Here is a 115,343-nt window from a genome sequence, read left to right on the forward strand (position 1 = left end):
GCCGTGGCCCTTGGGGTTATCGAAGGTCGGCATCTTGATCTCGACAGCGGCGGACTCGCCCTGCGGCAGATCGCGAATCGAGAGAATGGGTTTGCGCCCGTCCAATTCAAGGTTCCATTTACCCTGATCAGATTCGGAGTAGCGGTGACCCATCGTACCGTTGGGAACAAAGACCTCGCCGGTTTCGCGATCCATCATGGCAGTCTTGAAATCGGCGTTTTCCTGGTGCTGCTCCCCCGCCAGGGATGCGGCGGTCAGGAACTTCGAGGGAACCTTCGTGCCGTCTTCACGAGTTTCGAGGGTAACCAAGAAGGGCAGGTCGGTGTAGGTCAGGGCAAAGTCCTCGAAGAACTCCACGCGCTGATCCACGTAATTTTCCTTGAGAATCACGTGACCCATAGCCATTGCGAGCGCAGCGTCGGTACCTGCCTGTGCGGGCAACCATTCGTCGGCGAATTTGGTGTTGTCGGCATAGTCAGGGCTGACTGAGACAACCTTGGTACCGCGGTAGCGCACCTCGGCAACCCAGTGGGCATCCGGGGTACGGGTGACGGGGATGTTTGACCCCCACATGATGAGGTAGGAAGCATCCCACCAGTCGCCGGATTCGGGTACGTCGGTCTGGTCACCGAAGACCTGCGGCGATGCTACGGGAAGATCGGCATACCAGTCGTAGAAGCTGGTCATCACGCCGCCGATGAGCTGGATAAAGCGCACACCGGCACTGAAGGAGACCATCGACATTGCGGGAATTGGGGTGAAGCCGGTGCAGCGGTCGGGTCCGTAGTACTTAATGGTGTGCACGTGGGCGGCGGCTACGATTTCGAGTGCTTCTGCCCAGGTGGAGCGTACCAATCCGCCTTTACCGCGCGCGCTGACGTAGCGGTTGCGTTTGACGGGGTCGGAGACGATGGAGTGGAATGCCTCGACCGGGTCGCTGTGCAGGGCTTTTGCTTCGCGGTACATTTCGAGGAGCAGACCGCGCACATAGGGGTATTTCACGCGGGTCGGCGAGTAGGTGTACCACGAGAATGCAGCGCCACGGGGGCATCCGCGAGGTTCGTATTCGGGGCGGTCGGGACCGACTGTGGGATAGTCAGTCTGCTGTGCCTCCCAGGTGATAATGCCGTCTTTGACATACACCTTCCATGAGCAGGAGCCGGTGCAGTTCACGCCGTGGGTTGAGCGAACTTCTTTATCGTGGCTCCAGCGGTCACGGTAGAAGGTATCGCCTTTACGACCACCTTCACGGAAGACCGCGCGACCGTCATCAGTCTCGTCCCAGCGAGAGAAGAACTTACCGAATTTGATCAGCTGATCGGTAAGGGGTCCATCCGGACCTTTGGTCTGTGATGCTTGTTCCATACAGCCAATATATCGCAAAAATTGGTACGTCAAATACGATATAAAAATATTCTCTAATTCAGGGAATTCATAGGGTTACTTAGACCGTAAGCCACCCGGAAATTCCGCCCACTAAAACACGCACGGGAATGTCTGTAACGGCGGCAATATCCCGCGCTGCCTCCAACGCCCGCGTGTATCCAGTGCAGTAAACCACAAGATATTTCGATGCGGGGTCAACTTTCTCGCGGATTCTCGCGGCAAGACTGCCTTCGCGGGCAGCTTCCAAGATTTCCGTAAGGGGCAGATTAATTGCCCCATCGATCGCAAAAGAAGAAAACTCGATAGCTTCACGGACATCTATAAGGGTCATTTTTTCGTGCTGCGAAAGCTGCCGGGCTTGAACAGGGGTTATGTCTTCTAACTTTTGCGTGTGATGGTTACCCGTCAATTTTCCTGAATTATGACGAAATATTAAGTGATTTTTAGTGTCTTGACTCTCTTGAGGGTGAGTTTCTACCGATTTCTTAGGTTTTGCTTGCATCGAAGCTAAGAGAGGTATATATTCCCATTTTCCTGTTAACGCGGAGTATAGCCCAACCTCACCTAACAGCGGCTTTCCGGAACCCGTGATGACCTTAATAGCCTCCATTGCCATCGCTGAGCCGACTACACCGGCGAGCGCCCCAATAATCCCGGCGGTACTGCACGAAGGAACGCTTCCCGGTGCGGGGGCCTGCGGGTAGAGGTCCTCATAGACCGGCCCGTGACCTGCCCAGAATACGCTGAGCTGTGCGTCGAAACCCAGGATTGCCGCCCAAATATGCGGTATACCCAACTGTTGTGCCGCAGCTGAAACCGCATAGCGAGCCTCAAAATTATCGCTGCCGTCAAGTACTGCATCCGCGCCGGTAAGAAGGTTCAGGGCGTTAGTATCGGTGAGGCGTTCGCGGGCAACGGTCACCGTGATGAAAGGGTTGAGCGCGCGCATTGTTTCGGATGCCGACTCTGCCTTCGAGTTTCCCGACCGTGCATAAGTGTGAATGACCTGTCGGTGTAGATTTGAGACTTCAATAGAATCATCATCGATGATGATAATCTCGCCCACCCCGGCTCCCGCAAGATAGAGCAGGGCGGGGGCGCCAAGCCCACCAGCGCCAAGCACAGCAACCCGTGCCGCCTTCAGTTTCAGCTGCCCTGCCATGCCAATCTCGGGCAGAATCAGCTGACGCGCATAGAAGGCACGTTCGGCCGCGCTCAGCTGAGTTACGGGCTCCGGCGTGGTTTCGGGGTCTGGGATAAAGCTCATCCTGATGGTATCTTTCGCGGGAATACGTGTTGAGTCTCTAGGTATCTATACCCACCCATTCGGTGCTGCCGTCTGTCAGCTCCTGTTCTTTCCAAATGGGAACCTGGGCTTTCACACGGTCAGCCACCGCCTCGCAGGCCTCGAAGGCTCGCCCACGATGTGCTGCAGCGGCAAGCACCGTCAGCGCGGACTCTCCTATAGCGATAGGACCGACGCGGTGAACTGCCCACAGACGAACCCCCTCCAGCTCATCCGCTACAGACTGCACAACACGCGCAATATATTCTTTCGCCTGCGGATGCGCACTATAGGAAAGCCCGCGCACCGCACTGCCGTGATCATGGTTGCGTACAATGCCGTCGAATACAACAAGGGCGCCCATGGCTTCTGTCATGACCTGAGCCTTCGCGGCGGCGGCGAGCGGCTCTAAGGCTTCCTCGGTAATATCGGTGAAAATGACTACCGAACCGGTGGGCTCAGCGCCATGCGCCCCGCTGTGGTCGAGCCCCTGCGGCTTAGTGGTCATGATAGTCCTCCATCTGGCGGCAAATATGTTCCACGAGCGGGTCCAGGGTTTTCACTCCATCTTTAACCCCGCCGCGCGACCCGGGTAGAGTCATCACGAAGGTTTTATCGATCACGCCCGCAACCCCGCGTGAGAGCACGGCGGAAGATACGTTCTGCAGGCCGTTCGCCCAGAAAGCGTGCATAATTCCGGGGATTTCTTTATCCAAATGCGGGCGTACCGCCTCTACGGTCTGATCGTCCGTGTTCAGCCCGGTACCGCCGCTGGTGAGAATAAACGTGGGCAGGTTATTATTCTTCTTCCCATCGGCAATGAGGGAGTTGAAGTAGTCGATAATCTGCCGGTCTTCGATCACGACGGCATCCGGGGTCTTAAACCCGCGTGAACGCAGCCATTCAACCGCGATAGGCCCCGATTTATCCTCATAGATACCGCGGGCGGCGCGAGTAGACGCCACGATAACAAGCCCGGTCAGATTCTCGGGAAGCTGGATTTCTTCTGCACTCACAATGTGCTCCCTCTCATGCTGTTGTTCATAGGTTTTCCTCTGGGCTTCGCAAAATAGCAAAGTGTGAAACGCTAAACAGCCCAGTCGCCGGATTTTCCGCCGGATTTCTCCAAAACCCGAATATTGCTGATCACTGCGTATTTATCGACCGCCTTAATCATGTCGAAAATCGTCAGCGCTGCGGTCGAAACAGCGGTTAGCGCCTCCATCTCAACCCCGGTAACGCCCCGGGTTTTCACCGACGCCACAATACGCACAAAATCCTCGCCACGCTCAAAATCCAGGGTAATTTTACCCAAGGGCAACGGGTGGCATAGCGGAATAATATCCGGGGTACGTTTAGCGCCCATAATACCCGCCACACGCGCAACCGGCAGGGCATCCCCCTTAGGCAAATCGGCATCAAAAATCTTGGCGATCACATCGGCACGAGTGTGCACGGTTCCCTCAGCGAGCGCTGTGCGTGTGGTGACGTCTTTCAAAGTCACATCAACCATATGGGCCGACCCGTCGGCGCGCACATGAGTCAAGTCTTGGGCTGGCTGTGCCGCATCGGAGCGAAGATTCTTCTCAGTCACGATTTATCCTTAAGGTCTGTGTTGGGGTGAGGGTTTTAGCCACGTTCAGTTATCCGTAAGTCGGATGCGGTGGTACCGCACCGCTTCTCCCCCGGTGTACGTAGTACCCGGCGCCAGCTCGATAAGCACATCGGCGGTCGCGGCGTGATGCAGCAGATGCGATCCGGGCAAAACATCGGGGTACAGCTCCACCTGATAGGTTCCCGGTTCGGTCTCAACCATCGCCAGGTTACCGCGCAAAAATTGGCGTTTATTGGCCGGTGCTGTCAACGGCTTATCAATGACGAGCACGCCGCGCGGGGCATTTTCGAGAGTCGCCATGCGCGAAGCCACCTCGTGCGGAGTGCCGTAGGGACCGCCCGCACGCAGGTAGGGGCGAAGCATCAGCACATAGGAAATAAGGGTACTGACGGGGTTACCAGGGAAAGAAATCATGGGCAGACGGTGCCCGTTGAAATCCAGCACGTTCACGCCCTGTGGCCCGCCGGGCTGCTGGCTCACATGCCCAAACCAACTGAGCGGAATTGGCAGCCCCAAAGACGGTGCCATAGCGATGGCATTGCGCACCACTTCGTATTTGCCGTGGCTGATCCCGCCGGAGGTAATAATAATATCCGGTGCGAAAGTCTCATACTCTTCGCGCAAATGCTCGATCAGAAGCTCCGGGTCGTCCCCGATCGAGATGCGCCGCACCACGGCGCCGTCCTCGACCAGCATTGAGGTGAGCATGGGACCGTTAGCATCATAAATCTGGCCATAGGCGAGCTCTGTGGCCGTATCGTCGCCGTCTTCGGTGAGAGTGGGGCGAATCTCGTCGCCGCCGGTGCACACCAGCACGCGCGGTCCGCAGGCAACCGTCACGCGAGTATACCCCTGTGCGGCTAGTGTACCCAGTAACGCGGGGGTCACGCGTTCCCCAGAGCGCGCCATGATTTGCCCAGCCACCACGTCTTCGCCGCGGCGACGTATAAACTGCCCTTTGGGCGCTTTAGGGAGCCTAATTTTTTCGCTGGGACGCCCGAAGGATTCGGGTAAGTCGGGATATTCGATGCGCTCAGAATGCTCAACCGGAACCACCGCCACATATCCCTTAGGAATGGGGGCACCGGTCATAATTGGATAGGTTAAATCGTCGGATGCGCGCGAACGCTGCAGCGGCCGCCCCGCCGGAATTTCACGCCCCACCGTAAAGATGCGGTTCTCACGGCTGGCGCCCTCGGCGGTTAGAGCATAACCATCCATCTGGGAGTTATCAAAGCTCGGTACATCAAGCCTGGCCAGCACATCCTGCGCAAGGATGCGGTCGGTAGCACGCGCCAGCGGCAGGTTTTCGGCGCGACCAATAAAAGTATCACGCAGTAAAAGCGCCAGATAGGCGCGATACTCTTCGGTGCTGGGGGTGCCATCGAACTGGGGCTTGTGCATCTGTACTCCCAAATGGTGATGAATTATCTACTAGCTATTGTAAAAGGCTTTGGCACGCAGTTTCTTCACCACGGAAAATAGGCCGAGCAGGCCAAAGATGCACACGTACAGGCTTATGAGCATGAGGGCATTGCCCAATGCGGAGCTCATGCTTCCGCCAGCGATCGCCAATTCGATACCGAGCGGAATAGTTTCGGTTTTACCCTGCACATTACCCGCAAAGGTGACGGTGGCACCGAATTCGCCGAGCGCACGTGCGAAGGAAAGCAGGAAAGCGGTGGCAATTCCCGGTGCAGCTAAGGGAAGGAGCACCCTATAGGTGATTTCGGAGGATTTTGCCCCTTCCACCCGAGCTATCTGCTCATATTCTTCAGGAATAGCCTGCAGGGTTGTTACGGCGGTCGCCACGAAGAAAGGCAGAGCCACGAAAGTTTGGGCAAGAATAACTGCGGTGGGTGTAAAGGGAATTATGATGCCCAGGTGGTACAGATGCTCACCGATCATACCCTTGCGTCCCCAGAAGAAGAGCAGCCCCAAACCCGAAACCACCGGGGAGAGGATCACGGGCGTATAAATAATCGCGTACAGTACTCCCCCAAATTTTTTCAGGCGAGAGCGGCTGAGCACTTTAGAGAGCACCAGCGCTAAGGGGGCGCCTAAAAGCCCGCAGATCAGCGTTGAAATACTGGCGGTGGTGAGCGAAAGACGCGCGGCGTCGAGAACTTCTTTGTCGATAATGTCGTGCAGGCGCATCCAGGGGATGTTGTACAGCAAACCCACGAGCGGGCCCAGAATAAGCAGGAAACCCAGGAGCGCAGGAACGACAAAATAACGGGGAACGGCGGTGAAAGCGGTATGTTTTTTCACGGGTACGTCTTTCGGAATCTGCGGCGACACAGCCGCCTCCTGTAAGAATCTCACAAGGTTCTTTCAGGAGGCGACCGTTACGTGACAGCTGTTGTGCGCTGAAGATTCTAGTTTGCCTGAGGAGACTCGAAGTCGTACTTCGCCAGAATCTTCTGGGCTTCATCCGAAGAGAGCCATTCGTTGAACTTCTTCGCTGCGTCTGAGGAAGAACCCTTGGTGGTCAGTGCTGCGGGGTACTCGTTCCTGGGAACATCCGGCAGGTCTACCGAGCCCAGGTTCTTGCCGTCTTTCTTAGCGGCGGCAAGGTCAGTCGTATAGATGAAGCCAGCATCCGCGTTACCGGTAGTGACCTTGGTGGCCACTTCACTCACGTTGCCTTCGGTGGTCGCGTTCTTAAGCTCAATATGATGCTTCTTGAGCTCTTCATCCGCCAGGGTACCGCAGGGTACGTTCACCTTGCATACGGCGACAACACCTTCGCTGTTCTTCAAATCGTCCAGCGAATTGATCTTGCCGGGGTTCCCCTCGGCGGTGACCAGCACCAACTTGTTGGTGGCGATAACCTCGCGCTTGGCGTCCTTGAACTCATCGAGTTTAGCCGCCTTATCCATGTTCTGGGTGTCGGCGGTAATCAGGAGATCCGGGCTTGCGCCCTGCTCGATCTTCTGCACCAGCTTGGAGGAACCTTCGAAGGAGTAGGTGATCTCAACGCCGGGGTTTTCCTTCTCGAATGCTTCCTTCAGCTCAGTACCCGCATTGCGCAAGGAAGCAGCCGCATAGACCTCAACCTTGCCAGACACGGATCCGGATGCTGCCGAAGAAGCAGAGGCAGACGCATCGGTATTAGAGGAGTTGGAGCCGCATCCGGTCATAGCAACGGAAGCAAAAAGTGCCGCGCTGGCACTGGCAACCTTCAACGAAGTTTTCATAGTGTATGTCTCTTTCCTGTGGTGTGATGACGCACGATAACGTGCATTCCCGCCGCGATAATAATGTGCCGTACGTTTGCGCTCGATGTAACTTAAGGTACGCACACTATCACCCATACCCGCAGACATGGAATAATCTAATTGTCACCTCTAATATACGAATTTTCTTTGAGGTCATTCCATGGCATACACCGCCGGTTCAGGCCGGACACAGCTTATTGCGGGCCCCGTGTTACGCACCTTAGCTTCTGAGCAGGATGCGAACACGGCTTTTGTTACGCCCGAAAATTCTGGTGACGCCCAAAAGCCCTTACATAAACCCGCACGCAAGACCCCATATATTACAAACCGCGGTCCGCTCTTAGATAGGTGGGGGCGCATCGCCACCGATTTGCGGATTTCACTGATTGATAAATGTAATCTTCGTTGCATTTATTGCATGCCTGCCGAAGGTTTGGAGTGGCTGCCTAAAAATAATCTGCTGACATCCGCTGAAATTGCACGCCTTGCCGACATCGCCATTCGTGAACTTGGAGTCGAAGAAATTCGTTTTACCGGCGGGGAGCCCTTGGTGCGCGCAGACCTCGTCGATATTATCGGGCGAATTCACCGCGAACACCCCACGATTCCACTGGCAATCACCACCAACGGCATAGGACTTGAAAAACGTGCGCAGGCGCTCGCCGATGCCGGATTAAGCCGCATCAATGTCTCACTCGACACCATCTGCCCCGAAACCTTCGCCGAGCTGACCCGCCGCGATAAGCTGGGGTCGGTTCTAAAAGGTATTGACGGCGCGGCAGCAGCGGGTCTAAAGCCCATCAAAATTAACGCGGTACTCATGCCGGGTATCAACGACGCTCAGGCCCCCGAACTTCTGCAATGGGCGCTTGACGGCGGCTACCAGCTGCGGTTTATCGAGCAGATGCCGCTAGATGCCGATCACAAATGGACGCGTGAAGGAACGATTACAGCGGCACAGATTCGCACGATGCTCTCCGAACACTTCGTTCTGGGCACAGTCGCCGAAAAACGCGGCGACTCCCCCGCCCAGCTTTGGGAGGTCTACCCGCTGGGTACCGCCCTCGACAGTGCCGGGTTCCCGCGCGAAGCTACCGCTTCGCTCGGGCGCGTGGGCATTATCGCCTCGGTCACCGAATCATTCTGCGGGGCCTGCACCCGCACCCGCTTGACCGCCGACGGTAAAATCCGTTCCTGCCTCTTCTCGGATTCCGAAACCGACCTGCTCGACCTGCTGCGTTCGGGCGCCAGCGACCGCGAGATTGCCTTGAGGTGGCGCGAAGGTATGTGGTTCAAACCGCGCGCTCACGGCAAAGAAGACGCTGATTTCGATATTGAAGAGTTCGCTCAAGCAAGCCGCTCAATGAGCGCTATCGGAGGTTAAAACGTGCAGATACATTTCTTCGCCGCCGCACGTGCCGCATCCGGCGTTGCCGAAACTCAGATGAGCCTTACAGATTTGGCCGAGCCGACCCTGCGTGCGCTCGTCGAAAAATTGGGTGAGGCGTTTACCGGAAAAACTGCCTCCGGCATGACGCTCGCACAGGTTATGCACCAGTGCTCGTTCCTGATCGACGGTACCCGTTCCGAGCTCGACGCCGCACTCACCGATAATGCACGCGTAGACGTTCTGCCGCCCTTTGCTGGCGGGTGAACTCAGACTTATGGGCTGTCGTTCGCTTTTGGCGGTTGCTTCATGTTTTCCGCCAGGATGCGCACCACGCTACCCTTGCTGCTATCATCCCGGAAGGTCTCACCTCTGTGCACACACCGCATGACCCATTACGTGCGCCGGATAACGGTACACGCACCCAACATTCGGTGACCCGAGCCGCCCAAATTCCCGCGTTCTGCGCCATTATTGTGGCGGGCGGTAAATCTTCGCGCCTCAATCACACCCCAAAGGCCGGGCTTTCCAATGGTTCCCAGACTCTTTTGGAACGCGCGCTTGATGCCGCCGGGCAGGCGCAGCAGCGCGTAGTCGTCGGCCCCGGAACCTTACCGGTGCCATCAGATACACTGCATACGCGCGAAGACCCTCCCTATTCCGGTCCTGCGGCGGCGCTTCATGCCGGACTCGAAAAAATAGCGGCAGCCTATGCGGCGCGCGAGAAGGCCCCTCCCGCGTGGTGCCTTATTTTGGGGGTAGATACCCCGCAGATAGCGCCTGCAGTGCAGAAACTTCTCGCGCACACAATAGACGCATCAACCGAAACTCTGGGGTACTGGGGTGTGGCGGGGGGAATCTTCCAACCGCTCATCGGCATCTACCGGTTCGCACCCCTACGCGAAGCCTTTGCAGAGGGCAGCACCAACGCCTCCGTGCGCTCTTTTGTGAAGCGTCTTGCCCCGGTCGCCGTCGAGCTCGATCCCGCGCATACTGCCGACGTCGATACCTGGGAGCAGGCACACGAACTCGGCTACAGCACCCCGCGCTGGCTCGACTACTAATAACCCATCAACTTCAGCAGAGGATTCCATGTCTCACCACCACCCACCCGCCGTTTCCTGGCATGAAGCACGCGAACTGCTTCACACCGCCGCGAGCGCGCTCACCCCAACGCTGAGCACCGAGGCTCTCCCCCTGCAGGCGACCATCGGCAGGTATGTGGCGGAAGACCTGACGGCGCGCATGCCTGTGCCGCACTATAGTTCTTCAGCGATGGACGGGTATGCGGTCGCCGGTGCACCGCCTTGGCGTCTTGTATCGCCGGATTATCCCGAGGATGCACGCACAAACGTTCACCGTCTGGCGGTGCCCATTGCCGCTGGGGAGGCGACCCCGATTCTCACGGGCGGGCTTCTGCCCGAGGGAACCGAGGCGATTGTGCGTGAGGAGCATTCCCACCGGTACGAGGGTGCTGGTGCGCTCGGTTCGGGAATTCACTATCTTGACATGGCGGAGGGTTATACCGTCCCGAAGCCCGGAACGGATATCCGGTACGCGGGCGCGGAGCTTTCTCCCGGCGCAATTCTAAGCTCTCGCGGCGATCTTATTACGGCGCAGCGCGCCGCATTCTTGGGAGTCAATGGTTTTGATGAGCTTCCCGTGCTTAAGAACGTTCCGGTGCGGTGCGCTTTCACGGGGAACGAGGTTATTACCTTCGGCATGCCCTCTCCCGGCCAGGTGCGGGATGCTTTCGGTGGTTTTCTGGAGGTCTCTCTCGCCGGCGCCGGGTGCGAGGTGCGTCCTTCCGCGCGGCTTGCGGATATTGCCGAAGAATTCCACACCTTTGTGACGACCTCGACGGCACGCATCCTGATTTTTACGGGCGGGTCGAGCACGTCCGGGGTAGACATGGTGCGGCAGACGCTCGCCGATATTGGTGCCGAGTATATTTTCGAGTCGGTGCGGGTGCGACCGGGGCATCCGGCGTTGGCGGCGAAGATTCCCGCGCCCAAAGAGGGAATGAATGCGGGACAAGAGCGTTTGGTGCTGGGCCTTCCCGGTAACCCGTTGGCAGCGTATACGGCGCTATATTCGTATCTTCCCGTAATCCTGGCGGGGCTGCGTGGTCTGCCGATTCCGGCGCTTGATCGGGCCGAACTCGCTACAGATATTCCGCCTTTGCGCAAGCGTTCTCAGCATCGTCTTATGCCGGTGCGGGTTTCTGAGGGTAAGGCGTATCCTCTGGACGCTCTAGCCTCTCATATGCTTTCGGGACTGGCTCAGGCGACCCACTTCGCTCTCGTGGATGCAACCGGCCAGCAGGCGGGCACGCACGCGATTCTTGTGCCTGTTTTCTAGCCCGCGCATCGTTCTGCTGTACAGGCCGCGTTACCCAAGTACCCCGATTCCCGCTCAGTAAAAAAAAACTTGCCGCATGAGGGAAGATATTCCGTACTGTAAACACGGGCTCGCACAGGGTTCTCGGTGCATCCGGGAGGCTGTATAGTGTTGGGAGATTATCTGACACGCGAAAGGACGCGCTATGGCACAGCCCAAACTCGGCGATGTTGCCGCCCGTGCCGGGGTTTCGCCCACGACGGTCTCGCGAGTGTTGAATAACCGCGGCTATTTGAGCCAGAAGACTCGTGACAAGGTTTTTGCGGCTATCCGCGAGCTAGGTTATCGCCCTAATGCCATTGCCCGTTCGCTTCAGGAACGGCGTTCGCATATTATCGGGCTTATTTTTCCGACCGTGGCGCATCCTTTTTATGGGGAAATGGTGTACCGTTTGGAGTCTCGTTTGGCGAATGCGGGTTACCGGGTGATTCTGTGCAATAGCGATGAGCAGCCAGAGCTTGAGCACCGTTATTTAGATATGCTTTTTGCCCATCAGGTGGACGGAGTTATTACCGGCTCTCATTCGCAGGTCGTCGCCCAACTTCCTCAGGTACAGGCGCCGCTGGTGGCTATCGATCGCCCCGAAACCGGACCTTACCCCAATATTCGTTCCGATAATTATGCGGGCGCACGACAAGCGACCGAGCATCTGATCGGCACGGGAGCGCGGCGTATACTGCACATTACCTCGACCCTGAGCGAACAGAATTTACGGCAAAGAGGTTATACGGACGCGCTCACAGCCGCCGGGCTGTCGCCGGATTTTCTGGAGCTTGGGTTTCACGAGTCAGCGGAGCATCAGCGCAATATGCTGTACGAATATCTTGATGAGCATCGCGGCGCCCAGCCCGTTGAGGCGGTTTTCGCATCGAATGATACCTATGCGTCGCTCGCCTTGGCCTGGGCCCAGAGCCGCCGGGTACGGGTGCCCGAGGAATTTCAGGTTATAGGTTTTGACGGCACGGATACGGTTCGCACGCTTCTGCCCGAACTTGCGAGCGTGGTGCAGCCGATTGATGCTCTTGCCGATCGCGCCGTTCAGCGTTTAACGGAGGCGATCGCAGCCGAGACCGAGGAAGATGCAGAACCCGCAGATGCTAGGGGCGGTGAGGACGTTCTGCCGGTAACCCTGCGGTTGGGCGGCACGGTGCGACCTGCACGAGATTGAGTGTTGTGCATACACCGTATCACGTGTCTAATATGCCCAAACGACCGCTACAGTTTTAAGGTATTTCCTCTCAAGTACTTCAGATAAAAATACGTGTCTTGAACCCTCGCAACGTTAGAATTGCGAGTGCTCAAGACACGCGGCGATGAATTGGGTACGTTCTATGAGGAGGAGCCGACGAGCTCCCGCATCATGAAATGTCCCTCGTCGTGAGAGTCTTCTTCACGGACAGATACGCTGTGCTCATCATCCTGAGCGGTTTCAAGATTCATGGGGTACAGCATGCCCATATAGGGGTCTCCCGAGGCGAAGGTGCCCATAGGAATGAACCCAAGACGCTCGTACAGAGCGGCACTGCGCGGGGTGGATGCCTCCAAATATGCGGCGGTACCGTCAAAACGGTCAATCGCGTGGCGCAGGAGCTCCGTTCCAACCCCAAGACCCTGAGCTGCCTTCCGTACCGCAATCGTGTGCAGATACCAGTGCTTAAACTTCGGACGGTACTTGTGCAGTTCACGATTCTCAGCCATCACATGCCGCATAGTACGTGGTCCCAAGATCCTCATGAACTTCGCGTTATCTCGAAGCTCTTGTTTGACATCGGTCTGCTGATTTTCGGGAGAAAGCCACAGGGCAGTACCCAAGATCTTTCCGTCGAGATCAACGGCGACGTCTACACATCCGCGAGGCATATAGGTGCCTTCGAGCTGGACTTCAAAACGTGCGCGCAGTTTATCTTCCTGCGGTTTTTCGCCCAAGACCTTGTACATATAGGGGTCGTTCAGGAACGCCTCGGTGAGCGTATCAAGAACCTGCGATACTTCTTCTGGACGAGCTTGGCGGACGGTGTACGGGGTGGTATTCATGATGATCACCTTTCATGTGGTTGGGTACTGGCTATCGGCTGGGTTGGGTTCTCATCCCCTCTCAATCTCTGCATTTTTATGCAGAAAACACTGACATATATAACGTTATCTAACTCACCAGAAGCGAACAAGGAGGTACGACACATTTCCCTACAGCGTCACACCCCGTTCAATGTAACGCGGAATTCTGCGAAACCATTGTCACCACAACGAAAAACGTGGCACCCCATCAGAGATTTTCATGATGGGGTGCCACTTACTTTATGCACCTCTGAGCGTAAATTTATGTCTCGCTCAGTGAAATCTATGCCGATGTTTTCTCTTTGAGGCCAACCTGAAGCAGGTTGTCACCGGCAGCAACAGAGGCACCCGAAGTCTGTGCATCACGTACGGCGGTGGTGAGTTTCTTCGCGTTGGTAATGACCAGCGGGGTCACCAGCACATACCCGGCATCCTTGATGGCGGGAATATCGAATTCGGCGAGAACATCGCCGCGTTTGACGGTATCGCCCTTGGCAACCTTGGGGGTAAAGTGCTTGCCGTCCAGCTCGACGGTATCCATACCGATGTGCATGAGCAGATCCAGCCCGTCTTCGGTGCGCATGCCGTAGGCGTGACCGGTGGGAAATGCCACAGTAATCTTACCGTCGGCGGGCGCCAGCAGCTTACCTTCGGTGGGTTCCACGGCGGTTCCATCGCCGAGAGCACCGGATGAGAAGGTCGCATCCTTTACCTCGGCCAGCGGCACGACGGTACCCGCCAGATGGGTGGTGAGTTCGGTCTTCTCACCCTCAATCTCGGGCTCTTGAGCTGCCGCCGCAACGGTATCAGTCTTAGAAGCGCCGTCCGCAGCGAGTACGGCAACATCCGGCGAGGAAGCCTCGCTGCGTGCCACCTTCAGACCCCAGAAATATGAGGCGGCGAAGGCGAGAGCGGTCGTTACCAGCAAACAGGTAATGAAGCCAAGCCAACCGGCTCCAACCTGAGGATTAACGGAGGGAATACCCAAATATCCGGCAGATCCAAGGGCCGATGCTTTCACACCCAAAATTGCTGAGAGTGCTCCGCCGAGACCAGCCGAAGTTATCGCGATATAGAAAGGCCAACGCAATACCAGGTTCACACCGAAAAGTGCGGGTTCGGTAATACCCAGGAATGCCGAAGGAGCTGAAGCCGAGGCCACACCTTTGATCTTCTTGTTCTTGGTGGTCAGCGCGACGCCTGCCGCTGCTGCGCCTTGCGCAACGTTAGAGATCGATGCAATCACGAAGATAAAGGAACCGCCGCTTGCCCAGAGTGAGGTTTCGATGGGCGGGAAGGACTGGTGCAGACCGGTTATTACGATGGGCGCGTAGAGCACACCAAAGATCAGCCCGCCGATGGGACCGGCGGCGGTGTATAGCCAGTTCACTCCTTCGCCCAGCCAAGTACCCAGCTGGAACATAGGCGGTCCCACTAGGAGGAAGGTGACAAAGCCGGTAATGAGCAGGGTCAGAGTTGGAGTGAAAATAAAGTCGATTGTGCCCTTGAGAATCTTATGGAAGAATCTCTCGATATTCGCAAGGATAAAGGAAACCAGCAAGATAGGAAGCACGGTTCCCTGGTAACCCGCCTGCTGCACCTGAAGACCAAAAAGATCCCAGTACTTCATGGGGTCTGTACCCTCGGTGTGGGCGAGTGAGGCCGCAACTTTATACCCATTCATCAGCGCGGGTGAGACCATAGCCGCACCCATCGTTAAGCCAAGGTAGGGGTTGCCTCCAAAGACTTTAGTTGCAGAGTATCCCACAAGCACGGGCAGGAAGGCGAAAGGCGCCGCCGAGAGCAGGTTCACGATATCCGCGAAGCCTTCCCAGGCGGGATACATTTCAATCAGGGGCTTTGGCCCAAAGATGTTCTTGGCGCGAAGGACGTTATCAAGCGCCATCAGCATACCGCCGCCGACCAGCACCGGGATCAGTGGGATAAAAATATCGGCAATGGTTTTAATGAAGCGGGAGAAGATATTTCCCTGATTTGCCGCAATGGATTTCAGATCATCTTTGCTAACCTCGGGGGCACCCGATGCCACCATATGCTTGAAGACTTCGTTAACATCGCCAGGGCCCACAATAATCTGGAACTGTCCAGCATTCAGGAAACTGCCTTTAAGGTCTTCGTCATTGTCAATAGCACTTTGATCAACGGAATCCTGGTTCTTCAAGACCAGGCGCAGACGAGTTGCACAGTGAGCCGCCGCGCGGATGTTGTCCACGCCTCCGACATCCTGCAGCACGCGCTCTGCCACTGATTTGTGGTCCACGCTACTCTCCTTTGGATTGGCACCCCGAGGTGCTGTCTGTGTTAAAGGCGGTGAAAAATCACCGTTTCGTGATATGTCAATCGCTTGACATGTTAGGATGCAGTATACCTGAAGATAGGAGCCTGGGACCATGAAATCCCAGGCTCCTGCACGATATATTTTTCTACTTATGAAACTCCCTGATGGGTCTAGTTTTTTCGGGCATACTCCAGCGAAAGAACCTTCCCGCCGGTCAGACGAACACGGCGTTTCTCACCTTTGAAGAAGGTGCGGGCACTAAATACCTCTGCACCCAGCGAAGCCGCAAGCTTACCGCCCACGAAGAGTTCGGCGGCCGAGCCATCGACGAGCAGCTCGAACTGGCGGGTCTTAGCACGTTTGAGGGTACGGCGGCGCAGGCTGCCTCCTTCGGTGTAGCGGGTTCCGCCGCGATCCATCTGCACGAAATCCTGATCCAGTACGATACTCAGCGCCACGCCGTGCGTATCCTTAATCTTGATTTTCACGCGCTCATCGGCAACGTTCACACGGCCGCGCAGGCGGAAGACGCGTGCGTCCTTGAGCTCTTTGAGCCTGCCTTTCTCGTCTGGCTCGATTGGCTGAAGCGGCATGGCTTCGTCAAGCTGGGGCACAGGATGCTGATAGAGCTTACCATCGCGCAAGTGCAGTTCGCGGGGGAAGGTCATCATATGCACCCAGCGTTTCGACCAGGACGGCTGGTCGTCCTGCTCAGCATTGCCGAACCAGGCGATCATCACGGTTTCCTCGTGGGGCGCATCCTTAGCCGCTGAGATTCCGGTGCCCGAGATAGTCTGCGGGGCGTAGAATTCGAAGCCTGCGTCCAGCTCGGTAAAGGGGGTTTCTACCTTGAATTTGAGGGTTTTCGGGTTAAACTTACCCACGATATAACCGCTCTGGTAGATGTTGAGGTACCTCTCCCCCATCGGTTTCAAACCCTGCGGGCTAAAGATGAGCACATCCCGCATCTCGCCGGTAACTTCGTCACGCAGCTGCAGCAGAGAAGGACACTCGAACATGTAGCATTTCTCAAGCTCTTTAGCCTTGATACCCAGCTCGCCCTTGAATTTCCAGTCGCGGCGATCTTTCGAGGTATACACAACCACGGCACCGGTCTTATCTTTGCGCTGCGCGCCGATGACCATCCACCATTTTCCGTCACGCTCAAATACGTGAGGGTCACGATAATGAGCCGTGTAACCATCATGAGGACCAGATATAAGCGGCGGAAGCTGGCGAACGGGGTTCCCATCCTTCCCAGCGGTGGCAAGAATCTGGTAGGATTCACGCTTATTCTTGGAGTCTTTGACGTTGCCCGTGTAGAAGAACTCGAAACCGCCCTTCACGCGAATACCCGAACCCGAGTAGCATCCGTGAGAGTCGTAGCGGGTATTCGGAACCAGCGCGGTCCCTACGTCTTTCCAGTCTACGAGGTTGGTGCTCACGGCGTGGCGCCAGTACACTTTGCGTTCAGGGTGAAGCGGCGAGTACTGGTAGAAGGCGTGGTAATTATGCCCGTCATAGACCAGTCCGTTGGGGTCATTCAGTCTTCCTACCGGAGGCGCTAAATGCAGCGCCGGATAGTCGCGGTCAGATCGAACAGCAGCGCCGAAGGTATCCAGAACGTCTTGTGCCTCAAGGGCTAGGTCTCGTTCGGGGCGCGCTTTCGATGCCTTCTTTGAGGTCTTGGTTTTCTTCGGGCTCATGGTCTCGATCTTTCCAACTCTCAGATATCTGTGCTCTGCTCCCCCGCCTGTTGGCAATATACCTCTGAGTGGGGGTTCAAGCGTTATCATACCAGCCCATGAGCGCCCTCCCTAGGGTCATGTGCCTTTTATCGTCTGATGTACAGGCAGACTCAGCATCGCCACAGCTGGCGTACAGCTTAAAAGGTTTCTCCAGGGTTAGATTCCTTCCTGCGTATTGTATGAACAACACGTTTCATGTTTTAGGGTTAAAAGCCGCTGGGCGGCACATCCGTGGTGGATGCGCCGCCCAGCGTATAAGAATCGAGAAGAAATCGATTACTTGAGGGTAACGGTTGCGCCTGCGCCCTCAAGCTGCTCCTTAGCCTTCTCAGCGTCTTCCTTGGAAGCACCTTCGAGGATGGGCTTGGGTGCGCCGTCAACGAGGTCCTTTGCTTCCTTCAGGCCGAGGGAGGTCAGGGCACGAACTTCCTTAATCACGGCGATCTTCTTGTCGCCAGCGGATTCGAGGATAACGTCGAATTCGGACTTCTCTTCAGCAGCGTCGCCGCCGCCAGCGCCGCCTGCTACAACTGCAACGGGAGCTGCAGCGGTAACGTCGAATTCTTCCTCAAATGCCTTAACGAACTCAGAAACCTCTACGAGGGACAATTCCTTGAAAGCTGCAATGAGTTCTTCGATGGACAGCTTAGCCATGTGTGGCTCCTTCACTATCAGGTGCGGGGCTTGCCCGCGGTCTGGTTTATTAGTACCCTGCCCGGGCGGGCGGGTTGAAGTTTTGGTGCGTTTTCACGCGGTGAGGTGCGGGGAGCTTATGCTTCCTCCGAAGCCTCCTCGGCTGCAGCGGGGGCTGCGCCTTCCTGCTCTTCCAGCTTGACGCGCAGTGCATCCACAGCCTGGGCAACGCGGGCAATAGCAGCTTTTGCGCCACCGGCAACCTTGGACAGCAGAACCTCGCGAGATTCGAGGTCAGCGTAGCGCTTCACATCGTCCTCGGTCAGGGTTTCACCCTCGTAGTAACCGGTCTTCACGATAAGCTGGGGGTTTGCCTTGGCAAAGTCACGCAGTCCCTTAGCGGCATCAACGAGGTCACCCTTGATGAATGCCAACGCGGAAGGACCCTGAAGCTGACCCTCAAACGAGTTGATGCCAACTTCCTTTGCTGCAATAGCAGCAAGCGTGTTCTTCACCACGGCGTATTCGGTCTCAGCACCGAGTGCGCGGCGCAGCTCCTTGAGCTGTGCCACCGTGAGACCGCGGTATTCGGTCAGGATGACTGCGTTCGAGGCTTCGAAGAGTTCCTTCAGCTCGGATACTGCAGCGATCTTTTCCTGAGTCGCCATGGTAGTTCCTTCTTCCGATTCTTGTAAGGTCGCCGAATAAGTGCAGTGTTTGAGGCAATAAAAAATGCCCCGACGCACAGGCGTACGAGGCAGACAGCAAAAATGCATCCACGTAGGATGAAACTGTCACATCGGGCACCTGCGCGGGCGGCGATTTCCTGATAGGAAATCTGCTCTTATCAGAGATTATGCTGTATTTCATGACGGTAAGATACCGAAATTTGCACAGCACATAGCTCTAGACCGGCGGTCTTTGGTCTAATCATCATGACAGGTTAAATCGGCAAAAGCAAGTTTTTCCTTCCCAGAAAGCGTACCTATGCGAAAAATCATTCTTTGGCCTGTCGTCCATAAAAACAATTTTCTGACCAGGCCTGTTCTGGTCGCTTTAGCTCATTATGTCCATGAGGCCGGTGAAAGTTCTAGGACCTTGTGCTTTACAGATAGTGCCGCATGCCGTCGGCAAAGATAAAACAGTGATGCGGGGGAACCTGAACCTGTACCCGCTCCCCCGATGTAAGGACGGGCAGGGCGAGCGCATCCGGCTCAAAAAATTCGAGGGTCTGCCCACCGGAAACCTGCAGAGGAACTCGCGCTGAACCGTCATGCGACGCGGTATATAAAGTCGCCTCTGCCTGCGTTACAGCATGGTAGAGTGTGCCGCCCACCTGCGGGAGTACCCCCTGAACCTGCACCGGTATCGTATTCTCCACGGGATTCTCAGCTTTGACCTCCACGCGCCGCAGCGAGGTTGCACGCACATAGAGTGAAGCCCCAGCAGGAAGATGCTGCCCCTCCGTGAGAGTCAGTTCGTTCAGAGCTGGCGATGCTGTCAGCCGCGCCGCCTGCAGCGTGTGCGGATTTGCCAGCAGATGCTCGGGGGTATCGACCTGCACCAGGTAACCGGCGTCCATAACCGCCACGCGCTGCCCAAGCTGTAGCGCCTCATTCTGATCATGCGTCACGTACAGCCCCGTGAACTTGTATTCGACGTGCAGACGCGCAATATCCGCCCGAATACTTGCACTCAGTTCCTCATCAACACTCGCCAATGGCTCATCGAAAAGAACCACAGGTGCTTTGCGAATGAGGGCACGCGCAATACCCACACGCTGCGCCTGCCCGCCTGAGAGTTCCTGGGGTTTGCGGTGCTGAAGCTCGCCAATCTGGAGCGCATCCATAAGATCCGTATAGTAATTTTTATCGACCTTTTGGCGGTAGCCGCGCAGGGTAGTTGGAAAAAGAATATTCTTACGAACCGACAGATGCGGGTACAGAATCGGGTGCTGAAAAACGAACCCTACCTGCCCGGCGCTCAACGGCTGACCCGCATAGGTAATACGCCCGGCGTTGGCTTCCTCAAGCCCCGCAATAATGCGCAAAAGCGTAGATTTACCGGTTCCGGATGCGCCCACCAGCGACACCATCTCGCCCGGCTCCACCTCAAGGTCGATCTCGCGCAGAACATAAGTATCCGCTCCAAAACTCTTCGCGACACCACGAATCTGAAGCCCCCCGTGAGTCGTCGTTGAGGAAGGCTGAGGTGTTGAACCTTGAGTTGTCATGCTTCTATTATGACCTCCCGGCATTCTACCCGAAAAGCAGCGCCACAGCCCGCACGTTCCTGAGGATCTGTGTTCGATGAAGCTACCGCACTAAAAGCCTGCCGCGTATCGCCAGCATCAGCATCCCGAGCCAAAGCACCGCGATCAGTGCGGTGCCAAGAATCCATAGCGCCCAGCCAAGCTGCACGAGCTGAGAAACCGCGACCAGGTGTATTCCGGTGCCCGCCATAGCGCCCAATCCGAAGGAGAATCCCCACAGACTCATGGTGTACCCGGCCTTGAGAACCCACGGCACTAAGCGAAGCAGGAACAGCAGCTGAAGCACTCCGTAACCCGTGAGCACTAGGAAAACCCAGTCCACGTGCCCGCCATTAGCCGCCAGATAGGCATTACCGCCCACAAACGGAGGGGCAAGCTGAACCCCTATAATGCCGCGTACTGCAGGATCCAATGCAGGTTCGGTGCGCAGGCGGCCCAGGATTGCAGCCTCCACGCTAAACCACGAGAGAAGACCCATACCGAAGAACAGCATCGCCCAGTCGCGGTGCCCCAACGCCCCTAACCCGGACGCGGAGGCAAAGTTCGCGGCCACCGTTGGCAGGTAGATGACCGGGGTTGTCGCCGCAACCGTATGCGTTCCACGCCAGAGTCCGGCGGTGCGGTACATCGAAAATGCCAGCTGCCCCAGCACACCGATAAGAATCAAAGCGTATCCGAGCAGTGCCGCATAGGGGTATGCGGATATCCCGACCTCAATGGTGGTGACCGGAACCAGCGCCAAAAAGCAGCACATCACGAGGTCTCGAAGTTCGCTCTGGAGCGCATCGCGACGGGTTATAAGTTTGACGGCAAACGCTGCGATCAGTGCCAGCCAGGTTGCCGAGGCGAGCGCCAGTATACTCTCCCCCACCCAGGACGGTACTAAATTTGCGGTGGCACCGTACCGCCACGACAGCCCCAGCGCACTCGTTCCCAGCGCTACCGAAAAATAGCTCGTCGGAATAGGGAACGGTTTTGTGGTGGTAGGCGTACCCAAAGGTACGGGATGCGCGGCGGCAGTACTCATGTAATCCTCCCGGGGTATATGCACAGTATACGGCGGCGCTCGCCCCTTCGAGAGCGATGCGAATATCGTGTGTCAGCGTTTTAACGCCACGAAACATAAGGGGAAAGAAGCTCCGTTTATTCCCGACGGTTTTATGCAGAATAGATATGTCGGCAGAACCGCTGAGAAATAATATGGGAGCGTAAATGTGGGACGGAAGCACGCCCCTCTAACTCGTTGCCTAGCCTGCTTCAGGCTTGCTAATTCTTCTACAAATCTTGTGGGATACGGTGCCAGAATAAAGAAAACCCGCCGCCCGTGCGTGCAGTACGCATGGGCGGCGGGTTCTTTCACGTCTGAGAAGCCTACAGGCTTCCTAGAATCCCAGCCTTAGGCTGCAGCCGAAACTACGGATGCGGGATCAACCGGAATGCCGGGGCCGAAGGTGGTCGCAACGGTAGCCTTCGAGATGTAGCGACCCTTAGCCGAGGAAGGCTTCAAACGGTTGATCTCTTCCAGAGCGGTGTTGAAGTTCTCTTCCAGCTGCTCGGCGGAGAAGGATGCCTTGCCGATAATGAAGTGCAGGTTCGAGTTGCGGTCAACGCGGAAGTCGATCTTACCGCCCTTAATGTCTGCAACAGCCTTCGCAACGTCCATGGTCACGGTGCCGGTCTTGGGGTTCGGCATGAGGTTACGGGGACCCAGAACCTTACCCAGACGACCAACTTTACCCATCATATCGGGGGTTGCAACTGCCGCATCGAAGTCGGTCCAGCCGCCAGCGATCTTAGCGATCAGTTCGTCCGAACCCACGAAGTCAGCGCCCGCTGCCTCAGCTGCGGCTGCCTTATCGCCAGCTGCGATAACAACCACGCGAGCGGTCTTACCGGTGCCGTGGGGCAGGTTCACGGTACCGCGAACCATCTGATCGGCTTTACGGGGGTCAACCGAGAGGCGCAGAGCCACCTCAACGGTTGAATCAGTTTTAGCGGAGGAAGTCTCCTTCGCCAAGGCTACTGCCTCAGCGGGGGTGTAGAGTTTGCCCTCTTCAATCTTGGCTTCAGCCGCCTTGTACGCCTTGCTGCGCTTTGCCATCTGCTTATCTCCTTATGCAGTTGTGGTCTCGTGAGCCGCGCTCGACTCTGCCACATCCCACGCCCAAACGTGGGCATTTACAAGTTAAAATGCGGAAAACCGCGGTGCCGAAAACGGCTTAATTACTCGACGGTAATACCCATGGAACGAGCGGTACCGGCAACGATCTTAGTTGCGGCGTCTAGGTCGTTCGCGTTCAGGTCGGGCATCTTGGTCTCAGCAATTTCGCGTGCCTGAGCCTCGGTAATAGAACCAACCTTCGTGGTGTGGGGAACAGCCGAGCCCTTAGCAACGCCAGCAGCCTTCTTGATAAGCTCAGCAGCTGGAGGGGTCTTCGTGATAAAGGTGAAGGAACGATCCTCGTATACGGTAATTTCAACGGGGATCACGTTACCGCGCTGCGATTCGGTAGCAGCGTTGTATGCCTTGCAGAACTCCATGATGTTCACGCCGTGCGAGCCCAGTGCCGGGCCGACGGGCGGAGCCGGGTTAGCGGCGCCTGCCTGGATCTGCAGCTTAATAAGGCCGGTGACCTTCTTCTTGGGAGCCAATGTTAGGGTCCTTTTCTTAGCTGGGAAACTGACGTACAGGAGCGTACGCCAGCAGACGGTGACCGTGGCGCGGTCACCCGTGCGGGCGCATGAAAGCGTGAGCATGCGCATACACAAACGAATATTCTAGCGTTAAAGCAGCTTTAAATCCACTGGAATTTCTTGCGACGAGCCTTTTAGCTGACGGCTCGCTCTCTAGGGTGCAGAGGCGAAGTACACACCTGACCTGATTAGCTTGGAGTGCACGCAGGTTCAGGAAAGCTCTTGGTTATCACAGAGCTCGAAGGTGTACCGTTTTTGCGGACAGCGGTACACCTTCGTGTCTATGAGCTAACCAGCTGCTCATGAAGTTATGACTAAAGCACGGTGAGCGTGGAAAATGGGGCTTCCACCACCACTCACGATAACAGCTACCCGGGGTTATTCTTAATGTTCTGCAGCCGAGAAAGCATATCCGCACGTTGTTCTTCGGTCAAAGGAGCAGGAGCGTTTCCGCGCTGAGACTTGATGGTATTTACACGATTAATCAGCTCTGGAATACGAGGATAGTACACGCCGGGGCATAACCTGCTGACGACATCCCGGTGCCCGATGATATAGAGCGTATGCCCAATCTTGGTTTCAATATCTACGATAAGTTCGGCAAGGGTTGCAAAGTCATCGGAGTCGGCCTCAGGACGGTTCTCAACTCCGATTGAGGCAACGTTCATATTCCAGTTACCTGCATGAAGCGCTACATCCTCGTTTTCTGCGATCTGCGCTACGCGACCGCCCTCCGAAACATAATGTGCGGAAACTTTATTGTTATTTTTGCACAAAAAATTCACATTGCTATCAAAAGACAATCCTTTTTTATCGTCCCACCAGTGAACAACAAGGAAGAAAATATCGTCGACCTTGCGGTAATTTTTATGACGATTTTCGGTCTTACGGTTCGTCAAAAGCTCATAACTCATCTATTTCTCCTTATCTCTGTCCGCTCACATAGCGAGCGATTTTCAAGGCGGGAGTATTCTCTATGGCAGACACTACCCACCCTGCCATTTCACCCGTCCAGATGCAAGGAATTTATCATGCTGATATGTAACGCTTATTCGGTGAGTATCCTAAACTTTTAGAGTTCTCTTAAACATAAGAAAGGCTCTTTATATTGAATAAAGAGCCTTTCTTATGGTGAAAATGAAAGATTAGATCTTTTCGATCTGGTTGAATTCCAGGGTCACCGGGGTATCGCGCTCGAAGACCGAGATCAGGGTTACGACCTGCTGCGACTCCGGCTTGATCTCGGAGATAGTAGCATCCATACCCTCGAACGGGCCGGACTTCACCCGCACGTTCTCGCCCACCGTGTAATCGGATTCCACCACGGGCTGCGGGGTCGGCAGCCCCTTACTCTGCTGCTCTTCCTCAAACACAGGCAGGAGCATGTCGAAAACTTCATCCATACGCAGCGGCACCGGGTTGTACGCATCCTGACCCACGAAACCGGTCACACCGGGAGTGTGGCGCACCACGCCCCACGAGTGGTCGGTCAGATCCATGCGCACCAGCACATAACCGGGAACACGCACGCGGCGAATAGTCTTCTTGACCGTGTTCTTGTATTCGACGACGGTTTCCATCGGAACCTGAACCTCGAAAATTTCGTCCTCGGCCTCAAGATTCTGGATGCGGGTCTCGATACCGGTCTTCACCTTGTTCTCGTAACCCGAGTAGGTGTGCACCACATACCAGTCACCAATCTGGCGGCGCAGCTTCGCTTTGAACTCTTCGAGAGGGCTTACAGTGCTCTCATCGGATGCGTTCTCGGCAGCGACGGGCGCATCGGCGGTTTCTGCCTCAACAGACTCGGTATCAACCGCAGCCTCGACTGACTCAGTCTCTTCAAGTTCGGGTACCTGTTCCTGCTCGGACACGTCGCTCCTACTTTCTTTACATCGTGAATCTAACCCCACACCGGGGGATCGATAAATAGTACGGGTATAAGCGCGGATGCGCCTTATGAAGACTATCGCCCGCCTTGATTAGGTGACAGAGTTCCGTTACCGAATACCCAGAAGGATCCCTGACCGAAAACCCAGTCAAGCCCCGAAATGAACAAAATCATGAAAACAACAAAGAAAAGAACGCCGAAGAAGTAAATGGCGAGTTCTTTGCGAGTGGGGGTGGTAACCTTTTTCAACTCCGAGATAACTTCGCGGAGGAAACGGAACATACGACCAAAGACGCCAGGTTGAACGTCATCAGAAATATCTGTATCTGTGGTCTTCACAGTGGCAGTTTTAGCCATTTTCGCTGCCCCTTTCTACGTCTAGTTGCGCATCCTATACGATGCCAGAACACTTCATCGAGGCACTAGCAGGGCGGACAGGACTCGAACCTGCAACCTGCGGTTTTGGAGACCGCTGCTCTACCAATTGAGCCACCGCCCTTCGAAGCATAAACTTCGTCGGTCGTGGATTACTCCACATGTTTACATCCTCGAATGCCTCGTAGCCGTGGGCCCACGAGGAGGCAAACTAAAACACCCTCATGGGGTGCTGACATAACTCTATCCTAAGCCTCGCGTCTTTGGCAACTTTCTACACAGTAATGGAAGCAATATTTTGTGCTTTTCGGGCTTCGCACTCAAAAATCTTGCACATACACTTTCTCCACCCCCTCAATGTTCTCTATGCTTATAAGAAGGGCTCGACGTGCCTCACACACGCACCGCCGAGTTTCACTTTAGGAGAGATACTTCACGATTCCGCCTGCCGCGTAGAGCCCTCTCGAAGGCGCACGGCGGAATAACTATGAAAGCGAGTACATTCACATATGGCGCGCATATCCAGCCGTATCGGCGCAATCGCACCCTCAGCAACCCTTATCGTCGATTCCAAAGCTAAAGCACTCAAGGCAGCCGGACGTCCCGTAATTGGTTTCGGTGCCGGTGAACCCGATTTTCCTACGCCCGCACATATTGTTGATGCTGCCCGCGATGCCCTCAATGATCCTAAAAACTTCCGCTACTCCCCCGCCTCGGGTCTGCCCGAACTCAAACAGGCTATCGCGGATAAAACCCTGCGCGATTCCGGCGTTAAGGTCGATCCTTCTCAAGTACTTATTACAAACGGTGGTAAGCAAGCGGTCTATGAAGCCTTCGCTACCGTGATCGATGACGGCGACGATGTTCTGCTCCCTGCCCCGTACTGGACAACCTACCCCGAGTGCATCCGTTTGGCGGGCGGCAACCCGATCGAGGTTTTTGCCGGAAGCGACCAGGACTATAAGGTCACCGTCGAACAGCTGGAGGCGGCATACACCCCAGCGACGAAAGCACTCATCTTTGTCTCGCCTTCTAACCCCACCGGCGCGGTGTACACCGAGGAGGAAACTCGTGCGATCGGCCAGTGGGCGCTTGAAAAAGGCGTCTTTGTGCTGACCGATGAAATTTACGAACACCTGACCTACGACGGCATTGATTCCGTTTCTATACTCAAGGTTGTTCCCGAACTTGCCGATACCTGCGTTATTCTCAACGGCGTGGCGAAAACCTACGCTATGACCGGTTGGCGCGTGGGCTGGCTTATCGGGCCCGAAGATGTGGTTAAGGCGGCCTCTAACCTTCAGTCGCACCTGACCTCGAACGTGAACAATATCGCGCAACGTGCGGCTCTAAAGGCTCTCACTGGATCGCAGAATGACGTTGAGGAAATGCATGCCGCGTTCAACCGCCGCCGCACCAAAATTGTAGACGGACTAAACGCGATCGACGGGGTTCACTGCCCCAGCCCCAAGGGCGCCTTCTACGCCTACCCGGATGTGCGCGGGCTTCTTGGCAAAGAAATTGCGGGTAAACGCCCCCAGACTTCTGCCGAACTCGCCGAGCTCATCCTCGAAGAGGCTGAGGTTGCGGTGGTTCCCGGTGAGGCTTTCGGTCCTAGCGGTTATCTGCGCCTTTCCTATGCGCTGAGCGACGACGACCTGGCGGAGGGCATTGCCCGTCTGCAGAAGCTGCTCGGTTCTGCACGCTAAGCTTAGCGTTTTCGCGGCTCTCGAAAGAGGCAGTTACGCGCTTCTGGTCGCACCGCATCATCTCGTGTATGAGGACCCGTTCTGACTTGTATGCAAAGTCCGGCGGGTGCCTCGCATATGCTTTGTAGGTTCGGAGTGAGGAGCTCAAGGTTTTTACTGAACGTTCTCTCATGATCGCGATTATTACCCGAGCTTTGGTTATCCCATGGAGCGAACAGAGAAACGGCTTTCTTGCCTAAAGTCTTGCTTTTCTGGGTTACACCCCAGATACCACACACTCTCTCGGCAGCCTTGAAATACCAACTCGTCTACAGTTCTCTTCCGATAAGATGCTTTTCCGCGCTTTGAGTATTTAAAACCTGAACTTTAATGCCGTTTCGTGGCAAAACACAAGTAATTCCACAGCTACCCACATAACCCAAACGCGGCTAAAATAGTATCTAAGAGGATGGTCTCCCGAGCTCGCGCATCCACTGCACGACGCTGGCGGAGACCATATTTTTACCCACGCGCAGAACACCCAACACGCGCAGACATAAGGAGCCATCATGAAAATCGGTCTGCTTACCTCCGGAGGCGATTGCCCCGGTCTCAACGCCGTTATCCGCGGCGCAGTTCTCAACGGTGTCAAAAAGTACGGCTACGAATTCGTCGGTTTTCGTGACGGGTGGCGTGGCGTAGTCGAAGGCGATTTCATGGACCTTCCGCGGCAGAAGGTACGCGGTTTGGCGTCCCGCGGCGGCACTATTATCGGCACCTCGCGCACCAACCCCTTTGATGGACCTAACGGCGGACCCGAAAACATCGAAATTATGATGGAACGCCACGGGATTGACGCCATTATCGCCATCGGCGGTGAAGGCACTCTCGCCGGCGCCAAACGTCTGGCGGATGCGGGTTTGCCCGTCGTCGGTGTGCCCAAGACCATTGATAACGATCTGCGCGCCACCGACTACACTTTCGGTTTTGACACCGCTGTTTCTATTGCGACCGAGGCTATGGACCGCATCCGCACTACCGGCGAATCGCATCACCGCTGCATGGTCGCCGAAGTGATGGGCCGCCACGTAGGTTGGATCGCGCTGCACTCCGGCATGGCTGCGGGCGCGCACGCTATTCTGATTCCCGAAGTCAAGGTTTCAATGGACGAAATCTGCCACTGGGTGAAAGAAGTACACGATCGTGGCCGTTCCCCGCTTGTCGTGGTTGCCGAGGGCTTTATTCCCGAAGGCTTTGACGAGGTTCTGGCGAATAAGGGCACGGAAAAGGACGGTCGCCCCCGCCTAGGCGGTATCGGTGAATACCTCACCCAGGAGATTGAGGAACGCACCGGAATCGAAACCCGCAACACTATTCTGGGCCATATTCAGCGCGGCGGCGCACCCACCGGCTACGACCGCGTGCTGGCGACCCGTCTGGGTATGGGCGCCGTCGATATGGTGCACGAAAAGAAGTGGGGCATGATGGTCTCGGTTCAGGGCACCGAAATCAAGTACGTACCTCTTGAAGAGGCTCTGGACGGCCTCAAGTCGGTACCGCGAGAGCGCTGGGACGAGGCTGCAGTTCTCTTCGGCCGCTAAGGGCTCGGTGACAGCTCTCCTAGCACAGACAGAACGCAGCGGGTGCCCGATCAGAACATTTCTGACCGGGCACCCGTGTTTTATACGCTTGAAGGTTCGTTAACGCTTGAGGAAGTCTTGTCCCGCAAGGGATTTGCGGGCGATTTCGCCAGCCTCGGGAGAGACGATGAGGGTCTGTGCTGCGGCATATTCGGTCGCAGGAGCTGGGGCTTCATCGGTTGAAGCCTCACTGGTATCTACCGCACGCAGAGGTGCCGCAGGGTCCACGGCCCGCTTGATGACGGCGAGCGCTATGGGACCCGCCTCATGATGCAGCGCCACCGAGGTTATGCGCCCCACTGCACGGGGTTTACCCTCTACGAAGAGTTCGCTGCCCGCTGCGGGTAGGGTGTGCTCAGAGCCGTCAAGGTCGAGAAAGACCAGGCGGCGCGGCGGATGCCCCAGGTTGTGCACACGCGCGACGGTTTCTTGTCCTTTGTAACATCCCTTCTCGAAGTGCACGGCAGTGCGGGTGTAGTCCAGCTCTTGCGGAATGGTCTTATTGTCGATCTCGGTGCCTGCGCGCGGGCGCCAGGCTTCGATGCGCAGTGCCTCCGCCGCCCAGACGCCCGCCAGCTGAGCGCCTTCCGTGAGGGTGGCGAGCTTTTCGCGGGGAATAATGCTCAGGTACCGTTCGTAGTCGATGCCGGGATGCGCATCAGGCGTTGCGCTGTAGTGGTAGCCGCCTTCGACGAGTGCCGTCCACGGGTCGCGCCATATCAGTGCATCCGCAAAGCTCGGATGGATAGCGCCCTGTTCTCCGCGCGGGTTTCGGGCGGTCTCGATGACGGCATAGTCGCCGCTCATGTTTTCAATATCGACGCGGAGCATGAACTTCATGCGGTTCAGGTAGTCGGTCAGCGGCTCCGCCTGTGCACCCTCGACAATAAGCCAGAGCGCTTGCCCGTCCTCGACGGTGGCGGGCGCATATTCGATGCGTCCCTGCGGGGAGAGTAGTAAAAATTCGCGGCTGTCCCCCGGGTTCATGTCGGTCAAAATCTGGGATGCAAGGGAGGTGAGCCAGCTGGCGCGGTCGGGGCCGGAGACCCTCACGACGCCGAGGGAGGAACGGTCCACGACTACGGGTTCTCCCGTAGTGGCTCCACGGTCGTGGGCTAAGGAACGCTGTTCGGCGAGGGGGTTGCCGTAATGCGCCGCGATGCCCGCATCCGGGCCGTCTGCGGCGAAGGCACCGTGCACCTGCATGAGGGGGCTGAGTGTGGGGGTGTATTCGGGCGCATCGGTGGCGGTATTCTCGGCGGTGCTCATGATGTTCCTCTCGTGCTGTCTTTATCGTGAGTGGCGGTCTGGCGGTCTGTAAAGCCCGCATACCGCAGCGGAACGGCGGGTATGCGGGCTTTACTCTGCGTGGAGTAGTCCTAGTTTTCGGCGGAGCCTTCTTCTGCGCCGTCGTCGAGGGAACCGAACATGCCTGTGCCCAACGAATCGCCGGTCATGGATGAGGTTTTGCGCAGTTCCGCCGAGGCGTGCTTGTGCAGGTTGCCTTCCTGATCGGCGATCTCCCAGTCCCACATGAGGTTGCCGTTCACAAGCCCCCACAGACGCACGGATCCGGCGTAATCGTGCGAGATTTCGTCGCGCAGCAGGTTACCGGTCTGCATGCGCACAACCGGGCCCTTAATCATGCCTACGTAGTTCTCGCTGATGCCACCGGGGTGCGCGATGGTGGCGATCAGATTGAATCCGTCGTCTTCGTTGCGCAGAGTTTCAACCGATTCCGCATCGGCAAAAGCGGGGACGATATCTTTGGGAACCAGCCCAAAGCCGCCGTCGGCATCCGTGAGGGGACGGTCGATCTGCCAGAAGCCGGTTTCGATGGTGATAGGGCGCAGCTTTTGTCCGTTATCGTCGAGCAGGAAAGACTCGGCGCGGTATTCCAGGTAGGGCAGACCGTCTTGTGTGAAGTTAATAATCTGCCCGAAGGGAGTATTTTCTTGCCCTTCATACCACATGGTTCCGGTACCTTCCCAGGTACCCAGAAGCCATGCGAAGGGAACGAGCTCAGGGGTTAGGTTGGTTGGGATTTCAATTGCCATTCCCCTATTCTAGGCGTTTTCTGCGGTCAGCAGTTCAAAACGTGGGCTATTTCGCCATAGGCTGGGATGCACGAGAGCCGGGCATGCAAAAGCCCCCGGCACTGTCTGCACACCCCACCCGGGGTGCCTCAGCGTTAACCGGGGGCACCGTGAGCCTTCCTCGGCTCAAAAAATTTTACGCTCTACTTCTGCCCTGCGAAGAGACCCTTAAGTACTGCGTATGCACCAACGGCGATGCATACCGAGATGAGAGCCATCAAACAGATGAAGAAGATCTCTAAGTACAAGATGTTGTCCATGCCTTAAAAATACCATAGATAGCTGAACTAAAGCGCGGATCACGGCGCTCTCTCCTGGGTAAAAATAACTTTAACGCGCACCGCTGCTGCGTGTTTTAGCACCGTTGAAGGTACTGTGCCCGAAGAGCACACAAAGGCATGAGTAAAATAGTACAAAACCGTGCGAGTAAGGATTGCAGATTCAGGAGGGTGTATGTACCGCATTGCGTTACTGAGCGATGCGCCGCGAGCGCAAGAACTCATTCCTGCCCTCAGCCTGCTCAGCCACCGTGTGATCGAGCTTCCCCTCGATTCGCCCCTGAGTACTATCGGCACGGAACACGATATTGTTATTCTGGATGCGCGCCAAAATCTGCTCAAAGCACGCAATACCGCCCAGCTTTTGAAGACCGCGGGGATCACCATCCCGCTCATGATTGTCCTGACCGAGGGCGGAATGGCGGCTGTTTCCGCCTCGTGGCAGGTGGACGATATTGTGCTCGATCAGGCTTCGCCCTCCGAAATGGATGCTCGCCTGCGCCTGTTGGTTACGGCACCCGAGCTCAAAGATACAGACGATCGCAGCCAGCAGATTATCCGCATCGGCAATCTGGTCATTGATGCACAAACCTATTCGGCGCATCTGAACGGAGCGGCACTCAACCTGACCTTCAAGGAATTTGAGCTTTTGAAGTTTGTGGCTCAGCATCCCGGGCGAGTATTTTCGCGGGCGCAGCTACTCTCGGAGGTCTGGGGCTACGATTCATACTATGGCGGCACGCGCACGGTCGATGTACACGTTCGCCGACTGCGTTCAAAGCTCGGTTCTGAGCACGAACAGATGATTACCACGGTGCGTAACGTGGGGTATTCGTTCCACGCGCAGAATACCCATCACGACCCTTCTGCCGAAGACTAACGGCGCGGCGAAATACTTTTCTTTTTCTGGTGCGCCGAAGATTGCGCTTATTGCATCAAACCGGTTCAAACGCAGGCTTTCACCCGGTAAAGTTAAACAGTAGGCAATGTGAAAGAAGGCGAGAATGGCGGCATCACCCGAAAACTTCACCCTTGACTCTGGGCACTACGAAAATATGCCCCTCAATGCTGAGCTTCTAGAGCATTTCACGCAGTTCGCACGCGCCGTACAGAAGCACGACGGCACCCCGGCTTTCTCCGAACAGACTCTGGTGGAGCTCTCGAAAGCGGTGCACGGTGAGAGTCTGGTTAAACCGCAAGTTTTCGCATTCACTCCGGCCGCCGATAATTCCGAGTTACAGGCTGTGCTCGTTGCCGTTCCCTCCCCCGAAGACTCCAACGAGCCCGGTGTACTTGAGGCAGCCGTTCACCCGCAGGTGCGCGGGCAGGGGCTCGGCCCTGCCTTCTTCACTCGCGTTATTCAGGATTTAGGAAGCGAGGCCGCCAACTACAATCTCTGGGTACACGGAAGCGCAACCGACACCGGTATTGAGAGTCCCGCCAATGAGCTTGCCGAAGCCGCAGGTTTCACCCCGGTACGCGTGCTGTACAAAATGGTACTTCCGCTTGACGAGCAAACTCGTGAGAATCTTGCCGAGCTCTCGGATGCGCGCACCCTGCCCAACTCGCTTGAGCTGCGCACCTTCACCCCCGCCGACGAAAACCCCTGGCTTCGCGTTAATGCGGAAGCCTTCGCTGAGCACCCCGAGCAAGGTCGCCTGACTCTCGCGGATTTACGCGAGCGCACCGGCAGCGACTGGTTCCGCCCGGAGGGGTTCTTTATCATCTCCGAGCGGGAAGATCCGCATAATATTGCGGCGTTTACGTGGACGAAAATTCCAACCGCTCAGACCGAGCCGGGGCAGCCGCTCGACGATCTGGTGCCTGCGGGTGAGATTTATGTGGTGGGGGTCAGTCCAAACGCCCAGGGCGGCGGTCTGGGGCGCACCGTGACCCTGCGTGCCCTAGCGTATTTGGCGCTTGCATCCGACGAAAACGGCGAGCCTCTGCACGCAATCGAACTGTATGTGGACGCCGATAACGCCCCTGCGTTGAAGCTCTACGAGTCGTTAGGGTTCGCAGTTGCGACCGTGGATCGCATGTATGCCCCCGAACGCGGCTCCGGCAAGAGTTCGTCTAACGGTGTGGATGCGGGCGTGCTCTCCGCTGTTACCACGGCGGTTATCTCAACCGGCAGCATCTAGCGTTTATTCGGGGTGGGACGCGGGTTCTTTACCGGCTCACACCCATACCGAACGTTCTTTCTGCGTTGTGCTCGATGACGAGCGGCGCATCGTAAACTTAGTCCCTCAACATAGTAAGGAATAGCCTGTGGCACCCCACCCGCATACCAAAAAGAATACCGAACCGGCACCGATGACCGGGTTGATTCACATCGGAAACGATATCTCGAAGATTGAGCGTGCCGATACCCGTGCCGACCGCATTGAAGCGGGAGAAAAACTCGATCTACCCAATATCGAAGGCGATTTTGGTGCCGAGCGTTTTCTCGACCGTGAAAGCAGCTGGCTCGATTTTAATTCCCGGGTGCTGGAGCTTGCCGAAGACCCTGATTTGTACCTGCTGGAGCGCCTGAATTTTCTTTCTATCGTGGCCTCGAACCTTGACGAGTTCTTTATGGTGCGCGTGGCGGGGCTCAAGCGCCGCATCGCTACCGGGCTGGCGGTACCTTCCGCCGCAGGTTTGAGCCCTGACGAACAGATGGAGGCGATCTCGACCGCCGCTCACAGCCTGCAGAAGCGCCATGCCCAGGTATTCCATGAGCAGATACTTCCCGAACTGAAAAAACAGAACATTCATATTGTGGGCTGGGATGACTTGGATGCAGACGCTAAAACCCGTTTGCGCCAAGAATTCCTGCGCGACATTTTCCCGATTCTCACCCCGCTCGCGGTAGACCCGGCGCACCCCTTCCCCTATATTTCAGGACTTTCGCTGAACCTTGCGGTGCTGGTGCGCAACCCGCAGACCGGCAAGGAATTGTTTGCCCGTGTAAAGGTGCCCGATCAGCTTGACCGCATGATTTCGGTGGATGGTCCCCGCGCCGCCAACACGACCGGCAAGGAATCCCGCTATATTCCATTAGAGGTCATTATTGCCGAACACCTTGACACGCTCTTCCCCGGCATGGAGGTTGTTGAGCACCATGTCTTCCGCGTAACCCGTAACGAAGATCTTGAGGTTGAAGAGGACGATGCCGAGAACCTGCTGCAGGCCCTCGAAAAGGAGCTGCTGCGCCGCCGTTTCGGTCCGCCCGTGCGTCTTGAGGTTGAAGATACGATCAACCCCACGATCCTCGACCTGCTCATTTCTGAGCTCAATATCGACGACTCCGAAGTATACAAGCTCCCCGCGCCGCTGGATCTGCGCGGTATGGGCGCGATCGTGCGCGCCAACCGTCCCGCCCTGCACTACCCCAAGCATATTGCGCATACCTCCCGCTGGCTTAACGCCGCCGAAACCGCCAAAGAGGCGGATGTGTTCGCCGCAACCCGCGATCACGATGTGCTTCTGCACCACCCCTACGATTCCTTCGCCACCAGTGTGCAAGCGTTTCTTGCGCAAGCGGCGGCCGACCCGAAGGTACAGGCTATCAAGCAGACCCTCTACCGTACCAGCGGCGACTCCCCCATTGTCGATGCGCTGATCGAAGCCGCTGAGGCAGGCAAACAGGTTGTCGCACTCGTTGAGATTAAGGCACGGTTCGACGAGGAAGCTAATATCTCCTGGGCGCGCAAACTCGAACGCGCGGGCGTGCACGTGGTCTACGGTCTGGTCGGACTGAAAACCCACTGCAAGCTCTCCTTGGTAGTGCGCCGCGAAGGCAACCAGCTGCGCCGTTACGCGCACATCGGCACCGGCAACTATCACCCTTCCACCGCGCGGTTCTACGAAGACCTCGGCATTATCACCTGTGACGAGCAGATTTGTGAGGACGTTTCGCGCCTGTTTAACCAGCTCTCCGGGTACGCGCCAAAAACCACCTACAAATCGCTACTCGTCGCCCCGCGTTCGCTGCGCAGCGGGCTCATCGAGTGCATTAACCGCGAAATTGAGAATCATAAGGCGGGTAAGGAGGCGCGCATCCAGATCAAGTGCAACTCCATGGTGGATGAGGCGATTATCGACTCTCTCTACCGTGCCTCTCAGGCCGGAGTTCCCGTCGATGTGGTCGTGCGCGGTATTTGCGCCCTGCGCCCCGGTGTGCCCGGACTCAGCGAGAATATCCGGGTGCGTTCGGTGCTTGGGCGCTTCCTGGAGCACTCGCGCGTCTTCGCGTTTGAGAACGCGGGTGAGCCCATCGTTTATATCGGGTCTGCCGATATGATGCACCGTAACCTCGACCGCCGCATTGAGGCGCTCGTAAGGGTCAAAGACCCCCGCCATATCAAGTACCTGCTCGATATGTTCACGGTCTACATGAGCGATGAATCCCGCACCTGGCACCTCTCGGGTGACGGCACGTGGAAGCGTTTCGATACCGATGCCGACGGCAACCCGCTGCGCGATGTGCAGTCCTATTACCTGCGCTCGCGCTCTCGGAAGAACCACGACAAGATTTAGCGTTTTCCCCTTTCCGTAAAATCCATATGCAGGTGGCTTTCAGACCGAAAAGTAGCACTATGCGAATTTTCGGTCTGAAAGCCACACTATATGCCCATAATTGTGCTCCACAGGGTGCCAAGCCACGTAACATTCGGATTTTTACTACGAAGGTGAACACAAGGTTACGGGACGGTGACGCCTCTGAAGATTTTTCCCCTAGAATGGGAGTACACCGCATCATCACTACCAGCTCGTAGAGGATCCCGTGACCACCGAATCAACGTACTATTCCGCCCACGTATACGATAATTCACTCGCCATCACCCGCACCCGCGAAAATACAGCGCCAGTCGTTGCCGCAGGTGCCCTCGTCTGGCGCTTGCACGGCGAAAAACTTGAAGTGCTCATGATTCATCGGCCCCGCTATAACGACTGGTCTTGGCCCAAAGGCAAACAGGATGCGGGCGAATCACTCGTTGAAACCGCCATTCGTGAGGTAGGCGAAGAAGTCACCCTCAGAATAACCCTCGGCGTGCCGCTGGCGGTCACCAGCTATATGGTCTCGGGGCGCCCCAAGGATGTGTTCTACTGGGCCGCACAGTTGCCCGTGGGTGAGCATCCCCGCGCTGACGAAGGCGAAGTTGATGAAATCCGCTGGGTAACCCCCAAAGAGGCACGCAAGCTCTTGAGCAACAGCACCGACCACGAGCCTTTGGATGCGCTCGTTGCTCACCATAAAGCCGGTACTCTGCACACTCGCCCGGTCGTCATTATGCGGCATGCCAAGGCCAAACCGCGGTCTAACTGGACTGCCGCCGACGACGAGCGTCCGCTCGCGGGAACCGGTAAACGCCAGGCGCTTGCGCATAGCCGCCTGTTGGAGGCATACTCCCCCACCCGTTTGCTTTCATCTCCGTGGCTGCGGTGCATGCAGACCGTGGCGCCCTATGCGAACGACCATGCGATCGCGATCAAAGAGAAGAAGTCCCTCTCGGAGAGCGGCGCGGCAGGGCATCCTAAACGCACGGCAAAAGTGACCGAATCGCTGTTCGTGAAGGAAGTTCCTTCGCTGCTGTGCACGCATCGCCCCGTGCTCCCGTTGGTTTTCAAGGCTCTTAAGGGTCACCTTATGAAGGGTTCGGCGAAAATTCTTCCCACCGAAGACCCCTATATGGAGCCAGGGGATGCGGTAATCCTGCAGGTCTCAACCGCCGAGCACGGTGGTATCGTCTCGGTTGAGACCATCCGCCCGGTTATTGATTAGCACCAGAACTTTCGCGGTTCATGCGCATGGAAGTGCGCGAGTTTTGAGCCCCCTCGAAAACTTTCGAGGGGCTCAAGTATTCCAGATGACTAGACAGGCTCATGCAACGCCTCAGACCCCTACAGGATGTGCTCATATCGGGGGTTCACATCTGGTAACATAAGTTGAGCTTCAACCTTTCACTTAGGTTCAGCATAGTTTCCAGCCACGCATCACGGAAGATACATAAACTATGGGCGAATACGACAACATGCACGTTCTAGAGCGTGATGTTGAGTTCGATTTTAATCATGCCGATATTCTGCTCAGTATATTCAGATATTTAAAAAGGAAGTTAGAAATACAGCTTCCGGAACGGCAGCGGTATATTGGCATAGCCCAACGTGAGTTTAAAGGACATTTCGCACGAGTTTTTGATCAGAACTGTAAATATTCCATCTCTGAATGTAAAAACCTGATTACAGCCCTGGGCGATGCCGCTACCGACCTGCAGAAGTATATTGATGCTGCACACCAAGAAAATGAGAATCGTAAAAAATTCCGTGAGGCTATGGCAAACTGGGAGGAAGAAAAACGGAAGATCAGAGATAACATTGAAAATGATAATCGAAATACATTTATAAGTTTTCAGAAAGATCCCGCTGCTCATTACCCTCCCCAACCACAGCCTAATCTAGATAACGAAGGTCCCAAGTTCGACGAACGCGCCCCGATTATCAAATCCCGTAATACGGGCAGAAATGCAGAGGTTATTGGGCGCAACCGTACGCATCGCGCCGAAAAGAGAGCTCGGGACGCCGCCCAGGATGCTACCGAGACTACCTCGGCTATTCCCGGCAACCTCGTGACATTTGCGCAAAAGAACTCTAAGTCAGATCAAAGAATTGCTGAGCTTTACTCCAATATCACGAAAAGCTACAGCTCTTTCGCTGAGCATACATCATGGGGTGTTTTTGATGCCGTAAGCCTTTTTAACTCGATCGCAAAATGGGTTGATGCCAACCAATCTGATGTTCGTTGGATTCTCACTGTTGCGGAAGCTTTCGCGACGGCTGGTTCTCAAGGAATGTTAGGCCCTATTTATTCTGAAGCAGATTTTTTGGATTATCCGCAGTACCTTAATACGGGGTATATCCGGAATTATCTGAAGGAACAGAAAATTTCTACAGATCGTCCGAGTATTGACGTTTCTCGTGCGACAATAACCGGCGCGGTATACTCAGCGGGATATGCGCTTGATCCCGTAAATGTTGCCACAGGGAATTTCATTGAGCATGAGTGTGATCTCTCCTTCGAGCATGCTCCTGCGGCATCGCTCATCAAGCTTGAACGTATGTACAACAGCGTTGCCGTTACCTATCCCGAAGAAGCCCCTTCGGGCATCTTTGGTCTCGGTTGGTCTTCTACGCTTGATACTCAACTTACGTTGAGTAACACGGGCGCTGTATGGCACACGCCTGATGGTCGGACTCTTGCATTCCCTCGTATGGGCGACGGTTTTGGTCGTGTTCCTTCCGAATCATATTGGCTTAGCAAAACTGTTCCCGGCGACGAGCTTTACAGCTATGTTTCCACAGCGACGACAAAAGCAATCAAGACGGCAGAGAACGCTGGGCGCAAGGTCAGCGCACCTACTGCACCCGCATATTATTGGGTTGTTTACAACTCCAAGCACGTTCGATACTTCTACGATCCTTCTGGTGCCTGGACAGGCGTGATGGAGGGGCATTATGCAACCTTAACACTGCCTCTTTACTCATCGGATTCCGCAACGGGTGCGTTAGAGCTGACTGACATTGTTCACCCGGCCTCAGGTCGAGGTCTTCAGATACGCTACGGCAACTCACCCCGTTATAACCGTATTCGCCCTGAATCTGCCAGCACCTACCTTATAGATCATGATGTGCAGATACTTGATACCGTCACCTACATTTATGACGATGATGATCTGCTAGCAGCGGTTAACCGTCCCGACGGTATTCGTCGTTACACCCATAACGCTAAGCGCCTTATTGAAGAAGTGTGGGACGTGAACGGCCACCGTGAAGTCACTAATACCTATGACGGCCAAGGACGTGTGGTCCACCAGCTGACTGAACATTCCCGTGAAGTGTCTTTCGTCTATGCTCCGGGCATTATGACGATTGTTGCTGACGCGATAACCGGCGACAGCTCTAATATTTGGCGCTCGGATGAACACGGACGTCTTAGCTCTATGACGGCTGCTGATGGCAGCCGCCAAGTCATGCGCTACGATAAGTTCGGCAACCGCATCAGCGTTACTGAACGCGATGGTTCTACGATAAGCCGTTCCTACGACTCTCACAGTCGTTTAGCGAAACAACTTACCCCCGAGGGCGCACTGTCTAAGTACACCTGGGACGAACATAACCGCCTGCTCACGACCTCTGTATGTGATTTCCGTGATCGGCTCAACCCCGGTGATCCCGTGGTAGTGTCATATACCTACGAATCAACAGGTGCAAACCCAAACCCCATCACTATGACCGATGGGAATGGGCATACTACAGAATATAGCTGGGATGAGTACGGCAACCTTCTAAGCGTTACTGACCCCACCGGTGTACGTACCACATACACCTATAACGCACGTCAAGAACTGATCAGCATAACAAACGGCGTTGGCGATACAGTCCATCTAGAGTACGACAAACACGGTCGCATAGTGCAGGTTAGGGATGCTCTAGGTCACGTAACCTCTACTCATTGGAACTCCGCCGGGCAACTCGCCTCGGTTACGGATGCTGCCGGTTCACGCTGGTCTCTCACGTACCCTGAGCTTGCTCCCGAAGAGCTAGATGTTCCTGCTTTTGTACGCCAAAACCTTACTTCAAGCAGCACTCATTGTATACACAATACTTCGCGCCCTATGGGTCAGCTGCCCGTTTCTTTGACAGATCCTTACGGTCATGTCACACACTTTGAGTACAATAACGGCAACCAAATCACCGCTGTCACGGATCCACTGGGTCGTACCAACCGCGCAGTATTTGATGCCTGGGGCAACATGGTCAAGACTATTAATGCCCTCGGTGCCGTAACCAACTATGAATACGATGGCCTGTCACAACTTATTGCGGTAACAGATCCTCTGGGTGCCCGGAGTGAGTTTGACTACGACTTGGCTGGCGAAATTAGCCAGATTACGGATGCTACCGGTGTTGTTACGCACCGCACTGTAGACCGTAGAACGGGCAAAGAAACTACGTCCTCCGGCGGAATACTCGGATCTTCATTCCGTCACGTCGATTATCTGGGACGGGTGATTATTGAGGGCGAGAACAATCCCCAAAATTTCACCTCTTCGCAGCCGGTTAGACGTGCATCTCAAAACTCAAAGTCACCGAGTGCATCCCCAAGAAACAGCGAAACTGTTACCGAGTTTACAGCCTATGACGCCGCAGGCAATCCCGTTGAAACTCTTGATGCTCATGGCGGACTCACCCGCCGCACCTACGATGCGGCAAACCGGCTGATACGCGAGGTATCTGCGGCGGGACGCACCCAAACATTCGACTATGATCAAGCTGGGCGTCTGCGGCGTATAGGTGTGGGGCTAAGCGTACCCGAGCAGAAGCCGACGGTGGGCGAGAACGTGGAGTGGGAAGAGCCTACCGCTTGGGCGTACACAACGCTAACCTACGACGCCGCATCTCGAATTATTGCCCGGACCTATCCTGACGGCACAACTGAGCATACGACGTATGATGCCCTTGGCCGGATTGTACGGGTGCAGCATGGGGCTCGCACGGCAACGTATGCATACGACCGGTGCTCACGCCTGATCCGCATGAGTGATAACAGCGCTGGTACCCGCAGATTCATCTATGATGCAGCCGGTCAGCTAGTGACTGCTGTAGATGCCTTAGGGTATCGCACCCATTTCGAGTATGACGCTGCTGGGCAGATGGTGCGCACCCTGGATGCGACCGGCCAGGTCACCACGTATATTTATGACGCCGCAGGTCAGCTTATCCGCACCATTAAGGGCGCGGGTTCTACGGCAGAGATAACATCTACATACACCTACGATGCCGCAGGTCGTCTGCTGTCTGAAAATAATGGTGAGCGAACCCGTGCATACTCCTACGACTATCAGGGTGGCGGTCTGCTCGCGTCTTTGAGCGTCAATGGTGTGTGCGCGGCGGAGTATTCGTACTCCTCCGGAACATCATCTATCGGTCATCGGACCGTGACGGTGCGTGACTACGCCTCAGCTTCTGCACTCAGGGACCGCGATTCTTCCGCCTTTGCTGGCATCGAAAAGCCGTACCTTGAGCATCGTTTTGTCTATGATTCCTCCGACCGTCTGATCTCTCGCAGCCGTTCAGGATTCCTAAGATCGGACGATCAAAGCAACGCTCATGCAGACGATGATATACACGAGCGTCTTCACGCTTTGAATACCTTTATCAAAACCGGCGCATATACGCTGACGTACTCGTATGATGCCGATGGTTATCTGATCACGTCAGTAACCCCTTACGCAAAATCTACACGTACCGTAGATGGCGCCGGTCGAACGGTAGCTGTAACAACACACGCCACGGGACAGCCCGCTCACGACGTTATCTCTTCAGTATTCTCCTACGATCCTCTGGGACGTCTCACGCGGATTCGGGTGGGAGATATGGTGTCTTCCTGGACGCACGAGCGCACTACCGGGCTAATCTCAGACTATGTGCGGGAACAGGTACTCGCCGATGTCCGAGGGTTTGAAGAATCAAAGGTTCTTGAACGCACACAAGTGATCCGTGACCATAACGGCCGCGTGATTGGGCTGGATTCAACGGGATCTGATACTTCACCGGATGGTCTTGTTCTGTACTCCTATGACTATGCCGGGCAGCTTGTGGGCGCCCGTTCAGCATCCCACGTGTGGGAGTGGGAGTACACAGCCGGAGTCATGATGCGCGAGCGCGTCTTTGCTCTCGATAGTTCTAACGGATCTGAACGCTCGGCTGCAGGCTCTCGTGTTCTGGAGGGTGAGCGTATCTTCACCCATAACGAAGCGAACCAGTTAGTCGCCGTTGAGGCTCGCGCATACGCAGGTGCACGAGGCGGCGCTGGGGAGCTTGCCGCTCATACCATCACGGATTACTCCTACAACCTGGCAGGCGAACGTAGTGGTGAAGTCACGACCGATAAGCTCACCGGTGCCTCATACTCTCGCGAATATAGCTGGGGTGCCTACGGCGGCCTGACATCGGTAACAGACTCTGTTTCCTCACGTGTAGGTATTTCACGCACTTCACTGATTTCTGATGCGGTGGGTGAGGTATCCGCTGTTTCTGATGGTGAGGGCATTACAGTGCCTCTCATGTGGGATGCCAGGTCGGATATTCCGCATCTTCTGGGTGCTGGGGCAACGAGCGCACCCAGCTCTGACGGCGGCTTTTCGCAGGCGGGTATACCCGGCGGAATGATGCCTTGGCATACCCTCAACGTCCCCGGATTGACCGGCAGCACCCTCGATTCGGCATTAGGTAGCACACCCGGACTGCCGACAGACTGGGGCGTGCCCTCTGCAAGCGCTACCCCGGTGCCCGGGATGCCCACCGGTTTCGAGTTCACGGGTGCAGGGTCGCTACGCGTAGCCGGTCTAGATATGCTAGGCGCTCGCGTCTATGACAGCCCTTCACGTCGTTTCCTCTCAACAGACCCGAAGGCCGCAATAGCTGGTTCATCCTGGTTTGCTGACGTTTACGCATATGCAGGCAATAATCCGCTGGAGTATGTGGACCCTCGGGGTGAGCGCCCCATGACGGTTGCAGATTACCGTAAGTATCAGAGCCAAGAAGGCGAACGTTTCGTGCAGCAGAGTCTGCGCTTTCTGGCTCTTGTAGGCGTTATTGGTTCGCTGTTCATAGCGCCGACAAGTATCCTCTTGGCTGGCGGTGTTGGTTTTATTTCTGGTGCCGCCAACGGTGCCGCTGATGGCATGGATTTCCATACCCCCGACGGCAATATCGACTGGGATAAAGTGCAGGCTTACGCCCTTCAGGAAGGCGGGAAAGAAGCACTCACAGCCGCACTCATAGGGATGCTCTTCAAAGCCGGGCCACCCGTAGCACGCGCCACCGGCAACCAGGCGATGAAAGTCCCCGTTATCTCCAGAACGGTTGATCGGGTTAAGACGTCCCCTGTTGTCATTAAAACCCAAAACACCGTTAATGCCGTCAAGACCCGCATCAACGGAATCCAAGACCGCATTGCCACATGGACGCGCACCAGCCTGCTGGGCATCGAGCATGTAGTGCCCAAAGTGCACCCCACGCCGCACAATAGCCCACATCAGATAGACATACCCAACGGTCCCAAACCTACCCATACCGGCTCTCTCGCTCACAGGACATCAGGAACAGTACACGAACCCAATGTGCAGCTGAAACCTGTGGAGGAACCGAAGGTTGAGAACCTGCCTCCGGCGAAAGGTGTGGCGAGTGATTCTCCATCATTAGAGAAACCTGCTACAGATGGTAAACATGCATCTTGGGTGGAGCATCCTCCGGGTTCTAAGCTGCAAAATGGTGATCAGACGGCCACATATCTCGCTGGTGATGACTTCAAAAAGACTCTTGTGAAGAATACTAAGGACAGCTCTCGGTATGTACCTGCTGAAGAGCCTGGAACGTACAGCGTGTACGGGTTTGACGAAGCTAAAAAGTTGGAGCGAGAGTATTACATTAAATTAAATGGTGGAAACTCTCCTGCTGACCTCTCTAAAGGAAAACCAGAGTTTGCCTTGTGGCGTCCTGAAGTTGGTGAGCCTAATCTAGATACGGCGATGACTAGTTTTAGGGATGTTACCCGACATGGTAATACGGTTGAGGCTCAGGTTGGTTCCCATAAATTTATGGTGACTAATCTAGATGAGTACACCGGAACAATTCCTGATGATGTAGTTCCTACGGCTAAGTCACTTTACGAGACGGGAGAGGTGCATTGGACTGGTCGAGATTATAAACCTGAGGGTTTTGGGAATGTCCCGGATCCTCTGCCTTTTGATAATAAGGAAGCTCGTATCCTTCCCACGCATGATTACGCTGGGAATGAGATAGATTATACAAAATACAGGGTTAGGCGGTTAGCACGTACTGCAAACCAAGTAAATGACCCAGGCGCAGAACGTTTGATTGTCGGTTCTAATGGGAGTATGTATTACACTCCTGATCACTATAAGACCTTTGTACGAATTTTCTAAAGGAGATCATGATGACTTACGAAAAAAAATATAAGGATGGGTTCATTGTTCCGGTGTTCACTCAGGAGAGTGGGTATTGGGAGAAAGTCATGAAGCCTCGTTTACAGGACCAGGGGTGGTATATCGCTGAAGTAGACTGTGCGAATGTAGAGGATATTGAGGATTGCGGCACAAGGCTTCTACGTGAACTCAACTTTAAAGTTCCTGAGCATGGATACATTAACGCTATGGGGGTCAAAGATAATATCACTGACATCTACGGCATTAATATACGCAAAGGTCTCTTTGTGTTTTATAAGAATTTTGAAGACATCTTCTCTACCCATCCGGATTTGCATCAGGGGTATGGGGCTGAGTTCATGCTTCAGCTAATCGAACACATGGTATATCACTACTCCGATCTTCGTGGGTATATCTATGAAGAGTTTCCTGTAGTGGTGGGGTATGGCGTTGGTCTTCCCACCTCGTATATTCCGCAGTTTGAGGATGTGATGGGTGCAGAAAATGTGATGATTGCCGGTGAGGGCGTGCGGTATCCCTGGTCTGATTTCGAAGAAGAACAGCGCAGGAACTTTCCGAACGGAGCCCCTGATCCTCTCTACGATAAGTATGGGGAGCTTTTTGGTGTTACTACCCATAGTTCGCAGACTACGGGCATCTATGTTGCTGATCCTCGGTATTATCCTGAATCACCATTGTATGACCCTGTTCTTGCCTCCAAGGTACACCTGGTACATAGTGAATTTACTGAGCCAGACCCTTCTATATAAACGCTATGAAGTATAAATGCGAATATAAGGATGAGTTCATTGTTCCTGTTTTCACTCGGGAGAGTGGGTATTGGGAGAAGGTGATGAAGCCTCGCCTGCAGGAACAGGGGTGGTTTATTGTTGAGGTGAATTGTGCCGGGGTAGATAGTTCGCATGAACTCGGGCGTAGGCTTTTACGAGCGCTTGGGTTTAACATTGCTCCAGATCAGTGGGTGAACGGTTTCTGGGTTATGAATGCTGTTACAGAAGCTGACTGGAATGATATGCGTCAGGGACTTTTTGTATTCTATAAGAACTTTGAGGATCTTTTTAGCGTCCAGGAAAGTTGTTCACCTTTTTATGCTCCGGAGTATGCCCTTCAACTAGCTGAAAATATGGTTCACCATTATTCCAAATTCCGGGGAAATATTTATGAACAGTACCCTGTGGTGGTGGGGTACGGCGTTGGTCTGCCCACCTCGTATCTCCCACAGCTTGAGGATGTGATGGGTGCGGAAAATGTGATGATTGCCGGTGAGGGTGTGCGATACCCCTGGTCTGATTTCGAAGAAGAACAACGGAGGAATTTCCCGAACGGAGCCCCGGACCCTCTGTACGATAAAGACGGGATCGTCTATGGGTTTACGATTGATGATAAGGATTCTACCGGAGTCTATGTGGAAGACCCTCGGTATTATCCTGAATCACCATTGTATGACCCGGAGCTTGCTTCGAAAGTACACCTGGTGCATAGTGAAGATGTTGATGATACAGAATAGTATATAAGCACGTTTGTATATATTGAGGGTTATTCATGATTGGGGTACTGCCACTTCATGGGTGACCCTCAAATTTTTTATTTCCGCATCATGATGAGACGTTTATTTTGATTAAGGAGTAGAAATATTATGGGTTTCTATACTGATGAGTGGGATGACGTCTTTTTCCCGGTTGTTTATGTGCGGGAGGATGGTGTTTTAGAGCGACAATTAGAGCTGTTGCGGCAGGCTGGGTGGAAGATTATTGAGCTTTCCTGTGAAAAGTTATTGGAGTCTTCGGGGTCTGCGGAAGCTTCTGTGATGGTTTTTGAGGCTATTGAGTTTCCTGAGGAGATTCCTGATATGCCAGATGATTGGATTCATGAGTATCTTGAGGATTTGCATTGGCTGGATTTGAGTCAGGGGTTCTTTTTTGCTCTGAAGAATTATGATGCACTATTCCAGAGCCCTCATGATCCTCATTATTATATGGCGAAGTGGGCTGCACAGCTGTTGCAGACTGTGGATACTGAGTTGAGGTACCGGTATTCGGAGGATGAGGATGGGGAGTATGATCCTGCGAATATTCTTTATGGTATGGAGGTGTCTCAAGAGCATCTTGATCAGGTGTTGGAGTTTTTTTGAGGGTCGGGCGATCGTGATTCCTGATTTCGATGAAAATGACCCTGGGGCTGAGTATCCAGTGTATGTTAGAAATAAGGAAGATACTATTAGGAGTTGGCGAGGGATGACGGTTGACCCAGAGGATACTGAGGGTTAGAAGTCGTCCGCGCGCACGGAGAAATCTTCACGCCCATTGAGAAGTAGAAATATTATGGTTTTTTATACTGATGAGTGGGATGACGTCTTTTTCCCGGTTATTTATGTTCGGGAGGATGGTGTTTTAGAGCGACAATTAGAGCTGTTGCGGCAGGCTGGGTGGAAGATTATTGAGCTTTCCTGTGAAAAGTTATTGGAGTCTTCGGGGTCTGCGGAAGCTTCTGTGATGGTTTTTGAGGCTATTGAGTTTCCTGAGGAGATTCCTGATATGCCAGATGATTGGATTCATGAGTATCTTGAGGATTTGCATTGGCTGGATTTGAGTCAGGGGTTCTTTTTTGCTCTGAAGAATTATGATGCACTATTCCAGAGCCCTCATGATCCTCATTATTATATGGCGAAGTGGGCTGCACAGCTGTTGCAGACTGTGGATACTGAGTTGAGGTACCGGTATTCGGAGGATGAGGATGGGGAGTATGATCCTGCGAATATTCTTTATGGTATGGAGGTGTCTCAAGAGCATCTTGATCAGGTGTTGGAGTTTTTTGAGGGTCGGGCGATCGTGATTCCTGATTTCGATGAAAATGACCCTGGGGCGGAGCATCCTTTGTATGTGAAGAATAAGGATGAGGTTTTGGAGAACTGGAAATATGAGAGTAAGTAATACCAGGGGTTCTCATTTTTGGCTCTTTAACCGGATTTTACAATATTTATTCACGTGGAGTTCTCTTCAGGTAAATTAGTGGAGATAGTCTCATATAAAAACTATTGGTTCCTGCGGTTTTGCTTTGTTGCAGGGGCCAGTGTTTTTGTGTTTTAAATTTATTAGTCGTGTTTAAGGGTTGAGCAGTTCTAAAGTTTTCGAGAATAGGCCTATGGGCAGTAAAGATGGTAGCATACTCCCAACAAAAGATAAGGATGGTAATCTTATTACATATACTGAATATGATGCAAAACCGCCAGAGTATATCATCAAAGAAAATGGTAAACCAAGACTTAATCGGGGAACACATCGTATCGTAGTAGGAAGCAATGGAAGTATTTACTATTCGCCAGATCACTATTTAACTTTTGTCCGCCTTGTTGATTAATTTGGAAAGGAAACGAATATGCCTTATGAGGCTTTATATTCTAAACCGTTTAATATCCCTGTTTTTATACGAGATAATAATTATTGGGAAAACTATATGCTTCCTTCTCTGCGTCAGGAGGGGTGGCATGTTGTTATAGTTGATTGCGCAGGGGTTGTGGATGCCTATGATTTTGCTATTCGTTTTATGAATGCTATCAGTTTTGATTGGAGTTCATTCCCGCATAAATTTGATTTGAAATGGGCTGAAGAATATGCAGAGGATATCGATTGGCTTGATATGCGTCAAGGATTGTTTGTCTACTATAAAAACTTTGAAGATGTTCTATCTATGGCTGACGGTTTAAACATGGAGGGTTATGTTAGGTATAGTGTGGATATCCTTTACATTATGAATGCTTATTACCCACGGCGTCCTATGTGGCGTGATGACGAATACGAGGTTCTTTTTGGGTATGGGCTTGAGGTGTCGAAAGATTCCCTTCCTCGCGTTGAGGAGTATTTTGGAGGTCACGAAATAATCTGTGCTGGTCCTGATACTGAATACCCTTGGTCTCAACAGGAAGAGCGGAAGAAGAAATACTTCCCTAATGGTTTTCCCGATCCTCGGTATGATGAGAATGGTACGGAGTGGATTAATGATCCTGATGAGTACCCCGAGAGCACATCCTACACTGGCAGTAAGGACTCATAGTATCAAGGCATCTGGTGGTTAGCTAGATGACGTATATGGGTTACACCTCAGGTCGTGCTCTATATCTTTATTTGCCTCGTGAGTTAATTTTGGGAAAGAAACAGTATGCCATATCAACATAATCTTTCAAAACCCTTCATCGCCCCGATCTTCATTGAGGAAGATGGGTATTGGCAGAATTGTATGAAGCCCTATCTTGAGCGTGAAGGGTGGTATATCGCAGAGGTTGATTGTGCTGGGGTGGTAGATGCCCGGGACTTTGGGCGTCGTCTTTTAACAGCCCTGGATTTCGACTGGGACTCTTTCTTGCATGAGTTCGATACAGAGTGGGCTTATGAATACGCTACTGCAGTCGATTGGCTTGATCTGCGTCAGGGGTTGTTTGTGTACTATAAAAAACTTTGAGGACGTTCTGTCGATGGCGGACCGTTTAGGGAACGATAGTTACGCTATTTATGCCGTGCATATGGTTGATTATATGCGTCTGGTCTATCCTATGCGTCCTAGCCCACGTCCTCGGTCTGGGGATGATTATGAGGTGACTTTAGGGTACGGGTTCGGGGTGAGTCGGGCTTCTTTGCCGCGTGTGGAGCAGTTCTTTGCAGGAAATAATGAGATTCTGATTGCTGGCCCGGAGGTGGTGGAGTATCCGTGGACTTGGCATGAGGAGCGGAAGAAAAAATATTTTCCTCAGGGGTTCCCGGCTCCTCGGTGTGATGAGAGGGGGGAGTGGATTTTTGATCCTGAAAGGTATCCGGAGAGTCCCGCGTTTACGGGTGATGCAGGATATCCTGTGGATGAATAGTCGTCTTGAGGTTCAGCCTGTATCCGCATAATTCAACCGGTACTGGGTTCGAGAATCAATCTATAGATCAGGCATGGGTGCAGGCTTATGAGTTCGATATGGTCAAGGCCGTTCAAACTTTTACAGATTGGTCGCTTGAGAATTTTATGCTGACCCTGACTGCGAGTAAAGAACCTAGCCTGCAGCAGTACCGGTTTAGTTCTTATGCTGAGTCGCGGTTGTTATCGGCTGCGTTGTGTTCGGTGATGGATTCGGTGGATAAGGCTGGTATAACCGAGATCGTGCGCTCGAGTATAACCTATTTGGCGGATTAATAGTCAGAATAATGAAGTCAACTAGCTTGCCGAATAGAGTTTCTGTGTACCCTAGATGGCCCGAGGCTTATAGAAATGGGATAAACATGATAGTATTTGAGGTTGAAATTTTGGAATGTTGCTTAAGGGTTTATTCATAAGGGACTTAGGTAGGTTCTTTATGAATCCCCCTGTGTGGGATTTCTTAAGGAAATAACTATATGGTTTATGAAAAAGAATATAAGGATGAGTTCGTTGTTCCGGTGTTCACTCGGGAGAGTGGGTATTGGGAGAAAGTGATGAAGCCTCGTTTGCAGCAGCAGGGTTGGTATATCGCTGAAGTAGACTGTGCGAATGTAGAGGATATTGAGGATTGCGGCACAAGGCTTCTACGTGAACTCAACTTTAAGGTTCCTGAGCATGGATATATTAATGCCATGGCGGTCAAAGGAAATCTTAGGGATATCTATGGCATTAATATGCGCAAAGGCCTCTTTGTTTTTTATAAGAATTTTGAAGATATCTTCTCTACCCATCCTGATCTATATAATGGCTATGGAGCCGAGTTTATGCTCCAACTGATTGAAGATATTGTTTATTATTATTCAACCTTACGTGGATATATCTATGAAGAGTTTCCTGTGGTGGTAGGGTATGGTGTTGGTCTTCCCATCTCGTATATTCCGCAGCTTGAGGAGCTGATGGGTGCTGAGAACGTGATGGTTGCTGGTAAGGGTACGCGGTATCCATGGTCTGATTTCGAAGAAGAACAGCGAAGGAACTTCCCGAACGGCGCCCCGGACCCTCTATACGATAAGACAGGTCAGCTCTTTGGTGGGGTTATAAACCATGATCCGCAGGCTACGGGTATCTATGTTGCTGATCCTCGGTATTATCCTGAATCACCATTTTATGACCCGGAGCTTGCTTCCAAGGTACACCTGGTGCATAGTGAATTTACTGAGCCAGATCCCTCTATATAAACGCTATGGGGTATAAATACGACTACAAGGATGAGTTCATTGTTCCGGTGTTCACTCAGGAGAGCGGGTACTGGGAGAAAATCATGAAGCCTCGTTTACAGCAGCAGAGGTGGTATATCGCTGAAGTAGACTGTGTTGGTGTGGAAGATATAGTAGATTTTGGCAGGAGGCTTCTACGGGCACTTAATTTTAGCGTTGGTGATAACGAATATATCAGTCCGATATGGTATGAAAATCTTGTCGGGGAAATATCTGGAGTATCTATGCGGCAAGGTTTTTTTATCTACTATAAAAACTTTGGAGACTTTTTATCTATGCATCATGATGCAGATCCAGAGTCTTCAGCAATATATGCGATCAAGCTTCTTGAAAATATGAGCTATCACTACTCCGATCTTCGTGGGTATATTTACGAGCAGTATCCTGTGGTGGTGGGGTATGGCGTTGGTCTTCCCACCTCGTATATTCCACAGTTTGAGGAGCTGATGGGTGCGGAAAATGTGATGATTGCCGGTGAGGGTGTGCGATACCCCTGGTCCGATTTTGAGGAAGAACAGCGCAGAAACTTCCCGAATGGTGCCCCGGACCCTCTGTACGATAAGTATGGGGAGCTTTTTGGTGTTACTACCCATAGTTCGCAGACTACGGGTATCTATGTTGATGATCCTCGATATTATCCTGAATCACCATTGTATGACCCTGTTCTTGCCTCGAAAGTGCACCTGGTGCATAGCGAGTTTGACGATCCCGAATAATCGATCATGTTCCTTCTTGAGTTTAGTTGTCCGTAGCTTATAGCGAAGTTACGGACAACTAATTTTCTATATCTTTATGCCTGTCAACAAATAAGAAAGTTACGGAGGCTGTTCTGCCGCAACTGCTGTTGAGGGGAATCCTATTACGTATACGGAAATGGATTTCATGGCGCCTCAACCGAAGATTGGTGAAAACGGTAGAGTTGAGTTGAAGCCTAACGGGAAGCCTGAGACGACTCGTGGTGATGACCGGTTGATAGTGGGTAGTAATGGCAGTATCTATTACAGCCCGGATCATTATCACACGTTTATCCTATTAGCAGAGTAAGGGAGAAAATAACCATGGCTTACAAGCAGGTACGGTCTGCTGAGGGATTCATTGCCCCTTTGTTTATCCGTGAAGATGGGTACTGGGAGAACCATATGCTGCCTTATCTGGAAGCGGAGGGGTGGAAGGTTATTGTTGTTGACTGTGCCGGGGTAGAAACCACACTAGATTTTGCGTACCGTCTGGTTGCGAGTATTGAGAGTGTCTATGCTATTCCGGATGATTTTAACCTGCGTTGGGCTTCGGAAGATGCCTGCCTGATTAACTGGTTTGATATGCGCCAGGGGCTGTTTGTGTTGTACAAGAATTTTGATGATCTCTTCGTGATGGATGACGAGGACGTGAGCTTATGCGTAAATATTCTGGAAGAAATGGAAGTATATTACGCCACTCGCCAATTACACGGCAGCGGTCTGTATGAAGTTTTGGTTGGGTATGGGTTTGATATTTCACGGGAAAGCTTGCCGCGGGTGAAAGAGTTTTTCAACGATAGCATCGTGATTGCTGCTGACGGGGCCAAGTATCCTTGGTCACGGGTGGAAAGGTTTAAGAAACTGTTTTTCCCGAATGGTTTTCCGGATCCTCTTTATGAAGATGGAGATGACTGGATTAATGATCCTGATGAGTGCTCCGAGAGCACATCCTACACCGGCGGGAACAGCTAACAACGCACTGATAGCCAAGGAGTAACCAATTATGGGTTTCTACAAAAACGAATCAGATGATACATTCTTCCCTGCTATCTACATCACCGAAGACAAGGTGCTAGAGCGCCAAACTCAAGCCCTGCGCGATCAAGGCTGGGCCGTCATCGAAATCCACTGCAAAAACATACTAGCTTCCCAGGACCCGCAAGCAGGAGCCCTCGAAATCATCCGAGCCGTCAACCTCCCGCACAAACTCCCCGATGATAATTACATGACCTGGACCCAAGAAATCATCTCAGACCTCGACTGGCTCGATCTAAGCAAAGGAGTCTTCGTCATCCTCAAAGACTACGATGTACTCTTCACCCCCTGGAACAGTCCCGACCACTCTGAAGCAAAATGGATGGCACGACACCTACAAACCGTGGACGATAACCTGCGGTACCGGCATAGCCAATTTGCTTATGGTGATTATGACCCACCATATGTGCTTTATGGTATGGAGGTGTCTCAGGAAAAACTCGACACTGTGCTGGAATTCTTCGAAGGTCGAGCCACTATTATCGAAGACTTCGATAAAGACAACCCAGGCGCAGAATACCCACCCCTGGTGGAGTATCGCCATAAAGTCGTTAGGAGCTGGCAGCACAAAAATAATTAGCGCTATACGTTTCTATATCTTAACCATATATTTCGCACCTAGCTTGCAGGTGCCTCTTTTCTGTCCTCCCCTCGTACAATAGAATTTTGACTAAAAATCTACGCCCAGGAGTCAAGCCACCATGAGTACGCCCGCGCATCACGCCTCTGGTCAGCAGAGCATCCCAACGCCCTATGAGGATTTGCTGCGCGAAATTCTTGACGAGAACCGTGATGCTATTGCCGCCGATGCTCAGCGCGCGGATCGCACGGGCACCGGCACGTTCGGCGTATTTGGGCGGCAGATGCGCTTCGATCTGCGTGACTCTTTCCCCCTGATTACCACCAAGCGCGTGCACTTCAAATCGGTGGCGGTCGAGCTTCTGTGGTTCCTGCGCGGTTCCTCAAACATACGTTGGCTGCAGGAACGCGGCGTGACTATATGGGATGAATGGGCTGACGAAAATGGTGACCTCGGCCCGGTCTACGGGGTGCAGTGGCGTTCATGGCCCACCCCCGACGGCGGCACCATCGACCAGATCGCGAAAGTAATCGAATCTCTCAAAACGAACCCGTCGTCACGTCGCCACATTGTCTCGGCATGGAACCCCGCCGAGGTTGATGAGATGGCACTGCCGCCCTGCCACGCCATGTTCCAGTTTTACGTACACGAGCGCCCTGACGGCGTGAAGGAACTGTCGTGCCAGCTGTACCAGCGCAGCGCCGATATGTTCTTGGGTGTACCCTTCAATATCGCCTCCTACGCCCTGCTGACCTACCTGATAGCCCACGAGGTCGGCATGGAACCCGGCGAGTTCATATGGACAGGCGGCGACTGCCATATCTACTCCAACCACCTGGAACAGGTGAAAAAGCAGCTCGGTTACGGCAACGATCCCGAAGGTAACCCATATCCCCCGCGTGAGCCTTACCCGTACCCCAAACTCGTTATCAAAACGAAGAAACCTTCTGTTTTTGATTATGAGTATGAAGACTTTGAGCTCGTCGATTATAAGCATCACCCGGGGATTTCTGCCCCCATCGCGGTTTAGGACAATCGATGCGTGAGTATGAATCCCCCTCCCTCGCACGACCGTGCCTCGGCGCTATTTGGGCGCAGACCGATGCGGGTATTATTGGGCGCGACGGCACCATGCCCTGGCGTGCCCCCGAAGACCTTGCGCATTTCAAAACCGTCACCGTGGGTAAGCCCGTCATCATGGGGCGGCGCACTTGGGAGTCTTTTCCACCGCGTTTTCGACCGCTGCCTGAGCGCACCAATATCGTCATCAGCCGCAGTATTACGGGCGGTTCAGCCGCGCCTCTTAAACGCGATGGCGCGTTTTGGGTTCCGTCGCTGGATGCGGCTCTCACCCTTGCGAGCAACACGCCTTTAACGCCCAACGATAACCAGCACCCGGATTCACCACATCAGCAAGTTGATGCTTGGATCATTGGCGGCGGCTCCGTCTATGCGGAGGCACTTTCCCGCGAGGATTTACCCTCCTTTGGCCGCGTCGAAATTATCGAACGCACCTTCTTCTATTGTCAGGAAGGTAACGAGATTACGGGTGATACCTACGCCCCCGAACTTGCGGTAGAAGGATTTGTGGCTGCGGACGAACCGGCGCGATGGCGCATCCTGGGTGAAAGCGCCTGGGAAAAAAGCGAGCGCGGCTACCTGCTGGATGCTTCGGGCGGGAAAAATCCCATGTACTACTCATTTCAAACCCTAGCCCGCCTCTGATATACCTGGCGCGGAAATTCCGTACAATAACGTTCGCTTGTGCGAACGGCAAAGTGTAGTCTCGTTTGTCTGGGGTACATTCGTTCCCCTCACAACGTCTTACGTCACAGCTCATCACACCTATCTCGCACTTCACCTGGTCTTTCCCATACTGACTAGGGGTTATGACGCTGTTCCACGCGATATGTGGTACACGGGGTAGACTAGAAATTATGAATTTTAATCCCGGTGACTCAGTAGGTTTTGTAGGTTGGCGCGGCATGGTTGGTTCCGTGCTGATGAAGCGCATGCTTGAAGAGAACGATTTCAAAGATATTTCTCCCGTTTTCTTCACAACCTCCAATGTGGGCGGTGAAGCCCCCACCTTCGACGGCACGCTTGAACCTTCTACGCTGAAGGATGCGTACGATCTGAACGAGCTTCGCCAGCACAAGATTATTGTGACCGCACAAGGCGGTGACTACACGAAAGAGATTCACCCGAAGCTGCGCGAGTCCGGCTGGGAGGGCCTGTGGATTGATGCCGCTTCTGCCCTGCGCATGAACGATGATGCCATTATCGTGCTCGACCCAATTAACCGTGATGTGATTGACCGCGGGCTCGAATCCGGTGTGAAAGATTTTATCGGCGGCAACTGCACCGTCTCGTGCCTGCTCATGGGGCTGGGCGGCCTCTTCAAACAGGGTCTGGTGGAATGGACCACCTCGATGACCTATCAGGCGGCTTCAGGGGGCGGGGCCCGTCATATGCGCGAGGTTCTGGGGCAGTTCCGCGACCTCGGCAATGAGGTGTCTGCCGAGCTTAACGATCCGGCAGCGGCGATCCTGGAGATCGACCGTAAGGTGCTCGCTAAGCAGCGTTCGGGTGAGCTTGATACCGCGCAGTTCGGGGTTCCGCTTTCCGGGTCGCTGATCCCGTGGATTGACTCTGACCTGGGCAATGGGCAGTCCCGCGAGGAATGGAAGTCTGATGCCGAGACCAATAAAATTTTGGGTCTTGAGGGCGATAACCGTGTGATTATGGACGGTTTGTGTGTGCGTATCGCGGCCATGCGTTCGCATTCTCAGGCACTCACGATGAAACTGACCGAAGACCTGCCGGTTGCCGAGATTGAGCGCATTATCGCTGAAGACAACCAGTGGGCCCAGGTGGTGCCAAATACTAAGGATGCCACGATGGAGGGGCTGACTCCGGTCGCCGCTTCCGGCTCGCTGAATATTCCGGTGGGGCGCATCCGCAAGTTGGCGATGGGTCCGCAGTACATTAGTGCTTTCACGGTGGGCGACCAGCTACTGTGGGGTGCCGCTGAGCCGGTGCGCCGCATGCTCAAAATCGCGGTCGGAAAGCTCTAAAGTAGCCTTCTCAAAGTACTCGTGGGCGCGGTGCCGTAAGAGCGGTTCCGCGCCCACGTATGTTAAGCCTAGCCCACAAGCTTTGAACGATATGCATGGGAATAAGCAAAACGTTGCCTGTACCCGCCTCTTGGTGAATAAGCTTTCTGGTTGCCCCGAACCTAGCGGATAAGCCTGTGCCCCGCATCCTCAATCAGGATGCGGGGCATAAACTCAAAGTAGGCAGGTACGTTTTTCAGGCTATGCTTTACGCGCTGCCTTCTGGGCTTTTCGTTTTTCACGCCAGGCTATGTAGCGGTGCCAGAGTGAAATCACTAGCTTTTTGAGTCGCTGATTCAGACGATGCGCCCATGCGAACTCGGTTCCCCAGATTCCCAAACCGATAAAGATAAACAGCCAGCCGGGGCCAGGTGTGACAAGCATAATCAGACCGGCAATGAAACAGAAGCCGCCTACGGCAATCACAAGAGGCTTGTAGAGATGTTTCAGCACCGGGTGAGCGTGCATCCGAGCTTTCTTTTTCTCTAGCCACAGGTGAAACTTGCTGGTTTCACTCTCTGTAACTTCATCCTCTAAGGTTTTCACACATCACCTCTTCTCAGGGCGGCTCTCACCTGTGCGTACACGATACAGCAACAGCCTAGCACCCGCGCCTGGGAACTCCCTGATAGCCTAACATCGTAAAAAATATCTTTTATGACACCCTCACTATCGCGGCGCCAAAAGATTATAGTATTGTTATCACAACACCTTAATAGCGGACAAGGTTTATAAATATTTGATAACAATATGGCAATGTCTTCTATTTTTAGACCTTTTACCTCATATTAAGGAAATGCACCTCTACACACGCAGAGAGAATCATGGAAAAACTTTCCTATACAACAGAATTTACACTCTGGCCGGTTCCCCATGCCCGACCCCTGATTGATGGAAAGCCAGAGCCGGGTGCGCATCCGGCAGAATATTTGCATCCCGGTAAGCTGCATCTTGAAACGAGCGATGATAATTACGTTGATTTATACATCGTTCCTCCCCTTTTTAAACCCGGATATCCCCCGGGGTACCAGTTTTATGCCGATCTTATTTTTAGCAATATTTATATTGCACAAGATTTACAGTTTTATTATCGAGCATTTCATGATGAATTACAGTTTGCAGTATCCTCTGATACTATTTGGCAAAATCGCGATCATCAATATGCTGTAGCAATTGTTGACAAAGATTTGAACCTAAGCTGGACTCTGCGCGATTCCGACCCCTTGCGCATGGAATTTATCGAAACCGTTATCAACACCATTCACGCAAGCATGTTCAAAATGCCCCCCATTCTTGCCGAGGGCGAGTATATGGAGTTTATGAATGAGAGGAATATTCTGGACTCCGCTCACCTATGCTGCGGCGATCGTGTTCTTCGCGCGATTGATGTTAAGGCACACACGAATGACCCCGTACGAGTTCTCACGGAAACCGATTACAGCGCTGTTATACGCGGTACCGTCTATCCCAGTGCCCGCCTCATCTGGAGCGTCCCTCTAGAAGATGCACGCTACTGGCACAACGCCTACAACGTTTTGACTGTTGATCCGGTCATTGGCGCCAAGATCCCCGCCGATGTGCGCGCCATCTTGGAGCATCTGCCCGCCGCGCCCGCCTATACACAGGGACACTCGTAGGTTACTGCGGGTCTTACCCCGCATATCCAATCGGTATTAGATGCGTGATGGCCTGCCTGTGGGCCGTGATGTGCTGGCACACTGTCAGGTTTCGCAAGATGCGGTACCGCATGCTGCCACCACCCGAGATGCTGATAATACACCCCAGGCTCCCCTGTTGACGTGGGATATTGTCGATACAAATCACGACCGCATGGCGTATATTCGTGCTGTTTTGAGGGTATCGCCAGGTTCTCGCGGCTAGACAGTGCTGTGCTGCCTGCGGGCGAACACTGTATTTCCCGGGACTCTCAGAGGTTTTAAGACCTTATATGACATGTTTAGGTCATTACTACCTTATGTTGATGTAAACTATAGACACGGGAACAAAATTCCCCTTTAGGTACCTAACCCTCGTAACTACCTCCGCATTATCTTAGGCTCCTCATGGCAAAGACCTCTCTGACAGCACGATTAGAAACTCTCCCCTTTACTAAGAAACACACCAAGCTCTTGGGCGTCACCGGTATCGGCTGGGCGCTCGACGCCATGGATGTTGGGCTGATCTCCTTCATCATGGCGGCACTGACCAAACAGTGGGCGCTCTCCCCCACCGAAACAAGCTGGTTAGGCTCCATCGGCTTTTTGGGTATGGCTCTGGGCGCCACCGTCGGCGGGCTTCTCGCCGACCGTTTTGGGCGACGCTACATTTTCGCCGCAACTCTGCTCATCTACGGTTTGGCGACGGGCGCATCCGCACTCGCCGGTTCACTGGCCGTTTTAATGGTTTTCCGGTTTATTGTGGGGCTGGGGCTCGGGGCTGAGCTGCCGGTCGCATCCACGCTGATGTCGGAATTTTCGCCGCGCGCTATTCGCGGGCGCGTGGTCGTTATTTTGGAGGCGTTTTGGGCGCTCGGATGGATTCTTGCGGCGCTTATCGGCACCTTTGTTGTGCCGAACCCAAACGGCTGGCGGTGGGCGCTTGCCATCGGCGTGATTCCGGCACTGTATTCGCTGATTATTCGCTGGGGAACACCCGAATCCGTGCGGTTCTTAGAGTCGAAAGGGCGCATTGACGAGGCAGAACGAGTGGTTGCCGAGTTTGAGAGCTCTGCGGCCCTCAGCACACGAACTCACGCGAATGAAACCAACCGTGACAATGCACCTGAGGCTCCTGCCAACGACACCCAGGAGGCAGCCTCCATCTGGTCCGCTCCGCTGCGTAAACGCACGCTGGCGCTGTGTACCGTGTGGTTCTGCATCAACCTCTCGTATTACGGGGCATTTATCTGGATACCCTCGCTACTGAGCGCACAGGGTTTCAGCTTGGTGAAGTCCTTCGCATTCACCCTGATCATGACCCTGGCGCAGCTGCCCGGCTATGCAGTGGCCGCCTACCTGATTGAGAAGTGGGGGCGCCGAGCCACCCTCGCCGTATTTTTGGCTGGTTCAGCAGGCGCGGCGGTATGCTACGGCCTCTCACATTCGGATTTCTTCATTATCCTCAGTGGGTGCTTCCTCTCGTTCTTCAACCTGGGCGCATGGGGCGCGCTCTACGCCATTAGCCCGGAGGTATTCCCCACCCGGCTGCGCGGCACCGGCACAGGCACGGCGGCCGGACTGGGGCGCATCGCATCAATTCTGGCGCCGCTTATCGTTCCGCCGCTCATCTCTTTCGGCGGCACCGGGGTACTGTTCGCTGTTTTCGCGGCGGCGTTCCTTCTGGCGGCGGTTACCACCTTCGCTCTGCCCGAAAAGCGCGGGAAATCGCTCTAGCGGCTAAAACCTCCAACGCAGGAATGATGTGAAACATAGTGTGCCGAGAAGGTGGGAATCTCTCACCTTCTCGGCTTTTTTCTTTGTTTATCAGGTGCTCGTGGAGTCGCAGAAGACATAGGGTGCATAATCTGCGGGGCACGCCGCAGGCACGCTATGAGGCGTTGACGTATTTCCAGGTGCCGATACGTTATGATGGCTAAACATCGTGTGTTGCCGCCTCATTATTGTGTACAGGGTGGGGCTCAGTGCGTATCTCAAGTGAGATAAAACGGTCTAGACATCAACCTCAAGGAGCGGCATGGCAGAAACCCCCGCAGTCACCTATATTCCCTGGCCAATTGCCCACACGCCCGCACCGCTTGAGAACGGTGAACCGGTCGCAGGCAGGCATCCTGCTGAGTATCTGGGACCCGGGGTGCTGCACTATATTGGTTCGGAATTTCACCTGATGGCGGAGCTGAACCCCTACCCTTTCGACCCCGAAAACCCGCATCGGTTTAGGGGTGAACTGGTGCATCGGTACACGTATTTCTCAGGCAATATCACGTTTAGTTTCAAAGCTGATGAGGATTATCTTTACTTCACGGCGCACGTTTTTCTGACCTGGCAAGAGCCCTCTGACCGCACGTACGCGCGCGCCCGGGTGGATCGTAATTTCGCTTTTCACTGGGAGCAGCACGATGATGACCCGCAGCGTTCGGTCTATATTGAGGCGGTCTTCATGGCGCTGTACCGCAGCCTCAGCGTACAGCATCTGGAGCTTGGGGATGGGGAATTTTTTGACCTAAACGAAGACAGGCAATACCACTCGTACCACATGCGTCAGGGTGACGATATTATTCGGCTGGCGTACGTTACCAAATGCAGTTCTCGAACATATCTTGACGTGACGACCGACTACCGGGCAACGGTTTTGAGCTACTGCCACCCTCCGGCGCGGCTGGCATGGAGTGTTCCAACCGAAGATGCGCGCTACACATTCGAACATACCGATCCCCTCATCTATCCCCCGGACACGGGCGAGGATATTCCCGAGTACGTACGCCGTATACTCCCCTACTTGCCGACGGCACCTTACCGACGGGCGAAACGCACGTATGCGCCCGCCTCCGCTTATCGGGCTACTTTTACCCCCTGGCCCATGACGGTTCAGCAGGGTGAGACCATTCACAATGCGCAGTACCCGTGGCAGCGGCTTGTGTCCGGGGAATTCCTGATTGAGAGTCGGCAGAACACCCCTTTCAGCATGTACCTGAACGCATGCGAGTTCAGCATGTACCTGGACGCATGCGAGTTCAGCATGTACCTGGACGCATGCGAGCCCGATTGGGATTCAATGAAGGGCGACCGCCAAGTCTACGCCGAGCTCATGCCCAATGTGGGCGGCAGAAGGCCTTGGTTCGGCACTGATTTTACGTTGTGCATGCGCCGCTGGCAGAACAATTTGGTGTTTTCCGCGGAGCATCTGACGAAATGGCGTGCCATCGACTGGGAGACTTGCGCCATCGCGATCCTGGATGCTGAAGGGAGCCTGACCTGGGAGCTTCGCGATGAGGTTGCAGGGCGCGGCTCCTATATTGAGGCCTTGGTGGGGCATATTGTGGATTCTCTGGGAACCGAGCCGCCCGTACTCGCGCCGGGAGAAGGCAAGGTTCTCTACGACCAGGACGGCCAGGTCTCTTCGGTGCACGTCAATACGGGTGAAACCATGCTGCGGGCGCTCATCACGCGCATCTGGTACGGGGTAAACCCGGCGACCGGTGAGAGGGCACCGTACCTGTATGAGGCGCGGGTCAAAGATCAGTTTGATGAGGATTCCGATGGCGGGTTCAGCACGATCGCCTGGAGTTCACTCGAGAAATTCTACTACTGGAGCTGGGATCGGGTTCCCGGGTTCGTGCCTGCGGTAACCGACCCCGAGATTCTGCGCCGCGACGAGGTGGATCTGCTGATTCCGCATCTTCCGGTTGCCCCCGGCGTACCCTCACAGGAGAATGAAGACGATGTAGCGGTGCCGTGGTTTTACGAGGCTTCCACTGCTACGAAAGAGTAAGGTCAGATGTGCTAAGCGCAGCATCATGATGCGGCAGCAGGCAGAGCTTGGCGTGCATGAATTAGTTTCCACGCTAGTACAAAGGTGCGGCTCATAACCTCGCAGAGAGCCATCATGATAAGGGCGCTGGCCCATGCGTCCATAGGAATGGAGCAGTCGAGAGAAAATCGATAAATCTGTTCCGCCCCACCATGTTCTGCATATAAGCCAAAAACAAGACGTCCGCTCATCCCGACCAGCCAGAAAACGACAGCCCAGCCGCCTGCACGCGCATATATCTGGCGGTTCTGTGTATATACTGCCGTCGTCATACCGCACGCCACGCCGAGAATTAGCCCGATCGTTATGCATCCAATGATGAGCATCCACCCGTTGTTGTGCAGGGGGAAGCCCGTCATATATTCAATAACAGCCCATCCGACGAGAAGTATTGGCCAGATGAGGCTAAAAATTGTGAGTTTTCGCCCTCTAATTTGCCGTAGCACCAACATCATTAGGGCACAAGAAACCAAAATATCTATCAGCGTCATAATTATATCTCCACAGATATATCTTAGCAGATATATTCATGTCTGAACCTCACCTTTTATACTGGAATCATGACTCTGGGGGAACTGTATCAACTTGCACGCATGCTGCGCGATATTACTATCACGGCTGGATCACTTACCCATATGTCGGTACATCCAAGTGAAGCTATGGTGTTTGAGGATATTGTGCAGCACCCCAACACGACTATCAATCAGGTAGCAGAGCGCACCCATCTAGCACAGAGCCGTGTTTCAACAATGGTTAATGCCATGATCACAGAAGGTGCGGTTACGGTCAGTACCGACTCTCAAGATCAGCGCCGCAAGACGCTTCAAGCAAGCCCTCAGCTACTGCAGGACATCAAAGCCATAGACTATAATAAAGCCATTCGCCAAGCTATACATCGACTTTATCCGAGCCTATCGGAACATCAGATAGCGGATGTCACACAACACCTCGACCACATTTTTACCCTGCTCAGCGCAGACTCAAGAAGGGAGTCATAGCATATGCAGTACATTCTTTTGCTCAGGAGTGTTAACCTGGGGAAGCTGCGCAAGGTGTCGATGCCCGAGCTGAAAAAGCGGCTGGCTGCACTGGGATACGAGAACGTCACAAGCTATATAAATTCGGGGAACCTGCTATTTGTGAGCTCGCGGGATAAAACCACCGTGGCACAGGAGATCACCGATCTGCTGGCGAAGCATTACGATTTCGAGATTCCATTCTCACTTCTCACCGCTGACGAATACCGCAAGGATGCGCACAACCTGCCCGAGTGGTGGAATGAGGACATGCCTCGCCTGGACGCCATGTTTTTCACCATTGATGCTGATCGCGATGCACTAGCCGCCGAGCTCGAAACGCTGGATGTTCCCGACGAGGTGCTTCACATAGGAACCTGCGCCGTCTACTTCGGCAACTACAGCACACCCGATTATAAGAAAGCGCAGTACGGCAAGTTCATGTCAAAGAAAGCCTTCGCAAACCAGCTGACCCTGCGCAACGCCAAAACCTACAACAAGATTCTAGACCTGCTGGATTAACGCCGCCCCTGCTAAACCGCGAGCAGATAGTATTTTGACGAGCAGATAACAATCCGCTATCTGCTCGTCAAAATCCTATCTGCTCGCGGAATTCGCAGGGAATAAGAGGCTGAAGAGTCCTAAATCTTCCCGTTCACCACAACCGGCTCGGGCACCAGCTCAACCCCGAATTTCTCGGCAACACCGGCGCGCACCGCCCGGGCGATCGCGAAAATATCCTCAGCGGTGGCATCCCCACGGTTCGTAATCGCCAGCGTATGCTTGGTCGAGAGCGAGGCGCGACCGCCCGCAATCTCGCGCGCATCGCCTTCGAGCCCGAAGCCTTTCTCGAACCCGGCGTGCTGAATCAGCCAGGCGGCGGAGAGCTTCACGTACTCCTCGCTTTCCTGTTGCTCGGTTCCGAACACTCCGGTGCGCGTTACTACCGGGAAGCGCGGCGCATCCTCAGGCAAAGAATCAAGCACAGATACCGGCACAATCGGGTTAGTGAAGAACGAGCCGGTCGAGAAGGTATCGCGGTCGGAGGCATCCAGCACCATCCCCTTGGAGGCACGCAGCGCCAGAACCTTATCCCGCACCAGCGCGGATTCGGCACGCTTCCCCACCTGCACACCCAGGCTCTTCGCCAGTTCCCCATACTTAATGGGTGAAGACAGGCTGCCGAGCGTGAACTGGAAATCCACGGTCAGCACCACATAGCGCGGTGAACCGTTCACCATGTTTTGCTTCAGGATTGAATCGCGGTAGCCGAAACGCAGATCGGCGTTCGCAAAAGTCTTGAACTTTCCCGTCTCGCGGTCCCAGGTGCGCACGGAGGCAATAAACTCGCCAACCTCCACCCCGTAGGCGCCCACATTCTGCACGGGGGTTGCACCCACGGTCCCGGGAATACCCGACAGTGCCGCCGGGCCGGACCATTCTTTTTCAATGCTCAGCTGCACGAAATCATCCCACACAGTACCCGCCTGCACGCGCACATTCGCGCCGCCACATGCGGGAATAGGCAGCTCCTCAACCCCGGTGGATGCAATATGCACAACGGTACCGTCAAACCCGGCATCAGAAACCAGCAGGTTTGAGCCGCCGCCCACGATCAGCACGGGTTCGTTGGCGGCATCGGCGGAGGAAACGGCCTCGACAATCTCGGCTTCAGTCGTGGCGCGGATATATGTGCGGGCAGGACCGCCAACTTGGGCGGTGGTGATCTCACTCAGCAGCTTTTCAGTCATGTCTTTAAGAATACCGGTCTGTCACGTTTTATTCCGTTAGGGTCAGCTAAACCTTATGGCAGGCCCGCTCCATAGTCGGAGCGGATCTGCCATAATTCAAGGCACAGTCACATAGAGTATCGATTGTAAGCGCGCGGGCTAGGCAAATTTCACCACGGCCTGAGTCTTCATCAGAACCTTTTGCTGATTGCCTTCACCGTCATCAGCGGTAACAGTGAGGTCGATGCGAACCGTGCGCGCATCCTCATCCACGGCACCTACCTTGCCGGTGATAGTCAGCGCATTCGTAGGGGTGTCCGGGTTATCGCCGCCGGGCGCATCCGGCACCGGTACGGGCTTAGTAAAGCGAGTCTGGTAGTCCACGATCGCACCCGGATCGCCCGCCCAATCGCTCACCAGCTGCACGGCGGTGCCCATCGTGAGCATACCGTGCGCAATCACGCCGGAAAGCCCCACGGACTGGGCAAAACGCTCGTTCCAGTGAATCGGGTTAAAGTCGCCGGATGCACCCGCATACCGCACCAGTGATGCACGCGAAATATCAATGGTTCGAGAGCCGATCTCCTGCCCCTTTTCGAGTTCTGCAAAGTTTACGGACATTATTCGCCCTCCTCGTCGGCGCGTACCAGCAGGGATGAGATACAGGTGGTAACGGGTTTACCGTCAGCGTCGGTGATTTCCTCGCGGGTGGTGAGCATGGCGCCCGCACCCATCACTCGCACGGAATCCACATGAACTTCGGTGCGCAGTTCGTCCCCCGCCACGATGGGGCGGTGATGCGTAAAGCGCTGGTCGGCGTGCACTACGCGGGAGAAATCGATGCCCGCAGATTTATCACCAATCAGAGCGGCATCGGCTGCTTGGGACAGGATGATAGCGAAGGTGGGCGGGGCGATCAGGTCTGCGTAGCCTGCGGCGCGTGCCGCCTCAACGTCATGATGCAGAGGGTTTTCGGCGTGTACGGCACGGGCAAATTCCCGGATCTTCTCGCGTCCGACGGCGTAGGTGCCCTCGGCAGGGTACACGCGACCCACAATGTCAGGGTTAATACTCATACCCACCAGTCTATCGGGTTGGTGCCGTAGCTGCCGCCGCTTACCGCGAACATGAAGGTATCCATGAGCATAGGGAGCGTAGCCTAAAAGGGTACTTTTCTCGTTCTGAAAGGAGCCATCATGTCTATCCCGTTCTCGGTCCTTGATCTTATGCCCACGCGCCCCGATGATTCTCACCCGCAAACCATGCGCAAGACGGTTCAGGCGGCGCAGGCAGCTGAGCGTTTTGGGTTCAACCGTTTCTGGGTTGCCGAGCATCATAACGCGGGCTCGCTGCTGTCTTCGGCGACGGTCGTGGTAATGGCAGAGCTCGCCGCCGCAACCGAGCGCATCCGGGTGGGTTCGGGCGGCATTATGCTCCCCAACCACGCCCCCTATGTAGTGGCAGAACAGTTTGGCACCTTAGAGGCGTTCCATCCCGGGCGCATCGATCTGGGTTTGGGTCGCGCGCCCGGTACCGACCCCATGACCGCGCAGGCGCTTCGTCGCGATAATTCTGCGGCCATGAATTTCCCCGCCGAGGTAGAAGAGATTCAGCGCTATCTGGGTGACCCCTCCCCCATGCGCCGCGTGCACGCTATCCCCGGGCAAGGGTCCAATGTTCCGCTCTATATCCTGGGTTCATCAACTTTCGGGGCCTCTTTGGCGGCTAAGCTGGGTCTGCCGTTCTCGTTTGCTTCGCACTTCGCCCCGGCTGCCCTGCAGGATGCGCTCAACGTCTACCGCAATAACTTCACCCCGTCGCAAACCCTGGATAAACCCTACGTTATTGTGGGTGCAGGGTCGCTGGTTGCCGAAACAGATGAGCAGGCGCAGCGTCTTTTCACGACTGCGCAACAGCACGCCCTGGGGATTATTCGCGGGCGTCCGCAGTTCTCTCCGCCAGTCGACGATATGGAAAAGCTGTGGAGTCCTGCCGAGAAACGGCATATCTCCTCAATGCTTCAGGAGGCGGTGGTCGGTTCCCCACAGACGGTTCAGAGCAAGCTCGAAGATTTGGTTGCCCGCACCGGTGCAGACGAAGTGATTATCACGAGCACGCCGTGGGAGTTTGAAGACCGCATTCGAAGCTACGAATTGCTTTCGGAGCTGCCGATCTTCCAGAAAACCGAGTAACGGAAAGCCCTAATATCTCGCCAGGAACACAATTTCCGGCGGAATACCAGGGCTGTTGGAAGCGATCTAGGCACGCCGCCCGCGCATTAAGAGAGGACTAAGGTCTGCTCCACGACCGAAGGGCGGGCATGCGCGCAGGCGTTGTCTAGACTTCCTCCACCCCGGCTTTTCAAGACGCACCTACACTTTGCAGTGAAAAAGCCAGCAGGTACAACAAAAGCCTGCCTCATGTGAGACAGGCTTAGCTGAGCCCCGACCGGGAATCGATCCCGGGACCTCCATCTTACCAAGATGGCGCTCTACCACTGAGCTATCGGGGCGTAGCGGTGGACGGGCTCGATCCGTCGACCTCACGATTATGAGTCGTGCGCTCTAACCAGCTGAGCTACACCGCCAGAACATCAACCTTGCAGGCCAATGCGAGAGCCCCGACCGGGAATCGATCCCGGGACCTCCATCTTACCAAGATGGCGCTCTACCACTGAGCTATCGGGGCAACAGATAAAAGTTTACAGTATCCTAAACCACCCGCGCAAATAAGGGTTAGGTGTTCTGTGACACTTTGTTTTAGCCCTAAAAATAGGCGTTTTTACACCGTTTATTCGCGGATGCGCCCGCCGGTTTTTCCGTCCACAATACCGGCGGGCGCATCCCGCTTTTATGAAATAACGAAACGCCTTATTTTACGGCTAACTTTCACAGACTAGTAGCGTTTACCGTGTGACTTTCCGCGGCGATCATCCCGACCGCCACGGTGATCATCGCGACGGGAACGGAACCCGCCGTCGCGGCGATCGTTGCGGCGGAAACCGCGGCCACCGCCTCCCTGAGGCCCCCGATCCTTACGGATGTTGATGAACTCACCGGCAACCTTGGTATCACGCAGACGATCGAAGAAACCCTTAGGCAGGTCTTCGGGAAGACCCACGATCGTGAAGTGCTGGCGAATATCGATCGAGCCGATCTGTGAGCCCTTAATACCGCCCTCGTTTGCAAGCGCGCCCACAATGGCAGAGGCTTTAACCCGAGAGGCGCGGCCCACGTTGAGTTTGTAGTTCACCATGCCTTCGTCGCTGTGGTTTCGTCCCTTCTTGGGCCCGCGTTTGCCGCAGTCCTTGGTGTCGTCGGCGAAAGCGCGGGATTTACGGGCAATATCGTCGTTTTCATCGAGGAAGAAGGCGCGACCTTGCTGTGCAATGACGGCGAGCGCGGCGGCGATGTCTTCTGCCGTGGTGTCGTGCTCGTTTTCGTAGTCTTCGATGATCTTGCGGAAGAAGTTTAGGTCTTCCGTTTCGATCGTTTCGGTGATCTGTTCGGCGAAGCGCTGTTTACGGCTGCTGTTCACGTCTTGCGCGGTGGGCATGTGCATTGGCTCAACCTTTTGACGGGTTGCCTTTTCGATCTGCCGCAGCATGTATTTTTCGCGCGGAGTTACGAAGAGTATCGCTTCGCCGTCGCGTCCGGCTCGACCGGTACGCCCGATGCGGTGCACATAGGATTCGGTGTCGTGCGGAATATCGTAGTTCACCACGAGGGAGATGCGTTCAACATCCAGTCCGCGGGCGGCTACGTCGGTTGCTACGAGAATGTCGATGCGTCCGTCGCGCAGCGCATCCACGGTGCGTTCGCGCAGCTGTTGGGGAATGTCGCCGTTAATAGCTGCCGCTTGGAAACCGCGTGCCTTGAGTTTATCGGCTACTTCTTCGGTTTCTTTTTTGGTGCGCACGAAGACGATAATGCCGTCGTAGTTTTCGACTTCGAGCACGCGGGTCATGGCGTCAAGTTTGTGGGAGTGCATGACCTGCATGTAGCGCTGGCGGATGTTCGCCCCGGTGGTGGTCTTGGTTTTGACGCGCACCTCGGTGGGGTCGTTGAGGTATTGCTGGGCGATTTTGCGGATCGAGTTGGGCATGGTGGCTGAGAAGAGTGCCACCTGTTTGGCGTCCGGGGTGCCTTCGAGAATGGTTTCTACGTCTTCGGCGAAGCCCATACGCAGCATTTCGTCGGCCTCATCGAGTACCAGGTACTGCAGGTTTGAGAGGTCGAGCGAGCCCTTTTCAAGGTGGTCGATCACGCGCCCGGGGGTGCCGACGACTACCTGTGCGCCGCGGCGCAGTCCGGCAAGCTGGGGGCCGTAGGGTGAGCCGCCGTAGATAGGGAGCACGGTGAAGTCTTCCATGTGGGTTGCGTAGGAGGAGAAGGCCTCGGCAACCTGCAGGGCGAGTTCGCGGGTGGGGGCGAGTACGAGCACCTGGGTGTCTCGGGAGACGCCGTTGATATCGGCAAGCTCTGCCATGCGGGAGAGCGCGGGCAGCGCGAAGGCAGCGGTTTTGCCGGTACCGGTCTGCGCCAGACCCACCACGTCCTTGCCGTCCAGCAGCAGCGGGATGGTCTGTTCCTGGATGGGGGAAGGTTTCTCGTAGCCGACTTCTTCGAGTGCGGAGAGCACTCGGGGGTCTAGTCCCAGGTCGGTGAATCGGGTGCCTTCTTCGTGGCTTTCGTGAGTATTGTCTTCAGTATTTTTCTTAGTGGCCGCGTTGTCTTCTCTAGGCTCTGCTGTCATGCTTTCTGCAGCGTCTGCTTTTTCGTTCGTGGGTTTTTCACCGGTTTCTAGGGAAGATTCTTCAACGGTTTTTTCTACAGATAAGGTCTCTTCGGTATTGCCGAGCGTAGCGCCTTGTTCGGCGTTTTCGGCAGGAATATTTTCAGTCACTTTTTCCTCATTTTGCTGGGGTGTTCGGGCGCACGCTTTTCGGCGCCGTTCGGATTCCCCTACACATTCCAGCCACATTCTGCGCGCCTTATTGTCAGGCGGGCGAGCAAGACAACACAACCCGGGCATCCGGTAAGGCGGAGGCACTCAGGGATAGGATTTCTCTACGCTGGGGGTTGGTCTTGAATTTCTCGGTGACACGCAAGTCTCGGCACATCTGGAATGAGGTGCGATGTGTATTGACGCCACGAGGCGGCATAGCATACTGAGTTCGGTGATTTTGAGTTCGGCGCCAAGAATGAGGTTAGTAACCGATTCGACCGGTTGGGGCGCACAAGACCTGTATCGGGGGTACCCGTCTTTATAAGTGTACCCTACTTTGGTGCGGCAACGCGCCGGATGCGCGCAAACCCCGGTTTTTCGCCGCGGGTTCTAAGCGAAATAGCCCCTTCAGGTCATGGAAACATGGATGTGCAAGGCTATTTCCCCATACTACTGCGCGCTTGCGGAATGCAGCGCGCAGGGCGGTGGGATGGGTACGCCTAAGATATTTTACGCACGACCTCAAGGGAACCGTAAGTACCCACCTGCGCATAGGGGTGCCCATAACGGTCAGCAGCATACTGTGCGGTGTTTTGCGGCGGGTTACCTCCCCACGCTGAGCCGCGCTTATCGATCACCACGTAGTCGGGTGCCGGTTCTCCCGCATGCCCAATCCAGTAGACGGTTCGACCCGGAATCAGCTGGGTGAGGGTCGAGAGGTCTGCCGCAACGCTTACATCCTGCGGTACCGCCTCAACAGCCTGCATACGGTTCGTTTCGGAGGCCGTCAGCCGGTTGCTTATGAACGAAGACTTGGTCAAATCGGCAAGCGGCTGGTCGGACGTGGGCGTAACGGTCGGAATCACCGAGACCAGCAGCGCAACCGCCGGGAAGAACCAGAGCGGAACACGGCGGACGGACTGGCGCAGATTCTCTACCCATCCGATGGGTTTATCCCCGGTTTCTGCCGGTTCATCCTCTGATTCTTCGTCTTCCGCAAGCGGCTTAGGATGCGCCAGCACCTTCCCGTACCGCAAGTTGAGGATAACCTCTAGAAGAGCGAGGAAAGCCACGGGCATCAGCACGAGCGAGTAGTGCCAGGTGCTCAGCCAATACGCCTCCGTATTTGACAGCAGACGCCACAGAAGCGTGGGCAGAATGACGATAGCGAACGGGCTCGCAACCCAGATAATAGCGCCGCAAAAGAGCAGCAGCAGAATCGTCCAGACCTTCTGGTCATAGTTAAAGATGGTGATCGCAGAACCGAGCGGATCTGCGAAAGCGCCGTATACATCAACCTTATCGCCGTAATCGAACTGCCCGTTGGCGTTAAAGAGCGGAAGAATAAGCGCAACCGCTGCATAAGACCAGAAGAGACCCCAGAGTATCAGCATGGTTGATTCAGCGGCACCCCGCGTCTTCACCCAGGAATTAAAGGTGTTGCGGATGCGCTCACCCCGCGGCAGCGGTTTACCCTCAGGATTCTGGGGGAAGAGTTCGTCGAGCCCTTTGCGTATCCACCCAGTTCGGATGAATGCGACAATACCGATCATCGCGGCAGTAACGCCCATATCTTCTTTGACGAAGGCAAGCGGTGCCGCCCACAGGCAGGCGCGAATAATATAGCGGGAGCGTTCATCGGCGTTGATGCGACCGGCAAGCACCAGGTTACCCAGCGCCCCACACAAGAACGGCAGGGCGAAGGCAACCTCATGGAACTGCGCAGCCACCGCCTGCTGCACCCCGTAGCTGAGGGCGAAGGCAGCACCCAGAAGAACACCCACGAAAGTTCCCACAGGTTCGGGTTTGGTGTTTGAGGAGAAGGCACACGCCCGCTGCGTAAACCGCACCATCATATAGACGCTGGCGGCAATCATAAAATTCTGAACCACTAGAAGCGTCAATGGCGAGGGGGAAACCGCATATACAGGCCCTAAGAGCACCAGAATAGGATGAAAATGATCGCCCCACAGGTTAAAATCGGTTCCTTTAATCTGCACAATTGGTATGCCAAAATGCGAATATGCCTGCGCCATCTGCGTGAAAATCGCAAGATCCCATGAGGGGGTAATCCAGTGCTTAAGCTGCTGAACGGAGTAATAGCAATAGAGAGCAAAAACCGCTAGGGCAAGCATAATCGCCACTAGTACTCTGCCCGCAGTCACCGAACGATGTGCCCCGGTATGTTGTGATGCAGAAGTTTTCGCCGATTTCTCGGTAGGTTCCGAGTCGGGTGCACTCACCTCAGCCGCCATGCGTTTTCCTCGTGTTTGTTGTGTTTGGTGCCCGGTGGCAAGCACACACGTTCTTAAGTCACGCTACGTCGCCGGTGCGCCCGCTCACCTGTGAAATATATAGTTACTACTCAGGGTATCCTATTATTAAACGTTATCCCGAGATCTGCGCCTTTTTTACGCAGTTAACTCAAGATATATCTCACGCGCATATTTTCTACCCTACCCGCTAAGGATGCCGTGCCCACCGAATCCGTGTCTGATGCCGCATACCGCATCGAGCTTTCCCGCTTACCGATGCGCACCTCGGCGCTGACGGCGCGCATCACGGTAGGGATACAGGCGCTTATTTACCCACACGTTCCAGTGCATGTAGGGCAGACACTCGGTCGTTTACAGCGCGGCCCGACCGATCCGACTTTTCACCGTCTGCGTGCCCCGCGTTCTGAGCGCTCACGCACGGCGGACGATACCCTGTGGATCGGGGCGCGCACGCCGTCCCTGCAGCTGCCCGCGACCCTGTACTTTACCCGTCGTTTCGAGGGTGCAACCTCTGCGCTGAATGCTCCGGTTCAGGTTTGCCTATGGGCGGAGTCCTCCCCCGCTACACCCGACGATGCATTCCCTACCGAACAGGTCTACAGCGAGCTTGAAGACTTTGCTTCCCTTATACCCGCGTGGCTGGGCCTGCACGATCCCCGAGAAGAGTTTGCGAAGCTCCCCGCTTTTGAGCATCTGCCGCTAAAAATTCGGCGTGCTTATCGTGAGAATCCGGGGCTACGGCTGAGCGCATCCGGGCAGCTTACCCGGCATATGTTAGCGGCGATCGTAGAACAGCGGGTGACCCAACCGGAGGCTTTTGACGCACTGCGCTGGATTATCATGCGATACGGCGAGTCCGCGCCCTTCAGCGGCAATCCGGCACAGCCTCCTTACCTGCGGATATACCCTACCGCTCAGGTTCTAGCCACAATTCCCTCATGGGATTGGCATCGTGCGCGAGTAGATTCCGCCCGATACAGCACGGTTTACCGTTTTACCCAACGTGCCGATGCGCTCAAACGCCTTGGGGCAACCGGTCGTATCGCGCACCTTGCGGCGGCTCTCGACGATATTCCGGGAGTTGGCCCCTGGTCGGTGGCGGAAACTCTTCAAGGTTTCTGCGGGCATCCAGATGCTGTCAGCGTGGGCGACTACCACTTAGCGCATACGGTGGGGTTTGCTTTTACGGGAGAACGCACCGACGATGCTGGAATGCTTCGCTTACTTGCCCCTTACGCCGGTCACCGGCAGCGGGTTGTGCGCCTTATTCAGGAAGCAGGCATTCACAAACCCAGGTATGGTGCGCGTATCAGTATTCCGGATTACCGGGATTTTTAATATGCGTGTGGAGCCGGTACCGTAAAAAGTACCGACTCCACACGCATAAACCGCCCTTCACCGGGCGGGTTTATCACCTAACTATCTCTATGATGAAATGGCTAGTTCTGCTCTGCAGTTGCCATTTCTTCACGAACCTTATCCATATCGAGTTCGCGGATCGAAGTAATCACCTGCTCGAACTGGGACTCATTGAGCGCGCCGGGCTGGGAGAAGACGAGAATACCGCCGCGGAAACCCATAATGGTGGGAATGGAGGTAATGCCTGCGGCCTGTGCCAGCTGACTCTGATCCTCGGTATCCACCTTGCCGAAGACGATATCGCTGTACTTCTCGGAGGCTGCCTCGTAGACGGGAGCGAACTGCTTGCAGGGACCGCACCAGTCTGCCCAGAAATCGAGGAATACGATATCGTTGCCCTCGACAGTCGAGGTAAGGTTCTGCTGGGTGATTTCAATAGTAGCCATGGAGATAACGCTACACCCTGCACGTGTATTGCGCTAATTTTTCACTCACAGACTAACAAATAGTTTAAAGCGCGTCATAAACCCTGTCTTTTTGCCGTGAGCGGGCATTTTTAGCGGGTGCGCGAAGGTACCACATGCAAAGAACCCGGCTACCGAAGTAACCGGGTTCTTTTTAGGGTGGCAGATGAGGGATTCGAACCCCCGTAGGCTGTGCCAGCTGATTTACAGTCAGCCCCCTTTGGCCGCTCGGGTAATCTGCCGAACTAGCTAGGCTAGAAGTTCGCTCAAGCGAACAGAGACTACTGTACAGGTTTTTAATGAACTTGTGAAGCCAGAGCCTAGCTTTGTGACGAATACAACTTTTTGGGCTGTTTTTCGTTCTCGGAGGCTGTTTTTCAGGCGGGTTTACAGGTCGCCATCCTGCTCCATCAGAAGCGTAATTTCCAAATGCTCAAGATAGCGTAGCGCCTGTTCAACTGTGCACATCTCGCTTCGAATCTCACGAGCAAGATCGCGCCGCACTCCCTCGAAGCGGGCAACGAGTTTGGGATCTGTCAGCGTTGAGCCGATTCCCTCGAAGGCAGGAGGCTCAACAACATCCGAAGAATCTTCGCTCTGAACCGCATCCACTCGCTCTGCCTCGGGGATGTTCTCAGGCTCAGAACCAATCGAACTGTAGAGGTCAAGGAACAGCAGGGTTTCAGCATCGCGAGCTTCTTCGCGATTCACACTGCCGGTCGTTGACGAGTATTGTGTAGCCATGTTTCCATTCTGAAGACCCAAGGTTAACAACAGCTGAGAAACGCATCAAAGAACCTGAAAATTATCTGTGAGCGCAACAGAAAACAGGTATTCTATGAGGGACAGATACCGTCGTATTCCGCACAAACACAACGAAAGGACATAGGTTTATGGCAAGCGATTCTTCTTTCGATATTGTCTCAAAAGTTGATAAACAAGAGGTCTCCAACGCCCTGCACCAAGCACAAAAAGAGGTTTCGCAGCGCTACGATTTCCGCGGTGTCGGTGCTGAGATCGACTTCTCGGGCGAGAAGATTCTCATTAAGGCAAACGCCCAGGAACGAGCTCTCGCGGTGCTCGACGTTTTTCAGTCAAAGCTCGTCAAGCGCGGTATTTCGCTAAAGTCCCTGGATGCGGGCGACCCCTACGCCTCGGGTAAAGAAACCCGCATCGAATGCTCCATCAAGGAAGGTATCGCACAGGATCAGGCTAAGAAGATTTCCAAGCTGATCCGCGATGAAGGACCTAAGGGTGTGAAGGCTACGATTCAGGGCGATGAGCTGCGTGTGTCCTCGAAGTCTCGTGACGATCTGCAGAGCGTGATTTCACTACTTAAAGGCGCAGATCTTGACATTGATCTGCAGTTCGTGAATTATCGCTAGATACCTCTGCTGTGCACGTAGCATCAGTGCACTATTAAGGCGGGGCGGTTACCAGTTTTGGTAACCGCCCCGCCTTCCATCTATAAGACAAACACGTACGCAGGTTTTATAGCTGACCGTTATCGCGCGCCATCTGCTGCAGGCGGGCGATGCGCTTGTCCATCGGTGGGTGAGTAGACATGAGGTTCTTCAGGCCACCGAAGGGGTTCGCAATCATAGAGGCCGAGGTATTCACAACCTGCTGATTCTTGGGATCCATTGGGTAGAGCGAGACACCCTTCTCCAACTTATTCAGGGCGGAGGCAAGTGCAATCGGATCGCCCGTGAGTTTTGCACCGTCTTCATCGGCATCGTATTCGCGAGTACGGCTGATAGCCATCTGAATAACCGCCGTAGCAATGGGAGCCAGAAGCGACATCAGGATTATGCTCAAGAAGTTTCCGCCGCCGCGCTCACGGTTCCCTCCCATCATGGAGCCAAAACCAACAATCTGTGCCGCCGCCGTAATCAGGGTTGCGATACCGGCTGCCACCGAGCTTGTAAGAATATCGCGGTTGTAGACGTGCATGAGCTCGTGCCCAAGCACGCCGCGCATTTCGCGTTCGTCAAGAAGCTGCAAGATACCCTCGGTGCAGCAGACGGCGGCATTGCGCGGATTGCGCCCAGTCGCGAAGGCGTTTGGAGTCTGGGTGGGTGCCACATATAGGCGCGGCATAGGCTGACCGGCGCGCGAGGAAAGTTCCTCGACAATGTCATACAGAACCGGAACCTCCTCGCGGGTAACGGCGTAGGCGTTCATGGAACGCAGCGCGAGTTTATCGGAGTTCCAGTATGAATATGCAACGGTACCCAAGCTCACAAGGGCGAAGCCCCAGATAAAAATTGAGCTGCGGAAGTATGTTGAAAGGCCGCCGCCGATAAGCATCAGCAGACCGACCATGCCGCCCAGCAGAAGGGCAGTCTTAAGCCCGTTATAGTGTTTGTGCATTGCGTATACCTTTAGAAATCGTGTTGCCGTGAACGTATTAGATTACAGCATACGGGATATATATGAGGCAGACATCCAGATTCGCCACCAGCGTGTATTTCGTATTCTCGCGCCCACAGGCTCCTCGAATGCGAGCAAGGTCACGTGAAGTCTCGGAGTGTTCTATTATCCCCTAGAAATTCGCGGTTTTAGCGACATAGTTCATGACGAAAGCACCCCGACCACAACACTTATTATGAATTTATCGTAATTGTAATTGTGAAAAAGTCAGATTAACGGTAGAGTATTGTTCATGACCGAACCCCTAGATACGAACGCACACCCGGAACCCGAGCATCCTCTTCACGGATGCTCCCACACCGGCGTGCTACCGTTGGCAGCAGAATCCGCGACCGGACTTCTCACGGAATCTTGGTCGCAAAACTTGCGCGCTAAGGGGCGCAGGGTCACGAAACAGCGGCTTGCTGTTCTACGTGCGGTTCAGGCTCACCCCCATGCCAACGCCGAAGAAATAGTTACCGCTGTGCGGCAAGAGATTCCTACCATTACCGTGCAGTCAGTGTATGTGATCCTCACGGATCTGACGAATATCGACATGCTGCGTAAGTTTGAGCCGCCGGGAACCCCGGGGCTCTACGAGACTCGCACGGGCGATAACCATCACCACGCATTCTGCATCCGCTGCGGAAAAGTTCAGGATGTAGACTGCGCTGTCGGCTCAGCGCCCTGCCTAACTCCCAGCGACTTCCACGGCATGGCGATTATCAGCGCAGATGTACTGTATCGAGGCGTCTGCGCAGACTGCCAAACTGAGGCAGAAGCAGAACTGGCGAAGAGCCAGGTGCAAGCCGCTGCGAGCGTTCAGCACTAACGAACCACATTCCCACACCTTACTCCGGGCGTGAAACAGCGCCTTGGTGTTCGTTAGCTGCACCCTAAAACAGGAAGAATGCTCGTCGAAAACCACATAGCATCACCAAAACACAGGGAGAAGCAAATATGTATCAGACCCCGCAGAACCCCATTCATCCCGGTTCTTACACCACCACGAGTACTGGCACTCCGGTGGCTTCAGATGATCATTCGCTCACCGTGGGCGCCGATGGTCCCATCGTTCTGCACGATGCTTACGCTGTTGAAAAGCTCGCCCAGTTCAACCGTGAGCGTGTGCCCGAGCGTGTGGTGCATGCAAAGGGAACCGGCGCATACGGCTACTTTGAAACTACCGAAGACGTTTCGCAGTACACCCGTGCGGCGCTCTTTCAGCCGGGCGTTAAAACCGAGCTGCTGATTCGTTTCTCGACCGTGGCCGGCGAATCCGGCTCCCCCGATACTTGGCGTGACCCCCGCGGTTTCGCGGTGAAATTCTATACCACCGAAGGCAACTACGACTTGGTAGGTAATAACACTCCTATCTTCTTCATTCGCGATGCCATCAAGTTCCCCGACTTTATCCACTCGCAGAAGCGTATGCCCGGTTCGGGTCTGCGCGATCACGATATGCAGTGGGATTTCTGGAGCCTGAATCCCGCAACGGCGCACCAGGTAACCTGGCTGATGGGCGACCGCGGCCTACCCCGCACCCTACGCCACATGGACGGCTTCGGCTCGCACACCTACCAGTGGATTAACACCGAAGGCGAGCGCTTCTGGGTTAAGTACCACTTCAAGACCGAGCAGGGCAACGAATTCTTCACTCAGGCTCAGGCCGATGAAATGGCGGGCAAGGATGCTGACTTCCACCGCCGCGACCTACGCGAGGCTATCGAGCGTGGCGACTACCCCGCCTGGACGCTCTACGTGCAGATCATGCCCTACGAGGACGCGAAGACCTACCGCATTAACCCCTTCGATCTGACGAAGATTTGGCCGCACTCGGATTACCCGCTGGTCAAGGTGGGCCGCATGGTGCTGGATCGCAACCCGCAGAACTTCTTCGCCGAAATCGAGCAGGCGGCCTTCTCCCCCTCGAACTTTGTGCCCGGTATCGCGGCTTCACCCGATAAGATGCTGCTCGGTCGTATCTTCTCCTACCCGGATGCGCATCGCTACCGCATCGGCACCAACTTCGCGCAGCTGCCCGTGAACGCACCCCACGCGGCGCCGGTGAACAACTATTCGCATGATGGCTCGATGCGCTACAACTTCAACGACCCGTCCGTTCCCACCTACGCGCCGAACAGCCTGGGCGGCCCGCATGCGGATGCGGAACGCGCTGGCGAAGGCAGCTGGGAGTCTGATGGCGAGTTGGTACGCACCGCCTACACCCTGCGCCCGGATGACGATGATTTTTCGCAGGCGCGCACCCTCTACGAAGTAACCATGAACGACGAAGAACGCGAACGCCTGATCAGCAACATCTCTGGTCACGTGAGTGCTGTTCGTTCCGACGAGATTCGTGAACGTGCGTTCCAATACTGGGACAACGTTCACCCTGAGCTCGGCTCTCGCGTTCGCGAGGCCGTGTCAGCCGCCGCATCTGGTTCGTAAGATACGGCAGCGTCTGTTCTCCTGTAGGTTCGAGAACATGACGCACGGCTGCAGCATGGGGCCGGTGACTTTCTGTGAGGTGGAGTCACCGACCCCGTATTTTTAACCGGTTATGTTGTGCTGACAAGTTTGAGGCGGTTGTACCTCAGTACAGGCGCAAGGTTGGCGAGGCATAGGATAACCCAGGCGCACCCTGCTGATACCGCCGCCACATCCCAGCCAAGTGCGCTGGTCACTTTGGTCTCGGCGGGGAATCGGCTTGATACAGAAAAACCGACGACGGCCATAACCCCTAGAGCCAGCAGAAACGAGCTGAGCGCATACATCAGAGATTCAAAAACCACGATACGCGCTATTACTGCTCGTGAAACACCGGTTAGCACCAGCAGTGCAAAATCACGGCTTCGACTCAAAGAGCCCATAAAAATAATGGTCGCAGACCCTATAGTCGCGGTGAGAAGTGCAGGAGATAGAATAACGCTCAACCCACCCGTGTTAGGGCCGGAACCTGAGCTCATGCCCGTTGCTATCGTGTCATATACTGTGTAGAGAATTCCAGGCAATCCTACCGCTATCAGAACGGGGGTTAGAGTTGCTGCGCTCCTGCCGCCGCTATGTTGTATGAACCTACGGGCAATACTCCATGAAGCCGATAACCTCATGGGAATTATGGCGCTCCATACGCTGATAAACCCTGTCGAGAGGAGCGGAGCAAGTGCTGCCAGCAGTGAAATCAGGCAAAGCCCCAGGAGAATACCTAATCCTATTACACCTGAAATAACCACGCCTACACGCTCTTGGTGAGGGTCAATACGGACAAACTGTATACCCACTGCTAATGCTATGGTGCATCCTGCCAAAACGAGAGTAAGGATCAAACGTCCACAGCTGAATTTTACGGCAGGTGTTTCTTCTGTTTCACGAAGTGCCCAAAGCGCTGGCATCAGGCTAGCCGCCCGTGCAGACCGCACTCCGCTGAAGAGTGTTACGACCAGCACGATAAGAGCGCTTATTACTATAGAATGCGCCAGATAAACAACCGGTACTGTCTGCTGAAGGGTTGTTTGATGAACCGTATAATCAAGCATTGGTTGAGCGCACACTATGCCCAGCCCGCAGCCAAAGACGACGCCTATGACTCCTACCGCTAGAAGCTGTACGAGCACTATCGTAAAGACCTGTCGAGGAAGTACACCGACCAATTGCAGCCGGGCATACTCTGCACGGGTTGCCGCAACAGCATAACGTGCTGTGGAGGCGAGCATTGCCACCGATGCCACGATGAGAAACGCTACTTCGCCATATGCCAACGAGAAAATTGCTCGGGCTTTCTCCGAGGGCATAGTACTGGCCGTTGCAAGGTGCAACCTAACCGCTGTAATTCCCGTCGCCCCTACAATCACCATGACAAGGGCGCCTACCCACACGCGCCATGTGCGGCGCAGCTGTTTCACCGCGACTTTTACCATCATGATGCATCCGTTTCGTAGGCAGCTGCGCGGTCGAGAGCCGCTAGAATTTCGGGAGTATGTGGGCTTTCTAATGTTTCGTGAAGAGTTCCGTCACGCATCACATACACGATATCTGTGCGGGATGCCGCCTCTAGGTCGTGGGTTACCATCACGATAGTCCGATGTTCTTCATCGACGAGATGGCGCAGTATATCCAGAACCAGATTCCCAGTTTTAGTATCAAGGGCACCGGTGGGCTCGTCCGCAAAAATCAGTTCTGCACCGCTTGCTAAGGCACGGGCGATAGCCACGCGCTGAGCCTGACCACCTGAGAGACGGTTCGGCAAAGAGCGAGAAAAATCTAACATGTGCACCGCATGCAGCGCTTCACGAGCACGACGATGCGCGTGTCGCAACCCGGCAAGCTGTGCTGGGAGCAGGACGTTCTCATAAGCTGTCAGCGCCGGAATCAGGTTATACGATTGAAAAACAAACCCAAGGTGATCGCGCCGGAATGCCACAAGTTTATTGCCGCGAAGAGAGCTAATATCTGTACCACCAATAGTTACAGTACCGGAGGTCAGCGGCTCAAGACCTGCTAGACAGTTTAAGAGGGTAGATTTACCGGAGCCTGAAGGTCCTACAATTCCGGTAAAGCTCCCTCGCTGAATCTGCAGGTCAATTCCCTTCAGCACTGATAGCTGCTCTCGCGAACCGGCGGAGGGGAATGACTTATATATTCCCGCTCCGGTAATTATCTCTTCTGCTGTATGGGGAAAAGCCATCATGTGTATCTCCTGCTCGGGTCGATAATAGGTATATCGTCATTCCCTGACTGCATGAGAACAGCTTTGCTACACATTATAGAAGCCGACCTGTATAGTACAACCCCACAGACACAAAATCACCCGGAAGAGACAACACCGTGTGGGTTTTTCTTCCGGGCGATTTTAGCGTGACGGATTTTACGACGAACTATGCGGGTGCACCAGCACCGGCGGGAGAAGCGCCGAAGACCGCTTCCTGTTCACGCACAATATCGAGGAGTTCGCGGATCTGCTTGATGTCGAGCACAGCGCTGGGGTTGAAGTAGTTGATCTGAATGCCCGGGGCGTTGAGCTGTTCCGCGAGGGTCAGTACCTCAATCGCGTGTGCTACGCGCACCTCAATTGCAGGATCAATAGCGGCAACTTCAATCGGCGAGGTGAACGCCAGCATGTTCGTGGGGTTGCCTTCATCATCGGGGACGAATGCCGGCCCCTGTACCTCACTCTTGGGATCAATCGCCACCACCAGAATAGAGTTTGGTGCCACCAACGAGCCGAGAAGCTGCTGCATATTGTCGTTGATAAGAGCCATTTTCGCGCCGTCATTGCGGGGCGAGTTCACAACCCACTGCACCTGGGCGCGCTCAATATAGCATTCGTGGTTAGAACCCGGATCTATCGCAATCAGATCAAGGTCGGGGTTGCTCAAGAAATCCATGAAAATCTTGACGGCCGGTTCGCGCAGAATCAGCTCGTCATCGTCGGAGTTTTCACGCATGTAGCTCTTCGAAACGTACTCTGCCGACGAGAATACGCATAGCGCCTGCATCCCGTTTTCAAGGCGAATAACCTGGTAGCGCAGCTGCGATTCGGGACCAATGTCAAGGTGCCCTGCGGGAACAATAGTTGAGCCGGAAGCATCCACGAGCAAATCGCCGCCGAGCATGGTTCGCACTACGTTAATGAGGGTTCGTTCTTTGACATCCTTCTTAAAGGCTTCGAGTGCGGCGGCGAGGTAGGGATTGGGGACCTCGTAATCGGTTTCTTTATGCAAGCCCGAAACATCGCGAGCACGACCGTGCATACGTTCGGTTGCCCAAGCAGGAATACGCTCGGAATCGCGCGGGAACATGTGCAGATGCTCACGTACATCCGAAGCACTCAGGGTTCCTTCAGTACCCCAGTTTTCCGGTTCTTCGTCGCGGTTATAAGATGCCCCCACGCTGAACTTCGGTTCGGGCCAGTTATTGGCCGCCACCACCACAGATGCGGTAAACCAGGTGCCGCGGTTGCCGTCGTAGGCGGCGCGCTGGAGTTTGCGCAGATCGGGCAGTACGGGCGAATCTTCCTTGAGGGGGCCCACCGAACCGATGTACTCTTCGCCGTCACGGAATTCACGCACGCGAATATAAACCTGCCCGGCGAGGGGTTTTACGTCGAGGATCATCTCGCTCCACCCGGGCTCAGCCTTGACGACATCAAGAAGCCAGCTACCGATACGGTTGAGCGCATCCTGGGTGCGGGCGGCTCTACTCGTCGGTTCAGAACGTCGGGTATCCGTCATGGTTTTCCATTCCTTTATCGTCAGCTTGCATCTTAGGTCCCGGCGGGAAGCTACCCGCTACTCTATTGATTTTAGCGAAGCATCCGCCGTCACGCCGATTTATAACGTCATGATAGGTTAGGGAACACACTTTTGCGTGTGTGCTCTAGCATCGGTTACCGAGTTGTCTCTTGTTCAAATTTTTTCTCCATCCGACCTATAAAATTGGTGCAGTTTGTGGGTACTCACACCAAAAAGGTTGTTACCCTTAACCTATGACGAATTCTTTGCAGGATCTTATTGACGCATCAATCTTTATCTCGACCGAATACCAGGCGCGGTTGGCTGAACTTATTGGGTCTGCTGACTATGATGTAAACTTCGCCGAGCAGTCCCTCACGTTCAAGGCCGCCGATCCGGTGTCTTTTCAACCCTACCTGCTCGGTACCGAATCTGAAAACCGTGGAACCTGGATTTGGTCGTGGCAGCAATTGGGATATTTTCCAGATTCGGTAGTCTCAGCGGCGCTGCAGGCGCGAGATACCGGTGAACGCGACTCAGTGCTGGAGCTGAGTACCGACGAAATTCCGCTCTCAGAGGGATTGGCGCGTCGCCTGACTTTGGCGACGAAAACGGTGACCGGTTTATACGCTCACTATCCCCTGCCGTCGGGGTCTGTGCGGGCGTGGTGCCTGATTGACAGCCCCGAACTGACCCTGGATGCGCCCACGTACAAAGGTGTAGGGCGCGTGATTGCGAAGGCTCTGCAAAGCGAAGATATTCACGATCATCCGCTCGCCATTAATTCTTATGCACGTCAGCGCGGATTCCATACCGCCTGGGATACCGAGGCCACCGTGGTACTCACCATGACCGACGGCGCCCTACGGCTGTGGTTCGATGAGGGGCGCATCAGCGGTATTGAGCGCGCGAAGCCCGAGGTGACCGCCCAAGAACTTGAGCAGCTTGCCTCAGAGGCTGAGCAGTACCGTGCGGAATTGGCGGCTGAACGCGCCGAAGTTGAGCAGGCTGCCGCCGCCGAGGCTGCAGAGCAGGTGGCTCTGCGCGAACAGCAGTCGGCAGAGCGTGCGGCGGCACGTGCCGAAGCCGAGCAGGCACCCACCGCGCAGAAGCCCGAGGCAGCACAGGTAGCAGAGAGCACCCCCGCGCAGGAAAATGCACAGCAGGAAGAGGCAGCACCGGCTCAGCCTCAGGCTCCTGCGGCGGCCGCAGAGCAAGCTGTACCCGCTGGCACAGCGCAGAAACCGGTGGCGGGTGTGCGCACGACCGAGAACCTCTACCCGGATACCGAGGCTCCTTTCGATCAGGATCCGCGTGAGGATTCCGAGCACGGTCGCGTAACGGTCAATACCCTACCCGGCGATGTCGTTCCGAACGCTGCCGCGGCACAGAAGACCGGCGCACCTGCGGGTCAGGCTAAGTCGGCGAACCCCGGTGCCTCCGAGACCTCGAAGTCCCGCACATCGATCACCCCGCGTGCAGCTGGCAAACCCGGTGCGAGTGCAAGTCAAGGACAGACCACTCCTCAGCCCGGCGCACAGAAGCCCGCTGCGGCAGGTGCCCAGCAACAGCCGAAGCAGGCACCCAAACCTGCCGCTTCAGGTACCGACGCATCCGCACCGCAGACCGAGAACACCCCGGCAACTGCAATTCCGGTGATCAAGCCCTCCGAGCAGAAGGCCGATCAGCCCGAGGAACAGGAGCAGGCTCAGGAAACCGGCAAGAAGAAGGGCTTCTTCTCGCGGTTCTTCGGTCTGTAGATAACGCGGTATCAGCAGGTGTACAGGGTCTTTACCCCGTACCTGCGGCATATTATCCTGACCTAGGAATTTCATCATTCCGGTGGGGTGCAACGCTGTATTATGTTGCGCCCCATCGGCGTTTAATAGGCGACTCACCTCCGCCAGTCGGCGCCTCATACTCGTGCAAGAGTACGGTGAAGAGTAGAGTTGTTAGAAGTTCACATCTCATCTTTCGTTCACAGATAGGGAGGATCCCCCACACCATGGCGCAGCACGCTCACAGCGCTACAGCATCCACATCCGCACCAGGCACGGCGGCACACGCTGCACAGACCCGCAACGGTTTTATCTGCCTTTTCACCACCTACGCGATCTGGGGTATGCTGCCGCTGTATTTCTATCTCATGGCGTCTTCGTCTGCGCTGGAGATTGTGCTCTCGCGTGTGATTTTTTCACTGGCATTCTGTGCGGTTCTGCTCCCTATTTTCCGGTTGACCAAGCCGTTTAACCAGGCGGTGCGTACCCCGCGCACTATGGGTATTTTGACGGTGGCGTCTTTGCTGATCGGCGCGAACTGGATGATCTATGTGTACTCCACCACGCACGGGCATACGATCGACATGTCGCTGGGGTACTTTATTAACCCGCTGGTCTCCGTAGTGTTGGGGGTTGTGTTCCTGCACGAGCGGCTGCGAAAAGTTCAGTGGCTCGCCATCGGGATTTCGACCGTGGCGGTGCTGATTATGAGCGTGGTGTACGGGCAGATTCCGTGGCTGGGCTTAGGTGTTGCCTTCACCTTCGGAACATACGGACTGCTCAAGGCGCGGGTGGGGTCGAGTGTGCATCCGGTAGTGTCGCTATCGCTTGAGACTTTTATTTTGCTTCCGGTGGCGCTCGTGGTGCTGTGGTGGATGAATACGCAGGGACAGCTCACATTGTTTTCGCAAGGCCCCGGGCATTTCTGGCTGCTCGCTTCCACCGGCATTGTCACGGTGACTCCGCTGGTTCTTTTCTCGGCGGCGGCGCGGGCGCTGCCTCTGTCGGTGATCGGCATGGTGCAGTATATGGGACCGACCATTCAGTTCTTCCTGGCGCTCTTCGTGCTGCACGATAGGATTACCCCGGACAAGTGGATTGGCTTATCTCTGATTTGGGTGGCTATCGTAATTTTCACGGTGGATGCGATGCGCGCCTCACGCACCTCGCGCCCGTCGAAGCTCACGGCGGTCGAGACCGGCATGATCCCTATTGTGCAGATTTCTCAGTCCTCTGAGGGTGGCGAAGACCGCGAGCAGAACTATCTTCTGGATGCGGTGCAGCTCTCGCCCGAAGACACCGAGGATTCTGCGGCGAGCGCCCGCGACAAATCCTGAGCCCTTGCCGCAGATGCATAAAAGTGTTGGCACGAGAACCGGTTGAAGTTCTCATGCCAACACCTTTTTTATTCGCGCCGAGTGCGCGAGTATTCTATGTTTCTACGTGCCGGGCACAGTCCGCAAACCTGCCTGCGCGTGACGGTATTATTCGGTGGCTGCCTGCTCGACAGTATCATCCTCAGGTTCTTCGGGGTGCCTGCTCAGGTTTACGAGGGCAAACACTAGGCCTCCCCAGATAATGAGGATTGCCACGATCATCATAGCGATAGCTGCACCGCTCATTATGCCTCCTCACCCTGTGCTTTTGCGTGTGCTTTCAGTGCGGCATCGTCCACATGCGTGTGGGCGAGTTTACCACCGATAACGGGCGGTGCCGGGGGTTCCTCGGCGGCGCGTGACTTATGCGACCATGGCAGGAATGAAATCACGATGGAACCAACGATCAGGAGTACGACCATGCCCCAGCCGAAGATGCCGAGCAGATCTGCTGGGTAACCTTCGTAGGGTTTATTAATGGTTTTCACGAGCGTGGAGATCAGGCTGTACCCCAGGATCAGCGGGGTAACGCCCGCCAAGAGAATCATCCAGAGCCAGCCCACTTTCAAGGAGGAAACGGAGTTCAGGTGATCCCGCAGGGTCGGCAGTGCCCGCAAGCAGTAGACAACCACAACAATGGAGGTGAGGCCAGCAGCAAGAATGCCGAAATTATTCACGAAGTTGTCGAGAATATCCAGCACGTACAGGCCGGATGCGGTGGGCATCAGCAGTGTCGAGATAATCGCCAGCGGGATAATCACGATCATAGTCGAGGTCAGGCGTGAGGTGCCTGCTTTATCCTGCACACCGGCGATAATGACCTCAAGAACCGAGATGAGCGAAGTGAATCCTGCGAAGAGGAGCGAACCGAAGAACAGGAATCCGATGAGCGCACCAGCCGGCGCCTGCGAAATAATGGTGGGGAAAGCGATGAACGCCAGGCCGGTACCTTTTTCGACGACTTCGCCTACGGCGATGCCCTGTGCCTGCGCCATGAAGCCCAGCGCCGCGAACACACCAATACCCGCCAGCAGCTCAAATCCGGAGTTGGCGAAGCCCACGACGGCACCCGAGCCGGTCAGGTCGGTCTTGGGCTTCAGGTAGGATGCGTAAGTCACCATAATGCCGAAACCGAGGGAGAGCGAGAAGAAGATCTGGCCGTAGGCGGCGACCCACACCTCGCCATTAGTTAGCGCACCCCAGTTGGGAGTAAACAGGGTGTTCAAGCCGTTCATCGCGCCGGGCAGGGTGAGCGAGTACGCAACCAGACCTACGAACATAAAGATAAGCAAGGGCATAAACACCACATTGGCGGCACCCACGCCTTTTTGTACGCCCAACGCCATGATGACGATCAGGGAAATCCATACCAGCACGAGCGGAATAAGAATGCCGGGGTTAAAGTCAAAGGAAAGCTTTGGATCCCCCACTTTCAGGAAGTCCTTCATGAAGAAGGATTTCGCGTCGTTGCCCCATTCCTGGTTGAACGAGAAAATCATGTACCGCACCGCCCAAGCGATAATCGCGGCATAGTAGATGGCGATAACCGCGCTAATACCCATGTGCCACCAACCGATGAACTCGGTTTTGCGGTTGAGGCGGCGGAATGCCAACGGGGACGATGCGCGCCCGCGGTGGCCAATCGCGTAGTCGAAGAAGAGGAAGGTGAGGCCTGCGGTCAGCAACGCCACGATGTACGGGATCATGAAGGCGCCGCCGCCGTTCTCGTAAGCAACAGCGGGGAAACGCCAAATATTTCCCAGACCAACAGCTGATCCGATGGCGGCAAAAAGGAAGACCCTGCGGCTGGAGAAGCCTTCACGCTTCGCCGGGGTCTTGGCGGGTTTTGTACCCATGATAGTGGTTACCTCGGTCTAGATGTTCATGTATGCACGTCACGCGACGATGCCTTAAGGGTAGACGGGGCATGTCGCCGTGAACGGAGGCGCGTTAGGGTTTTGGCGCGGCTCTCCGGGTGCTCTGTGCGCTCAATGGTGTGTGGGCACAGACGTTCTTTAGGTTTACCTGATGTAGGCTATTTGGTCAATGATAGCCCATCATGTGGGATTCTGTGGGATTTATGAGGGGAATGTAACAGATAAACACAAGCATTCTTAAATTAACGCTTCTCGATATTCAGCCCTCACGACCTCTCGTGCCGAGTGGCAGGTGCATCCTGGAAGAGACCGGATTTATCGGTGCTTTTACCGCTCTCTCCCTTTGAAGCCCTCAAGATTCCCACCAGAATTACCGTGAATCCGCACAGCGGAGCAGCCCCGAGGGCGAGCTCGGTACGGCTCACCACGTCCAGCGGCACGTGCAGCATAAGCAGGGCCAACGCAGCCGCACAAACCCAACCGCTCACATATAAACGGTGCATATTCAAGGCAATAGCCAGATTTCCAGCGAGCACGAGCACGGCGATAATCGCGGACTCAAAGGTCAAAACGGCAAGCATCATTCCGGGTGCAAGACCGGCATATTTAGAGTAGAAAATGTCAAAGAGAAAAGGACCGATAAGATAGGCAAGCAGTGCGCCGAAACCGCCGATTCCCAGAACCCACAGACACGGGCGGGCTAAAGCGCGCAGTGGGTAATCTTGGTGCTTCAAGAAAGCCGATATAGCAACCCCTTGAAAGGCCTGAAGCGGCATCATAATCGGCGAACGTGTAACGCCAATAGCAGCAACCAAGGCATTGAACTGTGCGCTTTGATCCTGCGTTGTGAACTGTAAGAAAAAGGGGAACGCCGTCATAAGAATCGATGCACCGGCGGATGAAAGCATGAGCATCACAATATTTCGTGCATACCGCCGCGAACTAACATCAATGCTCGCGTACCAGACGCGCCGCCCGGTACGTGAAAATACGACGCACGGAAGCCAGATCAGCGAAGCAACAACCACGGCGGTCTCAAATCCGAGCAGGTGCCACGACAACGCTACCGCCGCCAGTGTTGCCGCCAAGCGTATCAGTGCCTCACCGCTGCCTAAAGCGGCGTAAAAATACCAGGAATCCCGCCCTGCGGATGCGCCGCTGACCGCAGCGTAGACGGCGTACATCACGACGCCGAACGCTATCAGTACAACACTCATCTGCGGGTAGATGGGGAAAGCAGAGGACCACAGTGGTGAGGTCATGACGACGATCGCGGCAATACCCAGGCCTAACAGGGCTGCCACGGCGGAATATGAAAGTCTATTGGTGTGTGTTCGTGATTCCGGCTTCTGCAGAAGGGCCGCCCCGACTGCCCGCGTTGTCTCCTGCTGAATAGCGCCGGTTATACCGTAAATTCCGAACACGAGAGGCCAGAATGCGGACTGAAACTGCCTAAATTCACTGTGCGATAAAAAATATGCAGCAATAACCGATATAGCAAACGTTGCCGCAGCCGCTATAACCGAGCTGAAGAATATTGCGGCAGATTGATATGCGGTAACGGTTTTGTGGGCCATAGTTTCCCTTAAAGAGCTCTATCGAGTTCAGCTCCACCTGGGCGTTCTTCACACACTATGCTGCATCAATATGCGCATTCTCGTGAAGAAGTCTTCCTGAAACAACCGTATCACGCGGTTTAGCCCTCGCGATGTACCACGGCATGCGCGAAGGATTCCAGTGCCGCCTTCGCGGTGGAATCCGGCAGCGGCGCAATGGCTGCAATCGCACGATCCGCCCAGTCATAGGCTATCTGCCACGCTTCCTGCGTGACCGGATGCGCGGCGAGCGCGGATACAGCGGCGGCAAGCGCATCGTCACTCGATAGGTCTGCCTCAATGAGCGTTCGAACCTGACGGGCTGATTCGTCCCCGGCCTCTGCAGCACGGTTGAGCAGAATAGTCGGCAGGGTCGGCACACCCTCACGCAGATCGGTGCCCTGGGTTTTTCCGGAGGATGCACCATCGCTGACAATATCGATCACGTCATCAGCGAGCTGGAATGCCACGCCCACGAGTTCGCCGTAGGTGGCGAGCATCTGAATAACCTCTTCGGAGGCCCCCGCCAAGAGTGATCCGTACTCCCCCGCCGCCGCGATCAGCGAGCCGGTTTTCCCTTCAATCACGGCGATATAGTGGTCGAGAATATCCTGGTTTTCGCGTACACCGGTTGTTTCGTAGAGCTGCCCCAGCACCAGGCGCTCGAAGGTTTGCGCCTGAATTTTCATGGGTCGCGTGCCCAGATCGGAGACCAGCAGCGAGGCACGGGAGAAAATGAGGTCACCCGTCAGGATGGCGACGGAATTTCCCCAAATGGTCTGGGCGGTATCGACGCCGCGGCGTTTGGGCGCGTCGTCCATCACATCGTCGTGGTAGAGGGTCGCCAGATGAGTGAGTTCGACAACCACCGCAGCCTCAATCACGTCGTCGTTAATCTGTCCATCCACGGCGGCGGCAAGCAGGGTCAGGAGGGGACGCACGCGCTTTCCACCGGCGAGCAGTAAATGTCGGGCGGCAACATCGGCGAGCTTATCGGTGTAGCTGATAGCCTCGGCAAGCCGCTCTTCAATCCGCGCCAGCGAGGTAAGAATCTGGGGGCCAAGCTGCGGGTCGGACGCAATGAGCTCAAACCCGGCGGGCAGGTTGAAATCGAGTCCTGCCATCAGGTCGGTGGCTGCAATGGATTGCTCTGAGGTGCTCACGATGCCTTCTTCGGTGTGTTGGTGCGTAGCTGTATGCTGTGTGTTGCTCAATGATGGTGTGCTGAGTGTTAGTTTTGGGGTTTGAAACCACGGTGAATGGCAACAATTCCGCCGCTGAGATTACGATATTTGACGTCCTGCCAGCCCGCCTGCGCGAACTTGTGGGCAAGGGTTCTCTGATCCGGCCAATCGATAATCGACTCCGCCAAATATACATAGGATTCCGGGTTTGAGGAGATCGCGCGCGCTACGGGCGGTATCGCCTTCATAATGTATTCCTTATATACCTTACCGAAAGGGGCGAAGGTTGGGGTTGAGAATTCCAGCACCACGATGCGCCCGCCGGGCTTAGTAACCCGGTACAGTTCGCTCAGCGCACGAGGGTAATCTGCAACGTTACGCAAACCGTAGGACATGGTGACGGCATCGAAGCTGTCGTCCTCGAAAGGAAGGTCGGTAACATCCGCCCGCACGAAGGTCATATCGGGGCGGCGTTTACGCCCGACCTCCAGCATCCCTTCGGAAAGGTCCGCAGCGATAACATCAATCCCGGCGTCGGCGAAAGGCTCGGATGAGGTTCCGGTACCGGCAGCAACGTCGAGAACCTTCTGCCCGGGACGCGCATCCACGGCGGCGACGGTCTGCTTGCGCCAGTAGATGTGCCGTCCCAGCGACAAGATGCCGTTCATCAAGTCGTAGCGCTTCGCGACGGTGTCAAACATGGCGGCGATATCGCCGGTCTTCTTGTCAAGGGTTGCGCGGGTACCCTGAACATTTTTCTCTACGTTGCTCACGCCTTCAATTGTGGCATGTTCTACCGCCCGTGGGGTAGTTGAGCACCTCCTGATACGTCATCTGAGGTGGCGAACACTTTAACTCACGAAAATATGCACTCTTGTGCTCGGTGTTGCGCACGTGCAGTACGCTTCTCCCGCCGTCCGCTGCGGCGCGGCAGCATTCCTGGTTTTATGCATACTATGCATACATAATTCGTCATTTCCTCAGAAAAATAGTGAATATTTATAGGCATACTTGCATTCTTTATCGTGCAGGTGCACAATGGAAAACATCAAAATTTTCTACACACGGAGCACACCATGTCGATTTTCACCGCAAAACCCAGCCTCAAAAAGTCCCTCGCACTCCTCGCGCTCGCACCCCTCGTCCTCACCGGATGCGTCTCAACCGCATCCGACGGCGAAAACGGAGAGGTAAACCTCATCAACAACGGAGTCCTCACCGTCTGCACCAACACCCCCTACATGCCCTTCGAATACGAAGAAAACGGAAAAATCGTAGGTATCGATGCAGATATCGCAAACGCTATCGCCAAAGACCTGGGCGCAGAAGCACAGCTCACCTCCATCAGCTTTGAAGGCCTCGATTCGGGCACCGGGCTCACCAGCGGACAATGCGATATTGCGCTCGCGGGTATCAGCGTGACCGACGAGCGGAAATCCAAGATGGAATTCACCGATGTCTACTTCGAAGACAACCAAGCGATTCTGGTTCCTAAAAACTCTAAGATCTCCTCCGTCGAAGATCTTAAGAACGCCAAAGTCGGCGCTCAGCAGGCAACCAGCGGCGAATCCTATGCCAAAGAAAAAGGCGCGGATGTTGTGCAGTACGAGGACAACGAACTCATGTTCTCGGCATTGAAGACCGGTCAGGTGCAGGCCGTCTCGGCAAACCTCTCGGTTATTTCTGAGGCGCTGACCAAAGACCCCGACTCTTTCAAGATCGCCTATCAGACCTCGGAAAACGCCGACCAGATTGCCGGTGCGGTAGCCCCCGAAAAGAAAGCCCTGCTGGATAAAGCGAATAAGACAATTCAGCAGCTCAAGTCCAGCGGCGAACTCGATAAGATCAAGGAAAAGTGGACCAAGGCTAAGTCTTCGTCCTCATCCGCATCTTCATCCAGCGCAAACTAACCGCGATTAGCGCGGTGCGCGTTCGTTCGTTCACGTGCGCCGCGCATCCTGAATATCACGATCAACACAGACTACGTTAGTGTAACGATGGCACAGAATAAACTATCTCCCCGCAAAAAACAGGCGATGTTCCGGTACTCCCAGTACGCTCTGCTGGCGGTTATCGCGGTTCTTATTATTGCTCTTGCCGACTGGAAAACGCTTTCCAGTCAGGTATTCAACCTTGAGGTTGCGCAAAAGCAGTTCCCGAACGTTATTACGGTAGCGCTCAAGAATACGCTGATCTACACGGCCCTGGGTTTCGCCGTAGGTCTAAGCCTTGGTCTTATCCTGGCACTCATGCGTATCTCATCGATCGCACCCTATCGGTGGCTGGCGACAATCTATGTCGAAATTTTCCGTGGCATTCCGGCACTCTTGGTGTTCTTTGCCTTCGGTTACGGCATTCCCCTAGCCTTCAAAATCCGGTTTGTCGATAACCTCATTCCGGTAACACTCTCCCTTGGACTGGTGTCCTCTGCCTATATCAGCGAGGTGCTGCGTGCCGGCCTGCAGGCGGTTCCGAAGGGCCAGTATGAGGCGGCACGGTCGCTGGGCATGTCGCACACCCGGGCGATGCTCTCGGTGATTATTCCGCAGGCATTCCGCATCGTGCTCCCCCCACTGACCAACGAAGTTATTCTGTTGACTAAGGATTCCTCCCTCGTGTACCTGCTGGGTGTACAAATCGCGCAGTACGAGCTGGCGAAATTCGGTCGTGAAGGTATTACCGCATCCGGTGCGGGGCTCACTCCCCTAGTGGTCGCGGGTCTGTGCTACCTGATTATTACCGTGCCACTGGGGCAGCTATCCGCATATTTTGAGAAGCGCACGGGCGCATCACGCAAGTAACCACGACAAAGACTTTGGGAGATTGTCATGACTGACACAGTAACATCAGCGGCATCGGTGAGCATCACGGGGCTACACAAGTCTTATGGCAAAAACGAGGTGCTGCGCGGTATTGATATTCAGGTTGAACCGGGCGAGGTCGTCTGCCTAATCGGTCCTTCGGGGTCTGGTAAATCAACGCTTCTGCGATGCGTAAACCTGCTCGAAGAGCCCAATGCGGGAACCATTACCGTGGGCGGCGTGGAGGTGACCGACCCGGACGCCGATATTAACGCCTTGCGCACCCGCATGGGCATGGTGTTTCAGCAGTTCAACCTGTTTGGGCATCTGAGCGTGCTTGATAACTGCACGATTGCTCAGATCAAGGTCTTGGATCGTGATCGTGCAACGGCAGAGAAGATTGCCCGCGAACAGCTGGCGAAAGTGGGGCTGGCAGATAAGGAAAATGCCTACCCGAGTAAACTTTCGGGCGGCCAGCAGCAGCGTGTGGCGATCGCTAGGGCGCTGTCGATGAACCCCGAACTCATGCTCTTCGACGAACCGACAAGCGCGCTCGACCCCGAAATGGTGGGCGATGTTCTTACGATTATGCGTGATCTCGCCGACGAAGGTATGACGATGATCGTGGTGACTCACGAGATGAGCTTCGCCCGCGATGTCGCCGATAAGGTCGTCTTCATGGCGGATGGCGTGGTCGTCGAAGAGGGACCCGCCGAGCGGGTGATCGGCAGCCCGCAGCATGAACGTACCAAGACATTCTTAGCGCGTGTGCTTGATCCCACCCACGTGGATGAAACCCCCGCAGATCAGGATGCGGCAGCAAACGCCTAGTCCGTTTGCCCTGTTTCAGACCAACCCCGCAGATACGCTTTCCTCCAAGTGCTCCGTGAGGAAGGTATCTGCGGGGTTTTTACCGTTTCACAGAAAACCTGCTCATAACAGCTTTGCCTGTTTGGGGGAATATACGACAATGTCCCGTATCCGTCGCTGGATACGGGACATTACCGTGCTTAAAGGGATTTTTATTTATTTCTAAGGCGTTGTGCCCTAGACCTGTTCAACCTCAATAGTGATATTAGGCTCCGGATGTGATTCTCCGGTCAGCATAATGACCATCAAGGTCGAGTCTTCGAGTGCCGTGACCGAGTGTAACAGCTTTGCCGTGGTGTGGATGAGTTTACCGGGTTCCAGGATAATACTCTGCCCTTTGGTACTGTACTCAACCTTGCCTTTAAGCACCTGCACAACCACCGGGTGTACGCTGTGGTGTTCGTGCCAAGATTGACCGGCTGCCAGCTCCATCAGGGTGATGCTGCCGCCATCGGCATCGAGGATTTTCTTTGCCTGCGGCTTAGTCTCAAAGGGGGTGAGAACTTCGGTGAGCTGTGGGAAAACAAGCACACGCCCTTCGTGAGTACCCGCCATGAGTTCTAACCTTTCGCCGATGATGGTTGTTCTTTTAGGATACGCGCATCCTAAAATTTGCATGAACTATGCTAAATTCTATGCCCGTGTTACGAGGGTAGGCAAACAGTGACATATATATTTCATAACGTGATACGGCCCTAGTATTCCCACACGCGCGTATAGGGAGAAGATACCTGGTTACGCGGGCGCAGAAGCCGCACCAATATCGCCGTGGTTCCCGTGCTGACCGCCAGAATCATGCAGGTTGAGGCAACGAACACTCCCCCGGGCATGGTGGAAAACATGGTGACCGCATACATCGCAACCGCGCAGAACGAGAGGAACAGACTTGCAATCGTCAGCAGCGGCACCGCAATGGCTCCCACCACGCGAGGGGTCGGTACGTTAAATTCTGCACGGCGCAGGTACCGAAGAACGCCCAAACCGAGAACGGTCCAGAGCGCAACTACCAAAATCGCGCTGATAACATCAGCCGGGCGGTGCCAGCCGTTAATAATGGTGGATGCGCCCGTAGCGCAGGTCGCCATCGCCGCCAAGACCGCAATCGTGGGTCGAAGCGCGCGAGGCGCTGCGATAAACAGAGCGGCACCTGCAGAAGCGGCGAATGCCGTGTGCCCGCTCGGCGCGGAGTTCAAGAGGGCTTCCTGAATGCCGAAATTAGGCTTGGTAATCACATAATTCTTGAGGACGTGGACGCTCAAACACGCGCCCGTGCCCGCAAGAATACCCACGATAGCGGGCAGGATGCGGTGCTTCCAGATCAGCCCAATAATAATGCCGATCACCGCGATTACGCCGGTAATCGTCGGCAGGTTATCGAGAGCCGCCAGGGTAGGACGCTGGTATTCCGCGAACTGGCTGGCATATTCAGTAAATGCATTTTCGTCGAGCTGCTGCCCGGTACGGCTATAGATGAAGAACTGGAACGTGGCATAGAGCAGAGCGCCGAACAGCACCATGACACCCAAATGCTGCGCCACAACCTTGGTACTCGGCGGATCATTAGGAATAGGTGCTTCTGCGGGAACGCCTGCCCCGGGGGCCGCAGGGTTCGGACGAGCGCCGTATCCAGCATAGTTCGCGGTGCTCATCGCCGGGTTAGCGGCGTGGGGATGAGCGGCGGCACTGTACTGTGTGTCCTGGGGCGCAGTCTGCATACCGGGAGCACCCGTTGGTATGGCAACCGTGGCAGGGTAATCAGCCGAAGGGGTTATATCCGGCTGCACACGGGTTTGCGGCTGGGCGGCACGCGTGTGCTGAACGTAGTGAGCACGCGGATCCTGCGATGCGCTGATGGCTTCGGTCGGTGAATCATCAAGAGCGTCGAGGGCTACCGTGTCGGAGCCTTCATGGGGTTTAAGCGCCTCGTGCGGGTTCGGGATGGCGCGGGTTGCGTCCGTGTCTGGTGAGGAAGATGGTAGATCCTGAAGGTCCAGAAATTCGGTCGCGTCATCATCGGTTTCATAGGAAGATTGGATGCTCGATAACGGAACCGTCGCATCGGCATCGGCACTGTCGTTATCGGCTAGAGTCTGAGGAGATAGAATACGCGTAGCATCGTCCGTGTCATTTGAGGTACTGGTATGGCGAGGAACATGACCACGCGATGTGTGAGGACCCTGTGACATACTTTTTCCCTCCAAAATGTCTGTGATGCGGTGTCTGTAAACACGACATAGAAAACACTATCTCAGGTTAAGCTATGAAAAATACGTGTTTTCTAAATTCCAAGCTGGGAGTTTACCGAGAATACCTTAAGGAGAAACGCCATGTCATCCGTGCCGCCGCTAGGATACGGGTTCATCACTGAGGGCTTAGCTTTGCCGCCGTTAGAGCAGGTTTTACGCGCCGTTCGAGTGGTTGATATTCCTATGCGGGTGACCTTCCGCTCGGTCAATCGGCGCCAGAGTGCGCTGATACAGGGTCCCGCCGGATGGGGCGAGTTCGCACCGTTTTTAGAGTATGACGATCATGAGGCGGCGGCGTGGTTAGCCTGTGCGTTAGAGTCCGCCTGGCTGGGGGCGCCGCCCGCTCGTCGAGCCACTATTCCGGTGAACGCAACCCTTCCCGCAGTGAGCGCCGAGCGGATTCCCGAAGTGCTGAACAACTATCGTGGAACCATCCACGAGCTTAAAATCAAGGTTGCCGAGAAGGGGCAAACTCTCGACGATGATATTGCCCGCGTTGCGGCAGCGCGGCGTGCCCTCCCGAATGCACGGTTGAAGGTGGACGCTAATGCGGGGTGGAGCGTACCCGAAGCTCTCGAAGCCCTTGCGGCGCTGAACGAGTACGATCTGCTTTATGCCGAGCAGCCTGTCGCCACGGTTGATGAGCTTGCGCAGGTGCGTGCCCTGGTGGGCGAGCGCAGTCTTTCGATGCTCATCGCCGCCGACGAATCCGTGCGTAAGGCCAGTGACCCTCTCAAGGTGGCGCAGGCGCACGCCGCCGATGTGCTGATCGTCAAGGCGGCACCTTTAGGCGGGGTTCGGCGCGCGCTAAAGATCGTTGAACAGGCAGGTTTACCCACGGTGGTGTCTTCGGCGCTGGAGTCTTCCGTAGGTATCGCGACCGGTGTGTCTCTGGCGGCGGCTCTGCCGGATCTTCCCTATGCGTGCGGGCTGAGTACGGTCTCGCTGATGAGCGCCGATGTGACTGACGATTCGCTGCTTGCTCGCGATGGCGAGCTCCAGATGCGGCGGGTTGTGCCTACGGAGTCGGCACTGAGGCGCGTTGAGGCAGAGGGCGAAGTGCGGGATGCCTGGGTGGAGCGCATCCGACGGTGCTACCTGGTGCTTCAGGAAGCCTTGCCCACGAGTCTTTAGCCAGGTATGTTCTGAACGTTCTGGTCAGTGTTCTGGGGGCTAACTGCCCGTTTAGGGACCCCATATTCTTCACTCGCCCAAACACCGGTCTAGAATAGACGGGTGACTGAAAACCCCGACTGTGCCGACACCGTTCAAACTCCCCCCGCTCCAGCCGCTCCAGACTCCATGCTCTCCGCCGTCGCCGTGCTCGATTCCCTGATTCGCGCGGGCATGCGGCATGTGGTGGTCTCCCCAGGTTCTCGAAGCGCTCCCCTGGCGTATGCGGTTGCGGCGGCCGAAGAGGCAGGTGCGTTGGTTGCCCACGTGCGCATTGATGAGCGCGTGGCAGCGTTCACGGCGCTGGGTATCGCGAAGGCTTCGCGGCTGCCCGTGGGGTTAGTGTGTACCTCGGGAACGGCTCTGGGTGAGTATTTGCCCGCCGTGATGGAGGCTTACCATGCCGGGGTTCCACTGGCGATCATGAGCGCGGACCGTCCCGTAAGGCTGCGTGGAACCGGTGCTAATCAGACGACGATTCAAACCGATTTTTTCTCTCCCTTTGTGCGCGCAAGCGCTGATTTGACCTCATACCCCGAGCATAATCCGGGGCAGCAGACCGCCGATTTTATGGCATGTTTGGCGGCGCTGACGGGCAGCGATGCGCAGGATTGGTCGCGCACAAGCGATGAGCCCGTGGGGCCGGCGCATGTTAACGTGTGTTTCGATACCCCGCTCACGCCTTCGGCTCGGACAGCCGAAATTCTTCCTACCTGGGCCACATCGCTTGCCGAGCATATTGCCCCGGGGGCCGCATCGTACCCCGCTGAGCTTGAGCCTGCACAGCTGAGCCCTGTCGAGAAGCTTTGGCTGATTCAGCATGAACAGGTGGCTCAGGCCTCGCCGCTTAAACCCGAAGGCGCACCAGACTGCCCGAAAACGGTGGTGATCGCGGGAGACGGTGCCGAGCCGTTCGCTGCCGAGTTTGCCCGCGCGTTGAATCTGCCGCTACTGGCAGAGCCTTCTTCGCAGGCGCGGCACGGCGCTACCGCGATTCCCCAGTACACGACGGTACTCGGGGAACATGCGGCTTCCGAGCTGGGGCAGAGTATCGAGCGAACTATTTTATGCGGGCATCCCACGCTTTCGCGCCCTATTTCTGCGCTTTTAGCGCGTACCGATGTGCAGCATGCTTACTATGCGCCTCGGCGCGCCAGCTGGTACGAACCCGGCACCCGTGCCGTTCGCGAGATTGATTCGCCCGCCGAACTTGAAGCCTTTGCGCTTATGGGATCGGGCGTGCGGGCCGATGATTCCTGGCTTGATGCTTGGGTCACTGCCGGTCAGCGAGCTCAGGAGGCATCGCTCACGTCGATCGAAGCCTACCGTTATGCCAAGTCTGAAACAGTGCATCCGCAGGCCTCTATTCCATCCGAGGAATGTCACCAAGACGGTGCATATACTTCTCAGCCTGCTAGAATTCCCGCTCAGGCGCTTGCACTCCAAACCTGGAATACATGCGCACAGCAGCATCGAACCCTTGTCGTCGGATCATCGAGTATTGTGCGCGATCTAGATATTATCGCCCCCGCTCTTGGTGCCGATGCGCCCGCACGGGTTCTCGCAAACCGCGGGCTTTCCGGCATCGACGGGCTTATCGCAACGGCTGTCGGCGTTTCTTTAGCGGGCTACTACCCCACCGGCAACGCACGCACGGCTGCCGATGATTCCGCCCATGTAGCGGGCGCACCGATTCCGGTTACCCTCATATGCGGCGATTTGACCTTTCAATACGACATTTCTGCACTGAACCTGCCCATGACGGAGCTTCTGCCCGATCTTGACGTCGTCGTCTATGACGACGCCGGAGGCAGTATTTTTACCGCGCTGGAACATGGCACTCTCGCCCAGAATCCACAATTTGCCCGCGCCATCGAGCGGTTCTTCACGGTTCAGGCGGCACCGAATACGGATTTGGAACGCATGGCGGCAGGCTTTGGTGAGGAGTCAGGTATTCGGGTGCGCATTCACCGCCCGAACGATATTTTCGATACCCAAGCTTAGGTTACACCTTACCCCTTCTAAGGTTCGCAGAGTAAAACCTCCGCGCAGGAACGCACCATAATCTCAAAATGGTACGTACCCTATACGGAGGTTTTCAGAAATTCTTATGAATATGACGATATATGTCATACCCAGTCGTCATATGTCTGCGCTTATGCTAGTGCAGGCTGCCAATCGTGATAGGACCGGTGTATCCGGTGGTTTCAGAGCTGTCGGTGGGCACTTCGGTACCGTCAAGCTGCGCCATACGATCCAGCAAGAACCGGGTAGGTCCGGGTGCATAGGGCAGGTGGTACATGGCGGCGGTGGTACTCGCATCATTCGGGTCAATAGTTGAATGGCGAATAGCGTAAATAGCCTTCTTCATGGTCTCCTGAAAACGTTCCACAAAGTCACGCTCTACGGGGTCGCCGCAGCCAGGCACGTAGACGCGGTAACGATCAAGCTCAAGAAGCGCGCCTAGGGTCTCTACCCAACGATCGGGGAAAGAGTCTTCAAAGGACGGATCGGTCCCCTGCTCCAGCAGACCGCCCGTAAAGAGCACATCGTCGATGCCCACCAAGATATCGCCCTCGGTATGTCCGGGACCCAAGTAGATGAGGGTTGCCGAGCGTTCCCCCAGATCAACCGGGGTAAAGGTAATGCCTTCCCCGCTTTGGGCAACCAGATGATTTGGCACCACGATATCGGTTGCCGCTCCCTGGTGGTGTGCCATCTCAGGTTCTAGGGTCTCCACATAAAGACGCTGCCTATCCCCGTATTTCTTGATAGCGCGCGCCGCCCGCGGGTGCGACCAAAACTCTTCGGTGCCCATAGCCGCAAAAACGTCGTTTCCGAAATAACGCTCGGGGTGTGCGTGCGTATTGACGACGACGAGGGGCATACGGGTGATACGACGAACCTCATCATAAATTTCGGTTGCCTGTCGAGGTCCTGCACCGGTATCGATCACGAGTGCTTTCTCAAGACCGAGGATGAGTCCGGTATTTAGACAGTAGTTATCGGTTGCAATACGATAAACACCGTCCGCTAGTTCAATCGTGGTTGCCATACTTCTAACGGTACTCGACTTTAGCGTCAGATACGGAATATTTTTATAAAGGTTTAATAACACACTTGCGAATGTTTATCACGAAGTTCCCCATGAGGTTGTTATCATTTTGTTATTTTTTGCCGCATCCCATGGCGTGAGGCACTTTTAGAGGTACCGCTAGGATTAAAACCATGAGCTTACACAGCAGCAGCACCGCCCAGGATTCTTTCGCAATGCACACTCCTTCTTCACCAGGTGCAGGCAGGTACGCACCATCCCCCTCTGGAGACCTGCATCTGGGCAATCTGCGCACAGCAATTCTCGCATGGCTTCTCGCACGACAAGAGGGACTGCGCTTTGTGATGCGTATCGAAGACCTCGATCGCGTGCGCCCCGGTGCCGCCGAACAGCAGCTCGCCGATTTAAAATCTTTGGGGCTCGATTGGGATGCAACGCCCGGCGAAGACCCGCAGCGCCGCGACCATGTTTTACGCCAGAGCACACGACTTGCCGCCTACGATGCCGCCGTGCAGAAGCTCCAGGATGCAGGGCTGCTCTACGAGTGCTATTGCACGCGCCGTGAGATTTTGGAGGCAACCTCAGCACCGCACGGCATCCCCGGCTCCTATCCAGGGACATGCCGAAGCCTGAGTGATGCCGAGCGTGAATCTCGGCGTGAGATACGCCCTCCCGCCCTGCGCTTGCGCGCCGAAATCAGTGAATTTACGGTACAGGATATGTTTGCCGGTGAGTACACGGGCGCCGTCGATGACGTGGTGGTTCGCCGCAACGACGGCACCTATGCTTACAACCTAGCCGTCGTGGTCGATGACCATTATCAGGGTGTAACCCAGGTGGTGCGCGGAGACGATTTATTATCTTCCGCTCCGCGCCAGGCATACTTGGCAGCACTCCTGGGGTATGAACTGCCCCTCTATGCCCACGTCCCCCTAGCCCTCAACACGGAAGGTAAGCGTCTAGCGAAACGCGACGGCGCGGTAACGCTGAGACAGCTTCGGGACGCAGGGTTTGCAGAGTCCGATATTTTGGAGTGGGTTCGCGCCTCCATTCCCATTCCTGATGCCCCACAGTTCCCGAAATCGGCGCAGGATTTCCTGGAATACTTCGATCCTAAAGCCATGAGCCCCAAGCCGTGGATCATTACAAATCCTTTAGATTTATAAGAAGCAAAAGCATCACCACACGCCACGCGTTCACGTTGTGGTCAAAGCAACCTCAAGAGCCGCGAATTTTCGGGGTCGTTTCGCCAAAATTTCCCACATAAAACCACGCTTTACCACGGCATACCTCGTATGATGTGAATATATATTCAGCAGTATGCAAACACGCTGAATGCATTACGAGTTGGTAAATCCATTCCGAGCGGTTAGACTGTATCCCAAGCCACTCATAAAGTCATAGAGTTGCGCATAATTACACAGATAGTTACGTAACGAAATCCCAACCACTAGATAGGAATGAGAGATGACCGACGGTACGTTCCAAGTCATCGCACTGGCGATTTACTTCATCGCCATGATTGTGATTGGTCTGTGGGCAAACAGTAAAAACAACGACCTTGACGACTATGTGCTTGGAGGACGACAGCTCTCCCCCACCGTCGCGGCTCTCTCGGCAGGCGCCGCAGATATGTCCGGCTGGCTCCTGATGGGTTTGCCCGGCGCTGTCTATTTAGCCGGTCTTTCCAAATCATGGATTGCTATCGGTCTGACAATCGGCGCATGGGTCAACTGGAAATTCATCGCCCCCCGTCTGCGCAGCTACACCGAAGTCGCTGGCGATGCCGTTACCGTCCCCGTGTTCCTCAGCAACCGACTGCACGATAAATACAATATTCTGCGTATTTTTGCAGGCATTATTATCCTCGTCTTCTTCACCTTCTACGTCTCCTCCGGCATGGTTGCTGGCGGTAAATTCTTCGAGTCTTCCTTCCACCAGGATTACCTCACCGGTATGCTTCTCGTCGCCGGTATCACCATGTTCTACACTTTCTTCGGCGGCTTTATGGGTGCTTCCTACACCGATATGGTGCAGGGTCTTCTGATGCTCGCCGCGTTGATTGCCGTGCCGATCGTGGCTATTACCAATATGGGCGGACTCGACCACGTCACGGATGCCGTCGCCAACGTTCGCCCCGACGCCCTGGGACTTTTCGCGGGAACGACGTTCATCGGTATCGCTTCGGCGCTCGCCTGGGGCCTGGGATACTTCGGTCAGCCGCATATTATCGTGCGTTTTATGGCACTGCGCACCCCCAAGGATGCGAAAGCCGGGCGTCGCATCGGCATGAGCTGGATGCTCCTGACCGTGGTAGGCTCCATCAGCACGGCGTTCGTGGGCGTAGCCTACTTTGCAACCCACCCCGAAGTTTCTCTCACCGATAAGGAAAGTGCGGAGACAGTCTTCCTGGATCTCGCGCAGATTCTCTTCCACCCCTTTATCGCCGGTATGATCCTGGCTGCCGTACTCGCAGCTATTATGTCTACGCTCTCCTCGCAGCTCGTGGTCTGCTCCTCGGCTCTCGTGGAAGATCTTTACGGTGTCTTTGTGAAGAAGAAGCTCAGCTCAAACCAGTCACTCTGGCTTGGACGTGCGGGCGTAGCGATTGTGGCGGTCATCGCGACTCTCATGGCGCTCGATAAGAACAACTCGATTCTCTCGCTCGTGGAGTTCGCTTGGGCAGGCTTTGGTTCGGCCTTCGGTCCAATCGTGATCCTCTCACTGTACTGGCGCAAGCTCACCCTACCGGGCGCGGTCTCGGGCATGGTCGTGGGTGCTGTCGTCACCTTCTTCTGGCGCCAGATCTTCAACCTCACCGAAACGATCGATGTTTACGAGATGATCCCCGGGTTCTTCCTAGCCTTCCTGGTGACCGTCGTGGTCTCTCTGGCTACCTACCAGAAGAATGAGGAAATTGAACAAGAGTTCGATAAGGCCGCAGAGCTCGCCAAGGCTGGCTAAGGTCTGAACTTCTGTTCACAGATTTGCCCCGATCCGCGCATTACGGATCGGGGCAAATTTTTTAATATTTTCAGCTCTAGCCTCTGTCTAGGGACTAATTCACGCGGCTTTTAGAGCGTGCCCGCCATCAGTTCCTGGCACCATTTCTGGATCGGGTGGCTCGCCTCCAGCAAGGCTCTGCGCAGGATGCGGTACGTTTTCGCATCCGTAGCATCATCAACGTTGAAGAGTTCCTGCTCAATCTCGTAGCGCGGCTCTCGCAGCTGGTCGAGATGCTGCAATTCGTCCAGCGTTAGCACGCGCACCACCCCATAGTTGTACCCCGTGTGCTCGTTATTCTCGGGAACATACACGCTCCGGGCGAAAGAGGGACTGTCCTCCTCAAAAATCGTGTTCTGAAAGTTCGTGGTGTCGAGATACGCCGAATCCTCAAGATTGACGGGGCCGGCAAAATGCGAATCGGAAAAATCGACGGAATCGTTATAGATAGAATCCCCGAACGTGGCCTCCTGCAAATAGGTCGAATGCCAGAACCATGCCCGACCGTAATAGACGCTCTTGCTCAGGTTCGCGCGCCCGCCATAGGTGCACCGGTCAAGATCGGCGAAGGTCGCGTAGGTGCTCAAAAACAGGTCTGCGCCGCGCCTGTAATCGCAGTTCCCCAGGCTTGCGTGACCCACATAGGTGCAGCAGGCAAGATCAGCGTGCCCCTCATAAATACTGTCGTTCAGGGCAGCCTCACCCCAGTACACGTTGTAACTCAGGCTGGCGTTGGCACGGTACACGGACTCGCTGAAATCGACGTTCCCGCGGTAGTTACAGAAGCTCGCGTTAACCCCTCCGTTGTAAGTCGAAGCGCTGAAATCGGCCTCTGTGTAATAGGCGGAATTGCTGCAATCTAAATACCAGGTGTAGGTGGAACCCGAAAAATCGGCCTCCGCATAGTAGGTGCACCCGCGCAGGTTCAAGCGTCCCTCCCATTGCGAGCGCCCAAAGCTAACCGGATAGAAGAACACGCTACCCGAAAAATCGAAGGAGAGACGGCTCCACGGTCCCGGTCCCTCGTAGCGGGGCATAACCCTCAGGTGAATGGTATCGAGAACGGTTTGGCGGAACCGCGCCTCAGCACGGAACTCGGCTTGTTCGGCGCGGAATCGTGCTTTTTTCTGGGAATCCCAGCGTTTCTTCGGTTCTCGGTTCAGCCGCATATAGTCTTTATGCCTGGAGGCGGGCAGGAATGGGGCATAGATGCACGCGCAAAACGTATCGATAATAACCTGTGCCTCGGCAAGGCGCTGTTCTTCGGGGGTGCGCTCATCCGCAAGCCACTCATCGGCAAGACGCACCAGAGCGTTAAACCCTCCCACGCGCGTGGCAAATCCGCTCTCCCCTAAAAGCGCGGTCGCCGCCGCATACCGTTCATGCCGCATTGCATGAAGGTGGATGAGGGAATCATCAGGTGTTGCAGAAGTTCGCGACGTGTACTCTGACATATTCTTCTGTCCTTGGTGGCTGGGCGGGCATAAATAGGCTCTTCCAGCATCTTATAGCAGGAGTGGATGCGCAAGGAATATGAAAGATGTGTAAACCCAGGACTCACCGAATCGACCTGAATTCTGATGTTATCTATATAGAACGTAAAAATGTTCTTAAACCCTCATTTTTTGAGAAAAATCATAAATTTCTAGAGTTCAGTGCAGAGTATATGATATTTTTTTGGTATGCAGATTCTCAACTTTCGAGTCAAAAACCATAAGAGCCTGAGGGATGAGACGGCACTAGAGCTTCTGGATAGTTCCCTCACCACGCTAAAGCCCTCAGCGAATAAAACGTGGGGTCAATACGTTCATACCGTTGCAGGTATTTTTGGCGCAAATGCCTCCGGTAAGTCAAATGTTCTGGACGCTCTTCGGTACTTTACGGCCGCCATCGAAAATTCTTCAACAATATGGCAGGATTCCAGCTCCTTTCCCCATGTGCCCTTCAAATTATCAGACACATCTCGAACAGCAGACAGCGCCTATGAGCTAGATTTTCTCCTTGACGACATACGTTATCGTTATGGCTTCTCCGTTAACTCGGAAGGGGTCAACATTGAGTACCTGATGCATCTTCCTAAGAGCCGCTGGCGCACAATCTTCACACGTGAATATGTAGAAGGTATAGATTCGGTAGATTTTATTGCGCGTGACGTCAAAAAACTCGAAGTTTCCCACCGAGAACTTGTGCTATCCCGCGCAGCCACTCTTGGCAGGAAAGATATCTTAGGATCTGTAGCGCATGCAATAACCCATAAAATTGATTTTGTTCTCCTCAGCGAGCGAGACCAACAGATGCGTATTGAAGCCATCATCAACGCATTAGTGGAGCTTTCCATAACTCGTGACGATATAGCACAATTGTTGCAAGTTGCCGATATTGGGATCCAAAAGGTTGATATATGGCAGTCAGAGGATAATCTTGACGTCGATAATCTACCTCAAGATATGCCACGCACTGTGCAGCAGATAATCCTTCAGATACTTGCTACGGAACAAAAATCAGCAGCAGATTCTAATGCAAAACTCATTCAGCGTCGCTTAGAATTTTTCCATAATTCTGCCGATAGTAATTCTCCACCTTTATATCTCAGCGATGAAAGTGATGGAACATTAGCATGGCTTGCAATCTCTTTTGCTGTCCTTGAAGCGCTCCGCACTGGTAAAGTAGTATGTGGAGATGAGCTCGACTCAAGTCTTCATCCCCATCTTGTACGTCTAATCATCAGTTTATTTACCGATCCCAGTGTTAATACCCAAGGGGCACAGCTTATTTTTACCACCCATGATGCGACTATTCTTCATCATTATGAGGAATTAGGTTTATCTCCTGAAAACTTCTGGTTTACCGAGAAAAATCGTGATGGTGCTACTGGACTTTTCTCGCTTGCAGACTTTCCAAAAATCACAGGAGCAAATATCGAAAAACGCTATCTGTCGGGTCGATACGGTGCCGTTCCCTTTGTATCACACAGTATTTTCTGGAAAATTTTGGAGAATAAGAAACAGAAATTGTCTCAAGTAGAGGCTGTGAGCCATGGGTCGTAGAAGTCGTAAGAACAGCAAGGATCTGTTCCCCAATAATCCCCGCAGTAAAGATCGTGTCCCCAAACGTAATTTCCTGATCTGCGTTGAAGGAGAAAAAACAGAGCCTAAATACTTCAAGATGCTCACAGAGCATATCAAAAACCTAGGAATTAATACCGATATTAAGGTAGTTAAGCCTAAAGGATCAGACCCTGCAAGCATTCTTAAGGGCTGTCTTTCCTATCTGAGAGAGGCAGAGAACGACGGTAACGCCTACGATGATTGTTTTTGCGTAGTAGATGTCGATGCACACGCGACGCTCGATCAAGCTCTTCGAGACGCACGCAGTCACCACATTTCTATGGTGGTGACAAACCTTAAGTTTGAAGTATGGCTGCTGTGGCATGTGGGAGACCAGCCTGGCGGATATGCTAATAACCATCAGCTGGACACTCTGGTGAAAAAGCTCTCCAACTCAGGAAAAGCACCACTTTTAACCGGCAGTAACTATAAAGGTCTGCACCCTAATTTTCCTATCGAGAACTACAGAGATGCCGTCAAAATTGCCCGGCAGAAAGACCCTCAGATGGCGTTCAACCGGAAGGGTCAGAACCCTTCCAGCGCCATGCCTCTTTTGATTGAAAAACTTATGGGGTGAGTTCTCCCATCAGATACCCGTACTGAGTCTAAACCGGATCAAGAATTGTTCTCTGCACAGCACGGGTGCCCCACCGCGTAAAATAGGGGGCATGACTGTTACGTTCCCTCCCCAGGTTTCCGATATTTTCAACCCGCAGCACTGGCGCATCGTTGAAGGGTTTGAGGATTTTACCGATATCACCTACCACCGCCAGGTGCAGCGCGACGAGACAGGTGAAATCCTGCGCGACTTGCCGACCGTGCGCATCGCTTTTAACCGACCCGAGGTGCGTAACGCCTTTCGCCCGCATACTGTGGATGAACTCTACCGGGCGCTCGATCATGCCCGCATGACCTCGGATGTAGGCACTGTACTTCTGACCGGGAACGGCCCCTCCCCCAAAGATGGCGGGTGGGCGTTCTGCTCGGGCGGCGACCAGCGCATCCGCGGGCGCGACGGCTACCACTACGCCAGCGGCGACACCGCCGAATCTATTGACCCTGCACGTGCCGGGCGGCTGCATATTCTGGAGGTGCAGCGCCTGATTCGTACCATGCCCAAGGTCGTGATCGCTCTGGTTTCCGGCTGGGCTGCGGGCGGCGGGCATTCCCTGCACGTGGTCGCGGACTTGACCATAGCCTCCGAAGAGTACGGCAAGTTTAAGCAGACCGATGCGACTGTCGGCTCTTTCGACGCGGGCTACGGTTCGGCGCTTTTGGCGCGGCAGGTTGGGCAGAAGTTTGCGCGCGAAATATTCTTCCTCGCCAAAGAGTACGATGCGCGGCGCATGTACGAGATGGGTGCCGTTAACGATGTGGTGCCGCACGCAGAGTTGGAAAACAAGGGTCTGGAATATGCGGCGCATATTGCCCGGCAGTCTCCGCAGGCTATCCGTATGCTCAAGTACGCCTTCAATCTGCCCGATGACGGTATGCTCGGGCAGCAAGTTTTCGCAGGCGAAGCAACCCGCATGGCGTATATGACCGACGAGGCTGTGGAGGGGCGCGATGCGTTCCTGCAAAAGCGTGACCCCGACTGGTCGAACTATCCCTACTATTTCTAGGGTTTCACACGTTGCAGAATAACCGTTCTGTTGTGCCGGAAGGCCCCCGCAATCCCCGTGAGTCCCGGGCGGATAGCGGCGAAGCAGGCGCCACGATAGGCGCTTTCTCCGGTTCGCTCGCGCCGCTTCCTGCTCCACGCCAGGATGCGCTGCATCCGCACGCGGTCATGCTCAGCGCCGATGCGCCCGCCAATCCGCAGGAGATTCTGCGCGCCTTCGAGCGCTCTCTCACCGGGGGCTTACCGAACGGCGCTCGCGATAATCAAGACCCGCTCGGGCAAACAGAAAACCCGGAGTCTCTTGCGCTCGTGGTGGGCACCTCCGGGTCCACGGGTGCGCCAAAACAGACGGCGTTAAGCGTGCAGGCGCTGAGGGTATCCGCCCGGGCGACCGAGAGGTTTTTTGCGGACTACCCTTCGTCCGGTTCGGCGAAGCCGCAGCGGGCGGTTTCTGAGGCTCCTGCGCAATGGCTTCTTGCCCTGCCCGCGCACTATGTGGCGGGGGCTCAGGTTCTCGCCCGGTCGGTGCTCGCCGGAACGACACCGGTAGTTGCCGCATCGGTTACCGACGGGGTTAGTTTTACACCCGAAGTCTTTCTGAACGCCGCCGAGCGGCTCAGCTGCGCCCGCCGGTTCATTTCTCTTGTGCCCACGCAGGTGCACAAGCTCCTAGAAGCCGCCGAAGCCAGTCCCGCACTGGGGTCAGAAATTTACGATGCGCTTGGTCAGTTCACCGGAATCCTGCTTGGCGGTGCCCCGGCGAGCGCATCCCTATTGGCGGCAGCACGAGAGCTCGGGCTGAACGTGGTCACCACCTATGGCAGCGCAGAAACCGCCGGTGGGTGCGTCTATTCAGGGACCGCGCTGCCCGGGGTGCGGCTGCGTGTGGTTCCCGAGGACGGAAGCTTATTAGACAGTTCTGTGGCGGGCGACGCTGCGGCAGGGGGACCCCCTAACATCGGGCGCATTTGGCTTGGCGGTGAGCACCTTGCCAGCGGGTATATGGGCGATAGCGCGCGCACCGCATCCCATTTCTTCGTTGATGCCGACGGATGCCGGTGGTACCGTACCGACGATTACGGCTCGCTCGCACCTGCTGCCCCGAAGAATGCGCCAGAGGACGAGGGCGCCCCGATGCTGAACATTGTGGGGCGCTCCGATGATGTGATTATTACCGGAGGAGTCAAGGTTTCCGCTCGGGCAGTTGCCGCCGTTCTTGAAAGCCATCCGGCGGTGCGTGAGGCTGCGGTCATGGGCATTCCCGATGCGCGCTGGGGCTCGGCGGTGGCTGCCGCGATCACCCTGCGGGGCGCATCCGAGGCGCAGAGTGTCCTCGATACCTCTCGGGCTACATGCGATATGCTGCGTGAGTTCTGCACCGACAAGCTAGGTGCGGCGGGTACCCCTAAATACCTGAGGATACTCGCCGATTTTCCGACCGCAAGCACGGGCAAACCCGACCGGCGGGCTATATACAGTATGCTGTACAGAGAATACACAAATACGAGGGGCTAAAGACCCCGCCAAGAATCAGTTTTCGCACGCTCGCTACCGGAGGGATCACCGTGGCAACACCCGCAGAGTGGATTGAAGGCGCACGCCTGCGTACCCTACCGCTTGCCCTCGCCCCTATCATCGCCGGATCAGCCGCAGCGTACGAGATTGATGCGTTCAAGCCCTGGTATGCGTTTTTAGCGTTTTTGGTGGCGTTTTTTCTACAGGTCGGGGTGAATTACGCAAACGATTATTCCGACGGTATCAAAGGCACCGATGAGGGCAGGGTTGGCCCGATGCGCCTCGTCGGTTCCGGCGCGGCAAGCGCGAAATCTGTCAAATACGCCGCGTTTTTGTGCTTTGCTCTAGCCATGTGTTCCGGGTTGATTCTGGTGGCGCTGGCAAACCAGTGGTGGTTCTTGGCGATTGGCGCCTCCGCGGTCTTCGCCGCTTGGGGGTATACCGGCGGTAAGCGCCCTTACGGTTATATGGGTTTGGGCGATATTTTCGTGTTTGTCTACTTCGGACTGGTCGCCACCTTAGGTACCCTCTACACGCAGTCTCATGAGCTGACGGTGACCGGGTGGGTGTCTGCGATAGCTATCGGACTTATTTCCTGCGCCCTGCTTATGGCAAATAACGTGCGCGATATTCCGACCGACCGTAAATCCGGTAAGCTTACGCTGGCAGTGCGGCTTGGGGATTGGCGAGCGCGCATTGCCTATTGTGCGGAAATGCTGATAGCACTTCTTTTAGGGGCTTTTGTGGTTCCGCATAATCCCTGGTTTTTGGTAACTTTTATTCTTCTGGGACCGACTGTTCATTCTTGCGTAACGGTTTTGTTTAAACAGGGACCGGCGCTTATACCCGTACTCAAACAAGCAGGAATTGTGGCACTAATCTATAGTATTTTAGTTGCTATTTCAGTATGGCTACATGGATTAAATCTATTGAGTAATACCGTTGAGGTTTTCACAGGGTATTAAGGATGAGCACCACTTTGCCGAAAACGCCCTGAACTCTGTTTTTACCGCTTATTCCCGCGGATTCCCACTATTCTTACTGACTCTCCCTCATACTAAAGGGAGTCTTTATGTGAATTTAGCAGGTTTTCTAACGCTTTATTTACATAAAGATTCTTTTTATGTCTCGCAGGGGGCATGGTACAACGAGTGAATCTCATATGTTCTCACATCGTGAGTTTTGATGACATAATTCACCTTTTTCTGCATGTCGTATTGACATTTGAAAAGATCTTTATTTACATTAATAGTAATTTCAAGTGTTGACATATCATTCACTCAATTACATAGCGACTCTTGAATCACCACTCTACCCACCTGAAAGGACACTTTCGTGCGCCATTCACTTCAGGGTGCCGTGCAGCGTGCACCCTTTTTTCTTGCAGCATCTTTGCTTGTATCGACAAGTTTTATCCCCGCGAATGCGGTCTCTACCCCTAACGACTCCGCATCGTACACCCACACCGTCTCTGAGAGAAGCGACGATTCCGCTTCCGCAGTAGCACCTCTCAGCGACGACGTTCTTAACGCCGATCCCCAGGCATCGGTTGTGGCAGGTCAGGAAGGCGAGAACCCGGGGGCTATTCCCGAGGGAGACCCGCGAGTCATTACCTATTGGACGACCGAGCGTATGGAAAACGCTATTCCTGCAGATAACGTAGAGGATCCCCAGCAGGAGATCAACAATGCCGTCTCTCAGATGGAGACTGAAGAGCAGAATCCCGAGGTCGTTTCTCAGGAGGAAACCAACGAGTCCGGTGAGGAATACACCCCGCAGACTCTCACTCAGGAAGCTGACGAGCCTGAAACCACCGCTGAGTCTGTAGACCCCGTTCTGCCCGAACAGAAGGACGCACGCAATGGTGTGCAGCTTCAGGGTGCATCCAAGGTAACGAACTTCTCGCACACCAACGGCAAGATTTTCTACACCGACGCTAGTGACGGTAAAAACTATGTATGCTCCGGTGCGGCGATCAACACTCCCACCAAGCGTACCGTGGTAACCGCCGGTCACTGCGTGCACGGTGGTAAGAATAAGACCTGGCACCGCAATATCGTGTTCGTTCCCGGCTACAACCGGGGAGTGCGCCCGCATGGCACCTTCAGCGCGCAGTACCTGCGTGTTGCCAACGACTGGGTTCAGTACGGCCAGCCTACGGGCGGTACCGGCGACAGCTACAAGCATGACGTTGCTTTCATCAAGACCAACACCAACGAGAAGGGTCAGCTCCTCGTGAATATGGTAGGCGGGCACGGTTTGAATGTGGACCGCAGCCCCATCTTCGAGAGCACCGTCTTCGCATACCCCGGCAACAAAGAGTCCGGTAGGGTTATGCACGCCTGCTGGGGCAATACCCACACGATCCGCATTACCCCCTACTACTTCCCCACGCTTTCGGGATGCGAGTTCGCGGGCGGATCCTCAGGTGGCCCGTGGCTTGCCGACTACAATAATGCGACCGGCCTGGGTAAGGTTCAGAGCGTAACCTCATTCGCAACCAATAACAATACGTCTGTCTCGGGTGCGATCTTCGACCGCCCCGTCTGGGACATCTACCAGAAGGCAGCTCAAGACTAAGAGCTGCCGCGAGCAGGTAGTTTTTGGTCGAGCAGGTAGGAAAATACTACCTGGCCGGATCGAAAACGACCTGCTCGCCACCTGATACATATAAGATGCGGCATCCCGCGCCCCTGCCACCGCCGGGTGGATTTGGGACTGGGGTGCCGCATCTTTGTTCTATGGAGGCAGGTTTAGTGCTGATGGGAGAATATCTTAGAAGTCTTCGCCCGAAACCTTCTTATGCTCATCGACGAGCTGATCTTCGAGCGTGCGGTTCTCCGCTTCATCTTTATTTTTAATGGTGGGGGCGCGTTTGAAAATTTTACGCATATCCGCGCTGGCGGCGGCGTGAAGTTTGGGAAAGAAAATATACGCCAGGGCGAAGGCGCATAGAATAGCGGCGGGACCAGCAATAAAAATACCCGCATCTATCAGCATAAAAAGGTAAAAGAGTACTACGACGAGGCCGAGCCGCAGCAGTGTGTACTTGAACAAGTTCATAACATCCAGTGTATCGGGGTTGCAATAAGCCCCCCAAGCAAACGAGATGCGGCACGCCGGGAACGTCACAGATTATTTGACAGTTTTCATTGTTGGTTATGCTCGGAGTGTGTAACACTAGAGACTATGATTCGAGCCATGATGATTATTGGTGCTTTCGCCCTGGTGGTGGGGCTAACTCTATATACTCTCTTGGATGCGCTGCGCACGCATCAGGACCAGATGCGTACCTTCCCCAAATGGCTGTGGATTATTGCGGTGATCTTCTTCCCCGTCGTGGGACCTCTCCTGTGGCTTCTGCTGGGCCGCCCGCGCGCCGTGCGAGCCCCTAAAACGCAGCAGGGCGGCGGGTTCACGAGCTCCCGGCGAGGCACACCGCCACCGGCAACGTCTTCACCCGACGACGATGAAGAGTACCTGCGCTGGCTCAAGACGAAGGCCGACCGTCAGCGACGATCTCGCGAAAAGGATACGGGCACCGGTCCTGCGGACGGCGGTACGGGTGGACGTTCTGAAGGCGAGAGCAACGACTCGGATGGAAAAGACGACTCTAAACACTAAGACACGGGGTACTAGAGATTTTTCATAAATATTGTGGGCGGTATTAAATACCCGGTAGGTGTTTAATACCGCCCACAAATACATTAATCACACAGATAAAACTGCTCTCAAGAAATACCACGATATAAACATGTTCAACTCACGGTATTCTCCACTCGGCATATAACAGCGCAGAGCTAGCTACCGGCAGCCGTCGAGAGCCGTTATCTCAAGCGTGTGGACCGCTAATTGACATCCCGAAGATGATAATCACGCACCAGAGTACTTTTTGCCGCATCATAATCGGCGAAATACCCAATGCATGAATTACCCTCGGTTTCACGCCCCAGATTACAGCCCCGAATATGAATGCAAACCCGAGAAGAAAATGTTCACGACCGTGAAATTAAAGATAATGCATGCATAGCCGATAATAGACAGCCATGCCGAGCGGGGGCCTGCCCAGCCGCGGGTGGCGCGTGCATGCAGATACGCCGCATACACCACCCAGATCACGAAGGTCCACACCTCTTTGGTGTCCCAGCCCCAGTAGCGTCCCCACGCGTGATTCGCCCAAATCGCACCGGCGGCAAGCGTGAAAGTCCACATCACAAACGCCAGCGCGTTCATGCGGAACGCAAAGTTCTCTAGAGCCTGGGCGCTCGGAACCAGGCGCATAAACGCCCATCCGCCCGATTTTCCGTTCAGGATGCGCTGCTCGCGCCTGGTCTGCACCAGCTGCAGTACAGCCATCGCGAAGGTAATCGTAAACACCCCGGAGGCTAACACCGCAATCGATACGTGAATTACCAGCCAATAGCTTTGCAGCGCAGGCTTCAAATGTCCCACCGGCGTGGGGAAACCAATTGTGGCGGCACACAGCATAATGAGCACAAGCCCAGACACCAGCGTGCCCACGAAGCGCACATCGCGGAATATGAGGGTTATCAGAAACACCGCAGACACCATGAGCGCGCCCGTGGTGCAGAACTCGTACATGTTCCCCCAGGGCACGCGCTGCGCTGCGATACCGCGCATTATCACGGCGGCGGTGTGCACGAGAGCGGCAAGCACCATCACAACCACGGCGATGCGCGCGGCGGGGCGGCGGACTCCCGTGTACAGCATCGCAGAATCGGCAACCTCACCTTCGAGAGCCCGGGCGGCAGCACCCTTATACCCCATGCCGCGTTCGCCGGTTCCCTGTTCGGTACCGCCCGTGCGAACCGTATCCGCAGCGGTATTCGTCGTCGCGGATGCGCCAGAAACAGCGCCCGCACCAACCTTTATCTTCGCCTTGACGGTGGATTTCTGTGCGGTACCCTCAGACCGCCCTTCCAGACGCCGGGTCACGCGCGAGTTTGCCACCACATCGGAGGTGAATGCAATAAAAACGACGGTGTAAATCAGCGCCGCAATGTACATAAATAGTTCGCTGGAGCGCGCTAATGAGTCGTTCAGCATCGGCTACTTACCCTCGTTTTCATCATGGTTATCATCATCAAATTCTAGCCCCCAAGCGGCGGCAAAAGCATCGGTGAGGCGTTCAGCCTCGTTCGCAAGGCGCGGATCTTCCCCGCGTGCCAGCAGACCGTATTCGACCACGAGCACGCCATCGGCGGTGTGGGCACGCACCCATACGCGGCGGCGCGCCACGAAAAGCGAGACGATAAGCCCGACGAACGCGACCACAAAGGAGTACAGAACAATATTCTGCCCGGGGTCGTGGCGCACATCCAGACCGACATAGCGCTTATACCCCAAAAACTCGATCTTTCCCTTGTTATCGGGCAGCACAGCTTCGGGATTCTGCGCGCTCAGTACAATGCCGTTGCCCTGTGCCATGGAGTTCAGCTCTTGTAACTTAGAGGTATCGAGCACGTACACATTCTGCGGCTGCCCCGAGTTGAGTCCCAGATCGCCCGAATAGGACTGGAAAATCAGCATGGGGTTTGCGGGGGCGGAATCTACCGAGTGGGGTACGGTAGTGCCGCGCGCATAGTCGCCGGTAGGTAGGAACATGCCCACAAAACCGAGCTGGCTGGGTTTGGCGTCCGGAACCTTGAGCACCACCGATGAGGTATATTTACCGTCCGTGGTAATACCCACCACGGTGCCCTCATAGGCGACTTTACCTTCGCCGTCCGTCACTCGCACCACGGGCGCATACCCATTGCCCGAGAGGAAAATACTGGTACCGCCAATATCGACCGGTTCGTTCACCTTGAGGGTCTTCTGCTCGGTGCTGCCCTGCGGGTCATGTACCGTCAGCTCCGCCTTGTAGTCAAGATCTTGCCCGTAGGTATGGCTGTCTTGCTGGCGATCGTAGCGCACCTGAAAATTATTGAGCGTCACCGCATACGGGGTAAGCCAGTCGGGGTTGTAGTTCGTGCCGGGAGTAAACGAATCGTAGCCAATCAGCGAATTGACGAAAGTTTCATCCTGAACCAGAATTTTTTGTCCACGGTATCCATAGAGCGAACCGAAGGCGACCCCTACCAGAATGCCAATCATCGCCACGTGAAAGAGAATATTGCCGATTTCGCGCAGATACCCTCGCTCGGCACCAACCGAGTAGTGTTCGTTCTCTTCGTCCCGAATTTCAACTCGGTAGTGGCTCTTTTTCAGGATGCGCGCCGCATCCTCAATCGCGCCCTTGGCGCTCAGGTTCAGCCCGGCATCCGCCACGGGAATCTCAAGCTGACGGTGTACCGGCATACGGGAAAGGTTTCTGGGGGTACGTGCCGGGGGCTTACGCCAGTCTTTCGCGTGTTTGATGGCGCGCGGGGTTACGCATCCGATCAGCGAAATAAACAGCAGCAGATAGATGGCAGAGAACCACGCCGAGGAGAACACGTCGAAAAGCTGAATCTTATCGGCAAATTCGCCCCAGCCGGGATGGTTCTTAATGTAATCGGTAACCTTAGTAGGGTCTTGGACACGCTGGGGGAAAATCGAGCCAGGCACAGCTGCAACCGCCAGCAAAAGCAGAAGCATG

Annotated in this window: 102 protein-coding genes and 5 tRNA genes (2 of these 107 only partly in view); 55 read left to right on the forward strand and 52 right to left on the reverse strand. The window is 55.0% G+C overall.

Annotation, left to right across the window (positions count from 1 at the left end; genetic code table 11):
• From HMPREF0733_RS01525 to modA, 8 genes are all read right to left on the reverse strand, one after another.
• Positions 1 to 1,365 carry the 5' portion of a nitrate reductase subunit alpha gene (locus HMPREF0733_RS01525; protein ID WP_013397631.1) on the reverse strand. 2,358 nt of this gene lie to the left of the window's left edge, so the window shows 1,365 of its 3,723 coding nt (coding positions 1-1,365); it begins with the start codon at positions 1,363 to 1,365; its stop codon lies beyond the left edge, outside the window.
• A gap of 79 nt (positions 1,366 to 1,444) precedes the next feature.
• Positions 1,445 to 2,653, reverse strand: coding sequence for a ThiF family adenylyltransferase (locus HMPREF0733_RS01530; protein WP_013397632.1), 1,209 nt, complete (start codon positions 2,651 to 2,653; stop codon positions 1,445 to 1,447).
• A gap of 37 nt (positions 2,654 to 2,690) precedes the next feature.
• On the reverse strand, positions 2,691 to 3,179 hold the full coding sequence (locus tag HMPREF0733_RS01535; protein ID WP_013397633.1) for a molybdenum cofactor biosynthesis protein MoaE: 489 nt from the start codon (positions 3,177 to 3,179) through the stop codon (positions 2,691 to 2,693).
• The gene (locus HMPREF0733_RS01540; protein WP_037231153.1) at positions 3,169 to 3,687 is read right to left on the reverse strand and encodes a MogA/MoaB family molybdenum cofactor biosynthesis protein; all 519 of its coding nucleotides are present in this window, start codon (positions 3,685 to 3,687) and stop codon (positions 3,169 to 3,171) included. The genes HMPREF0733_RS01535 and HMPREF0733_RS01540 overlap by 11 nt, the downstream gene beginning before the upstream one ends.
• A gap of 71 nt (positions 3,688 to 3,758) precedes the next feature.
• A complete protein-coding gene (gene moaC / locus HMPREF0733_RS01545) occupies positions 3,759 to 4,265 on the reverse strand; it encodes a cyclic pyranopterin monophosphate synthase MoaC (protein ID WP_013397635.1) in 507 nt (168 codons plus the stop codon).
• 45 nt (positions 4,266 to 4,310) lie between these two features.
• The gene (locus tag HMPREF0733_RS01550; protein WP_013397636.1) at positions 4,311 to 5,690 is read right to left on the reverse strand and encodes a molybdopterin molybdotransferase MoeA; all 1,380 of its coding nucleotides are present in this window, start codon (positions 5,688 to 5,690) and stop codon (positions 4,311 to 4,313) included.
• A gap of 30 nt (positions 5,691 to 5,720) precedes the next feature.
• Positions 5,721 to 6,587: a molybdate ABC transporter permease subunit gene (locus HMPREF0733_RS01555; protein ID WP_049775414.1), complete on the reverse strand. Its 867-nt coding sequence runs from the start codon at positions 6,585 to 6,587 to the stop codon at positions 5,721 to 5,723.
• Between the two features lie 77 nt (positions 6,588 to 6,664).
• Entirely contained in the window at positions 6,665 to 7,486 is an 822-nt protein-coding gene (modA, locus tag HMPREF0733_RS01560) for a molybdate ABC transporter substrate-binding protein (RefSeq protein WP_013397638.1), read from the reverse strand.
• A gap of 181 nt (positions 7,487 to 7,667) precedes the next feature.
• On the opposite strand from modA, the gene moaA reads away from it, so the two are divergent.
• From moaA to HMPREF0733_RS01585, 5 genes are all read left to right on the forward strand, one after another.
• Positions 7,668 to 8,891, forward strand: a complete 1,224-nt coding sequence (moaA, locus tag HMPREF0733_RS01565; RefSeq protein WP_013397639.1) for a GTP 3',8-cyclase MoaA — start codon at positions 7,668 to 7,670, stop codon at positions 8,889 to 8,891.
• Positions 8,892 to 8,894: 3 nt separating this feature from the next.
• Complete coding sequence (locus tag HMPREF0733_RS01570) at positions 8,895 to 9,161, forward strand: MoaD/ThiS family protein (RefSeq protein WP_013397640.1); 267 nt, start codon at positions 8,895 to 8,897, stop codon at positions 9,159 to 9,161.
• Positions 9,162 to 9,268: 107 nt separating this feature from the next.
• Positions 9,269 to 9,958, forward strand: coding sequence for a molybdenum cofactor guanylyltransferase (gene mobA, locus HMPREF0733_RS01575; protein ID WP_244864776.1), 690 nt, complete (start codon positions 9,269 to 9,271; stop codon positions 9,956 to 9,958).
• A gap of 28 nt (positions 9,959 to 9,986) precedes the next feature.
• A complete protein-coding gene (locus tag HMPREF0733_RS01580; protein ID WP_013397642.1) occupies positions 9,987 to 11,255 on the forward strand; it encodes a molybdopterin molybdotransferase MoeA in 1,269 nt (422 codons plus the stop codon).
• Between the two features lie 184 nt (positions 11,256 to 11,439).
• Positions 11,440 to 12,462, forward strand: a complete 1,023-nt coding sequence (locus HMPREF0733_RS01585) for a LacI family DNA-binding transcriptional regulator (protein WP_013397643.1) — start codon at positions 11,440 to 11,442, stop codon at positions 12,460 to 12,462.
• Positions 12,463 to 12,623: 161 nt separating this feature from the next.
• Here the strand turns inward: HMPREF0733_RS01585 and HMPREF0733_RS01590 are convergent, their stop codons facing one another.
• The 13 genes from HMPREF0733_RS01590 to HMPREF0733_RS01650 form a co-directional block, all read right to left on the reverse strand.
• The gene (locus HMPREF0733_RS01590; protein ID WP_013397644.1) at positions 12,624 to 13,328 is read right to left on the reverse strand and encodes a GNAT family N-acetyltransferase; all 705 of its coding nucleotides are present in this window, start codon (positions 13,326 to 13,328) and stop codon (positions 12,624 to 12,626) included.
• A 304-nt stretch (positions 13,329 to 13,632) separates the two neighbouring features.
• Positions 13,633 to 15,630 carry a sucrose-specific PTS transporter subunit IIBC gene (locus HMPREF0733_RS01595; protein WP_013397646.1) on the reverse strand — a complete coding sequence of 666 codons (1,998 nt, stop codon included), beginning with the start codon at positions 15,628 to 15,630 and terminating at the stop codon, positions 13,633 to 13,635.
• A 188-nt stretch (positions 15,631 to 15,818) separates the two neighbouring features.
• Positions 15,819 to 17,354 (reverse strand): glycoside hydrolase family 32 protein, encoded by a 1,536-nt coding sequence (locus HMPREF0733_RS01600; RefSeq protein ID WP_041321533.1) that lies wholly within the window; start codon positions 17,352 to 17,354, stop codon positions 15,819 to 15,821.
• Between the two features lie 318 nt (positions 17,355 to 17,672).
• A complete protein-coding gene (gene rplL / locus HMPREF0733_RS01605) occupies positions 17,673 to 18,050 on the reverse strand; it encodes a 50S ribosomal protein L7/L12 (protein WP_004005325.1) in 378 nt (125 codons plus the stop codon).
• 116 nt (positions 18,051 to 18,166) lie between these two features.
• Positions 18,167 to 18,697 (reverse strand): 50S ribosomal protein L10, encoded by a 531-nt coding sequence (rplJ, locus tag HMPREF0733_RS01610; RefSeq protein ID WP_004005327.1) that lies wholly within the window; start codon positions 18,695 to 18,697, stop codon positions 18,167 to 18,169.
• Positions 18,698 to 19,134: 437 nt separating this feature from the next.
• Complete coding sequence (locus tag HMPREF0733_RS01615) at positions 19,135 to 20,262, reverse strand: ABC transporter ATP-binding protein (protein WP_013397648.1); 1,128 nt, start codon at positions 20,260 to 20,262, stop codon at positions 19,135 to 19,137.
• Positions 20,263 to 20,344: 82 nt separating this feature from the next.
• A complete protein-coding gene (gene tehA, locus HMPREF0733_RS01620) occupies positions 20,345 to 21,328 on the reverse strand; it encodes a dicarboxylate transporter/tellurite-resistance protein TehA (protein ID WP_013397649.1) in 984 nt (327 codons plus the stop codon).
• Between the two features lie 369 nt (positions 21,329 to 21,697).
• Complete coding sequence (gene rplA / locus HMPREF0733_RS01625) at positions 21,698 to 22,402, reverse strand: 50S ribosomal protein L1 (RefSeq protein ID WP_013397650.1); 705 nt, start codon at positions 22,400 to 22,402, stop codon at positions 21,698 to 21,700.
• 122 nt (positions 22,403 to 22,524) lie between these two features.
• Complete coding sequence (gene rplK / locus HMPREF0733_RS01630) at positions 22,525 to 22,953, reverse strand: 50S ribosomal protein L11 (RefSeq protein WP_004005333.1); 429 nt, start codon at positions 22,951 to 22,953, stop codon at positions 22,525 to 22,527.
• Positions 22,954 to 23,363: 410 nt separating this feature from the next.
• Positions 23,364 to 23,909 (reverse strand): peptidoglycan recognition protein family protein, encoded by a 546-nt coding sequence (locus HMPREF0733_RS01635; protein WP_013397651.1) that lies wholly within the window; start codon positions 23,907 to 23,909, stop codon positions 23,364 to 23,366.
• Positions 23,910 to 24,140: 231 nt separating this feature from the next.
• On the reverse strand, positions 24,141 to 24,869 hold the full coding sequence (nusG, locus tag HMPREF0733_RS01640) for a transcription termination/antitermination protein NusG (RefSeq protein WP_013397652.1): 729 nt from the start codon (positions 24,867 to 24,869) through the stop codon (positions 24,141 to 24,143).
• 92 nt (positions 24,870 to 24,961) lie between these two features.
• Complete coding sequence (secE, locus tag HMPREF0733_RS01645; protein WP_004005336.1) at positions 24,962 to 25,243, reverse strand: preprotein translocase subunit SecE; 282 nt, start codon at positions 25,241 to 25,243, stop codon at positions 24,962 to 24,964.
• A gap of 69 nt (positions 25,244 to 25,312) precedes the next feature.
• Positions 25,313 to 25,385 (reverse strand) — tRNA-Trp (locus HMPREF0733_RS01650).
• 385 nt (positions 25,386 to 25,770) lie between these two features.
• Here HMPREF0733_RS01650 and HMPREF0733_RS01655 point away from each other — a divergent pair.
• A complete protein-coding gene (locus HMPREF0733_RS01655) occupies positions 25,771 to 26,970 on the forward strand; it encodes a pyridoxal phosphate-dependent aminotransferase (protein WP_013397653.1) in 1,200 nt (399 codons plus the stop codon).
• A gap of 548 nt (positions 26,971 to 27,518) precedes the next feature.
• On the forward strand, positions 27,519 to 28,550 hold the full coding sequence (locus tag HMPREF0733_RS01660) for a 6-phosphofructokinase (protein ID WP_013397654.1): 1,032 nt from the start codon (positions 27,519 to 27,521) through the stop codon (positions 28,548 to 28,550).
• 99 nt (positions 28,551 to 28,649) lie between these two features.
• On the opposite strand, the gene ygfZ is transcribed toward HMPREF0733_RS01660, so the two are convergent.
• Positions 28,650 to 29,858 (reverse strand): CAF17-like 4Fe-4S cluster assembly/insertion protein YgfZ, encoded by a 1,209-nt coding sequence (ygfZ, locus tag HMPREF0733_RS01665; RefSeq protein WP_013397655.1) that lies wholly within the window; start codon positions 29,856 to 29,858, stop codon positions 28,650 to 28,652.
• Between the two features lie 110 nt (positions 29,859 to 29,968).
• Positions 29,969 to 30,646 (reverse strand): heme-binding beta-barrel domain-containing protein, encoded by a 678-nt coding sequence (locus HMPREF0733_RS01670; RefSeq protein ID WP_013397656.1) that lies wholly within the window; start codon positions 30,644 to 30,646, stop codon positions 29,969 to 29,971.
• A gap of 492 nt (positions 30,647 to 31,138) precedes the next feature.
• Here HMPREF0733_RS01670 and HMPREF0733_RS01675 point away from each other — a divergent pair, with 492 nt between their 5' ends.
• The 21 genes from HMPREF0733_RS01675 to asd all read left to right on the forward strand — a co-directional run bounded on the left by HMPREF0733_RS01675 (position 31,139) and on the right by asd (position 55,578).
• Positions 31,139 to 31,843 (forward strand): winged helix-turn-helix transcriptional regulator, encoded by a 705-nt coding sequence (locus HMPREF0733_RS01675; protein WP_004005341.1) that lies wholly within the window; start codon positions 31,139 to 31,141, stop codon positions 31,841 to 31,843.
• 124 nt (positions 31,844 to 31,967) lie between these two features.
• A complete protein-coding gene (mshD, locus tag HMPREF0733_RS01680) occupies positions 31,968 to 33,107 on the forward strand; it encodes a mycothiol synthase (RefSeq protein WP_013397657.1) in 1,140 nt (379 codons plus the stop codon).
• 127 nt (positions 33,108 to 33,234) lie between these two features.
• On the forward strand, positions 33,235 to 35,487 hold the full coding sequence (locus tag HMPREF0733_RS01685) for an RNA degradosome polyphosphate kinase (protein ID WP_013397658.1): 2,253 nt from the start codon (positions 33,235 to 33,237) through the stop codon (positions 35,485 to 35,487).
• A gap of 247 nt (positions 35,488 to 35,734) precedes the next feature.
• The gene (locus HMPREF0733_RS01690; RefSeq protein WP_013397659.1) at positions 35,735 to 36,733 is read left to right on the forward strand and encodes an NUDIX hydrolase; all 999 of its coding nucleotides are present in this window, start codon (positions 35,735 to 35,737) and stop codon (positions 36,731 to 36,733) included.
• 232 nt (positions 36,734 to 36,965) lie between these two features.
• A complete protein-coding gene (locus tag HMPREF0733_RS01695; RefSeq protein WP_013397660.1) occupies positions 36,966 to 43,958 on the forward strand; it encodes a DUF6531 domain-containing protein in 6,993 nt (2,330 codons plus the stop codon).
• Between the two features lie 11 nt (positions 43,959 to 43,969).
• Entirely contained in the window at positions 43,970 to 44,728 is a 759-nt protein-coding gene (locus HMPREF0733_RS01700; RefSeq protein WP_041321534.1) for a hypothetical protein, read from the forward strand.
• Between the two features lie 5 nt (positions 44,729 to 44,733).
• Positions 44,734 to 45,486 carry a hypothetical protein gene (locus tag HMPREF0733_RS01705; protein ID WP_013397662.1) on the forward strand — a complete coding sequence of 251 codons (753 nt, stop codon included), beginning with the start codon at positions 44,734 to 44,736 and terminating at the stop codon, positions 45,484 to 45,486.
• A 129-nt stretch (positions 45,487 to 45,615) separates the two neighbouring features.
• Positions 45,616 to 46,110, forward strand: coding sequence for a hypothetical protein (locus tag HMPREF0733_RS01710; RefSeq protein ID WP_013397663.1), 495 nt, complete (start codon positions 45,616 to 45,618; stop codon positions 46,108 to 46,110).
• Positions 46,111 to 46,300: 190 nt separating this feature from the next.
• Positions 46,301 to 46,909 (forward strand): hypothetical protein, encoded by a 609-nt coding sequence (locus HMPREF0733_RS01715; protein WP_013397664.1) that lies wholly within the window; start codon positions 46,301 to 46,303, stop codon positions 46,907 to 46,909.
• A gap of 211 nt (positions 46,910 to 47,120) precedes the next feature.
• Entirely contained in the window at positions 47,121 to 47,336 is a 216-nt protein-coding gene (locus tag HMPREF0733_RS10860) for a ribonuclease domain-containing protein (RefSeq protein WP_080556855.1), read from the forward strand.
• An 18-nt stretch (positions 47,337 to 47,354) separates the two neighbouring features.
• Positions 47,355 to 48,029 (forward strand): hypothetical protein, encoded by a 675-nt coding sequence (locus tag HMPREF0733_RS01720; RefSeq protein WP_013397665.1) that lies wholly within the window; start codon positions 47,355 to 47,357, stop codon positions 48,027 to 48,029.
• 105 nt (positions 48,030 to 48,134) lie between these two features.
• Positions 48,135 to 48,434 carry a hypothetical protein gene (locus HMPREF0733_RS11305; protein ID WP_013397666.1) on the forward strand — a complete coding sequence of 100 codons (300 nt, stop codon included), beginning with the start codon at positions 48,135 to 48,137 and terminating at the stop codon, positions 48,432 to 48,434.
• Positions 48,412 to 48,834, forward strand: coding sequence for a hypothetical protein (locus HMPREF0733_RS11310; protein WP_244864783.1), 423 nt, complete (start codon positions 48,412 to 48,414; stop codon positions 48,832 to 48,834). The genes HMPREF0733_RS11305 and HMPREF0733_RS11310 overlap by 23 nt, the downstream gene beginning before the upstream one ends.
• Before the next feature lie 5 nt (positions 48,835 to 48,839).
• A complete protein-coding gene (locus HMPREF0733_RS01730) occupies positions 48,840 to 49,148 on the forward strand; it encodes a hypothetical protein (RefSeq protein WP_013397668.1) in 309 nt (102 codons plus the stop codon).
• A 200-nt stretch (positions 49,149 to 49,348) separates the two neighbouring features.
• Complete coding sequence (locus HMPREF0733_RS01735) at positions 49,349 to 50,110, forward strand: hypothetical protein (protein ID WP_013397669.1); 762 nt, start codon at positions 49,349 to 49,351, stop codon at positions 50,108 to 50,110.
• 5 nt (positions 50,111 to 50,115) lie between these two features.
• Complete coding sequence (locus HMPREF0733_RS01740) at positions 50,116 to 50,865, forward strand: hypothetical protein (RefSeq protein WP_013397670.1); 750 nt, start codon at positions 50,116 to 50,118, stop codon at positions 50,863 to 50,865.
• Between the two features lie 342 nt (positions 50,866 to 51,207).
• On the forward strand, positions 51,208 to 51,858 hold the full coding sequence (locus HMPREF0733_RS01750) for a hypothetical protein (RefSeq protein ID WP_013397672.1): 651 nt from the start codon (positions 51,208 to 51,210) through the stop codon (positions 51,856 to 51,858).
• A gap of 31 nt (positions 51,859 to 51,889) precedes the next feature.
• The gene (locus HMPREF0733_RS01755; protein ID WP_013397673.1) at positions 51,890 to 52,501 is read left to right on the forward strand and encodes a hypothetical protein; all 612 of its coding nucleotides are present in this window, start codon (positions 51,890 to 51,892) and stop codon (positions 52,499 to 52,501) included.
• A gap of 121 nt (positions 52,502 to 52,622) precedes the next feature.
• Complete coding sequence (locus tag HMPREF0733_RS01760) at positions 52,623 to 53,531, forward strand: thymidylate synthase (RefSeq protein ID WP_013397674.1); 909 nt, start codon at positions 52,623 to 52,625, stop codon at positions 53,529 to 53,531.
• A gap of 8 nt (positions 53,532 to 53,539) precedes the next feature.
• Positions 53,540 to 54,226, forward strand: coding sequence for a dihydrofolate reductase (locus HMPREF0733_RS01765; RefSeq protein WP_013397675.1), 687 nt, complete (start codon positions 53,540 to 53,542; stop codon positions 54,224 to 54,226).
• A 212-nt stretch (positions 54,227 to 54,438) separates the two neighbouring features.
• Positions 54,439 to 55,578, forward strand: a complete 1,140-nt coding sequence (asd, locus tag HMPREF0733_RS01770) for an aspartate-semialdehyde dehydrogenase (RefSeq protein ID WP_041321535.1) — start codon at positions 54,439 to 54,441, stop codon at positions 55,576 to 55,578.
• A gap of 240 nt (positions 55,579 to 55,818) precedes the next feature.
• On the opposite strand, the gene HMPREF0733_RS01775 is transcribed toward asd, so the two are convergent.
• Entirely contained in the window at positions 55,819 to 56,163 is a 345-nt protein-coding gene (locus tag HMPREF0733_RS01775; protein WP_013397677.1) for a PGPGW domain-containing protein, read from the reverse strand.
• A gap of 278 nt (positions 56,164 to 56,441) precedes the next feature.
• On the opposite strand from HMPREF0733_RS01775, the gene HMPREF0733_RS01780 reads away from it, so the two are divergent.
• From HMPREF0733_RS01780 to HMPREF0733_RS01795, 4 genes are all read left to right on the forward strand, one after another.
• On the forward strand, positions 56,442 to 57,254 hold the full coding sequence (locus tag HMPREF0733_RS01780) for a hypothetical protein (RefSeq protein WP_013397678.1): 813 nt from the start codon (positions 56,442 to 56,444) through the stop codon (positions 57,252 to 57,254).
• 40 nt (positions 57,255 to 57,294) lie between these two features.
• Positions 57,295 to 57,498 (forward strand): hypothetical protein, encoded by a 204-nt coding sequence (locus tag HMPREF0733_RS01785; RefSeq protein ID WP_013397679.1) that lies wholly within the window; start codon positions 57,295 to 57,297, stop codon positions 57,496 to 57,498.
• Positions 57,499 to 57,680: 182 nt separating this feature from the next.
• A complete protein-coding gene (locus HMPREF0733_RS01790; RefSeq protein WP_013397680.1) occupies positions 57,681 to 59,009 on the forward strand; it encodes an MFS transporter in 1,329 nt (442 codons plus the stop codon).
• A 301-nt stretch (positions 59,010 to 59,310) separates the two neighbouring features.
• A complete protein-coding gene (locus HMPREF0733_RS01795) occupies positions 59,311 to 61,065 on the forward strand; it encodes a hypothetical protein (protein ID WP_013397681.1) in 1,755 nt (584 codons plus the stop codon).
• 23 nt (positions 61,066 to 61,088) lie between these two features.
• Here HMPREF0733_RS01795 and HMPREF0733_RS01800 read toward each other — a convergent pair whose 3' ends face one another.
• A complete protein-coding gene (locus HMPREF0733_RS01800) occupies positions 61,089 to 61,463 on the reverse strand; it encodes a hypothetical protein (RefSeq protein ID WP_013397682.1) in 375 nt (124 codons plus the stop codon).
• Positions 61,464 to 61,664: 201 nt separating this feature from the next.
• On the opposite strand from HMPREF0733_RS01800, the gene HMPREF0733_RS01805 reads away from it, so the two are divergent.
• Both HMPREF0733_RS01805 and HMPREF0733_RS01810 read left to right on the forward strand, forming a co-directional pair.
• Positions 61,665 to 62,102: a MarR family winged helix-turn-helix transcriptional regulator gene (locus HMPREF0733_RS01805; protein WP_004005379.1), complete on the forward strand. Its 438-nt coding sequence runs from the start codon at positions 61,665 to 61,667 to the stop codon at positions 62,100 to 62,102.
• A gap of 3 nt (positions 62,103 to 62,105) precedes the next feature.
• On the forward strand, positions 62,106 to 62,642 hold the full coding sequence (locus tag HMPREF0733_RS01810; RefSeq protein WP_013397683.1) for a DUF1697 domain-containing protein: 537 nt from the start codon (positions 62,106 to 62,108) through the stop codon (positions 62,640 to 62,642).
• A 119-nt stretch (positions 62,643 to 62,761) separates the two neighbouring features.
• Here the strand turns inward: HMPREF0733_RS01810 and HMPREF0733_RS01815 are convergent, their stop codons facing one another.
• From HMPREF0733_RS01815 to HMPREF0733_RS01825, 3 genes are all read right to left on the reverse strand, one after another.
• Positions 62,762 to 63,871, reverse strand: coding sequence for a UDP-N-acetylmuramate dehydrogenase (locus tag HMPREF0733_RS01815; protein ID WP_013397684.1), 1,110 nt, complete (start codon positions 63,869 to 63,871; stop codon positions 62,762 to 62,764).
• 138 nt (positions 63,872 to 64,009) lie between these two features.
• On the reverse strand, positions 64,010 to 64,471 hold the full coding sequence (locus HMPREF0733_RS01820) for a MaoC family dehydratase (RefSeq protein ID WP_013397685.1): 462 nt from the start codon (positions 64,469 to 64,471) through the stop codon (positions 64,010 to 64,012).
• The gene (locus HMPREF0733_RS01825) at positions 64,471 to 64,926 is read right to left on the reverse strand and encodes a MaoC family dehydratase N-terminal domain-containing protein (RefSeq protein ID WP_037231169.1); all 456 of its coding nucleotides are present in this window, start codon (positions 64,924 to 64,926) and stop codon (positions 64,471 to 64,473) included. Before HMPREF0733_RS01825 ends, HMPREF0733_RS01820 begins: the two co-directional genes overlap by 1 nt.
• 120 nt (positions 64,927 to 65,046) lie before the next feature.
• Between HMPREF0733_RS01825 and HMPREF0733_RS01830 the strand changes: the two genes are divergently transcribed.
• Entirely contained in the window at positions 65,047 to 66,042 is a 996-nt protein-coding gene (locus tag HMPREF0733_RS01830) for an LLM class flavin-dependent oxidoreductase (protein ID WP_013397687.1), read from the forward strand.
• A 248-nt stretch (positions 66,043 to 66,290) separates the two neighbouring features.
• Here the strand turns inward: HMPREF0733_RS01830 and HMPREF0733_RS01835 are convergent.
• The 5 genes from HMPREF0733_RS01835 to HMPREF0733_RS01855 all read right to left on the reverse strand — a co-directional run bounded on the left by HMPREF0733_RS01835 (position 66,291) and on the right by HMPREF0733_RS01855 (position 71,052).
• Positions 66,291 to 66,362: transfer RNA gene (locus tag HMPREF0733_RS01835), tRNA-Thr, on the reverse strand.
• A 1-nt stretch (position 66,363) separates the two neighbouring features.
• Positions 66,364 to 66,437, reverse strand: a tRNA-Met gene (locus tag HMPREF0733_RS01840).
• Between the two features lie 29 nt (positions 66,438 to 66,466).
• A tRNA-Thr gene (locus HMPREF0733_RS01845) sits at positions 66,467 to 66,538 on the reverse strand.
• 207 nt (positions 66,539 to 66,745) lie between these two features.
• Positions 66,746 to 68,605: a DEAD/DEAH box helicase gene (locus HMPREF0733_RS01850; protein ID WP_478013362.1), complete on the reverse strand. Its 1,860-nt coding sequence runs from the start codon at positions 68,603 to 68,605 to the stop codon at positions 66,746 to 66,748.
• Between the two features lie 692 nt (positions 68,606 to 69,297).
• Positions 69,298 to 71,052 carry a DUF2079 domain-containing protein gene (locus HMPREF0733_RS01855; RefSeq protein WP_013397690.1) on the reverse strand — a complete coding sequence of 585 codons (1,755 nt, stop codon included), beginning with the start codon at positions 71,050 to 71,052 and terminating at the stop codon, positions 69,298 to 69,300.
• 219 nt (positions 71,053 to 71,271) lie between these two features.
• On the opposite strand from HMPREF0733_RS01855, the gene HMPREF0733_RS01860 reads away from it, so the two are divergent.
• The gene (locus HMPREF0733_RS01860; protein ID WP_013397691.1) at positions 71,272 to 72,411 is read left to right on the forward strand and encodes a DNA-3-methyladenine glycosylase family protein; all 1,140 of its coding nucleotides are present in this window, start codon (positions 71,272 to 71,274) and stop codon (positions 72,409 to 72,411) included.
• Positions 72,412 to 72,512: 101 nt separating this feature from the next.
• Here the strand turns inward: HMPREF0733_RS01860 and HMPREF0733_RS01865 are convergent, their stop codons facing one another.
• The 3 genes from HMPREF0733_RS01865 to HMPREF0733_RS01875 all read right to left on the reverse strand — a co-directional run bounded on the left by HMPREF0733_RS01865 (position 72,513) and on the right by HMPREF0733_RS01875 (position 73,640).
• Positions 72,513 to 72,878 carry a thioredoxin family protein gene (locus HMPREF0733_RS01865; protein WP_004005389.1) on the reverse strand — a complete coding sequence of 122 codons (366 nt, stop codon included), beginning with the start codon at positions 72,876 to 72,878 and terminating at the stop codon, positions 72,513 to 72,515.
• 178 nt (positions 72,879 to 73,056) lie between these two features.
• Positions 73,057 to 73,138 (reverse strand) — tRNA-Tyr (locus HMPREF0733_RS01870).
• 145 nt (positions 73,139 to 73,283) lie between these two features.
• A complete protein-coding gene (locus HMPREF0733_RS01875; protein WP_004005392.1) occupies positions 73,284 to 73,640 on the reverse strand; it encodes a hypothetical protein in 357 nt (118 codons plus the stop codon).
• Between the two features lie 149 nt (positions 73,641 to 73,789).
• On the opposite strand from HMPREF0733_RS01875, the gene HMPREF0733_RS01880 reads away from it, so the two are divergent.
• A complete protein-coding gene (locus HMPREF0733_RS01880; protein ID WP_013397692.1) occupies positions 73,790 to 74,281 on the forward strand; it encodes a YajQ family cyclic di-GMP-binding protein in 492 nt (163 codons plus the stop codon).
• A gap of 106 nt (positions 74,282 to 74,387) precedes the next feature.
• Here the strand turns inward: HMPREF0733_RS01880 and htpX are convergent, their stop codons facing one another.
• Entirely contained in the window at positions 74,388 to 75,269 is an 882-nt protein-coding gene (gene htpX, locus HMPREF0733_RS01885) for a zinc metalloprotease HtpX (protein ID WP_004005394.1), read from the reverse strand.
• A 292-nt stretch (positions 75,270 to 75,561) separates the two neighbouring features.
• On the opposite strand from htpX, the gene HMPREF0733_RS01890 reads away from it, so the two are divergent.
• Together HMPREF0733_RS01890 and HMPREF0733_RS01895 are read left to right on the forward strand one after the other, a co-directional pair.
• Positions 75,562 to 76,140: a Fur family transcriptional regulator gene (locus HMPREF0733_RS01890; RefSeq protein ID WP_013397694.1), complete on the forward strand. Its 579-nt coding sequence runs from the start codon at positions 75,562 to 75,564 to the stop codon at positions 76,138 to 76,140.
• 128 nt (positions 76,141 to 76,268) lie between these two features.
• Positions 76,269 to 77,759, forward strand: coding sequence for a catalase (locus HMPREF0733_RS01895; RefSeq protein ID WP_013397695.1), 1,491 nt, complete (start codon positions 76,269 to 76,271; stop codon positions 77,757 to 77,759).
• Between the two features lie 110 nt (positions 77,760 to 77,869).
• Here HMPREF0733_RS01895 and HMPREF0733_RS01900 read toward each other — a convergent pair whose 3' ends face one another.
• The 3 genes from HMPREF0733_RS01900 to HMPREF0733_RS01910 form a co-directional block, all read right to left on the reverse strand.
• Positions 77,870 to 79,231 (reverse strand): FtsX-like permease family protein, encoded by a 1,362-nt coding sequence (locus HMPREF0733_RS01900; RefSeq protein WP_013397696.1) that lies wholly within the window; start codon positions 79,229 to 79,231, stop codon positions 77,870 to 77,872.
• The gene (locus tag HMPREF0733_RS01905) at positions 79,228 to 79,998 is read right to left on the reverse strand and encodes an ABC transporter ATP-binding protein (RefSeq protein ID WP_013397697.1); all 771 of its coding nucleotides are present in this window, start codon (positions 79,996 to 79,998) and stop codon (positions 79,228 to 79,230) included. The genes HMPREF0733_RS01900 and HMPREF0733_RS01905 overlap by 4 nt, the downstream gene beginning before the upstream one ends.
• Positions 79,999 to 80,185: 187 nt before the next feature.
• Positions 80,186 to 81,541, reverse strand: a complete 1,356-nt coding sequence (locus tag HMPREF0733_RS01910) for an SseB family protein (protein ID WP_013397698.1) — start codon at positions 81,539 to 81,541, stop codon at positions 80,186 to 80,188.
• Positions 81,542 to 81,795: 254 nt separating this feature from the next.
• Here HMPREF0733_RS01910 and HMPREF0733_RS01915 point away from each other — a divergent pair, with 254 nt between their 5' ends.
• A complete protein-coding gene (locus tag HMPREF0733_RS01915) occupies positions 81,796 to 83,301 on the forward strand; it encodes a DUF6882 domain-containing protein (RefSeq protein WP_013397699.1) in 1,506 nt (501 codons plus the stop codon).
• A gap of 245 nt (positions 83,302 to 83,546) precedes the next feature.
• On the forward strand, positions 83,547 to 84,656 hold the full coding sequence (gene rarD / locus HMPREF0733_RS01920) for an EamA family transporter RarD (protein ID WP_013397700.1): 1,110 nt from the start codon (positions 83,547 to 83,549) through the stop codon (positions 84,654 to 84,656).
• Between the two features lie 147 nt (positions 84,657 to 84,803).
• On the opposite strand, the gene HMPREF0733_RS10865 is transcribed toward rarD, so the two are convergent.
• The 5 genes from HMPREF0733_RS10865 to HMPREF0733_RS01940 all read right to left on the reverse strand — a co-directional run bounded on the left by HMPREF0733_RS10865 (position 84,804) and on the right by HMPREF0733_RS01940 (position 90,124).
• Complete coding sequence (locus tag HMPREF0733_RS10865) at positions 84,804 to 84,941, reverse strand: methionine/alanine import family NSS transporter small subunit (RefSeq protein WP_013397701.1); 138 nt, start codon at positions 84,939 to 84,941, stop codon at positions 84,804 to 84,806.
• Positions 84,941 to 86,551, reverse strand: a complete 1,611-nt coding sequence (locus HMPREF0733_RS01925; protein ID WP_013397702.1) for a sodium-dependent transporter — start codon at positions 86,549 to 86,551, stop codon at positions 84,941 to 84,943. Before HMPREF0733_RS01925 ends, HMPREF0733_RS10865 begins: the two co-directional genes overlap by 1 nt.
• A gap of 287 nt (positions 86,552 to 86,838) precedes the next feature.
• The gene (locus HMPREF0733_RS01930; RefSeq protein WP_013397703.1) at positions 86,839 to 88,149 is read right to left on the reverse strand and encodes a hypothetical protein; all 1,311 of its coding nucleotides are present in this window, start codon (positions 88,147 to 88,149) and stop codon (positions 86,839 to 86,841) included.
• Positions 88,150 to 88,268: 119 nt separating this feature from the next.
• Positions 88,269 to 89,330, reverse strand: coding sequence for a polyprenyl synthetase family protein (locus HMPREF0733_RS01935; protein WP_041321540.1), 1,062 nt, complete (start codon positions 89,328 to 89,330; stop codon positions 88,269 to 88,271).
• Between the two features lie 68 nt (positions 89,331 to 89,398).
• Positions 89,399 to 90,124, reverse strand: a complete 726-nt coding sequence (locus HMPREF0733_RS01940) for a demethylmenaquinone methyltransferase (RefSeq protein ID WP_013397705.1) — start codon at positions 90,122 to 90,124, stop codon at positions 89,399 to 89,401.
• A gap of 303 nt (positions 90,125 to 90,427) precedes the next feature.
• On the opposite strand from HMPREF0733_RS01940, the gene HMPREF0733_RS01945 reads away from it, so the two are divergent.
• From HMPREF0733_RS01945 to HMPREF0733_RS01955, 3 genes are all read left to right on the forward strand, one after another.
• Entirely contained in the window at positions 90,428 to 91,261 is an 834-nt protein-coding gene (locus HMPREF0733_RS01945; RefSeq protein WP_013397706.1) for an ABC transporter substrate-binding protein, read from the forward strand.
• Between the two features lie 87 nt (positions 91,262 to 91,348).
• A complete protein-coding gene (locus HMPREF0733_RS01950) occupies positions 91,349 to 92,152 on the forward strand; it encodes an amino acid ABC transporter permease (protein WP_013397707.1) in 804 nt (267 codons plus the stop codon).
• Between the two features lie 27 nt (positions 92,153 to 92,179).
• Positions 92,180 to 92,983 (forward strand): amino acid ABC transporter ATP-binding protein, encoded by an 804-nt coding sequence (locus HMPREF0733_RS01955; RefSeq protein WP_013397708.1) that lies wholly within the window; start codon positions 92,180 to 92,182, stop codon positions 92,981 to 92,983.
• Between the two features lie 216 nt (positions 92,984 to 93,199).
• Here HMPREF0733_RS01955 and HMPREF0733_RS01960 read toward each other — a convergent pair whose 3' ends face one another.
• Positions 93,200 to 93,577 (reverse strand): cupin domain-containing protein, encoded by a 378-nt coding sequence (locus HMPREF0733_RS01960; protein ID WP_244864785.1) that lies wholly within the window; start codon positions 93,575 to 93,577, stop codon positions 93,200 to 93,202.
• A 140-nt stretch (positions 93,578 to 93,717) separates the two neighbouring features.
• Positions 93,718 to 95,208: a phosphatase PAP2 family protein gene (locus tag HMPREF0733_RS11315; protein ID WP_013397710.1), complete on the reverse strand. Its 1,491-nt coding sequence runs from the start codon at positions 95,206 to 95,208 to the stop codon at positions 93,718 to 93,720.
• 141 nt (positions 95,209 to 95,349) lie between these two features.
• On the opposite strand from HMPREF0733_RS11315, the gene HMPREF0733_RS01970 reads away from it, so the two are divergent.
• Entirely contained in the window at positions 95,350 to 96,402 is a 1,053-nt protein-coding gene (locus HMPREF0733_RS01970) for an o-succinylbenzoate synthase (protein WP_013397711.1), read from the forward strand.
• Positions 96,403 to 96,504: 102 nt separating this feature from the next.
• A complete protein-coding gene (menD, locus tag HMPREF0733_RS01975; protein WP_013397712.1) occupies positions 96,505 to 98,445 on the forward strand; it encodes a 2-succinyl-5-enolpyruvyl-6-hydroxy-3-cyclohexene-1-carboxylic-acid synthase in 1,941 nt (646 codons plus the stop codon).
• 157 nt (positions 98,446 to 98,602) lie between these two features.
• Here the strand turns inward: menD and HMPREF0733_RS01980 are convergent, their stop codons facing one another.
• On the reverse strand, positions 98,603 to 99,496 hold the full coding sequence (locus HMPREF0733_RS01980; RefSeq protein WP_013397713.1) for an MBL fold metallo-hydrolase: 894 nt from the start codon (positions 99,494 to 99,496) through the stop codon (positions 98,603 to 98,605).
• A gap of 173 nt (positions 99,497 to 99,669) precedes the next feature.
• Here HMPREF0733_RS01980 and gluQRS point away from each other — a divergent pair, with 173 nt between their 5' ends.
• Positions 99,670 to 100,662, forward strand: a complete 993-nt coding sequence (gene gluQRS, locus HMPREF0733_RS01985; protein ID WP_244864787.1) for a tRNA glutamyl-Q(34) synthetase GluQRS — start codon at positions 99,670 to 99,672, stop codon at positions 100,660 to 100,662.
• Positions 100,663 to 100,963: 301 nt separating this feature from the next.
• Positions 100,964 to 102,460, forward strand: a complete 1,497-nt coding sequence (gene putP, locus HMPREF0733_RS01990; protein ID WP_013397715.1) for a sodium/proline symporter PutP — start codon at positions 100,964 to 100,966, stop codon at positions 102,458 to 102,460.
• 110 nt (positions 102,461 to 102,570) lie between these two features.
• Here the strand turns inward: putP and HMPREF0733_RS01995 are convergent, their stop codons facing one another.
• Positions 102,571 to 103,953, reverse strand: coding sequence for a hypothetical protein (locus tag HMPREF0733_RS01995; protein ID WP_049775416.1), 1,383 nt, complete (start codon positions 103,951 to 103,953; stop codon positions 102,571 to 102,573).
• 228 nt (positions 103,954 to 104,181) lie between these two features.
• Here HMPREF0733_RS01995 and HMPREF0733_RS10695 point away from each other — a divergent pair, with 228 nt between their 5' ends.
• From HMPREF0733_RS10695 to HMPREF0733_RS02025, 6 genes are all read left to right on the forward strand, one after another.
• Positions 104,182 to 105,546: an AAA family ATPase gene (locus HMPREF0733_RS10695; RefSeq protein ID WP_013397718.1), complete on the forward strand. Its 1,365-nt coding sequence runs from the start codon at positions 104,182 to 104,184 to the stop codon at positions 105,544 to 105,546.
• Positions 105,536 to 106,183 carry an RloB family protein gene (locus HMPREF0733_RS02005; RefSeq protein WP_013397719.1) on the forward strand — a complete coding sequence of 216 codons (648 nt, stop codon included), beginning with the start codon at positions 105,536 to 105,538 and terminating at the stop codon, positions 106,181 to 106,183. The genes HMPREF0733_RS10695 and HMPREF0733_RS02005 overlap by 11 nt, the downstream gene beginning before the upstream one ends.
• A 91-nt stretch (positions 106,184 to 106,274) precedes the next feature.
• Positions 106,275 to 107,228, forward strand: a complete 954-nt coding sequence (locus HMPREF0733_RS02010; protein ID WP_013397720.1) for a 1,4-dihydroxy-2-naphthoyl-CoA synthase — start codon at positions 106,275 to 106,277, stop codon at positions 107,226 to 107,228.
• Between the two features lie 11 nt (positions 107,229 to 107,239).
• Positions 107,240 to 108,742 carry an AMP-binding protein gene (locus HMPREF0733_RS02015; protein ID WP_013397721.1) on the forward strand — a complete coding sequence of 501 codons (1,503 nt, stop codon included), beginning with the start codon at positions 107,240 to 107,242 and terminating at the stop codon, positions 108,740 to 108,742.
• 50 nt (positions 108,743 to 108,792) lie between these two features.
• Positions 108,793 to 109,707 (forward strand): 1,4-dihydroxy-2-naphthoate polyprenyltransferase, encoded by a 915-nt coding sequence (locus HMPREF0733_RS02020; RefSeq protein ID WP_013397722.1) that lies wholly within the window; start codon positions 108,793 to 108,795, stop codon positions 109,705 to 109,707.
• A 370-nt stretch (positions 109,708 to 110,077) separates the two neighbouring features.
• Positions 110,078 to 111,322, forward strand: coding sequence for a trypsin-like serine peptidase (locus HMPREF0733_RS02025; protein ID WP_013397723.1), 1,245 nt, complete (start codon positions 110,078 to 110,080; stop codon positions 111,320 to 111,322).
• Between the two features lie 195 nt (positions 111,323 to 111,517).
• Here HMPREF0733_RS02025 and HMPREF0733_RS02030 read toward each other — a convergent pair whose 3' ends face one another.
• Positions 111,518 to 111,805: a DUF4229 domain-containing protein gene (locus HMPREF0733_RS02030; RefSeq protein WP_004005418.1), complete on the reverse strand. Its 288-nt coding sequence runs from the start codon at positions 111,803 to 111,805 to the stop codon at positions 111,518 to 111,520.
• Positions 111,806 to 111,931: 126 nt separating this feature from the next.
• On the opposite strand from HMPREF0733_RS02030, the gene HMPREF0733_RS02035 reads away from it, so the two are divergent.
• Positions 111,932 to 112,366, forward strand: a complete 435-nt coding sequence (locus HMPREF0733_RS02035) for a PLD nuclease N-terminal domain-containing protein (protein WP_013397724.1) — start codon at positions 111,932 to 111,934, stop codon at positions 112,364 to 112,366.
• A 330-nt stretch (positions 112,367 to 112,696) separates the two neighbouring features.
• Here the strand turns inward: HMPREF0733_RS02035 and ccsB are convergent, their stop codons facing one another.
• Positions 112,697 to 113,809, reverse strand: a complete 1,113-nt coding sequence (gene ccsB, locus HMPREF0733_RS02040) for a c-type cytochrome biogenesis protein CcsB (RefSeq protein ID WP_013397725.1) — start codon at positions 113,807 to 113,809, stop codon at positions 112,697 to 112,699.
• 3 nt (positions 113,810 to 113,812) lie between these two features.
• A protein-coding gene (resB, locus tag HMPREF0733_RS02045; RefSeq protein WP_013397726.1) for a cytochrome c biogenesis protein ResB crosses the window boundary here: on the reverse strand, positions 113,813 to 115,343 show its 3' portion. 224 nt of this gene lie beyond the right edge of the window; 1,531 of the gene's 1,755 nt are visible here — the last part of the coding sequence; the start codon falls outside the window, past its right edge; its stop codon occupies positions 113,813 to 113,815.

It is taken from the genome of Rothia dentocariosa ATCC 17931, assembly GCF_000164695.2.
Taxonomy (GTDB): Bacteria; Actinomycetota; Actinomycetes; order Actinomycetales; family Micrococcaceae; genus Rothia; species Rothia dentocariosa.

Coding starts and splice junctions, on each gene's coding strand:
- HMPREF0733_RS01530 (WP_013397632.1), bottom strand. CDS start 2,653: ATGAGCTTTATCCCAGACCCCGAAACCACGCCGGAGCCCGTAACTCAG.
- HMPREF0733_RS01535 (WP_013397633.1), bottom strand. CDS start 3,179: ATGACCACTAAGCCGCAGGGGCTCGACCACAGCGGGGCGCATGGCGCT.
- HMPREF0733_RS01550 (WP_013397636.1), bottom strand. CDS start 5,690: ATGCACAAGCCCCAGTTCGATGGCACCCCCAGCACCGAAGAGTATCGC.
- modA (WP_013397638.1), bottom strand. CDS start 7,486: ATGAAAACTTCGTTGAAGGTTGCCAGTGCCAGCGCGGCACTTTTTGCT.
- moaA (WP_013397639.1), top strand. CDS start 7,668: ATGGCATACACCGCCGGTTCAGGCCGGACACAGCTTATTGCGGGCCCC.
- HMPREF0733_RS01580 (WP_013397642.1), top strand. CDS start 9,987: ATGTCTCACCACCACCCACCCGCCGTTTCCTGGCATGAAGCACGCGAA.
- HMPREF0733_RS01585 (WP_013397643.1), top strand. CDS start 11,440: ATGGCACAGCCCAAACTCGGCGATGTTGCCGCCCGTGCCGGGGTTTCG.
- HMPREF0733_RS01590 (WP_013397644.1), bottom strand. CDS start 13,328: ATGAATACCACCCCGTACACCGTCCGCCAAGCTCGTCCAGAAGAAGTA.
- HMPREF0733_RS01600 (WP_041321533.1), bottom strand. CDS start 17,354: ATGAGCCCGAAGAAAACCAAGACCTCAAAGAAGGCATCGAAAGCGCGC.
- rplL (WP_004005325.1), bottom strand. CDS start 18,050: ATGGCTAAGCTGTCCATCGAAGAACTCATTGCAGCTTTCAAGGAATTG.
- rplJ (WP_004005327.1), bottom strand. CDS start 18,697: ATGGCGACTCAGGAAAAGATCGCTGCAGTATCCGAGCTGAAGGAACTC.
- HMPREF0733_RS01615 (WP_013397648.1), bottom strand. CDS start 20,262: ATGACAACTCAAGGTTCAACACCTCAGCCTTCCTCAACGACGACTCAC.
- tehA (WP_013397649.1), bottom strand. CDS start 21,328: ATGAGTACTGCCGCCGCGCATCCCGTACCTTTGGGTACGCCTACCACC.
- rplA (WP_013397650.1), bottom strand. CDS start 22,402: ATGGCAAAGCGCAGCAAGGCGTACAAGGCGGCTGAAGCCAAGATTGAA.
- HMPREF0733_RS01635 (WP_013397651.1), bottom strand. CDS start 23,909: ATGAGTTATGAGCTTTTGACGAACCGTAAGACCGAAAATCGTCATAAA.
- secE (WP_004005336.1), bottom strand. CDS start 25,243: ATGGCTAAAACTGCCACTGTGAAGACCACAGATACAGATATTTCTGAT.
- HMPREF0733_RS01655 (WP_013397653.1), top strand. CDS start 25,771: ATGGCGCGCATATCCAGCCGTATCGGCGCAATCGCACCCTCAGCAACC.
- HMPREF0733_RS01660 (WP_013397654.1), top strand. CDS start 27,519: ATGAAAATCGGTCTGCTTACCTCCGGAGGCGATTGCCCCGGTCTCAAC.
- ygfZ (WP_013397655.1), bottom strand. CDS start 29,858: ATGAGCACCGCCGAGAATACCGCCACCGATGCGCCCGAATACACCCCC.
- HMPREF0733_RS01670 (WP_013397656.1), bottom strand. CDS start 30,646: ATGGCAATTGAAATCCCAACCAACCTAACCCCTGAGCTCGTTCCCTTC.
- HMPREF0733_RS01675 (WP_004005341.1), top strand. CDS start 31,139: ATGTACCGCATTGCGTTACTGAGCGATGCGCCGCGAGCGCAAGAACTC.
- mshD (WP_013397657.1), top strand. CDS start 31,968: ATGGCGGCATCACCCGAAAACTTCACCCTTGACTCTGGGCACTACGAA.
- HMPREF0733_RS01695 (WP_013397660.1), top strand. CDS start 36,966: ATGGGCGAATACGACAACATGCACGTTCTAGAGCGTGATGTTGAGTTC.
- HMPREF0733_RS01700 (WP_041321534.1), top strand. CDS start 43,970: ATGACTTACGAAAAAAAATATAAGGATGGGTTCATTGTTCCGGTGTTC.
- HMPREF0733_RS01705 (WP_013397662.1), top strand. CDS start 44,734: ATGAAGTATAAATGCGAATATAAGGATGAGTTCATTGTTCCTGTTTTC.
- HMPREF0733_RS01710 (WP_013397663.1), top strand. CDS start 45,616: ATGGGTTTCTATACTGATGAGTGGGATGACGTCTTTTTCCCGGTTGTT.
- HMPREF0733_RS01715 (WP_013397664.1), top strand. CDS start 46,301: ATGGTTTTTTATACTGATGAGTGGGATGACGTCTTTTTCCCGGTTATT.
- HMPREF0733_RS10860 (WP_080556855.1), top strand. CDS start 47,121: ATGGGCAGTAAAGATGGTAGCATACTCCCAACAAAAGATAAGGATGGT.
- HMPREF0733_RS01720 (WP_013397665.1), top strand. CDS start 47,355: ATGCCTTATGAGGCTTTATATTCTAAACCGTTTAATATCCCTGTTTTT.
- HMPREF0733_RS11305 (WP_013397666.1), top strand. CDS start 48,135: ATGCCATATCAACATAATCTTTCAAAACCCTTCATCGCCCCGATCTTC.
- HMPREF0733_RS01735 (WP_013397669.1), top strand. CDS start 49,349: ATGGTTTATGAAAAAGAATATAAGGATGAGTTCGTTGTTCCGGTGTTC.
- HMPREF0733_RS01740 (WP_013397670.1), top strand. CDS start 50,116: ATGGGGTATAAATACGACTACAAGGATGAGTTCATTGTTCCGGTGTTC.
- HMPREF0733_RS01750 (WP_013397672.1), top strand. CDS start 51,208: ATGGCTTACAAGCAGGTACGGTCTGCTGAGGGATTCATTGCCCCTTTG.
- HMPREF0733_RS01755 (WP_013397673.1), top strand. CDS start 51,890: ATGGGTTTCTACAAAAACGAATCAGATGATACATTCTTCCCTGCTATC.
- HMPREF0733_RS01760 (WP_013397674.1), top strand. CDS start 52,623: ATGAGTACGCCCGCGCATCACGCCTCTGGTCAGCAGAGCATCCCAACG.
- HMPREF0733_RS01765 (WP_013397675.1), top strand. CDS start 53,540: ATGCGTGAGTATGAATCCCCCTCCCTCGCACGACCGTGCCTCGGCGCT.
- asd (WP_041321535.1), top strand. CDS start 54,439: ATGAATTTTAATCCCGGTGACTCAGTAGGTTTTGTAGGTTGGCGCGGC.
- HMPREF0733_RS01780 (WP_013397678.1), top strand. CDS start 56,442: ATGGAAAAACTTTCCTATACAACAGAATTTACACTCTGGCCGGTTCCC.
- HMPREF0733_RS01785 (WP_013397679.1), top strand. CDS start 57,295: ATGCGTGATGGCCTGCCTGTGGGCCGTGATGTGCTGGCACACTGTCAG.
- HMPREF0733_RS01790 (WP_013397680.1), top strand. CDS start 57,681: ATGGCAAAGACCTCTCTGACAGCACGATTAGAAACTCTCCCCTTTACT.
- HMPREF0733_RS01795 (WP_013397681.1), top strand. CDS start 59,311: ATGGCAGAAACCCCCGCAGTCACCTATATTCCCTGGCCAATTGCCCAC.
- HMPREF0733_RS01800 (WP_013397682.1), bottom strand. CDS start 61,463: ATGACGGGCTTCCCCCTGCACAACAACGGGTGGATGCTCATCATTGGA.
- HMPREF0733_RS01805 (WP_004005379.1), top strand. CDS start 61,665: ATGACTCTGGGGGAACTGTATCAACTTGCACGCATGCTGCGCGATATT.
- HMPREF0733_RS01810 (WP_013397683.1), top strand. CDS start 62,106: ATGCAGTACATTCTTTTGCTCAGGAGTGTTAACCTGGGGAAGCTGCGC.
- HMPREF0733_RS01815 (WP_013397684.1), bottom strand. CDS start 63,871: ATGACTGAAAAGCTGCTGAGTGAGATCACCACCGCCCAAGTTGGCGGT.
- HMPREF0733_RS01820 (WP_013397685.1), bottom strand. CDS start 64,471: ATGTCCGTAAACTTTGCAGAACTCGAAAAGGGGCAGGAGATCGGCTCT.
- HMPREF0733_RS01825 (WP_037231169.1), bottom strand. CDS start 64,926: ATGAGTATTAACCCTGACATTGTGGGTCGCGTGTACCCTGCCGAGGGC.
- HMPREF0733_RS01830 (WP_013397687.1), top strand. CDS start 65,047: ATGTCTATCCCGTTCTCGGTCCTTGATCTTATGCCCACGCGCCCCGAT.
- HMPREF0733_RS01850 (WP_478013362.1), bottom strand. CDS start 68,605: ATGACAGCAGAGCCTAGAGAAGACAACGCGGCCACTAAGAAAAATACT.
- HMPREF0733_RS01855 (WP_013397690.1), bottom strand. CDS start 71,052: ATGGCGGCTGAGGTGAGTGCACCCGACTCGGAACCTACCGAGAAATCG.
- HMPREF0733_RS01865 (WP_004005389.1), bottom strand. CDS start 72,878: ATGGCTACTATTGAAATCACCCAGCAGAACCTTACCTCGACTGTCGAG.
- HMPREF0733_RS01875 (WP_004005392.1), bottom strand. CDS start 73,640: ATGGCTACACAATACTCGTCAACGACCGGCAGTGTGAATCGCGAAGAA.
- HMPREF0733_RS01880 (WP_013397692.1), top strand. CDS start 73,790: ATGGCAAGCGATTCTTCTTTCGATATTGTCTCAAAAGTTGATAAACAA.
- htpX (WP_004005394.1), bottom strand. CDS start 75,269: ATGCACAAACACTATAACGGGCTTAAGACTGCCCTTCTGCTGGGCGGC.
- HMPREF0733_RS01890 (WP_013397694.1), top strand. CDS start 75,562: ATGACCGAACCCCTAGATACGAACGCACACCCGGAACCCGAGCATCCT.
- HMPREF0733_RS01895 (WP_013397695.1), top strand. CDS start 76,269: ATGTATCAGACCCCGCAGAACCCCATTCATCCCGGTTCTTACACCACC.
- HMPREF0733_RS01900 (WP_013397696.1), bottom strand. CDS start 79,231: ATGATGGTAAAAGTCGCGGTGAAACAGCTGCGCCGCACATGGCGCGTG.
- HMPREF0733_RS01905 (WP_013397697.1), bottom strand. CDS start 79,998: ATGATGGCTTTTCCCCATACAGCAGAAGAGATAATTACCGGAGCGGGA.
- HMPREF0733_RS01910 (WP_013397698.1), bottom strand. CDS start 81,541: ATGACGGATACCCGACGTTCTGAACCGACGAGTAGAGCCGCCCGCACC.
- HMPREF0733_RS01915 (WP_013397699.1), top strand. CDS start 81,796: ATGACGAATTCTTTGCAGGATCTTATTGACGCATCAATCTTTATCTCG.
- rarD (WP_013397700.1), top strand. CDS start 83,547: ATGGCGCAGCACGCTCACAGCGCTACAGCATCCACATCCGCACCAGGC.
- HMPREF0733_RS10865 (WP_013397701.1), bottom strand. CDS start 84,941: ATGAGCGGTGCAGCTATCGCTATGATGATCGTGGCAATCCTCATTATC.
- HMPREF0733_RS01925 (WP_013397702.1), bottom strand. CDS start 86,551: ATGGGTACAAAACCCGCCAAGACCCCGGCGAAGCGTGAAGGCTTCTCC.
- HMPREF0733_RS01930 (WP_013397703.1), bottom strand. CDS start 88,149: ATGGCCCACAAAACCGTTACCGCATATCAATCTGCCGCAATATTCTTC.
- HMPREF0733_RS01945 (WP_013397706.1), top strand. CDS start 90,428: ATGTCGATTTTCACCGCAAAACCCAGCCTCAAAAAGTCCCTCGCACTC.
- HMPREF0733_RS01950 (WP_013397707.1), top strand. CDS start 91,349: ATGGCACAGAATAAACTATCTCCCCGCAAAAAACAGGCGATGTTCCGG.
- HMPREF0733_RS01955 (WP_013397708.1), top strand. CDS start 92,180: ATGACTGACACAGTAACATCAGCGGCATCGGTGAGCATCACGGGGCTA.
- HMPREF0733_RS01960 (WP_244864785.1), bottom strand. CDS start 93,577: ATGGCGGGTACTCACGAAGGGCGTGTGCTTGTTTTCCCACAGCTCACC.
- HMPREF0733_RS11315 (WP_013397710.1), bottom strand. CDS start 95,208: ATGTCACAGGGTCCTCACACATCGCGTGGTCATGTTCCTCGCCATACC.
- HMPREF0733_RS01970 (WP_013397711.1), top strand. CDS start 95,350: ATGTCATCCGTGCCGCCGCTAGGATACGGGTTCATCACTGAGGGCTTA.
- HMPREF0733_RS01980 (WP_013397713.1), bottom strand. CDS start 99,496: ATGGCAACCACGATTGAACTAGCGGACGGTGTTTATCGTATTGCAACC.
- gluQRS (WP_244864787.1), top strand. CDS start 99,670: ATGAGCTTACACAGCAGCAGCACCGCCCAGGATTCTTTCGCAATGCAC.
- putP (WP_013397715.1), top strand. CDS start 100,964: ATGACCGACGGTACGTTCCAAGTCATCGCACTGGCGATTTACTTCATC.
- HMPREF0733_RS01995 (WP_049775416.1), bottom strand. CDS start 103,953: ATGTCAGAGTACACGTCGCGAACTTCTGCAACACCTGATGATTCCCTC.
- HMPREF0733_RS10695 (WP_013397718.1), top strand. CDS start 104,182: ATGCAGATTCTCAACTTTCGAGTCAAAAACCATAAGAGCCTGAGGGAT.
- HMPREF0733_RS02005 (WP_013397719.1), top strand. CDS start 105,536: ATGGGTCGTAGAAGTCGTAAGAACAGCAAGGATCTGTTCCCCAATAAT.
- HMPREF0733_RS02010 (WP_013397720.1), top strand. CDS start 106,275: ATGACTGTTACGTTCCCTCCCCAGGTTTCCGATATTTTCAACCCGCAG.
- HMPREF0733_RS02030 (WP_004005418.1), bottom strand. CDS start 111,805: ATGAACTTGTTCAAGTACACACTGCTGCGGCTCGGCCTCGTCGTAGTA.
- HMPREF0733_RS02035 (WP_013397724.1), top strand. CDS start 111,932: ATGATTCGAGCCATGATGATTATTGGTGCTTTCGCCCTGGTGGTGGGG.
- ccsB (WP_013397725.1), bottom strand. CDS start 113,809: ATGCTGAACGACTCATTAGCGCGCTCCAGCGAACTATTTATGTACATT.